This is a genomic window from Kitasatospora sp. NPDC089797, from assembly GCF_040684795.1.
In the GTDB taxonomy this organism is placed as follows: Bacteria; Actinomycetota; Actinomycetes; order Streptomycetales; family Streptomycetaceae; genus Kitasatospora.
The window spans coordinates 114,169-211,800 of sequence record NZ_JBFBGS010000008.1 but is presented as its reverse complement, the minus strand read 5'-3'; the positions used below and the strand labels follow the sequence as shown (position 1 = coordinate 211,800).

At 72.6% G+C, this 97,632-nt stretch carries 80 protein-coding genes and 1 tRNA gene (1 of these 81 only partly in view); 27 read left to right on the top strand and 54 right to left on the bottom strand.

What is annotated here, in order from left to right; translation table 11 throughout:
• Positions 1-202: 202 nt before the first annotated feature.
• Entirely contained in the window at positions 203-2,410 is a 2,208-nt protein-coding gene (glgX, locus tag AB0O91_RS08995) for a glycogen debranching protein GlgX (protein ID WP_363429461.1), read from the top strand.
• Positions 2,411-2,503: 93 nt separating this feature from the next.
• Here the strand turns inward: glgX and AB0O91_RS08990 are convergent, their stop codons facing one another.
• Entirely contained in the window at positions 2,504-3,931 is a 1,428-nt protein-coding gene (locus tag AB0O91_RS08990) for a family 2B encapsulin nanocompartment shell protein (protein ID WP_363429459.1), read from the bottom strand.
• A 233-nt stretch (positions 3,932-4,164) separates the two neighbouring features.
• Between AB0O91_RS08990 and AB0O91_RS08985 the strand changes: the two genes are divergently transcribed.
• Together AB0O91_RS08985 and AB0O91_RS08980 are read left to right on the top strand one after the other, a co-directional pair.
• Complete coding sequence (locus AB0O91_RS08985) at positions 4,165-5,991, top strand: ABC transporter ATP-binding protein (RefSeq protein ID WP_363429457.1); 1,827 nt, start codon at positions 4,165-4,167, stop codon at positions 5,989-5,991.
• A complete protein-coding gene (locus AB0O91_RS08980) occupies positions 5,988-7,835 on the top strand; it encodes an ABC transporter ATP-binding protein (protein ID WP_363429455.1) in 1,848 nt (615 codons plus the stop codon). The genes AB0O91_RS08985 and AB0O91_RS08980 overlap by 4 nt, the downstream gene beginning before the upstream one ends.
• 107 nt (positions 7,836-7,942) lie before the next feature.
• On the opposite strand, the gene AB0O91_RS08975 is transcribed toward AB0O91_RS08980, so the two are convergent.
• Entirely contained in the window at positions 7,943-8,839 is an 897-nt protein-coding gene (locus tag AB0O91_RS08975; RefSeq protein ID WP_363429453.1) for a hypothetical protein, read from the bottom strand.
• 89 nt (positions 8,840-8,928) lie between these two features.
• Positions 8,929-11,595, bottom strand: a complete 2,667-nt coding sequence (gene glgP, locus AB0O91_RS08970; RefSeq protein ID WP_363429451.1) for an alpha-glucan family phosphorylase — start codon at positions 11,593-11,595, stop codon at positions 8,929-8,931.
• A 1,072-nt stretch (positions 11,596-12,667) separates the two neighbouring features.
• Here glgP and AB0O91_RS08965 point away from each other — a divergent pair.
• The 5 genes from AB0O91_RS08965 to AB0O91_RS08945 all read left to right on the top strand — a co-directional run bounded on the left by AB0O91_RS08965 (position 12,668) and on the right by AB0O91_RS08945 (position 21,026).
• Positions 12,668-14,623, top strand: coding sequence for an alpha-1,4-glucan--maltose-1-phosphate maltosyltransferase (locus AB0O91_RS08965; protein ID WP_363429487.1), 1,956 nt, complete (start codon positions 12,668-12,670; stop codon positions 14,621-14,623).
• A complete protein-coding gene (treS, locus tag AB0O91_RS08960) occupies positions 14,620-16,344 on the top strand; it encodes a maltose alpha-D-glucosyltransferase (protein ID WP_363429449.1) in 1,725 nt (574 codons plus the stop codon). Before AB0O91_RS08965 ends, treS begins: the two co-directional genes overlap by 4 nt.
• Positions 16,345-16,598: 254 nt before the next feature.
• Positions 16,599-18,089, top strand: coding sequence for a maltokinase (locus AB0O91_RS08955; protein WP_363429447.1), 1,491 nt, complete (start codon positions 16,599-16,601; stop codon positions 18,087-18,089).
• Positions 18,090-18,286: 197 nt separating this feature from the next.
• Positions 18,287-20,479 carry a 1,4-alpha-glucan branching protein GlgB gene (glgB, locus tag AB0O91_RS08950; protein ID WP_363429485.1) on the top strand — a complete coding sequence of 731 codons (2,193 nt, stop codon included), beginning with the start codon at positions 18,287-18,289 and terminating at the stop codon, positions 20,477-20,479.
• Positions 20,480-20,531: 52 nt separating this feature from the next.
• Positions 20,532-21,026 (top strand): hypothetical protein, encoded by a 495-nt coding sequence (locus AB0O91_RS08945; protein WP_363429445.1) that lies wholly within the window; start codon positions 20,532-20,534, stop codon positions 21,024-21,026.
• 15 nt (positions 21,027-21,041) lie between these two features.
• Here the strand turns inward: AB0O91_RS08945 and AB0O91_RS08940 are convergent, their stop codons facing one another.
• Both AB0O91_RS08940 and AB0O91_RS08935 read right to left on the bottom strand, forming a co-directional pair.
• Positions 21,042-21,446: a type II toxin-antitoxin system VapC family toxin gene (locus AB0O91_RS08940; protein WP_363429443.1), complete on the bottom strand. Its 405-nt coding sequence runs from the start codon at positions 21,444-21,446 to the stop codon at positions 21,042-21,044.
• On the bottom strand, positions 21,443-21,724 hold the full coding sequence (locus AB0O91_RS08935; protein ID WP_363429441.1) for a type II toxin-antitoxin system prevent-host-death family antitoxin: 282 nt from the start codon (positions 21,722-21,724) through the stop codon (positions 21,443-21,445). Before AB0O91_RS08935 ends, AB0O91_RS08940 begins: the two co-directional genes overlap by 4 nt.
• Before the next feature lie 178 nt (positions 21,725-21,902).
• Between AB0O91_RS08935 and pta the strand changes: the two genes are divergently transcribed.
• The 3 genes from pta (at position 21,903) to pyk (ending at position 26,774) form a co-directional block, all read left to right on the top strand.
• A complete protein-coding gene (pta, locus tag AB0O91_RS08930; RefSeq protein ID WP_363429439.1) occupies positions 21,903-24,032 on the top strand; it encodes a phosphate acetyltransferase in 2,130 nt (709 codons plus the stop codon).
• Entirely contained in the window at positions 24,029-25,252 is a 1,224-nt protein-coding gene (locus AB0O91_RS08925; protein ID WP_363429437.1) for an acetate kinase, read from the top strand. The genes pta and AB0O91_RS08925 overlap by 4 nt, the downstream gene beginning before the upstream one ends.
• A 94-nt stretch (positions 25,253-25,346) precedes the next feature.
• A complete protein-coding gene (gene pyk, locus AB0O91_RS08920) occupies positions 25,347-26,774 on the top strand; it encodes a pyruvate kinase (RefSeq protein ID WP_363429435.1) in 1,428 nt (475 codons plus the stop codon).
• Positions 26,775-26,871: 97 nt separating this feature from the next.
• Here the strand turns inward: pyk and AB0O91_RS08915 are convergent, their stop codons facing one another.
• From AB0O91_RS08915 to AB0O91_RS08900, 4 genes are all read right to left on the bottom strand, one after another.
• Positions 26,872-28,305, bottom strand: coding sequence for a hypothetical protein (locus tag AB0O91_RS08915; RefSeq protein ID WP_363429433.1), 1,434 nt, complete (start codon positions 28,303-28,305; stop codon positions 26,872-26,874).
• Positions 28,302-28,982: a DUF6114 domain-containing protein gene (locus AB0O91_RS08910; RefSeq protein WP_363429431.1), complete on the bottom strand. Its 681-nt coding sequence runs from the start codon at positions 28,980-28,982 to the stop codon at positions 28,302-28,304. Before AB0O91_RS08910 ends, AB0O91_RS08915 begins: the two co-directional genes overlap by 4 nt.
• Positions 28,983-29,115: 133 nt before the next feature.
• The gene (locus AB0O91_RS08905) at positions 29,116-29,787 is read right to left on the bottom strand and encodes a DUF6230 family protein (protein ID WP_363429429.1); all 672 of its coding nucleotides are present in this window, start codon (positions 29,785-29,787) and stop codon (positions 29,116-29,118) included.
• Positions 29,788-30,512: 725 nt separating this feature from the next.
• On the bottom strand, positions 30,513-31,520 hold the full coding sequence (locus AB0O91_RS08900; RefSeq protein ID WP_363429427.1) for a tetratricopeptide repeat protein: 1,008 nt from the start codon (positions 31,518-31,520) through the stop codon (positions 30,513-30,515).
• A 486-nt stretch (positions 31,521-32,006) separates the two neighbouring features.
• Between AB0O91_RS08900 and AB0O91_RS08895 the strand changes: the two genes are divergently transcribed.
• Complete coding sequence (locus AB0O91_RS08895; RefSeq protein WP_363429483.1) at positions 32,007-32,558, top strand: TetR/AcrR family transcriptional regulator; 552 nt, start codon at positions 32,007-32,009, stop codon at positions 32,556-32,558.
• A 66-nt stretch (positions 32,559-32,624) separates the two neighbouring features.
• Here the strand turns inward: AB0O91_RS08895 and AB0O91_RS08890 are convergent, their stop codons facing one another.
• The 3 genes from AB0O91_RS08890 to AB0O91_RS08880 form a co-directional block, all read right to left on the bottom strand.
• A complete protein-coding gene (locus AB0O91_RS08890; protein WP_363429425.1) occupies positions 32,625-34,325 on the bottom strand; it encodes a methylmalonyl-CoA mutase family protein in 1,701 nt (566 codons plus the stop codon).
• A 214-nt stretch (positions 34,326-34,539) separates the two neighbouring features.
• Entirely contained in the window at positions 34,540-34,878 is a 339-nt protein-coding gene (locus AB0O91_RS08885) for a DUF3817 domain-containing protein (RefSeq protein WP_363429423.1), read from the bottom strand.
• A 76-nt stretch (positions 34,879-34,954) separates the two neighbouring features.
• Positions 34,955-35,491 carry a MarR family transcriptional regulator gene (locus AB0O91_RS08880; protein ID WP_363429421.1) on the bottom strand — a complete coding sequence of 179 codons (537 nt, stop codon included), beginning with the start codon at positions 35,489-35,491 and terminating at the stop codon, positions 34,955-34,957.
• Positions 35,492-35,989: 498 nt separating this feature from the next.
• On the opposite strand from AB0O91_RS08880, the gene AB0O91_RS08875 reads away from it, so the two are divergent.
• The gene (locus tag AB0O91_RS08875) at positions 35,990-37,609 is read left to right on the top strand and encodes a M4 family metallopeptidase (RefSeq protein ID WP_363429419.1); all 1,620 of its coding nucleotides are present in this window, start codon (positions 35,990-35,992) and stop codon (positions 37,607-37,609) included.
• 263 nt (positions 37,610-37,872) lie between these two features.
• Here AB0O91_RS08875 and AB0O91_RS08870 read toward each other — a convergent pair whose 3' ends face one another.
• On the bottom strand, positions 37,873-38,184 hold the full coding sequence (locus AB0O91_RS08870; protein ID WP_363429417.1) for a DUF3817 domain-containing protein: 312 nt from the start codon (positions 38,182-38,184) through the stop codon (positions 37,873-37,875).
• Positions 38,185-38,430: 246 nt separating this feature from the next.
• Here AB0O91_RS08870 and AB0O91_RS08865 point away from each other — a divergent pair, with 246 nt between their 5' ends.
• The 5 genes from AB0O91_RS08865 (at position 38,431) to AB0O91_RS08845 (ending at position 42,186) form a co-directional block, all read left to right on the top strand.
• Positions 38,431-39,234, top strand: coding sequence for a DUF2127 domain-containing protein (locus AB0O91_RS08865; protein ID WP_363429415.1), 804 nt, complete (start codon positions 38,431-38,433; stop codon positions 39,232-39,234).
• 80 nt (positions 39,235-39,314) lie between these two features.
• Entirely contained in the window at positions 39,315-39,953 is a 639-nt protein-coding gene (locus AB0O91_RS08860) for an AIM24 family protein (protein WP_363429413.1), read from the top strand.
• Positions 39,953-40,603 carry an AIM24 family protein gene (locus AB0O91_RS08855; RefSeq protein WP_363429411.1) on the top strand — a complete coding sequence of 217 codons (651 nt, stop codon included), beginning with the start codon at positions 39,953-39,955 and terminating at the stop codon, positions 40,601-40,603. The genes AB0O91_RS08860 and AB0O91_RS08855 overlap by 1 nt, the downstream gene beginning before the upstream one ends.
• A 227-nt stretch (positions 40,604-40,830) precedes the next feature.
• On the top strand, positions 40,831-41,631 hold the full coding sequence (locus tag AB0O91_RS08850; protein WP_363429481.1) for an AIM24 family protein: 801 nt from the start codon (positions 40,831-40,833) through the stop codon (positions 41,629-41,631).
• A 39-nt stretch (positions 41,632-41,670) separates the two neighbouring features.
• Positions 41,671-42,186, top strand: a complete 516-nt coding sequence (locus AB0O91_RS08845) for a MarR family transcriptional regulator (RefSeq protein ID WP_363429409.1) — start codon at positions 41,671-41,673, stop codon at positions 42,184-42,186.
• A gap of 150 nt (positions 42,187-42,336) precedes the next feature.
• On the opposite strand, the gene meaB is transcribed toward AB0O91_RS08845, so the two are convergent.
• Together meaB and AB0O91_RS08835 are read right to left on the bottom strand one after the other, a co-directional pair.
• On the bottom strand, positions 42,337-43,293 hold the full coding sequence (meaB, locus tag AB0O91_RS08840; protein WP_363429407.1) for a methylmalonyl Co-A mutase-associated GTPase MeaB: 957 nt from the start codon (positions 43,291-43,293) through the stop codon (positions 42,337-42,339).
• Between the two features lie 97 nt (positions 43,294-43,390).
• Complete coding sequence (locus AB0O91_RS08835; RefSeq protein WP_363429405.1) at positions 43,391-44,584, bottom strand: acetyl-CoA C-acetyltransferase; 1,194 nt, start codon at positions 44,582-44,584, stop codon at positions 43,391-43,393.
• A gap of 258 nt (positions 44,585-44,842) precedes the next feature.
• On the opposite strand from AB0O91_RS08835, the gene mce reads away from it, so the two are divergent.
• The 3 genes from mce (at position 44,843) to AB0O91_RS08820 (ending at position 51,757) form a co-directional block, all read left to right on the top strand.
• The gene (gene mce / locus AB0O91_RS08830) at positions 44,843-45,286 is read left to right on the top strand and encodes a methylmalonyl-CoA epimerase (protein ID WP_363429403.1); all 444 of its coding nucleotides are present in this window, start codon (positions 44,843-44,845) and stop codon (positions 45,284-45,286) included.
• Positions 45,287-45,784: 498 nt separating this feature from the next.
• Entirely contained in the window at positions 45,785-50,710 is a 4,926-nt protein-coding gene (locus AB0O91_RS08825) for a hypothetical protein (protein WP_363429401.1), read from the top strand.
• Positions 50,711-50,827: 117 nt separating this feature from the next.
• Positions 50,828-51,757 carry a cellulose-binding protein gene (locus AB0O91_RS08820; RefSeq protein ID WP_350512021.1) on the top strand — a complete coding sequence of 310 codons (930 nt, stop codon included), beginning with the start codon at positions 50,828-50,830 and terminating at the stop codon, positions 51,755-51,757.
• Positions 51,758-51,869: 112 nt separating this feature from the next.
• On the opposite strand, the gene AB0O91_RS08815 is transcribed toward AB0O91_RS08820, so the two are convergent.
• Positions 51,870-52,181, bottom strand: coding sequence for a hypothetical protein (locus AB0O91_RS08815; protein WP_033350312.1), 312 nt, complete (start codon positions 52,179-52,181; stop codon positions 51,870-51,872).
• Complete coding sequence (locus tag AB0O91_RS08810; protein WP_363429398.1) at positions 52,178-52,975, bottom strand: alpha/beta hydrolase; 798 nt, start codon at positions 52,973-52,975, stop codon at positions 52,178-52,180. The genes AB0O91_RS08815 and AB0O91_RS08810 overlap by 4 nt, the downstream gene beginning before the upstream one ends.
• Before the next feature lie 118 nt (positions 52,976-53,093).
• On the opposite strand from AB0O91_RS08810, the gene AB0O91_RS08805 reads away from it, so the two are divergent.
• A complete protein-coding gene (locus AB0O91_RS08805; protein WP_363429396.1) occupies positions 53,094-54,098 on the top strand; it encodes an ATP-binding cassette domain-containing protein in 1,005 nt (334 codons plus the stop codon).
• A 1-nt stretch (position 54,099) separates the two neighbouring features.
• Positions 54,100-54,867, top strand: coding sequence for an ABC transporter permease subunit (locus AB0O91_RS08800; protein ID WP_363429394.1), 768 nt, complete (start codon positions 54,100-54,102; stop codon positions 54,865-54,867).
• A 19-nt stretch (positions 54,868-54,886) separates the two neighbouring features.
• On the opposite strand, the gene AB0O91_RS08795 is transcribed toward AB0O91_RS08800, so the two are convergent.
• Complete coding sequence (locus AB0O91_RS08795; RefSeq protein ID WP_363429392.1) at positions 54,887-55,210, bottom strand: ATP/GTP-binding protein; 324 nt, start codon at positions 55,208-55,210, stop codon at positions 54,887-54,889.
• 306 nt (positions 55,211-55,516) lie between these two features.
• Between AB0O91_RS08795 and AB0O91_RS08790 the strand changes: the two genes are divergently transcribed.
• Positions 55,517-56,842: an LLM class flavin-dependent oxidoreductase gene (locus AB0O91_RS08790; RefSeq protein ID WP_363429390.1), complete on the top strand. Its 1,326-nt coding sequence runs from the start codon at positions 55,517-55,519 to the stop codon at positions 56,840-56,842.
• A gap of 71 nt (positions 56,843-56,913) precedes the next feature.
• On the opposite strand, the gene AB0O91_RS08785 is transcribed toward AB0O91_RS08790, so the two are convergent.
• Entirely contained in the window at positions 56,914-57,306 is a 393-nt protein-coding gene (locus tag AB0O91_RS08785; protein WP_359828614.1) for an SCO5389 family protein, read from the bottom strand.
• A 480-nt stretch (positions 57,307-57,786) separates the two neighbouring features.
• On the opposite strand from AB0O91_RS08785, the gene nucS reads away from it, so the two are divergent.
• Positions 57,787-58,446 (top strand): endonuclease NucS, encoded by a 660-nt coding sequence (gene nucS / locus AB0O91_RS08780; protein WP_363429387.1) that lies wholly within the window; start codon positions 57,787-57,789, stop codon positions 58,444-58,446.
• A gap of 4 nt (positions 58,447-58,450) precedes the next feature.
• Here nucS and AB0O91_RS08775 read toward each other — a convergent pair whose 3' ends face one another.
• From AB0O91_RS08775 to AB0O91_RS08755, 5 genes are all read right to left on the bottom strand, one after another.
• Entirely contained in the window at positions 58,451-60,754 is a 2,304-nt protein-coding gene (locus AB0O91_RS08775; protein WP_363429385.1) for an ATP-binding protein, read from the bottom strand.
• 348 nt (positions 60,755-61,102) lie between these two features.
• Positions 61,103-61,420 carry an STAS domain-containing protein gene (locus AB0O91_RS08770; protein WP_363429383.1) on the bottom strand — a complete coding sequence of 106 codons (318 nt, stop codon included), beginning with the start codon at positions 61,418-61,420 and terminating at the stop codon, positions 61,103-61,105.
• A 366-nt stretch (positions 61,421-61,786) separates the two neighbouring features.
• Positions 61,787-62,656, bottom strand: a complete 870-nt coding sequence (locus AB0O91_RS08765) for a 3-hydroxyacyl-CoA dehydrogenase family protein (protein WP_363429381.1) — start codon at positions 62,654-62,656, stop codon at positions 61,787-61,789.
• Positions 62,657-62,834: 178 nt separating this feature from the next.
• Positions 62,835-63,485, bottom strand: a complete 651-nt coding sequence (locus AB0O91_RS08760) for a response regulator transcription factor (protein ID WP_363429379.1) — start codon at positions 63,483-63,485, stop codon at positions 62,835-62,837.
• Complete coding sequence (locus AB0O91_RS08755) at positions 63,482-64,699, bottom strand: histidine kinase (RefSeq protein WP_363429377.1); 1,218 nt, start codon at positions 64,697-64,699, stop codon at positions 63,482-63,484. The genes AB0O91_RS08760 and AB0O91_RS08755 overlap by 4 nt, the downstream gene beginning before the upstream one ends.
• A 132-nt stretch (positions 64,700-64,831) precedes the next feature.
• Here AB0O91_RS08755 and AB0O91_RS08750 point away from each other — a divergent pair, with 132 nt between their 5' ends.
• Positions 64,832-65,377 (top strand): hypothetical protein, encoded by a 546-nt coding sequence (locus tag AB0O91_RS08750; protein WP_363429375.1) that lies wholly within the window; start codon positions 64,832-64,834, stop codon positions 65,375-65,377.
• 25 nt (positions 65,378-65,402) lie between these two features.
• Here the strand turns inward: AB0O91_RS08750 and AB0O91_RS08745 are convergent, their stop codons facing one another.
• The 27 genes from AB0O91_RS08745 to AB0O91_RS08615 all read right to left on the bottom strand — a co-directional run bounded on the left by AB0O91_RS08745 (position 65,403) and on the right by AB0O91_RS08615 (position 93,330).
• Complete coding sequence (locus AB0O91_RS08745) at positions 65,403-65,975, bottom strand: cob(I)yrinic acid a,c-diamide adenosyltransferase (protein WP_363429373.1); 573 nt, start codon at positions 65,973-65,975, stop codon at positions 65,403-65,405.
• A gap of 57 nt (positions 65,976-66,032) precedes the next feature.
• The gene (locus AB0O91_RS08740) at positions 66,033-66,533 is read right to left on the bottom strand and encodes a DUF2550 domain-containing protein (RefSeq protein ID WP_030057523.1); all 501 of its coding nucleotides are present in this window, start codon (positions 66,531-66,533) and stop codon (positions 66,033-66,035) included.
• 149 nt (positions 66,534-66,682) lie between these two features.
• Positions 66,683-67,066, bottom strand: a complete 384-nt coding sequence (locus tag AB0O91_RS08735; RefSeq protein WP_350512005.1) for a F0F1 ATP synthase subunit epsilon — start codon at positions 67,064-67,066, stop codon at positions 66,683-66,685.
• Between the two features lie 184 nt (positions 67,067-67,250).
• A complete protein-coding gene (gene atpD / locus AB0O91_RS08730; RefSeq protein WP_350512004.1) occupies positions 67,251-68,696 on the bottom strand; it encodes a F0F1 ATP synthase subunit beta in 1,446 nt (481 codons plus the stop codon).
• Positions 68,697-68,698: 2 nt separating this feature from the next.
• Positions 68,699-69,613 carry a F0F1 ATP synthase subunit gamma gene (locus AB0O91_RS08725; protein WP_350512003.1) on the bottom strand — a complete coding sequence of 305 codons (915 nt, stop codon included), beginning with the start codon at positions 69,611-69,613 and terminating at the stop codon, positions 68,699-68,701.
• 32 nt (positions 69,614-69,645) lie between these two features.
• A complete protein-coding gene (atpA, locus tag AB0O91_RS08720; protein ID WP_363429370.1) occupies positions 69,646-71,220 on the bottom strand; it encodes a F0F1 ATP synthase subunit alpha in 1,575 nt (524 codons plus the stop codon).
• A gap of 157 nt (positions 71,221-71,377) precedes the next feature.
• Positions 71,378-72,193 (bottom strand): F0F1 ATP synthase subunit delta, encoded by an 816-nt coding sequence (locus AB0O91_RS08715; protein ID WP_363429368.1) that lies wholly within the window; start codon positions 72,191-72,193, stop codon positions 71,378-71,380.
• Positions 72,190-72,750 (bottom strand): F0F1 ATP synthase subunit B, encoded by a 561-nt coding sequence (locus AB0O91_RS08710; protein ID WP_363429366.1) that lies wholly within the window; start codon positions 72,748-72,750, stop codon positions 72,190-72,192. Before AB0O91_RS08710 ends, AB0O91_RS08715 begins: the two co-directional genes overlap by 4 nt.
• Before the next feature lie 37 nt (positions 72,751-72,787).
• On the bottom strand, positions 72,788-73,021 hold the full coding sequence (gene atpE, locus AB0O91_RS08705; protein ID WP_363429364.1) for an ATP synthase F0 subunit C: 234 nt from the start codon (positions 73,019-73,021) through the stop codon (positions 72,788-72,790).
• Positions 73,022-73,105: 84 nt separating this feature from the next.
• Positions 73,106-73,921 carry a F0F1 ATP synthase subunit A gene (gene atpB, locus AB0O91_RS08700; protein WP_350504379.1) on the bottom strand — a complete coding sequence of 272 codons (816 nt, stop codon included), beginning with the start codon at positions 73,919-73,921 and terminating at the stop codon, positions 73,106-73,108.
• A gap of 285 nt (positions 73,922-74,206) precedes the next feature.
• Positions 74,207-74,650, bottom strand: coding sequence for a hypothetical protein (locus tag AB0O91_RS08695; protein ID WP_363429362.1), 444 nt, complete (start codon positions 74,648-74,650; stop codon positions 74,207-74,209).
• A 300-nt stretch (positions 74,651-74,950) separates the two neighbouring features.
• Complete coding sequence (locus AB0O91_RS08690) at positions 74,951-76,231, bottom strand: MraY family glycosyltransferase (protein ID WP_363429360.1); 1,281 nt, start codon at positions 76,229-76,231, stop codon at positions 74,951-74,953.
• Between the two features lie 198 nt (positions 76,232-76,429).
• Positions 76,430-77,710, bottom strand: coding sequence for a serine hydroxymethyltransferase (locus tag AB0O91_RS08685; RefSeq protein WP_363429358.1), 1,281 nt, complete (start codon positions 77,708-77,710; stop codon positions 76,430-76,432).
• Positions 77,711-77,827: 117 nt separating this feature from the next.
• Entirely contained in the window at positions 77,828-78,469 is a 642-nt protein-coding gene (locus tag AB0O91_RS08680) for a protein-tyrosine-phosphatase (RefSeq protein ID WP_363429479.1), read from the bottom strand.
• Between the two features lie 32 nt (positions 78,470-78,501).
• Positions 78,502-79,149 (bottom strand): L-threonylcarbamoyladenylate synthase, encoded by a 648-nt coding sequence (locus AB0O91_RS08675; protein WP_363429356.1) that lies wholly within the window; start codon positions 79,147-79,149, stop codon positions 78,502-78,504.
• Positions 79,150-79,195: 46 nt separating this feature from the next.
• The gene (locus tag AB0O91_RS08670) at positions 79,196-79,324 is read right to left on the bottom strand and encodes a hypothetical protein (RefSeq protein WP_363429354.1); all 129 of its coding nucleotides are present in this window, start codon (positions 79,322-79,324) and stop codon (positions 79,196-79,198) included.
• The gene (gene prmC / locus AB0O91_RS08665; RefSeq protein ID WP_188302982.1) at positions 79,321-80,187 is read right to left on the bottom strand and encodes a peptide chain release factor N(5)-glutamine methyltransferase; all 867 of its coding nucleotides are present in this window, start codon (positions 80,185-80,187) and stop codon (positions 79,321-79,323) included. Before prmC ends, AB0O91_RS08670 begins: the two co-directional genes overlap by 4 nt.
• A gap of 63 nt (positions 80,188-80,250) precedes the next feature.
• Entirely contained in the window at positions 80,251-81,327 is a 1,077-nt protein-coding gene (gene prfA / locus AB0O91_RS08660; protein WP_363429352.1) for a peptide chain release factor 1, read from the bottom strand.
• A 148-nt stretch (positions 81,328-81,475) separates the two neighbouring features.
• On the bottom strand, positions 81,476-81,697 hold the full coding sequence (rpmE, locus tag AB0O91_RS08655; protein ID WP_316526281.1) for a 50S ribosomal protein L31: 222 nt from the start codon (positions 81,695-81,697) through the stop codon (positions 81,476-81,478).
• Positions 81,698-81,870: 173 nt separating this feature from the next.
• Positions 81,871-83,007, bottom strand: a complete 1,137-nt coding sequence (locus AB0O91_RS08650; protein WP_363429350.1) for an LCP family protein — start codon at positions 83,005-83,007, stop codon at positions 81,871-81,873.
• A 139-nt stretch (positions 83,008-83,146) separates the two neighbouring features.
• Positions 83,147-85,258: a transcription termination factor Rho gene (gene rho, locus AB0O91_RS08645; protein WP_363429347.1), complete on the bottom strand. Its 2,112-nt coding sequence runs from the start codon at positions 85,256-85,258 to the stop codon at positions 83,147-83,149.
• 583 nt (positions 85,259-85,841) lie between these two features.
• Entirely contained in the window at positions 85,842-86,780 is a 939-nt protein-coding gene (gene thrB / locus AB0O91_RS08640; protein ID WP_363429345.1) for a homoserine kinase, read from the bottom strand.
• A gap of 368 nt (positions 86,781-87,148) precedes the next feature.
• A complete protein-coding gene (gene thrC / locus AB0O91_RS08635; RefSeq protein WP_363429342.1) occupies positions 87,149-88,246 on the bottom strand; it encodes a threonine synthase in 1,098 nt (365 codons plus the stop codon).
• 11 nt (positions 88,247-88,257) lie between these two features.
• Positions 88,258-89,550: a homoserine dehydrogenase gene (locus AB0O91_RS08630; protein WP_363429340.1), complete on the bottom strand. Its 1,293-nt coding sequence runs from the start codon at positions 89,548-89,550 to the stop codon at positions 88,258-88,260.
• Positions 89,551-89,687: 137 nt separating this feature from the next.
• Entirely contained in the window at positions 89,688-91,079 is a 1,392-nt protein-coding gene (gene lysA / locus AB0O91_RS08625; protein ID WP_363429338.1) for a diaminopimelate decarboxylase, read from the bottom strand.
• A 91-nt stretch (positions 91,080-91,170) separates the two neighbouring features.
• The gene (gene argS, locus AB0O91_RS08620) at positions 91,171-92,826 is read right to left on the bottom strand and encodes an arginine--tRNA ligase (protein WP_363429336.1); all 1,656 of its coding nucleotides are present in this window, start codon (positions 92,824-92,826) and stop codon (positions 91,171-91,173) included.
• 84 nt (positions 92,827-92,910) lie between these two features.
• Complete coding sequence (locus tag AB0O91_RS08615; RefSeq protein ID WP_363429477.1) at positions 92,911-93,330, bottom strand: response regulator; 420 nt, start codon at positions 93,328-93,330, stop codon at positions 92,911-92,913.
• A 178-nt stretch (positions 93,331-93,508) separates the two neighbouring features.
• On the opposite strand from AB0O91_RS08615, the gene AB0O91_RS08610 reads away from it, so the two are divergent.
• Positions 93,509-93,580, top strand: a tRNA-Arg gene (locus AB0O91_RS08610).
• A gap of 138 nt (positions 93,581-93,718) precedes the next feature.
• On the opposite strand, the gene AB0O91_RS08605 is transcribed toward AB0O91_RS08610, so the two are convergent.
• The 3 genes from AB0O91_RS08605 to AB0O91_RS08595 form a co-directional block, all read right to left on the bottom strand.
• Positions 93,719-94,708 (bottom strand): serine protease, encoded by a 990-nt coding sequence (locus AB0O91_RS08605; protein WP_363429334.1) that lies wholly within the window; start codon positions 94,706-94,708, stop codon positions 93,719-93,721.
• A 221-nt stretch (positions 94,709-94,929) separates the two neighbouring features.
• The gene (locus AB0O91_RS08600; RefSeq protein ID WP_363429332.1) at positions 94,930-96,465 is read right to left on the bottom strand and encodes an MFS transporter; all 1,536 of its coding nucleotides are present in this window, start codon (positions 96,463-96,465) and stop codon (positions 94,930-94,932) included.
• A gap of 164 nt (positions 96,466-96,629) precedes the next feature.
• Positions 96,630-97,632 carry the 3' portion of a DUF885 domain-containing protein gene (locus tag AB0O91_RS08595; protein WP_363429330.1) on the bottom strand. The gene runs 707 nt beyond the window's last position, so only the last 1,003 of its 1,710 coding nucleotides appear in the window; its start codon lies off the right edge, out of view — the gene reads right to left on this strand; the stop codon is at positions 96,630-96,632.

The following is a 97,632-nucleotide window of genomic DNA, read 5'->3' as shown; positions in this document are numbered from 1 at the left end:
CCCGCAGCACCCACCCCCGTACCCGCCCCCGGCGTCACCCACCCTCCCGAAAGCCCCCACCCCCACAGAAGCCCCGCGCAGCGGCCCCCACCCCCCGAACACACCCCCCGGTAAGCCCCCGTTCAGCCGCTTCCTCCCCCCACAATCCGGGAAAGAGAAGGTGAACGGGTACCGGGACACCCCGTTCAGGGAGGCTACGACCATGCCGTCAAGCCAGGAGCTGGAAGCCGCAGTACGGCCGGACGGCCCCCCGCAAGGCGTCGAACCACCACGCCCGGGCCGCCCCCACCCCCTCGGCGCCCGCTTCCGGACGGACCGCCCCGGCGCCCCCGGCACCAACTTCGCCCTCTGGGCGGCCGGCGCCGAAGCCGTCGACCTGTGCCTGTTCGACGAGGACGGCCATGAGCACCGCCACCGCCTCACCGAGCAGGACGTCCAGGTCTGGCACGGCTTCCTCCCCGGCGTGCGTCCCGGCACCCGCTACGGCTTCCGGGTGCACGGCCGCTGGGACCCGTGGACCGGCGCCCGCTGGAACCCGGCGAAGCTGCTGCTCGACCCGTACGCCCGCGCCGTCGACGGCTGTTACACCTCCCACGACGCGGCCTGCTCGGCCGTCCGCAACTGGCCGGAGGCGGACGTCGCCGACACCGTCCGGGACAACCGCGACTCCGCGCCCTACGTGCCCAGATCCGTGGTCGTCCACGATGACGACGACTGGTACGACGACCACCGCCCGAAGACCCCCTGGTCCGAGACCGTCCTCTACGAACTGCACGTCCGCGGCTTCACCATGCGCCACCCCGACGTCCCGCCGCCGCTGCGCGGCACCTACGCCGGCCTGGCCCACCCCGCCGCGATCGCCCACCTGACCCGCCTGGGCGTCACCGCCGTCGAACTGCTGCCCGTGCACCAGTACGCCAGCGAGGACCACCTCCAGGCCCGCGGCCTGGTCAACTACTGGGGCTACAACACGATCGGCTACTTCGCCCCGCATGCCGGCTACTCCGCCTCGGGCTCCCGCGGCGGCCAGGTCGGCGAGTTCAAGCGGATGGTCCGCGCCCTGCACGCCGCCGGGATCGAGGTGATCCTCGACGTGGTGTTCAACCACACCGCCGAGGGCGCCGAGCTCGGCCCGGCGCTGTCGCTGCGCGGCATCGACAACGCCGCCTACTACCGCCTCGCCCCGCACCGCCCGCGCGGCTACGCCGACTACACCGGCTGCGGCAACACCCTGGACACCCGCCGCCCCCAGGTGGTCCGGCTGATCACCGACTCGCTGCGCTACTGGGTCACCGAGATGGGTGTGGACGGCTTCCGCTTCGACCTCGCGGCCGCCCTGGTCCGGAGCACCGACGGCGTCGACATGGACCACCCCTTCCTCGCCGCGGTCTCCCAGGACCCGCTGCTCAGCCGGGTGAAGCTGATCGCCGAGCCCTGGGACGTCGGCCCGGGCGGCTACCGGGTCGGCGGCTTCCCCGCGCCGTGGGCCGAGTGGAACGACCGCTACCGCGACACCGTACGGGACTTCTGGCGCGGCGCCCGCCCGGACGTGCGCGAGCTCGGCTACCGCCTGGCCGGGTCCTCGGACCTCTACCAGCACAACGGCCGCCGCCCCCACGCCTCGGTCAACTACGTGACGGCGCACGACGGTTTCACCCTGCGCGACCTGGTCTCCTACGACCGCAAGCACAACGAGCCGAACGGCGAGGCCAATCGGGACGGCACCGACGACAACCGCTCCTGGAACCACGGCGTCGAGGGCGAGACCACCGACCCGGAGGTGAACGCCCTGCGGCTGCGCCAACTGCGCAACCTGATGGCCACCCTGCTGCTCTCCGCCGGCGTCCCGATGATCACCGCGGGCGACGAACTCGGCCGCACCCAGGACGGCAACAACAACGCCTACTGCCAGGACGGCGAGGTCAGTTGGCTGGACTGGTCGCTGCTGGAGCAGCCCGGCTGGCGGGAGCTGTGCGCGCTCACCGCCCGGCTGGTCCGGCTGCGCCGGGCCCACCCGGTGCTGCGTCGGCGGGCGTTCTTCTCCGGGCGGGCGGCCACCCCCGGCGGACAGCCGGACCTGGCCTGGTTCACCCCGCTCGGCAAGGAGATGACCGAGGCGGACTGGTACGCCCCGACGGCCTGCCTCGGCATGCTGCTGTCCGGCGCCGCGATGTCCGAACGGGACGACGCCGGACGCCCGTTGACCGACGACAGCTTCCTGCTGCTGCTCAACTCCGGCTCCGAACCGGCCCTGTTCACCCTGCCCGGCGAGCCCTGGGCGGAGCCGGAGGCCGGGTACGAGACGGTGCTGGACACGGCCGCCGCGGGCACCGGCGAGCCGTACCCGCAGGGCGCGGTGGTCCTGGGCGGGCGCTCGCTGCAACTGCTGCGCGCCCCCGCCCGGCCCTGACGGCCCCGGCCGCGGACGTACCCGACCCCGGCCGCGGGCGTGCCCGACCTCAGCCGCGGGCGTGCCCGGCCTCAGCCGCGGACCCACCCGGCCTCAGCCGCGGGCGTGCCCGACCTCGACGTTCTCCAGCACGCCGATCGCGTCCGGCACCAGCACCGCCGCCGAGTAGTAGGCGCTGACCAGGTAGCCGGCGATCGCCTTCTCGTCGATGCCCATGAAGCGGACGTTCAGGCCCGGCTCGATCTCGTCCGGGATGCCGACCTGGGTGAGGCCGACCACGCCCTGGTTGTCCTCGCCGACGCGCATCGCGAGGAAGGAGGTGGTCTGGTCGGCGGCCACCGGGATCTTGCCGCAGCTGAAGATCGGCACCCCGCGCCAGGTCGGCCGCTGCTTGCCGAGCACGTCGACGGTGCCCGGGTAGATGCCGCGCCGGTTGCACTCCCGCTCGAAGGCGGCGATGGCCCGCGGGTGGGCGAACAGGTAGTCGGTGTCACGGCGCATGGCGAGCAGCTCGTCCAGGTCGTCCGGGGTGGGGGCACCCGAGTGGGTCTGGATCCGCTGGTCGAAGTCGGCGTTGCTGAGCAGCCCGAACTCCGGGTTGTTGATGAGCTCGTGCTCCTGCCGCTCGCGCAGCGCCTCGACGGTCAGCCGCAGCTGCTCCTCGGTCTGGTTCATCGGCTGGTTGTAGAGGTCGGCAACCCGGGTGTGCACCCGGAGGACGGTCTGCGCGACGCTCAACTCGTATTCGCGCGGCTCCAGTTCGTAGTCCACGAAGGCCCCGGGCAGTTCGTGCTCGCCCCGGTGGCCGGCCGAGAGGTCGATCTCCGCCTCGCCGTGGGCGTTCTGCGCCTGGGCGGCATCGGTGGCGAACCCCAGCAACTGCTCGCGCAGGCTCGCCGAACGGTCGACCAGCTCCTGCAGCCGAGCCGCGTTCAAGGCCATCGCGACGCCGGCGGTGGCCGCCTTCACGGTGTACGGCCAGGTGCCGGCCGGCTCCGTGATCACCTCGTCGCCGATGTGGTCCCCGTCCGCGAGGGTGCCGAGCACGGCCTGCTCGCCGTACTTGCCGGTACCGATCCGGTCGACCTTGCCGTGCGCGATCAGGAACACCTCGTCGATCGGCGTCCCCTCCTGCACCAGCACGTCGCCCGCGACGAAGTCCCGCTGCACGAACCGGCGGGCCAGCTCGGCCAGCACCTCCTGGTCGTCGAAACCGCGCAGCGCCGGCACCTCGGCCAGCGAGGGGGCGATCACCGTCACCGCGGAACCGGCCTTGGCGAAGCTCACCCGGCCGCGCCCGGGGGCGTAGCTCAGCCGGCGGTTGACCCGGTACGTACCGGCGCTGACCTGCACCCACGGCAGCATCTTCAGCAGCCAGCGGGAGGTGATCTCCTGCATCTGCGGCTTCGACTTGGTCGTCGTCGCCAGGTTCCGGGCCGCAGTGGTGCTGAGGCTCAGCTGAGCCCGTACCTGCACCGTCGCCGCACCGGGGCCGGGGGTGGGTTCGGCATCGACCGTCATGTCGGCACTCCTGTCACTGGGGTATCCACGGGTATCCGTCAGGAGATGTAATCGGCCGTTCGGCAGGCGCTCGCAAGAGGCGCGCGGCGCACTTCTCCCGGCACGAACGGCCGCGCACGCCCTGCCGTTCACCTCCACCCCGCCCGTCCGGGTGGCCGGTTCTCGCCGGGCGCCACCGACAGGGGCGAAAAACCGGATGAGAAATGACGGCCTGTCCGCCTACCCTCACCGCGATGGCCGAGAACAGACAAGAAGCCGACCGGACGACCGGGAGCCGCCGCTCCGCGGTCCGCTCGCTGCTGCGCCTGTGGCCCTACGCCCGGGCCGTACGCGGCAGACTCGTCGTCTCGGTGACGGCCGCCACGCTCGCCATGCTGAGCACCCTCGCGGTGCCGGTGGTGCTGGGCCGGATCGTCGACGGCCCGCTCGCCCGGCGCGACCTCCACGCCCTCTGGCCGCCGGTCGGCCTGCTGCTGCTCCTCGGGCTGATCGAGGCCGCCCTGTTCTACACCCGCCGGGTGGTCCTGTCCCGCCCGCTGGGCCGGCTGGAGGCGGACATGCGCAACGACCTCTACGCCAAGCTCCAGCGGCTGCCGATCTCCTTCCACGACCGCTGGGGCTCCGGCCAGATGCTCTCCCGGGCGACCACCGACATGAACGCCATGCGGCTGTTCCTGGCCTTCCCCCTGGTGTTCCTGATCGTCAACTCGGTGACCTTCCTGGCCGGGGCCGTCCTGATGTTCACCCAGGACTGGCGGCTCGCGGTGATCGTCCTGCTGCCCGCCGTGCCGCTGACGGTGCTCACCCGGCGCTTCGAGGCCGCCTACTCGCTCGGTGCCCGGCGCGCCCAGGACCAGAACGGCGACCTCGCCACCGTGGTCGAGGAGTCCGTCCTCGGCATCCGCATCCTCAAGGCCTTCGGCCGGCACCGCTCGATGGCCGAGCACTTCCGCGAACAGTCCCGGCTGCTGCGCCGCACCGAGCTCCGCAAGGCCCACCAGCTGGCCGTGATGTCGGCCGTCGCCGTCGGCCTGCCGGAGATCGCGCTCGCCGGTGCCGTGGCCGTCGGCGCCTACCTGGTCGCCCACGACCAGCTGAGCGCCGGCACCCTGGTCGCCTTCCTCTCCACCGCGCTCGCCCTGCGCTGGCCGGTCGAGTCGCTCGGCTGGCTGCTCGCCTACGCCAACGAGGCCGCCACCGCCACCGACCGGTTCTTCGAGGTCATCGACGAGCCGGAACCGGAGGCCCCGGTCACCGCCGCCGCGCCCGGCCGCGCCCCCGACGGGCCCGCCGCCGGCCCGCCGGACGGCATCCGCTTCACCGGCGTCCGCTTCCGCTACCCCGACGCCCCCGAGGACACCCCCGACCTGCTGGCCGGCATCGACCTGCACGTCCGCAGCGGCGAGACGATGGCCCTGGTCGGCGCCACCGGCAGCGGCAAGACCACGCTGACCGCGCTGGTCCCCCGGCTGTACGAGGCGACCGGCGGCCGGATCACCCTGGACGGCCGGGACATCGCCGGGCTGCCCCGGGAGGAGCTGCGCACCCTGGTCTCGGTCGCCTTCGAGGAGCCCACCCTGTTCTCCGCCACCGTCCGGGAGAACGTCCTGATGGGCGCCCCGGACGCGGACGACCGGCAGTTGGCCTCGGCCCTGGCGACCGCCCAGGCCGGCTTCGTCGAGAAGCTCCCGGGCGGGGTGGACACCGAGGTCGGCGAGCAGGGCCTGAGCCTGTCCGGCGGCCAGCGCCAGCGCCTCGCGCTGGCCCGCGCGGTCGTCGGCGACCCGCCCTTCCTGGTCCTGGACGACCCGCTGTCCGCGCTCGACGTGCACACCGAGGCGCTGGTCGAGCGGGCGCTGCGCGAGGTGCTCGGCTCCACCACCGCCCTGGTGGTCGCCCACCGGCCCAGCACCGTGCTGCTCGCCGACCGGGTCGCGGTGCTCTCCGAGGGCCGGATCGAGGCCGTCGGCACCCACCAGGAGCTGCTGCGGGACTGCCCCCGCTACCGCGAACTGATGTCGGGCGACGCCGCCCTCCGGCTCGAGGGGAGCACCGCGTGACCACCACCGTCGAACCCGCCGAGGCCGAGGCCGCCGAACCGGCCGAGGAGGAGCTTCCGCCGTCCCCGACCGACGAGGAGGACATCCCCGTCCCGCCCGGCGCCCCCCGGGCGCTGCTGCGCTCGCTGCTCGGCCCGCACCGGGCCCGGATCGCCGTCGCGATGGGCGTGATCCTGGTCCAGCAGGCCGCCCTGCAGTCCGGCCCGCTGCTGGTCGCGGTGGCGATGGACCGCGGCATCCCCGCGCTGCGCGACCACGACTCCGGCCCGCTGGTCGCGGTGGTGGCCGCCTACCTCTGCTGCGCGCTGCTCAGCCCGGTGCTGCAGTGGGCGTTCACCAAGATCAGCGCCCGGGTGAACCAGGACGTCGTGCTGGAGCTGCGCGGCCGGATCTTCCGGCACGCCCAGCGGCTCAGCCTGGACTTCCACGAGCGCTACACCTCGGGCCGGATCATCTCCCGGGCGACCAGCGACATCGACGCGCTGCGCGAACTGCTCTCCGAGGGCCTCCAGGAGCTGCTGACGGTCCTCCTGTCGGTCTGCTACATCTCGGTGCTGCTGGTGGTGATGGACTGGCGGCTGGGCCTCGCCTCGCTGGTGTCCTTCCTCCCGCTGGCGCTGATCGCCCACTCCTTCCGCACCCGCTCCAGCCGGGTCTACCGCCGCTCGCGCACCGCCGCCGCGTCGATGATCGTCCGCTTCACCGAGACCATGAACGGCATCCGCCCGGTGCAGGCGTTCCGCCGCGAGAAGGCCAACAACACCGCGTTCGCGGTGGTCAGCGGGCAGTCCTCCACGGCCAACGCGGAGGGCTTCCTGGAGCTCGCCCGGTACGTCGGCCTCTCCCGCCTCACCGCCAACATCTGGTTCACCGGCATCGTCCTGCTGGGCGCCTACCTGGTCACCGAGGACGCCCTGGAGCTGGGCGTGCTGACCGCCTTCGCGCTCTACCTGCGCCGCCTGTACGACCCGCTCGACCACCTGGCGATGTTCCTGAACAGCTACCAGTCCGCCGCCGCGGCGCTGGAGAAGATCTCCGGCCTGCTCGCCCACGAGCCGACCGTCACCGAGCCCGCCGAGCCGGTGGCCCTGCCCGAGGCCGCCCACAAGGGCCGCGAGGTCTCCTTCGAGGGGACCCGCTTCGCCTACCGCACCGGCAGGGAGGTGCTGCCGCCCTTCGACCTGCTGATCCCGGCCGGGCAGACGGTCGCGGTGGTCGGCGCGACCGGTGCCGGCAAGTCGACGGTCGCCAAGCTGCTGGCCCGGTTCTACGACCCGACCGACGGCCGGATCCGGCTGGACGGCGTGGATCTGCGCGACCTGGCCGCCCCGGAGCTGCGGAGCGGGGTGGTGATGGTGACCCAGGAGTCCTTCCTGTTCTCCGGCACCGTCGCCGAGAACATCGCGATCGGCCGCCCCGACGCCACCCGCGCCGAGGTCGAGCAGGCCGCCCGGGACATCGGCGCGTACGGGTTCATCAGCGCGCTGCCGGACGGCTTCGACACCGACGTGCGCAAGCGCGGCGGCCGGATCTCGGCCGGGCAGCGCCAGTTGGTCGCCTTCGCCCGCGCCCTGCTGGCCGACCCGGCGGTGCTGATCCTGGACGAGGCGACCAGTTCGCTGGACGTGCCCGGCGAGCAGGCCGTGCAGCGGGCGATGCGCACCGTGCTGGCCGGCCGCACGGCGGTGATCATCGCGCACCGGCTGTCCACCGTGGAGATCGCCGACCGGGTGCTGGTGATGGACCAGGGCCGGATCGTCGAGGACGGCTCCCCGGAGCGGTTGATCGGCGGCGAGGGCCGTTTCGCCACCCTGCATCGCGCCTGGCGGGACAGCCTGGTGTAGAACTCCCCCAGCGGCGCCCCTCCGGGGAGCCCCACAGTTGTGCCCGTCCGGGTGCGCCGTCACGCACCCGGGCGGGCCGCCCTCTTCCCCGCGGGGCCGAGGGCCGGTCAGTCCACGGTCACCACGTAGTCGGTGTGCCAGGCGGGCGTCCAGCACTCCTCCTCGGAGGCCGTCACGTCCAGCGTCCCGCCCGGCAGCACCTGCCCGGCGACGGTCGAGGGGTCGATCACCACGGCCGGGTCGATGAAGATCGCGTCCTCGTAGCGCGGCCCGCTCCCGTAGGAGCAGGTCATGGTGCGCGGCCCGGTGGCCGTGCAGTCGTACGGGAGCTTGTCGGTCAGGGTGGTGTGCTCGGGCACGGTGATCGCCACCGAGATCGGCTTCCGCGAGTACGACGGCCCCTGGTTGTACACCCACAGCGGCAGGTTGACGGTCGCCCCGGGCTTGCCGGTGAGGTCGCCCGGCTGCGGCTCCGCCTGCCCGCCCTGGATGGCCGAGGAGGCCCCGGTCGTGAGGTGGATCCGGGTGTCGGCGGTGGTGAAGCTGTACGGGGTGGTGTGGCCGGACTGGTCCGGGTCACCGGCGTAGTACACCTGGACGTCGCCGTTGATCGTCTGGAACGGCAGGGTGATCGGCGCGACGTACAGCTCCAGCCGCTCGACCGAGCTCGCCCCCGGCGCCAGCCCGGCCGGGATCTTGTACGAGCTGCCGGTGCCGAAGTAGGTCAGGTCGACGGCCGGTTGGGCCGACTTCACCACGCCCGGCGCCGGGAGGTGGACCACCACCAGGGTGTCGTCGGTGGTGGTGGACGGCCCCTGGTTGGTGACCTTCACCACCAGGGCCCCGCTCCTGCCCGGGACCACCGGGCCCGGCGGGTGGATCTCCAGGGAGAGCTGTGCGGTCGCCGGCGGTGCCGGGAGGGGGGCGGCGGCGGCCTGGGCCGGCCCCGCCAGGAGGAGCACGGAGAGCGCGGCCAGAGCGGCCGTGCGGATGGTTCGCATCATGAGCATCACGCTCCCCCCGTGCGACACGCGGGGCAACCGGATGACTGCCGTCCGTAGCACGCCCGGACGGCAGTCATCCGCACCGCGGGTCAGCGCAGCAGCCCCGCGTCCATCCCGGTGGACTCGGCCGGCAGGGCCACCAGCCCCAGTTCGGCGGGCGAGGCCAGCCGCGGATGCGCCGGCAGGACCCGGACGGTGTAGCCGAACGGCCCGGTGCGGCTGAGCTCCAGCGCGCCCTCGTAGCGGGTGCGGCCGTCCAGGTCGGGGCCGCCGACCGGCTTGAGGGCGAGCGCCGCGGCGTCCGAGATGCCGTCCGTCTCGTCCACCCGGCCGGCGACCACCTGCACCTCGACGTCGCCCGGCTCCAGCGACCCGAGCGCGACCTGCACCCGCAGCGCCAGCGAGCTGCCCAGTTCCTGGGCCTCGGCCGGGCAGTCCGCCTCGACGTGCTCGACCCGCACGCCCGGCCAGCCCTCCCGGACCTTGGCCTTCCAGCCCGCCAGCTCCCGGGCGCCGGCGTGCCCGCGCACCGCCAGCTCCCGCTGGGCCAGCGCCGCCGGGGCGTACAGCCGTTCGACGTACTCACGGACCATCCGCCCGGCCAGCACCTTGGGCCCGAGGGTGACCAGGGTGTGCCGGACCATGGCGATCCAGCGGTGCGGCAGCCCGTCGTCGCCCCGGTCGTAGAACCGGCCGGCGACCTGCTCCTCGATCAGGTCGTACAGCGCGGCGGCCTCGATGTCGTCGCGCCGCTCGGCCTCGCTGCTCTCCGGGTCGAGCACCCCGGCGCCCTCGTCGGCGGTGGGGATCGCCCAGCCGTTCTGGCCGTCGAACCACTCGTCCCACCAGCCGTCCAGGACGGACAGGTTGAGGCAGCCGTTGAGGGCGGCCTTCATCCCGGAGGTGCCGCAGGCCTCCAGCGGGCGCAGCGGGTTGTTCAGCCAGACGTCGCAGCCCGGGTAGAGGTGCTGGGCCATCGCCATGTCGTAGTCCGGCAGGAAGACGATCCGGTGGCGCACCGCCGGGTCGTCGGCGAAGGCGACCATCTGCTGGATCAGCCGCTTGCCGCCGTCGTCGGCCGGGTGGGCCTTGCCGGCGACCACGATCTGCACCGGCCGGGTCGGGTGCAGCAGCAGGGCGCGCAGCCGCTCCGGGTCGCGCAGCATCAGGGTGAGCCGCTTGTACGAGGGCACCCGGCGGGCGAAGCCGATGGTGAGCACGTCGGGGTCGAGCACCGAGGAGACCCAGCCGAGTTCGGCCTCGCCGGCCCCGCGCTGACGCCAGGAGGCGCGCAGCCGGCGGCGGGCCTCGTCGACCAGTTGGGCGCGCAGGCTGCGCCGCAGGTCCCAGATCTCGGTGTTGCCGATCCGCTCCAGACCGGTCCAGCGCTTGGTCTCGCCGGTGGTCATCGCCTCCTCGGCGCGTTCGGCGCCGATCTCGGCGGCGCCCAGGCGCACCACGGCCGGGTCGATCCAGGTGGCGGCGTGCACCCCGTTGGTGACCGAGGTGATCGGCACCTCGGCGGGGTCGAAGCCGGGCCACAGGCCGTTGAACATCGACCGGCTGACCTCGCCGTGCAGGGTGGAGACCCCGTTGGCGCGCTGGGCGAGCCGCAGGCCCATCGCCGCCATGTTGAAGAGCTTCGGGTCCCCGTCGCGCCAGGTCTCGGCGCCGAGCGCGAGCACCGACTCGACCGGGACGCCGGGCAGCGCGACGTCGCCGCCGAAGTGGCGGGCGACCAGCTCCCGGTCGAAGCGGTCGATGCCGGCCGGGACGGGCGTGTGGGTGGTGAACAGGGTGCCGGCCCGGACGGATTCCAGGGCGGCGGCGAAGTCCAGCCCGGCCGTACCGTCGGCGACCAGTTCGCGGATCCGCTCGACGCCGAGGAAGCCGGCGTGGCCCTCGTTGGTGTGGAAGACCTCGGGGGCGGGGTGCCCGGTGAGCCGGCAGTAGGCGCGCACGGCCCGGACCCCGCCGATGCCGAGCAGCATCTCCTGGAGCAGCCGGTGTTCGCTGCCGCCGCCGTAGAGCCGGTCGGTGACGTCCCGCTCGGCGGGCGAGTTGGCCTCGATGTCGGAGTCGAGCAGCAGCAGCGGGACCCGCCCGACCTGGGCCCGCCAGATGTGCGCGGCCAGGGTCCGGCCGCCGGGCAGCAGGAGGTCGACCCGGCTCGGGGTGCCGTCGGCCTCCCGGAGCAGGCTGACGGCCAGTTCGTCCGGGTCCAGCAGGGGGTAGCGCTCCTGCTGCCAGCCGGCCCGGTCGAGGGACTGCCGGAAGTAGCCGTGCCGGTAGAACAGGCCGACGCCGATGATCGGGACGCCGAGGTCGCTGGCGGCCTTGAGGTGGTCGCCGGCCAGGATGCCCAGTCCGCCGGAGTACTGGGGCAGCGCGGCGGCGATGCCGTACTCGGGCGAGAAGTAGGCGACGGCGGCGGGCGGCGGGGTGGCCCCGTCGTCCGGTCGGGCCTGGTACCAGCGCGGGCCGGTGAGGTACTCGCGCAGGTCGTCGGCGAGGTCGCCGAGTCTGCGCAGGAACCGCCGGTCGGCGGCGAGTGCGGCGAGCCGGGCGGCCGGGACCTCCCCGAGCAGCCGCACCGGGTCCTCGCCGGTCGCGGCCCAGACCTCCGGGTCCACGGACCGGAAGAGGTCCCTGGTCTCGGGGTGCCAGGACCAGCGCAGGTTGAGGGCCAGCTCGTGCAACGGCTGGAGTTGTTCGGGCAGGACGGTGCGGACGGTGAATCTGCGGATTGCCTTCACAGCGGTGAAGCGTAGCCTCGACGCTCGGCCCGACAGTGGGTCAAGCGGGCTATTGGGCATCCGTTCGGCCTATTGATGAGATCGCATTCGGCGCACTGGTCTGCACGGGGGGCGCGCGAGGCGCACATTTCCGGGCCCTGCGCTACCAATGCGTGAACGCTGTGGAACAGGTCCATTTCCGGTGTCTCATCCACTCCGGACAAAGCCCGAAACTACTGTCGTACCGCTGCAAAAACCTTGTGGCCGGTGCGAGGATGACCGAAGGTCGTTGATGCTGCGGGGACAACGACGACGGGTGGCGTCCCCCGTGGAGCAGCACGTCCGAATCCTTTTCGCGTTGATCGTTCCCCTTCTTCCTTAGTCCGTTCGGCGCTCACCGCGGACCGGCGCGTGTCCTCGCACCCGGTCGGCTCGTTCACGGGTCGACCGGGCCGCCCAGGGGCGTGCCCCCGGAGGCGTGCGCCGGGACGCGCACGGGTTCCGGGGCCTCCCGCCACCGGTTCACCGGACGCCGGGCAGGTTGCCGGGGACAACGACGCGGGCAGGCTCCGGTCGCACGTCCACCCCACCCAGCAGTCCTCCCGGTACTCCCCTGGCCCGCCCCCGGCCCGCGGGAGCTGCCGCTGATCTCGGGCAGGAGTTTGGCATGCACGGCGACACGCGGGACCAGTCCACACCGGTGGCCGACACCGTCGACGCAGCGGTCGCGGAATCCGCCGGACGGATGGATTCTGACACTCGGACAGACCCGGCGATGCCGTCGCCCAGGGTCTCCGGGGCGGTCCGTACCGAATCCTCCGCAGCACAGCCCCTCGCAGCACAGCCCTCCGCGACGGCCCCGCGACCCGGGGCCGGGGAGGGCCCGGCGGCGGCACCGCGCAAGCGCGCCGCCACCTCGCGCCGTTCCACCGGGACCGGCACCGGGACCACCCCGTCGGCTCCCTCGGGGACCGCCGCGACGACGCCCGCCCGCCCGGCCCCCGCCCGCAGGAGCACCGCCAAGGCCGCCCCCAAGGGCGCCGCCAAGACCGCCACCAAGCCCTCCGCCCGCAAGACGACAGAGAGCGACACCGTGATCGGCCGCATCCCCGTCCTGGACGTCAGCCCCCAGATCGACGCCGGCCGCCGCCCGGCCAAGGCCGTCGCCGGCGAGACCTTCCTGGTCACCGCGACGGTCTTCCGCGAGGGCCACGACGCCGTCAACGCCAACGTGGTGCTGCGCGACCCGCGCGGCCGCAGCGGCCCGTGGACCCCGATGCGCGAGCTCGCCGAGGGCACCGACCGCTGGGGCGCGCACGTCACCCCGACCGCGCCCGGCCGCTGGTCGTACCTGGTGGAGGCGTGGAGCGACCCGATCGCCACCTGGCGGAAGACCGCCGCGGTGAAGCTGCCGGCCGGGATCGACACCGCGCTGGTCCTGGAGGAGGGCGCCCGGCTGCTGGAGCAGGCCGCCGCCGGGGTGCCGAAGAAGGACGGCCGGGCGCACGTGCTGGCCGCCGCCGACGCGCTGCGCGACCCGGGGCTGCCGGCGCTGTCCCGGCTGGCCGCCGCGCTCGCCCCCGAGGTGCTGGAGCTGCTGGCCCGTCACCCGCTGCGCGAACTCCTCAGCGCCTCCCGCCCGCTGCCGCTGCAGGTGGACCGCGAGCGCGCGCTGTTCGGCTCCTGGTACGAGTTCTTCCCCCGCTCGGAGGGGGCGGTGGTGGACCCGAACGGGGTCGAGCCGCCGCGCTCCGGCACCCTGCGCAGCGCCGCCGAGCGGCTGCCGGCGATCGCCGCGATGGACTTCGACGTGGTCTACCTGCCGCCGGTCCACCCGATCGGCCGAGCCTTCCGCAAGGGGCCGGACAACACCCTGACGGCCGGTCCGCACGACGTCGGCTCGCCCTGGGCGATCGGCTCCCCCGAGGGCGGCCACGACGCCGTCCACCCGGACCTCGGCACCATCGAGGACTTCGACCACTTCGTCGCCGAGGCCGAGGCGCTGCACCTGGAGGTGGCGCTGGACTTCGCCCTCCAGTGCTCCCCGGACCACCCGTGGGTGAACAAGCACCCGGAATGGTTCAGCCACCGCACCGACGGCACCATCGCGTACGCCGAGAACCCGCCGAAGAAGTACCAGGACATCTACCCGGTCAACTTCGACCAGGACATGGACGGAATCGTCAAGGAAACCGTCCGGATCCTCCGGTTCTGGATGTCCCACGGCATCCGGATCTTCCGGGTGGACAACCCCCACACCAAACCGGTGGTGTTCTGGGAGAAGGTGCTCGGCGACATCGCCCGCACCGACCCCGACGTGGTGTTCCTGGCAGAGGCCTTCACCCGCCCCGCGATGATGCACACCCTCGCGAAGATCGGTTTCCACCAGTCGTACACGTACTTCACCTGGCGCAACACCAAGAACGAACTCACCGAGTACCTCACCGAACTCACCGGCGACGCGGCGGCCTACATGCGCCCCAACTTCTTCGCGAACACCCCGGACATCCTGCACGCCTTCCTCCAGCACGGCGGCCGCGCCGCCTTCGCGATCCGCGCCGTGCTCGCCGCCACCCTCTCCCCCAGCTACGGCGTCTACGCCGGCTACGAGCTGTTCGAGAACGAGCCCGCCCACCCGGGCTCCGAGGAGTACCTGCACTCGGAGAAGTACGAGCTGCGCCCGCGCGACTGGAACCGCACCGACACCCTCGCCCCGCTGCTCACCGTGCTGAACCGGCTGCGCCGGCGCCACCCCGCCCTGCGGCAGCTGCGCGACCTGCGCTTCCACCCCACCGACAACGAGCAGGTGCTCGCCTACTCCAAGACCGCGACCACCCCCGAAGGCCTGACCGACCGGGTGATCACGGTGGTCAACCTCGACCCGCACCACGTCCAGGAGGCCACCGTCACGCTCGACGGCGACGGGCCCCACGCGGTGCACGACGAGCTCACCGGCGCCGCGTACACCTGGGGCCGGCACAACTACGTCCGGCTCGATCCCTCAGCCGAGCCGGCTCACCTCCTCACGGTTCGGAGGAACCCAGCGTGACAGTGAACGAGCCCGTCCCCGACACCTTCCCGGAGACCTCGAAGAAGCACCTGGACCCGGAATGGTTCAAACGCGCGGTCTTCTACGAGGTGCTGGTGCGGTCCTTCCAGGACAGCAACGGCGACGGGGTCGGGGACCTCAAGGGGCTCACCGCCAAGCTCGACTACCTGCAGTGGCTCGGCGTCGACTGCCTCTGGCTCCCGCCGTTCTTCGCCTCGCCGCTGCGCGACGGCGGGTACGACGTCGCCGACTACAAGTCGGTGCTGCCGGAGTTCGGCGACCTCGCCGACTTCATGGAGTTCACCGACGCCGCCCACGCCCGCGGCATGCGCGTGATCATCGACTTCGTCATGAACCACACCAGCGACCAGCACCCGTGGTTCCAGGCCTCCCGCTCCGACCCGGACGGGCCGTACGGCGACTTCTACATGTGGGCCGACGACGACAAGCAGTACCCGGACGCCCGGATCATCTTCGTCGACACCGAGACCTCCAACTGGACCTACGACCCGGTCCGCAAGCAGTACTACTGGCACCGCTTCTTCTCGCACCAGCCGGACCTCAACTACGACAACCCCCGGGTCCAGGACGAGATGATCGCCGGACTGCGGTTCTGGCTCGACCTCGGCATCGACGGCTTCCGGCTGGACGCGGTGCCCTACCTGTTCGCCCGCGAGGGCACCAACTGCGAGAACCTGCCGGAGACCCACGAGTTCCTCCGGCGGCTCCGCAAGGAGATCGACGCCGACTACCCGGACACCGTGCTGCTCGCCGAGGCCAACCAGTGGCCGGAGGACGTGGTCGACTACTTCGGGGACTTCACCGCCGGCGGCGACGAGTGCCACATGGCGTTCCACTTCCCGGTGATGCCGCGGATCTTCATGGCCGTGCGCCGGGAGTCCCGCTACCCGGTGTCGGAGATCCTGGCCAAGACCCCGGCGATCCCGGGCGGCTGCCAGTGGGGCATCTTCCTGCGCAACCACGACGAGCTGACCCTGGAGATGGTCACCGACGAGGAGCGCGACTACATGTACGCGGAGTACGCCAAGGACCCCCGGATGCGCGCCAACGTGGGCATCCGCCGCCGGCTCGCCCCGCTGCTGGAGAACGACCGCAACCAGATCGAGCTGTTCACCGCCCTGCTGCTCTCCCTGCCCGGCTCGCCGGTGCTCTACTACGGGGACGAGATCGGCATGGGCGACAACATCTGGCTGGGCGACCGGGACGGCGTGCGCACGCCGATGCAGTGGACCCCGGACCGCAACGCGGGTTTCTCCTCCGCCGACCCGGGCAGGCTCAGTCTGCCGCCCATCATGGACCCGGTGTACGGCTACCAGGTGACCAACGTCGAAGCGCAGCAGAGCAGTTCGAGTTCGCTGCTGCACTGGACGCGTCGCATGATCGAGATCCGCAAGCTCAACCCGGCGTTCGGCCTGGGCACCTACGCCGAGCTGCCGTCCAGCAACCCCGCCGTGCTGGCCTTCGTGCGCGAGTACGAGGGGGACCTGGTCATGTGCGTGAACAACTTCTCGCGGTTCGCGCAGCCGACCGAGCTGGACCTGCGGCAGTACGGCGGGCGGTACCCGGTCGAGCTGATCGGCGGAGTGCGCTTCCCGTCGATCGGCGAGTGGCCCTACCTGCTCACGCTGGCCGGCCACGGCTTCTACTGGTTCCAGCTCCGGCAGCCACCGCGGCTGAGCGGGACCAGGCGGCCGAAGTAACGATCCGCCGCACCTGCCACCCGCGGCCCCGCACAGCACCACCAGACCCTCCGGGGGCGCGAGTTGACCCCCGCGCCCCCCGGAGTTCTCTGCACCACCGCGTACGGAGAACAGCCCAACGGCTACCCACACGAAGGCGTGACACCCGAGCCGTGCTCGCGTGCCGCGACCGCCGCGCCGCCGAAATCCGGAAGACTGACGGACCCCGGCCACGACCCGTCGGGCAGTCCGCGTGCTTCCGGGGAAAGGGAGTCATGTCCGAAACCTCCCGTTCTCAAGCCCATGTGCAGCACGACGCCCCGGCCGGCTCCGCCGCGCAGCCGGGCGCGCGGGGCACCGGGGCCCGGAGAGCCGCCCTGGGGGTCAGCGAGCTCATCCAGGCGGCCCTGCCACTGATCGCCGAGTGGCTGCCCACCCAGCGCTGGTACGCCGGGAAGGGACGCCCCATCACCGGGCTCGTCCCGGTGGTCGGCACCCCGCTGCAGGTCGGCGACCCGGCCCTGCTGCACCTGCTGCTCCGGGTCGAGCACGCCACCACGGCCGGCCTGCCGCACGGCGACACCTACCAACTCCTGCTCGGCATCCGCTCCCAGGGCCCCGCGGACATCGACCCCGGTGCGGTCCTCGGCCGGCTCAACCAGGGGCCGTACGACGGTGCCGCCCTCTACGACGCGGTGCACGACCCCGAACTCACCGGGCGACTCCTGGAACACCTCGCCACCGGCGACCGGTTCGGCTCGCTCTCCTTCCGCCGCACCCCCGGCTCCGGGCTGCCCGCCAACCTCCCCGGCCGCGCCTCCACCGCCGAACAGTCCAACAGCTCGGTCATCTACGGCACCTCGTACATCCTCAAGCTGTTCCGGCGCATCCACCCCGGCACCAACCCCGACCTGGAACTCTCGCTCGCCCTCTCCCGGGCCGGCTCCACCCGCATCCCCCGGGTCGCCGCCTGGTTCGAGAGCCGGCTGGAACGCGCCGAACCCGCCACCCTCGGACTGCTCCAGCGCTACCTGCCGGACGCCGAGGACGGCTGGGAGCTCGCCCTCGACCAGGTCGGCCGGCTCAAGGGCGACCGCTCCCCCGGCAACTTCGCCATCGAGGCCCACCGGCTCGGCCGCGCCACCGCCGAAGTGCACCGGGTGCTCGCCCGCTCCATGCCGGTCGCCCGGCTCGACCGCACCCAGACCGGCCGGCTCGCCACCGCGATGGCCGACCGGCTGGACAGCGCGGTCGCCGCCGTCCCCGGACTGCTGCGCTTCCGGGCCGCCCTGCGCACCGCCTTCCAGCAGCTCGCCGACGCCCACCCGGACGGCCTGCCGGTCCAGCGCATCCACGGCGACCTCCACCTCGGCCAGGCCATGCGCACCCCGCACGGCTGGGTACTGCTGGACTTCGAGGGCGAGCCGGCCAAGTCCGTCAGCGAACGCCGCGAACCCCAGCCCGCCCTGCGCGACGTGGCCGCGATGCTGCGCTCCTTCGACTACGCGGCCGCCCACCTGCTGGCCGGCGGTCCGGTCGACCCGGAACTCGCCCACCTCGCCGCCGCCTGGGCCCAACGCAACCGCACCGCCTTCTGCGCCGGCTACACCGCCGGCGGCGGCGCCGACCCGGCGGCCTCGCCGGAGCTGATGCGGGCGCTGGAGATCGACAAGGCGGTGTACGAGGTGGTGTACGAGGCCCGGCACCGGCCCAGCTGGCTGCCGATCCCGCTGGCCGCGATCAACCGGCTGGCCCTGTCGGTCTGACCACCCCCCGAACCGCCGCCCGCCCGCCACGAGTTCGCCCACCCCCGCCGCAGGAGGACCACGCCGTGACGCCGCTCGACCCGCCCGGCCGCCCCACCCGCCCCGTCCCGGCCACCTTCCTGGCCGGGGCCCCCGAACGGGGCGAGCCCCGGGCGGGCGACGAGCCCGCTCCCCCGGCGGACCCCCCGCTCGGGGCGCTGCGCCTGCCCGAGGCGCCGCTGCCGCCGGCCGAGGTGGACCGACTGGTGAACGGGCAGCACCACGACCCGCACGCCCTGCTCGGCGCGCACCCGGTGCACGGCGGGACGGCGATCCGGGTGCTGCGCCCGTTCGCCGACCGGGTGGTGCTGGAGACCCCGCACGGTCCGGCCGAACTCACCCACCAGCAGGGCGGGTTGTTCACCGGCCTGCTGGCCGGCGGCGAACTCCCGGACTACACCCTGCTGGTGGGCTACCCCGGCGGCGAACCGCTGCGCCAGCACGACGGCTACCGCGTCCCGCCCACCCTCGGCGAACTCGACCTGCACCTGATCTCCGAGGGCCGGCACGAGCAGCTCTGGCAGGCGCTCGGCTCCCACGTACGCACCGTCGACGGCATCCCCGGCACCGCCTTCGCGGTCTGGGCGCCGAACGCCGCCGGGGTCCGGCTGATCGGCGACTTCAACCACTGGAACGGCACCGGCCACCCGATGCGCTCGCTCGGCTCCTCCGGCATCTGGGAACTCTTCGTCCCCGGCCTCGCCGAGGGCGCCACCTACAAGTACGAGATCCACACCCGGCAGGGCTGGGTGCTCGACAAGGCCGACCCGCTGGCCCGGGCCGCCCAGTGCCCGCCCGGCACCGCCTCCGTCGTCACCTCCTCCGCGTACCGCTGGCAGGACGACGAGTGGATGGCCCGCCGGGCCCGCACCGCCCACCACCGGGCGCCGATGTCGGTGTACGAGCTGCACCTGGCCTCCTGGCGCCCCGAGCTCACCGACTACCGCGCCATCGCCGAGGAACTCCCGCGCTACCTCAAGGAGTTGGACTTCACCCACGTGGAGTTCATGCCGGTGATGGAACACCCCTTCGGCGGCTCCTGGGGGTACCAGGTCTCCGGCTACTACGCCCCCACCGCCCGGCTCGGCGGCCCCGACGACTTCCGGTACCTGGTGGACACCCTGCACCGGCACGGCATCGGCGTGATCGTCGACTGGGTGCCCGCGCACTTCCCCAAGGACGACTTCGCGCTCGCCCGCTTCGACGGCGAACCGCTGTACGAGCCCGCCGACCCGCTGCGCGCCGAACACCCCGACTGGGGGACGCTGGAGTTCGACTACGGCCGCACCGAGGTGCGCAACTTCCTGGTCGCCAACGCCGTCTACTGGTGCGAGGAGTTCCACATCGACGGCCTGCGGGTGGACGCCGTCGCCTCGATGCTCTACCTCGACTACTCCCGCGAGGGCGGCGCCTGGACGCCCAACCAGTACGGCGGCCGGGAGAACCTGGACGCGGCCTCCTTCCTCCAGGAGATGAACGCCACCGTCTACCGGCGCTGCCCCGGCGTGATCACCATCGCCGAGGAGTCCACCGCCTGGGACGGCGTCACCCGCCCCACCGACACCGGCGGCCTCGGCTTCGGGCTGAAGTGGAACATGGGCTGGATGCACGACTCGCTGGTCTACATGTCCAAGGAGCCGGTGCACCGCAAGTACCACCACAACGAGATCACCTTCTCGATGGTGTACGCCTACTCCGAGAACTACGTCCTGCCGATCTCGCACGACGAGGTCGTCCACGGCAAGCAGGCCCTGGTTTCCAAGATGCCCGGCGACTGGTGGCAGCAGCGCGCCAACCACCGTGCCTACCTGGGCTTCATGTGGTCCCACCCCGGCAAGCAACTGCTCTTCATGGGGCAGGAGTTCGCCCAGGGCTCGGAATGGGACCACGAGCAGGGGCCGCAGTGGTGGGTGCTCGACGAGCAGTGGCCGGCCCACCGGGACCACCTCGGGGTGCGCCGCCTGGTCCGCGACCTCAACCGGACCTACCGCGAGACCCCCGCGCTCTGGGAGCTCGACACCACCCCGGACGGCTTCCGCTGGCTCGACGGCGGCGCCGCCGAGGACAACCTGCTCTCCTTCGTCCGGTACGCCGCCGACGGCACCCCACTGGTCGCCGTCTGCAACTTCTCCCCCGTCGTCCGGCACGGCCACCGGGTCGGCCTGCCCGCCCTGGACGGCCGCGAGCAGCTCTGGGAGGAAGTGCTGAACACCGACGCCGAGGCCTACGGCGGCAGCGGCACCGGCAACTCCCGCCCGATCAAGGCCGAACCGGTCGAGTGGAACGGCCAACCCCGCTCCGCCGAACTCGTCCTCCCCCCGCTCGCCACCCTCTGGCTCCGCCCGGCCTGAGCCCGTAGGCTCCCCGCCCGGGACTGATCGTCGGCGGGCGGGGGGCTTGCTCATGCTGTGGTTCCTGGGACTGCTCTACCTGGTGCTGCTGGCGGGCGGGCTGGCCGAACAGCGGCTGCGCGGCCCCCGGCCGGCGAAGGAGACCGACCACCGGCTCGGCGGCTCGATCGCCGCCGTCACCGCCCACGTGCTGGCCGGCCTCGTCCTCGCGGTCGGCTACCGGCTGCTGGCCTACGACGCCTTCCTCCCCAGCGCCGCCGAGGTCCCGCCACCCCCCGGCCTCACCGTCACCCACGTCGACCCGGGCTACTGCGGCTCCAACTTCTGCTCCCGCATCCTGGTCTTCGGCAGCACCACCGGCCTGCCCCCCGCCGAGATCGAGGCCCGCCTCCGCGCCGCCCTCACCGCCGACGGCTGGACCCCGGGCCGCGACGGCGCCCTCGTCCGCCCCCACGGCTGGCTGCTGGACGACCGCCTGTCGGAGACCCACGTCCACGGCGGCACGGTCGAACTCTCCGGCTCGGAACTCACCAACGCCCGCCGCTGACCTCCGCCGTTCCGCTCAGCCGGGAACCGTGACCGGGAAGCCGAGCTCCTCGGCGGCCCGGGCGAGCTCACGGTCGTAGGTGACGAAGTCGGTGAGCTCGGCGCGGAAGGGTTCCGCGCTGGCCAGGTGGAGGGCATCCAGCGATCCCAGCCGAGGAGTGCGGTAGGCGAGGGCCCGGGCGAGCACCGTGCTGCTGAGGTCGACCTGGTAGGCGCCCCTCAGCGCCTGGTCGACGTGGTACGGGACCAACTGGTGGGAGAGGCCCGCGCGGAGCAGGGTGCGGGTGAGCTCCAGCCGGGCCAGCTCGCTGGTGATCAGCTCCGTGCCGTCGGGGAGCGCCTGCCGCCAGGCGCGCAGCGCGGCCGTCTCCGGCTCCGGCTTGATGAACTTCAGCAGCGCGCAGGAGTCGAGGTAGATCAACGGTCGCGCTCCCGGTTGCGGTCTTCGATCAGCAGACCGGACAGGCTGCCGAGGTCCGGCAGCAGGTCGAGTGCCAGCTCGGGCATGCCCTGCTCGGCGGGTGGAGTGACTTCACCGGCCGCGACCATGCGTTCGAGGACCGACTCCGGAGCCGCCTCCGGCACCAGTCTCATCACGGGCCGCCCGCGGTCGGTGACGACGATGGTCGCGCCGGCCCGGACCCGCGCGACCGCCTTCGACGGATTCTGGTTCAACTCACGCAGTCCCATGGTCTCCATACCAGCCAATGTAACTACATCACGTAGTTACATCAAGGGCAGGCGCGGAGGCAAGCCCCGAGACCAGGCCCTTGGTCCCTTGCCCCTCCGCCCGCCCTCTGCTCGCGGACAGCCGTTCGCAGTGCGAAGGTATGGTCGATATGACCAGCTTCCGAGGCGACGGGACGGAGACATCCGCGTGGCGCGCAGCGTGTACGTGACCGGGATCGACCGGGGGGACGGCCGGCAGGCCGTCGAGCTCGGGGTCATGGAACTGCTCACCCGCCAGGTGGACCGGGTCGGGGTGTTCCGCCCGCTGGTGCACGCCGCCGCACCCGGCGAGCCGGGGGCGGACCACGTGGTCGAGCTGCTGCGCGGGCGGTACCGGATCGACCTGCCGAGCCCGGAGCTGTACGGGCTCACCTACGAGGAGGCCGCCGCGCTGCAGGCCGCGCAGGGGCAGGACGAGCTGGTCTCCGCCCTGGTCGACCGGTTCCGCGCGGTGGAGCGGCGCTGCCAGGCGGTGCTGGTGCTCGGCACCGACTTCGCCGACACCACCATCCCGGACGAGCTGGCCTTCAACGCCCGGCTGGCCAACGAGTTCGGCGCCGCCGTGCTGCCGGTGGTCGGCGGGCAGGGCAAGGAGGCGGAGGCGGTGATCGCCGAGGTGCGCAACGCCCACCGGGCGTACACCGACCTCGGCTGCGAGACCCTGGCGATGATCGCCAACCGGACCGCCCCGGGCGCCAAGCAGCGGATCCAGCGCGCGCTCACCGAGAAGCTGCCGATCCCGGCGTACGTCATCCCGGAGGAGCCGGCCCTGGCCGCGCCGACCGTCGCCCAGCTGGTGGAGTCCACCGGCGCCGAGGTGCTGCTCGGCGACGCGGCCGGCCTGGCCCGGGACGTGCGCGGCTTCGTCTTCGGCGGCGCCATGCTGCCGACCTTCCTGGACGCGCTGACCGAGGGCGCCCTGGTCGTCACCCCCGGGGACCGCGCCGACCTGGTGATCGGCTCGCTGGCCGCGCACGCCGCCGGCGCCCCGCCGATCGCCGGCGTGCTGCTGACCCTGGGGCAGCACCCCGGCCCCAACGTGATGGCGCTGGCCGCGCGGCTCGCCCCCGGCACCCCGGTCGCGGTCGTCCCGGAGGGCAGCTGGCCCACCGCCGCCACCCTGACCCACCTGGAGGGCAAGCTCACCGCGGCCAGCCCCCGGAAGGCCGAGATCGCCCTCGGCCTGTTCGAACTGCACGTCGACACCGCCGAGTTGACCAACCGGATCGAGGTCGGCCGGTCCGAGCGGGTGACTCCGATGATGTTCGAGCACGCGCTGCTGGAGCGGGCCCGGGCCGGCCGCCGGCACGTGGTGCTCCCGGAGGGCACCGAGGACCGGGTGCTGCGCGCGGCCGAGATCCTGCTGCGCCGCAACATCTGCGACCTCACCCTGCTCGGCGACGTCGACGAGGTCCGCCGCAAGGCCGCGGGCCTGGGCATCGTGCTCCCGCAGGGCGACCGGGACGGCGACCGCGCCCAGGTCCGGGTCGTCGACCCGACCACCAGCCCGCTGCGCCGCCAGTTCGCCGAGCTGTACGCCCGGCTGCGGGCCCACAAGGGGATGACCGTCGAGCTGGCCCTGGACGTGGTCACCGACGTCTCGTACTTCGGCACCCTGATGGTCCAGGAGGGCATCGCCGACGGCATGGTCTCCGGCGCGGTGCACTCCACCGCGGCGACCATCCGGCCCGCCTTCGAGGTGATCAAGACCTCGCCGGGCGCGTCCATCGTGTCGAGCGTCTTCTTCATGTGCCTGGCCGACAAGGTGCTGGTGTACGGCGACTGCGCGGTCAACCCGGACCCGGACGCCCAGCAGCTGGCCGACATCGCGATCCAGTCCGCCGCCACCGCCGCCCAGTTCGGGGTCGAGCCGCGGGTCGCGATGCTCTCCTACTCGACCGGCACCTCCGGCTCGGGCGCGGACGTCGACAAGGTCCGCAAGGCGACCGAGCTGGTCCGCGCGCTGCGCCCGGACATCCTGGTCGAGGGCCCGATCCAGTACGACGCGGCGGTGGACGCCCACGTCGCGGCGACCAAGCTGCCGGGTTCGGCGGTGGCCGGGCGGGCGACCGTGCTGATCTTCCCGGACCTCAACACCGGCAACAACACCTACAAGGCGGTCCAGCGCTCGGCCGGCGCGGTCGCGGTCGGGCCGGTGCTCCAGGGGCTGCGCAAGCCCGTCAACGACCTCTCGCGCGGGGCGCTGGTGCAGGACATCGTCAACACGGTGGCGATCACCGCCATCCAGTCCCAGGACGACAAGGAGCAGCAGGCATGACCGGAGGGACCCGCGTCCTCGTTCTCAACGCCGGCTCCTCGTCGGTGAAGTACCAGCTGATCGACATGCTGGACGGCGCCCGGCTGGCCGCCGGGCTGGTCGAGCGGATCGGCGAGGACGGCGGCCGGCTGGTGCACTCCCCGCGCACCGGGGACCGGCGCGAGCTGGGGCAGCCCTTCCCGGACCACTCGGCCGCGCTGAAGGCCGTCGCCGAGGAGCTGGCCGCCGACGGCCTGGGGCTGGACTCGCCCGAGCTGGCCGCGATCGGCCACCGGGTGGTGCACGGCGGCAAGCGGTTCACCGAGCCGACCGTGATCACCGACGAGGTGCTCAAGGAGATCCGCCGGCTGATCCCGGTCGCGCCGCTGCACAACCCGGCGAACATCACCGGCATCGAGGTGGCCCGCGCGCTGCGGCCCGACCTGCCGCAGGTGGCCGTGTTCGACACCGCCTTCCACGCCTCGATGCCCGAGTACTCGGCGCGGTACGCGATCGACAAGGACGTCGCGGACGAGCACCGGGTGCGCCGCTACGGCTTCCACGGCACCTCGCACCAGTACGTCTCGCGGGCCACCGCCCGGCTGCTCGGCAAGGACCCGGCCGAGGTCAACGTGATCGTGCTGCACCTGGGCAACGGCGCCTCCGCCTCGGCGGTCAGCGGCGGCCGCTGCCTGGACACCTCGATGGGCCTCACCCCGCTGGAGGGCCTGGTCATGGGCACCCGTTCGGGTGACATCGACGCGGGCGTGGTGTTCCACCTGCACCGGGTCGGCGGGCTGTCCGTGGACGAGATCGACGACCTGCTCAACCGCCGCAGCGGCCTGCGCGGGCTGTGCGGCGAGAACGACATGCGCGAGATCATGCGTCGTGCCGACGCCGGGGACGCGGACGCGAAGCTCGCCTTCGACGCCTACGTCCACCGGTTGCGCAAGTACATCGGCGGCTACTACGCGGTGCTCGGCCGGGTGGACGCGATCGCGTTCACCGCGGGCGTCGGGGAGAACGCCGCGCCGGTGCGCGCGGCGGCCACCGCCGGGCTGGAGGAGCTGGGCATCGCCGTGGACCCGGAGCTGAACTCGGTGCGTTCCGGCGGGGCCCGGATCATCTCGCCGGAGTTCTCCCGGGTGGCGGTCGCGGTGGTGCCCACCGACGAGGAGCTGGAGATCGCCCGACAGACCTTCGCCCTGGTGCACCGGGAAGGTGAACGGTCCGAGGACTGACACGGAATCGTCTCGTTCCCCGGGATCATTCGTCGGCGATTCCTCCTGATCCGTGCCGAATGCACCTATAACACGAACGGATAGACTGATCCATATGCGCCGAGCGAAAATTGTCTGCACCCTGGGTCCGGCGACGGACTCCTACGAACAGCTGAAGGCCATCGTCGAGGCGGGCATGAACGTCGCCCGACTGAACATGAGCCACGGCAACCACGCGGACCACGAGGAGCGGTACCGCAAGGTCCGCCAGGTCTCGGAGGACACCGGCAAGGCCATCGGCGTCCTGGCCGACCTCCAGGGTCCCAAGATCCGTCTGGCGACCTTCGCCAACGGCCCGGTGACCGTCGACAACGGCGACGAGTTCACCATCACCACCGAGGACGTCCCCGGTGACCAGCACATCTGCGGTACCACCTACAAGGGCCTGCCCGGCGACGTGAAGCCCGGCGACCCGATCCTGATCAACGACGGCGTCATCGCCCTGGAGGTCGTCAGCGTCGACGGCCCGCGGGTGAAGACCGTGGTGGTCGAGGGCGGCGTGCTCTCGAACAACAAGGGCATCAACCTGCCCGGCGCGGCCGTGAACGTGCCCGCCCTGTCCGAGAAGGACAAGGACGACCTGCGCTTCGCGCTGCGCCTGGGCGTCGACATGGTCGCCCTGTCCTTCGTCCGCAACGCGGACGACATCAAGGACGTCCACGAGGTCATGGACGAGGTCGGCATCCGGGTGCCGGTCATCGCCAAGATCGAGAAGCCGCAGGCCGTCGAGGCCATGGAGGAGATCGTCCTCGCCTTCGACGCCATCATGGTCGCCCGCGGCGACCTGGCCGTCGAGTACCCGCTGGAGCGGGTGCCGCTGGTCCAGAAGCAGCTGATCACCCTGGCCCGTCGCAACGCCAAGCCGGTCATCGTCGCCACCCAGATGATGGAGTCGATGATCCACGCCTCGCGGCCGACCCGCGCCGAGGTCTCCGACGTCGCCAACGCCATCCTGGACGGCACCGACGCGGTGATGCTCTCCGCCGAGTCCAGCGTCGGCAAGTACCCGGTCGAGACCGTCCGCACCATGAGCCGGATCTGCGAGAAGGCCGAGGAGGAGCTGGTCTCCCAGGGCCTCCAGCCGCTCAACCCGGGCCGCAAGCCGCGCACCCAGGGCGGCTCCGTCGCCCGTGCCGCGTGCGAGCTGGGCGACTTCCTGAACGGCAAGGCGCTGGTCGCGTTCACCAAGTCCGGTGACACCGCGCGCCGGCTGTCCCGCTACCGCTCGCCGATCCCGGTGATCGCGTTCACCCCGGACGCGGCCACCCGCAACCAGCTCTCGCTGAGCTGGGGCGTCGAGTCGTACGTCACCGAGCAGGTGGCCACCACCGACGCGATGGTCGCGCAGGTCGACCGCGAGCTGCTGAAGATCGGCCAGCTGGCGGAGGGCGACACCGTGATCGTCACCGCCGGTGTCCCGGTCGGCATCCCCGGCACCACCAACATGGTGCAGGTGCACCGCCTGGGCTCGCACGGCGAGTGACGCCCCGGTAGGACCGTACGAACGCCGGTGGGCCGGCCCTCCCCTGACGGGAGGGCCGGCCCACCGGCGTTGCGGTGTCCGCCACTCGGCGGCTCCGCTACTTGTCGCTGTAGGGCGCGTCGTCGTTGAACAGGTGCATCCCCGGGATGTGCAGGGTGCCGCCGAACTGGCCGGCCTGCTTCGCGGTGACCCCGGTCAGCTCCAGGTCGAGCGGGATCGGGATCGAGCCGATCAGGTCGTACAGCCAGCGCGGCAGGGTGTCCGGGGTGAGGGTGATCTCGCCCAGGTCGATCGGGATCGGCAGGCCCAGCAGCTTGGACAGGTGGCCGGACAGCCGCTCCACGTACATGGTGACCGGGCCGTTGCGCATGGTCGAGGTCGAGCCGGGAGCGCCCTGGACGTGGAAGGTGACGCCGTTGCCCTGGAGGGTCGACATGTCGAGGTTCTCGATGTCCACGCTGTCGACCACGAACTTCAGCACCCGCTTGCTGCCGGTCGGGGTCTTCACGTCGTAGACGCCGTGGAAGACCGCGCCGTGCAGGCCGAGCCGACTGGTCTGGAGCGTCCAGTTCTGCTCCGGGACGACCTGGTCGGTGGCGGCCCGGCCGGCCGTCAGGCCGCGGGCGTCCACGTCGCAGTTGGGGTTCGCGGTGGGCGAGGCGGGCGGCGTCGGGGTGGCCGCCGGAGTCGCCGGGGCGTCCGCCGACGGGGTGGCGGACGGGGCCGACCGGGCGGAGGACTTCCCGCCGGGGGCGGTGGCGGTCGGCGAGGGCTGCCCGGCCGTGGGCTCGGCGGCGGACGGGGCGGCCTGCTCCGCAGCAGCCGACGGGGCCTGCGACTGGGACTGGGGCTGCGCCGGGGTGCCGACCCGCGGGGCCGGGGCGGCCGGCGGCTTCGGGGTGGCACTGGGTGTCGCGCTCGGCGACGGACTGGGCGAACTGCCCGGGTTCAGCAGGTGGTTGATGCCCCCGACGATGTCGTCGATCAGCCCGGCCGGCCGGGCGACGGCCGTCCCGCCGTCGTCACCCCGGTAGACCGCGCTCATCGCGCCGGAGGTGCCCGAGCCGCCGGTGGTGCCGGTGGCGTCGGAGCGGAAGGCGGACCGGGTGGCCGTGGTGGCGGCCGACGGCTTCGCCGGAGCGGTGGTCGCCGCCCCGGTCGAGGGCTGGGCCGCCGTCGGCGCCGGCGTGGTGGTCGGCGTGGTGGTCGGCACCGAGCTCGGGTCGGTCGAGGGCGTGCCGGAGGGCTCGGGCGGCGGCTCGGGCAGCTCGCTCTTGGGGACGGGCGTCTCGATCGGGGTCACGTCCGGGACCGCCACCGGCGCCTTGCCGCACGGCTTGCCCGCCGCCGACTCGGCGATCGCCGGGTTGGGCGTGTAGGCCGCCGCCATCAGCAGCGCGGTCGGCACCGCGGCCATCGCCAGGGCCCGGCCTCTCAGCCGGACCCGTACGGGCGTGCGCGGCGCGGCGTGCCGACCGGAGCGCCGCTCGGGGACGGCTGTGTCCTCCGGTTGTTCGGCCGACCCGCTCACTTCGCCTCCTCCTGCTCCCCGGCGGTGCCCTGCCGGGGGACGGACGCCTCGGCGGCCGACCGCTCGGACGCGGCCGGGGCGGGCGACTCCTTGGGCGCGGCCTGGGCGGGCAGCTCGGCGGTGGGCGCCTCGGCGACCTCGGAGACCGCCGGAGCCTCCGGCTCGGCCTCGGCGGCGGCCGGCTCGGTGGCGACGCTCTCGGCCACGGCGGTGCCCGCCGACTTGCCCCGGCGCGCGGCCCGGTGCCCCTTGGCCGGCGCGGTGGCCGGCTCCGGCAGCGGCGCCCAGGAGACCATCAGCCCGCCGCCGACCAGGCCGGGCAGCAGGGCCAGGCCGAAGCCCGCGAGGTTGGAGACCGGGATCGAGACCAGGGTCAGCAGGATGGTCGCGATGCCCGCGAAGAACCGCACGGCGGGCTGGAACCAGGCGGTCAGCCCGAGGATGATCATCAGCACCCCGATGATCAGCGACCCGGCGCCCGCGGTGGTGGACATCGCGATGGTCAGTCCGCCGAACGTCAGGTGCGCGTACGGGAAGTAGAGGATCGGGACGCCGGCGACCATGGCCAGCAGACCGCCCCAGAAGGGCCTGGTGCGGCGGAATTCACGGAAGTGCCGCCAGAGCCACCCGGCGGGGGTCTCCTGGCGGGGCCGCGTCTCGACCGTTGCGCTGGACATGGTGCAACTCCTCGACGTCGCTACGAGGTTGGATCAAAAGGAGGGTGGCCGGGGAGCGGCGGTGGTCCGCCGCCCCCCGGCCCCAGGTGGCCCGTCATCCGGGCACGCCGCCCGGCGTGCCGTCAGGAGGGGCTCAGAAGCACTCGTTGCCCGGGCCGTCGCCGCTCTTCAGCGAGAGGTTGAGGCCGTTCAGCTTGAAGGTGCCGGCCGAGGTGGCCCGCGCGGTCTGCTGGACGCCGCTCAGGTCGGCCTTCTGGGCGGCCTGGGCGAAGCCGGTCGGACCGGTCGGCAGGCCGGCGCCGCCGCCCGCCTTGGTGACGCCCGCGTGCGGGGCCCAGCCCTGGGTGGCCGTGCCCGAGAGGGTGGAGGCGTCGCGGCCGATGTCGATGTTGGTGAAGGTCGCGTCCGCCTTCAGCTGCTCGAGGTCGATCAGCAGGTTGCTGGCTTCCACCGGCTTGTTGGCGTCGGTACCGGCGTGCAGTTGGAGGGTGATCTTGCCCAGGCCGAAGCCGGACAGGTCGGTCACCACCGACTGGCACAGGTTGTTGATGGTGGCCTTGTCGAAGGCCGAGACGGCCACCGGGTGCGGCTTGCCGTTCGCCTCGATGTCGACCGAGCCGAACTGGGCGAAGTTGGTGCCGTGCAGTTCGTCGGTGCTGACCTTGAACTGCTGGCCGGAAATGCTGAACGAGGCGGCGAGCGCGCTGTTGGCGATCGAGACGCCGACCATCGCGGTGGCCGCGACGCTGGGCACCATCACCAGGGCGAAGCGCTTCCAGCGGGTCTTGCCGTAGGTCTTGGACATGCGAGTCCTCCTTCTAGGACGTACATCTCCGGCTCCCCGGCGGCGCGTCCCGCACCGGTGGGGGCCTGGGATGGGAGAGAGCTACGTCCTCGGTAGCGGAGAGCGCCTTGGGCGTCGTCGGACGCGGGAGCCGCCTGCGTACCGCGGCACTCCCGTCCCGGAACCGGCCGTCCTTGCGGGACGACGGGTCGGACCGACGACATCGGCGATCACCCCCGAGCGACAACCGGCGACCGCGCGGGACCGCGCGGCCGGTCGAGGACAGGAACCGCCGTGGGACCGCGGATACCCCCCTGCCCTCCCTACCGCCGACCAGGGGTCGGCGGATCACCCGGTGGGGATCCCGCGCTCCGTTCGGCCGACCGGCTGTCGGCGGGCGTGGAGTCTGGGACCGGGCGTGGCCGATCGTGCTTGAATCCCGGGCGAAGCACAAGAGGTGCCTTACTGACGGGTAATGCAACAGCAGGTGGCGTTGATCATGAGATTGACCCGAGTTGCACCGTGCGTGACGTGTTGAAGGATTCGTGACGACGAAATCCGCCGGAAACACGAACGAAACACCCACGGGTGGTCACTGAAGGTGACCACCCGTGGGTGAAATCAAGATTTGGTAAACCTCTGTCCGGTTGACCGGATTGTCGCCAAATCACCAGGCGACACCGCAGGTCACCCGCTGTGCCAGGCACTCGGTGCCAGGCCCGGGCCCGGTCCGTCCTGACCGGGGATCAGAACAGCACGCGGGCCAGCGCCGTACGGGCCGCGACGACCCGCGGGTCCTCCGGGCCGATCACCTCGAACAGCTCCAGCAGTCGCAGCCGGGCGGTGTCCCGGTCCTCGCCGAAGGTCCGGCCGACGGTGTCCACCAGGCGCCCGAAGGCGTCCTCGACATGACCGCCCACCAGGTCCAGGTCGGCGGCCTGCAGCTGGATCGCGACGTCCTTCGGGGCGGCGGCCGCCGCCGACCGCACGGACTGGAGGTCGAGCCCCTCGACCCGCTGGAGCAGCTCGGCCTGCGCGAGGCCCAGCTTGGCCTCGGTGTTGCCCGGCTGGTCGGCCAGCACGTTCCGGTACGCCAGGATGGCGCCGCCCAGGTCGCCGGCGTCCAGCGCGTCGTGCGCCGCGGACAGGGCCGGGTCCTCGGGCCGCTGCACGACAGCGTCGCCCGGCTCACCGGGCTCGCCCGGGGCGGCCGCGCCGCCGGCCGCACCGGAGATGCCGAAGCGCTGCTCGGCGACCAGGATCAGCTGGTCCAGCACCTTGCGGACGTTGGCGGCGCTCTCCGCACCCTGGAACAGCGGCACCAACTGGCCGGCCACCACGGCCATCACGGCCGGGATGCCCTGGATGCCGAACTGCTGGGCGATCAGCTGGTTGGCGTCCACGTCGATCTTGGCGAGCACGAAGGCGCCGGCGTACTCCTCGGCGAGGCCCTCCAGGATCGGGCTGAGCTGCTTGCAGGGCCCGCACCACTCGGCCCAGAAGTCGATGACGACCGGCACCTCGGTGGAGCGCTGGACGACCTCGGTCTCGAAGGTGTCCTCGGTGACGTCGATGACGAGCTGGTGGGCGGGCTGGGGGGCGACTCCGTCCGCTTCGGCGGCGGCCGCCTGGCGGGCCCGCTCGGCCCGGGCCTGCTCGGCCTTCTGGGCGGCCTCACCGGCCGCCTTCACTGCGGCGAGGTCGACCGCACCGCGCAGGGCGGAGCTGTTGAGACGCGAATTCCGTGGCTGCATGGCACCATCCTCCCCCGTCCGCGCTGCTCGCGGGCACCAACCTCCGGAAGTTCGCTCCGCGCGGGCTGCGCGGTGCGGGTTCCCGGGCGGTGCGCCCCTCCCCCGGTAGCCTGAACCGTTCGGCGCGGATCCCCACCCGCACCCGCGCCGCCCCGTCCCACGGGTGCGGCGCCTGGTTGTCACTGCTTTCGCTACAGGTCGTAGCGTAACTGGAGCCGGTGGCCCGGCCGCAAGCCCCACCGGTGGTTCGGGGACGTGACCTGCCCCACTTTCCCGGTCCGCCCGACTCCCCGAATCGGGGAACAGTCGCTACCGTTACCAGCCCCACCCAGGTTACTTACCAGTAGATCGCAAGGAGACCCGGTGCCGGCCGCCCAGCCCTCCGCGAGCCCGGACGACACCGTCCGCGGCAGCACCCCCCAGGACGACGGCCCGGGGGCGTCCCGGGCCAAGGGCCGCCCGCGCAGCGCCGCCGCCGACCTCGCGATCCTCGACGCCACCCGCGAGGCCCTCGCCGAACTCGGTTGGGGCGGACTGACCATGGGGCACGTCGCCGGCCGGGCCGGGGTCGCCAAGACCACGCTCTACCGCCGCTGGCCCTCCAAGAACGAACTGGTGGTCGACGCCGTCGCCAGCCTCTTCGACGACCTCGTGATGCCCGACCTCGGCAGCCTGCGGGCCGACATCGAGGCCGTGGTGGGCCAGTTCGCCGACCTGCTGGCCCGCCCCGAGACCCAGGCCGCCCTGCTCGCCCTGTTCGCCGAGGGCACCCGCGACCCGCACCTGCGCCGCCGGATCCGGGAGGCGATCGTGGACCCGCAGAAGCGGCTGGTCCGGCAGGGCCGGGCGGCCGCCCAGGCGCGCGGCGAGCTCGAGGCGGACGCCTGCCCCGCGTCGGCCCACGAGGAGGTCGACATCATCTTCGACACCATCGCCGGGACGGTCGAGCACCGGGTGCTGGTCAGCGGCGAGCCGATCACCCCCGAGTGGACCCGCCGCTTCACCGACCTGCTGCTCGGCCCGCTCACCAGCGGCTGAGGGCACGCCGGAGCCGCCGCACGGAGGGTTCCGTACGGCGGCTCCGGTGGTCGCCCGACGGGCGCCTCAGAAGGCGGCGTTCTCCCGGTACGTCCCCCACTCCCCGCGCAGCGCGTCGCAGATCTCGCCCAGGGTCGCCTCGGCGCGGACCGCGTCCAGCATCGGCGGGATCATCGACGCGCCCGAGCGCGCCGCCGCCAGCATGGCGTCCAGCCCGGCCCGCACCGCCGCGTCGTCCCGGGCCGCCTTGCGCTCGCCCAGCGTCCGCACCTGCTCGCGCTCGACCTCGTGGCTGACCCGCAGGATCTCCAGCTCGGGGGTGACGCTGCGCGGGTGGCAGTTGACGCCGACCACGCGCTTGTCGCCCTTCTCGACCGCCTGCTGGTACTGGAAGGCCGCCTCGGCGATCTCCCCGGTGAACCAGCCCTCCTCGATCCCGCGCAGGATCCCCGCAGTGATCGGACCGATCGGGTGCTCCTCCCGGCCCCTGCCCAGGCTGCCCTTGTCCAGGATCTGCTGGAAGATCGCCTCGGCCTGCTGCTCGATCCGGTCGGTCAGCGCCTCGACGTACCAGGAACCGCCCAGCGGGTCGGCCACGTTGGTGACGCCGGTCTCCTCCATCAGCACCTGCTGGGTGCGCAGCGCGATCTCGGCGGCCTGCTCGGAGGGCAGCGCCAGGGTCTCGTCCAGCGCGTTGGTGTGCAGCGAGTTGGTGCCGCCGAGCACCGCGGAGAGCGCCTCGACCGCGGTGCGCACCACGTTGTTGTACGGCTGCTGCGCGGTGAGCGAGACGCCGGCGGTCTGGGTGTGGAAGCGCAGCCACTGCGCCTTGTCGGTCTTGGCGCCGAACCGGTCGCGCATCCAGCGGGCCCAGATCCGGCGCGCGGCACGGAACTTGGCGATCTCCTCGAAGAAGTCCAGGTGCGCGTCGAAGAAGAAGGACAGCCCGGGCGCGAAGACGTCGACGTCCAGGCCGCGGGACAGGCCCAGCTCGACGTAGGCGAAGCCGTCCGCGAGGGTGTACGCCAGCTCCTGCGCGGCCGTCGCCCCGGCCTCGCGGATGTGGTAGCCGGAGACGGACACCGGCTTGTACGCCGGGATGCCCGTGGCGCAGTGCTCGATCAGGTCGCCGATCAGGCGCAGGTGCGGCTCGGGGGCGAAGAGCCACTCCTTCTGGGCGATGTACTCCTTGAAGATGTCCGTCTGGAGGGTGCCGTTGAGCACCGCCGGGTCGACGCCCTGGCGCTCGGCGGCGACCAGGTACATGCAGAAGACCGGGACGGCCGGGCCGCTGATCGTCATCGAGGTGGTGACCTCGCCGAGCGGGATGCCGGCGAACAGCACCTCCATGTCGGCGGCCGAGTCGATGGCGACGCCGCAGTGGCCGACCTCGCCGAGCGACTTGGGGTCGTCCGAGTCGTAGCCCATCAGGGTCGGCATGTCGAAGGCGACCGAGAGGCCGCCGCCGCCCGCGTCCAGGATCATCCGGTAGCGCTCGTTGGTCTGCCGGGCGTTGCCGAAGCCGGCGAACTGGCGGATGGTCCAGGTGCGGCCGCGGTAGCCGGTGGGGTGCAGGCCGCGGGTGAACGGGTACTCGCCCGGCCAGCCGATCCGCTCGAAGCCCTCGACCGGCTGCCCGGGAGCCGGGCCGTAGACCGGCTCGACCTCGTCGCCGGAGAGGGTGGTGAAGTCGGCCTCGCGCTTGCGGGCCCTGTCGTACCGCTGCTGCCAGCGCTGCCGCCCGCGCTCGATGTCCTCGGCGTCCATGGGCCGAACTCCGCTCCGTACGGCCGCCACGGCAACGGGCGGCACAGCTATTAGGACGTCCTACTAATTTACTCGGACGTCCTAGTAGTTGTCGACGGACCCGCCCGGGCAGACCCGTCCGGCGGCCGGGCCTCCCCGGCGGGCGGCCCCGGGAACGCCGAGGGCGCCTCTCCCCGGCGGGGAGGGGCGCCCTGGTGGGAGCGTGCGGTCCGGCTCAGACGCCGGCCGGCTGGCGGGCGCCGCCCGCCGGGAGCTGCTCGGCGGCCTCGCGGGCCACCTTGCGCTCGAAGACGAAGGAGAGGAACGGGATGCAGCCCGCCGCCAGGGTCAGCACCAGCCGGCCGAGCGGCCACTTCAGCTTCTGCCCGAGCAGGAAGGTCACCACGAAGTACCCGATGTACAGGTAGCCGTGCAGCATCGCGACGTAGGTGGTCAGGTCCTCGGCGGTGCTGAAGCCGTACTTCGCGACCATGAAGCCGCAGAACACCAGCAGGGCGGTGCCGGTCGCAATGGCCAGGCCGCGGTACCAGCCCAGCAGGGGGGTCGCCTTCATGATCTTCCTCGCCTCGCTCGGCAGTTTCCGCCGGTACGCCCGGATCCGCGCACCGCTCCCACGAGGGTAGCCGCCCTCACAGCCGCTCCCGAGCAGCCCCCTCGTCCGGATCGGCGAAGTCGCCCGCCGCGACCCGCAGCGGCCTGAGCAGATCGAACACCTGGCGGCACTGGTCGGGGCCGTACTCCTCCAGCCCGAACTCCATCGCCATCAGCTCCCGGGTGGCCTCCTCGACCACCTCGCGGCCGCGCCCGGTGATCGCGGCGAGCACGCCGCGGCCGTCCAGCGGGTTGGGGCGGCGGGCGACCAGCCCGGCCCGCTCCAGGCGGTCCACGGTGTTGGTGACGCTGGTCGGGTGGACCATCAGGCGCTCGCCGACCTTGGAGAGCGAGAGCTCGCCGGTCCGGCTGAAGGTCAGCAGCACCAGCGCCTCGTACCGGGCGAAGGTCAGACCGTACGGCTTGAGCACCGCGTCGACCCGGGAGAGCAGGATCTGGTGGGCGCGCATGATCGAGGTGATCGCCGCCATCGAGGGCACGGTGCCCCAACGGCGGGCCCACAGTTCGTCGGCGCGGGCGATCGGGTCGAAGTCGAGTGCGAGGGGCTTGGCCACCTCCTTACCGTACCGGCGGACGGGACGTGTGCTACCAGCCGTCCTGATGGTGGACAAGCGCGACGCGTGGCGGGAACCCGCCAATCGGACGGCCAGGTCCATACCTGGACATTGCGCCGATGTGAATGGCGGGCAACAGCCGCCCGGCGCACGGGGGTTGGCCGTCGGACGGGCGAACGCCGCACTATCAGGCCCCGATCCGCCCCGGAACCCGCTGAAAGTCCGGGCAAAAAGATCTGTTTTGTCCTTCCGTTCACAATCCCCGTTCTTGGCGGGACTTGGCCAATTCATGAAGAAGACCTGTCATTTGATTTGCTCGATTGTCATGCTTTCCGCCAACCCCGTTCGACCGCCACCACCCCCACCCAACCGGTGGCAGCCGCCCGAACGCCCGGGGTTCACGCACGTCAGTGCCCGTCCCGCCCCTCAGGAGCCGACCCCGGCCCCCGGGACGCGGCGCGACCGCGCCCACACGCGGTTTCCCGGAAGGACTCGTCCGTGAAGCGAAAGCTCGCCGCTGTCGCCGTACTCTCCGCCACCGCACTCCTCACCGGTGTCGTCCAGGCCGGCGCGGCCCAGGCCGGCCCGGCCCCGCACGCCCCGCAGCGTGCCGACCTGCTCGCCCAGGCCAACGGCCAGGCCGCCAAGGTCGCGCACGCCCTGGCCCTGGGCGGCCAGGAGCAACTGGTCGCCAAGGACGTCGTGGTGGACGCCGACGGCACCCGCCACCTCCGCTACGAGCGCACCTTCGCCGGGCTGCCCGTCCTCGGCGGCGACCTGGTGGTGCACCAGAAGGCGGACGGCTCGACCACCGCCGTGGACAAGGCGGTCGGCGCGAAGCTCGCGCTGCCCAGCCTCGCCCCGCAGATACCCGCCGACCGGGCCGCCGCCCAGGCGACCGGCGCCGTGCAGTCCACCGTCGGCATCACCGTCGACGAGGACGAGGCCCCGCTCATCGAGGTGCACCAGGCGGGCAAGGCCGAGCTGGTCGTCTGGGCCACCGACGGCAGCCCGCGCCTGGCCTACCGCACCACCGTCGAGGGCCTGCGCGCCGACGGCACCCCGAGCAGCCAGCTGCTGGTCACCGACGCGGCCACCGGCCAGGTGCTCTCCACCCACGAGCAGGTGCAGACCGCCTCCGGCAGCGGCAAGGGCGTCTTCGTCGGCAGCGTCCCGCTGACCACCACCCAGAGCGGCAGCTCGTACCAGCTGAAGGACGCCACCCGCGGCGGCCAGGCCACCTACACCCTGAAGAACAAGACCTCCGGCAGCGGCACGCTGGTCGCCAACACCACCAACAGCTTCGGCAACGGCCTGGTCTCCAACCAGGAGTCCGCCGCCGTGGACGCCCAGTACGGCGCGGCCGCCACCTGGGACTTCTACAAGAACACCTTCGGCCGCAACGGCATCAGGAACGACGGCGTGGGCGCCGTCAGCCGGGTCCACTACGGCACCAACTACGTCAACGCGTTCTGGAGCGACACCTGCTTCTGCATGACCTACGGCGACGGCGCGAGCAACACCCACCCGCTCACCGCGCTGGACGTGGCCGGCCACGAGATGACCCACGGCGTCACCTCCGCCACCGCGGGCCTCAACTACTCCGGTGAGTCCGGCGGCCTCAACGAGGCCACCTCGGACATCTTCGGCACCATGGTCGAGTGGTACGCCAACCTGCCCTCCGACAAGCCGGACTACCTGATCGGCGAGCAGATCAACATCAACGGCGACGGCAAGCCGCTGCGCTACATGGACCAGCCCAGCAAGGACGGCCGCTCGGCCGACTACTGGTCCTCCTCGGTCGGCGGCCTGGACGTCCACTACTCCTCCGGCGTGGCCAACCACTTCTTCTACCTGCTCGCCGAGGGCAGCGGCGCCAAGACGGTCAACGGCGTCAGCTACAACAGCCCGACGTACAACGGCTCCACCCTCGCCGGCATCGGCCGGGACAAGGCGGCGGCGATCTGGTACCGCGCGCTGACCACCTACTTCACCTCCACCACCAACTACGCGGCGGCCCGCACCGGCAGCCTGAAGGCCGCGGCGGACCTGTACGGCGCGAGCAGCGCCGAGTACAACGCCGTCGCCGCGACCTGGACCGCCGTCAACGTCAAGTGACGCACGGCGGAAGGTGAGCAGGACGCCCGGGGCCCGTCGGAGGGAGGGCCCCGGGCGTCCGCCCGTTCCGGTCGGCGGCGACTCCCGGCCAATCACCGCCGGCGCCCTGTCCATTCCCGACCCGGATTGTCATGCTTATGACCGGGCCCTGCCCCTGGACCACTCCCGGTAAGAAACGGCGACAGGCTGCCGCGGCCCTTTGGGAGAGGAGGCCGTGGCAGCCTGTCGACCGTCCGCCGGAGCGGGACCGGGAGGCGGCGGGGTCAGGCGGTGGCGGGCCGCAGCTCCCCGCGCTCCTCGCGCCCGAGCATCCGCTCCGCGACGAAGCCGCCGAACGGCAGCACCGAGAGCACGAACAGCAGGACGCCGCGCTTGGCGTCCCACTTCTGCGCCTGCCAGGCCTGGATCCAGAAGACCACGTAGAGGATGAACAGGATCCCGTGGACCATGCCCATCACCGGCACCGCGTCGAAGGAGGTGGTCCGCTTCAGCACCGAGCAGATCAGCAGCAGGATGAAGGAGATCCCCTCGGGCGCTGAGATCAGGCGCAGGCGGTGGACGGCGCTGCTGTTCACGTTGGATACCTCAATACGGGGGTCGAAGGCGCGGGCGCGCTTGTGAAGCGACTCACAAGCCTTCCGGCCATTATCACCGAGCACATGTCCGATCCACCGGCCGGGGTGGCCACCGTGCCGGATGTCACAACCGCGCCCCAGAAGGCCGCCGGGCACGGCGGCGCGGCACCCGGACGCCCTATCCTGCTGCCCGCGCGCCCACCGAACCGGGCGTCGCCGGCATCGCACACGGGGGTAGCCACCAACATGTTCAAGCGCGACTGGGACCGCAGGACCTGCGCCAAGCGCGGCCACGTCACCTACCGGCCGACCGAACCCGAGCTGGCCGGCCGGCTGCACGCCGCCACCGCCGTCGGCGAGGCCTGGCGCTGCCTGCGCTGCGGCGACTTCGCGCTCGGCGCCCCGCACGGCTCCGGCCCGGCGGCCGACGCCCCGCTGGTCCCGCGCGGCAAGGCGCTGCGGGACCTCTTCATCCTGCGCTTCCTGGCCGTCGAGCGGGTGCTGCGCGGTGTGGTCATCCTCCTGATGGCGTGGGGCGTCTGGAAGTTCTCCAACAGCCAGGAGGCCGTGCAGCGGGTCTTCGAGCAGGACCTCACGGTCTTCAAGCCGGTCACCGACCACTTCCACTGGGACCTCGACCACGCCCCGATCGTCGAGACGATCCGCAAGACCTTCGGCTATCAGAAGAAGACCCTGCTGATCGTCGCGGGCGCGCTGATCGCCTACGCGCTGATCGAGATCGTCGAGGCGGTCGGCCTCTGGCTCGGCAAGCGCTGGGCCGAGTACCTGACCGTGGTCGCCACCGCCGCCTTCCTCCCGCTGGAGGGCTACGAGCTGCACGAGCACGTCAGCGCGGTGAAGATCTGCACGCTGGCCCTGAACATCGCCGCGGTGCTCTGGATCATGCTCTCCAAGCGGCTGTTCGGCCTGCGCGGCGGCGCGGTCGCCTTCGAGGCGGAGCGCCACTCGGCCTCGCTGCTGGAGGTCGAGGAGGCGGCCGGCACCGTCCCGCACCCCGGCCACGCCCACGGGACGCACGCACGCTCCTGACCCGAACCATTGTCCCGGGCCCGTCACGGTTCGCCCCCGCCCCCTCGCCCGGCCGCCCCCGCGGCGGCTAGATTGCGGCCGTGGCAGAGTTCAGACTCCAGGGATCGCGGGTGCTCGCCGTCGAGTTGGGCGGGGACGCCGTCAAGGCCCGGCACGGCTCGATGGTCGCCTACACCGGCCGGATGACCTTCAAGAAACTGACCGGCGGCGGGGACGGCCTGCGGGGCGTGGTCGCCCGCCGGCTGACCGGCGAGCGGATGACCGTCATGGAGGTGAAGGGGCAGGGCACCTGCTACTTCGCCGACCGGGCCACCGAGATCAACCTGGTCCGCCTCGACGGGGAGACGCTCTACGTCGAGGCGGACAACCTGCTGTGCACCGAGGCCGGCCTGCACACCGGCACCAGCTTCACCGGGCTGAACGGCGTCTCCTCCGGCAACGGCTTCTTCACCACCAAGGTCGAGGGCCGCGGCTGGGCCGCCGTCACCTCCAACGGCCCGGCGGTGATCCTGCGGGTCGACAAGTCCATGCCGCTGCGGGTCGACCCGGGCGCCTACATCGCGCACACCGGCGACCTGCACCGCAGCGTCCGGTCCGGCGCGGGCTGGACCACGGTGATCGGCGAGGGCGGCGGCGAGGCCGTCCAGGTCGAGTTCACCGGCGAGGGCCTGGTGTACGTCCAGCCCTCCGAGCGGACCACCCTCGGCGGTGACGTCTGATGGGCTTCACCCGGATCAACGGGAAGCTGGTCGAGGCCCAGGTGGTGCCCGGGCAGCGGCTGTTCAGCCAGCGCGGGGCGATGATCGGGTACACCGGCGACGTCCGGTTCACCCCGAACATCACCGGCGGGCAGGGCGGGGTGATGTCGATGATCGGCCGGCGGGTCGCCAACGAGGACACCCCGCTGATGACGGTCGAGGGCCAGGGCCGGGTGATGTTCGGCCACGGCGGCCACCACGTCCACGTGATCGACCTGACCGGCGACGCCCTGTTCGTCGAGGCGGACCGGCTGCTCGCCTTCGAGGGCACCCTGCGGCAGTCCACCGTGTTCCTCGGCTCGCAGGGCGGGGTGATGGGCATGGTCCGCGGCCAGGTCAGCGGCCAGGGCCTGTTCACCACCCGGCTGGAGGGCCACGGCTCGGTCGCGGTGATGGCCCACGGCGGCGTCTTCGAGCTGCCGATCACCCCCGGACAGCCGGTGCACGTCGACCCCCAGGCCTACGTGGCGCACCGCGGCGAGGTGCGCAACAAGCTGTCCACGGCGATCGGTTGGCGCGAGATGATCGGCCGCGGCTCGGGCGAGGCGTTCCAGCTGGAGCTGGACGGGCACGGCACGGCGTACGTCCAGGCGAGCGAGGAGAAGCTCTGATGTCCCACCCGCCGCAGCCGCCGTACGGGGGGCAGTCGCCGCACGACCAGCCGACCCAGCCGGGCTTCACGGTGCCGCCGGTGCCGCCGTACTCCGGCCGCGCCTCGGGCCCTCCCCCGCCGCCGCCCCCACCGCCGCCGCCGCCCGGGTACGCCCCGGCACCCGGGCCGCCTCCGCAGCCGCAACACCCGTACGCCCAGGAGCAGTTCGGCGGCACCCAGCCCCCCCTGCCGACCACCCGCGGGGACGCCGGCCCGGTGGTGCACGACGCGTACACCCTGCCGGCCGGCGACAACGTCAACCCGTACGCCTTCTCGGTCGAGCTGAACGGCTCCTACTTCCTGCAGAAGGGCAAGATGGTCGCCTACTACGGCGAGATCACCTTCCGCGGCGTCGGTGCCGGAATGGTCGACCGGGCGCTCGGCCAGCACTTCAACTCGCCGCTGCACGCGGCGGACTGGGTGGTCGCCCAGGGCCGCGGCAAGCTGCTGCTGGCCGACCGCGCCTTCGACCTCAACTCCTACGACCTGGACGACGGCAACCTGACCGTCCGCTCCGGCAACCTGCTCGCCTTCGACCCGACGCTGCGGCTCAAGCAGTCGATCATCCCGGGCTTCCTCACCCTGATCGGCACCGGCCGCTTCGTCGCCGCCTCGAACGGGCCGGTGCACTTCGTCGAGCCGCCGGTCCGGGTGGACCCGCAGGCGCTGGTCGGCTGGGCGGACTGCCCGGCGCCGTGCCACCACTACGACCACGACTACATGCACGGGGTGGTCGGCGGCCTGCGGCGGCTGACCGGCATCGGCGGGGCGTCCGGCGAGGAGCACCAGTTCGAGTTCATCGGCGCCGGGCAGGTGCTGGTGCAGTCCAGCGAGCGGCTGATGACCGAGCGGTCGGTCGGCCGGGTGGACGCCGAGGCGGGGGTGCCGACGGGCGGGGTCCCCTCCCAGCCCGGGCACGGCGCCGGACAGCCGAACACGCCGGGCCTCGGTAACCTGGGCGAACTCGGGCGGCGTTTCGGCCTGTAAACTCGTACAAGATTTAACTAAATCGGCTATGCTGGGCGCATGGATACGCACACGATCGACACTGCGGACAACCCTCCGCCGCAGCCCGAGGGGGAGACTCCCTGGCTGACCGCCAGGGAGCAGCGGATGTGGCGCGCCCATCTGGAGGTCGCCAAGCTGCTGGAGTACCAGCTCAGCCGCGAACTCCAGCCCCACAACCTGGCGATCAACGACTACGAGATCCTGGTCGTGCTCTCCGAGGCCCCGGACCACCGGATGCGGATGACCGACCTCGCGACCGCCACCCTGCAGTCGAAGAGCCGTCTCTCCCACCAGATCACCCGGATGGAGAACGCCGGCCTGGTCCTCCGCCAGGAGTGCCCCAACGACCGCCGCGGCCTCTACGCCCACCTCACCGAACAGGGCTGGGAGACCATGCAGCGGGTCGCCCCGGACCACGTCCGCAGCGTCCGGGCGCACTTCATCGACCGCTTCACCCCGGAGCAGCTGGACGCCCTCCACGAGGCCCTCGCCCCGGTCGCCGACCACCTCCGCAGCCTCCGCGGCCGCGCCTAGTCCGACCCGGCGCACAGCCCGCCGCCCCGCGCTGCGCGGGAAGTCGACCTGGCCGACTTCCCGTGCAGCGCCGGCAGGCCCACGGGGTCACGTGCAGCCGCAGCGGCGGGCCCGGAGCGGCAGGGGCGGCGGGGCCCGGTCAGCCCGTGGTCAGCCCGTGGTCAGCCCGGCGACCAGTCGGTCGGCCGCCCCGTACGGGTCCAGTTCGCCGGCGACGACCCGCTCGGCGAGGCCGGCCAGCTGGCGGTCCCCGGAGAGGTCGCCGATCCGGGCGCGCAGTTCGGCCAGCGCGATCGCCTCGATCTCCTGGGCGGCCCGGCGGCGGCGGCGCGCCGCCAGCTCGCCATGCTCCTCCAGCCAGGCGCGGTGCTTCTCCAGCGCCTCGACCACCTCGTCCACGCCCTCGCCGCGCGCCGCGACGGTCTTGACGATGGGCGGGCGCCAGTCCCCGGCTCCGCGGGCCTCGCCCAGGCCGAGCATGTGGTTGAGCTCCCGGGCGGTGGCGTCCGCGCCGTCCCGGTCGGCCTTGTTGACCACGAAGACGTCGCCGATCTCCAGGATGCCGGCCTTGGCGGCCTGGATGCCGTCGCCCATCCCCGGGGCCAGCAGCACCACCGCGGTGTCCGCCTGGGCGGCGACCTCGACCTCGGACTGCCCCACCCCGACGGTCTCCACCAGGATGACCTCGCAGCCGGCCGCGTCCAGTACCCGCAGCGCCTGCGGGGCCGCCCAGGACAGCCCGCCCAGGTGTCCGCGGGTGGCCATCGAGCGGATGAACACCTCGGGGTCGGTCGCGTGGTCCTGCATCCGGACCCGGTCGCCGAGCAGCGCGCCGCCGGAGAACGGCGAGGAGGGGTCGACGGCGAGCACCCCGACCCGCTTGCCGAGCCGCCGGTACGCCGAGACCAGCGCCGAGGTGGTGGTGGACTTGCCGACCCCGGGCGAGCCGGTCAGGCCCACCGTGTACGCCTGGCCGGTGTACGGCGCGAGCGCCGCCATCGCCTCCCGGAGCTGCGGGGCGGCGTTCTCGACCAGCGTGATCAGCCGGGCGACCGCCCGCGGCCGGCCCTCCCGGGCCTGCTCGACCAGCGCGGCGACATCGATCATCGGGATCTCCTTGCACGGATGTCGGCGGACGGCGGATGCCGAAGGGGCTGCGGACCACTGGTGGCGGTCCGCAGCCCCGAGGGGTTCAGAGGGCAGATCAGGCCTTCGGCACGCGCACGATCAGGGCGTCGCCCTGACCGCCGCCGCCGCACAGCGCGGCCGCGCCGACACCGCCGCCGCGACGCTGAAGCTCCAGCGCGAGGGTGAGCACCACCCGGGCACCGGACATCCCGATCGGGTGGCCGAGCGCGATCGCGCCGCCGTTGACGTTGACGATGTCGGAAGAGACGCCGAGGTCCTTCATCGACTGGTACGCGACGGCCGCGAAGGCCTCGTTGATCTCGATCAGGTCGAGGTCGGAGACCTCCAGGCCCTCCTTGCCCAGCGCGTGCCGGATCGCGTTGGACGGCTGCGACTGCAGCGAGTTGTCCGGGCCGGCCACGTTGCCGTGGGCGCCGATCTCGGCGAGCCAGGTCAGGCCCAGCTCCTCGGCCTTGGCCTTGCTCATCACGACCACCGCGGCGGCGCCGTCGGAGATCTGCGAGGAGGTGCCGGCCGTGATGGTGCCGTCCTTGGTGAAGGCCGGGCGCAGCCGGGCCAGGCCCTCGGCGGTGGTGTCCGCGCGGATGCCCTCGTCCTGCCCGAACAGCACCGGCTCGCCCTTGCGCTGCGGGATGGCGACCGGGACGATCTCGGCCTCGAAGACGCCGTCGGCCTGCGCCTTGGCGGCCCGCTGGTGGGAGGCGGCGGCGATCTCGTCCTGCACCTCGCGCGGAATGCCCAGGCGGGTGTTGTGCTTCTCGGTGGACTCGCCCATCGGGATGTTCTCGTAGGCGTCGGTCAGGCCGTCGTACGCCATCGCGTCGAGCACCTCGACCGCGCCGTACTTGTAGCCCGCGCGGGACTTCGGCAGCAGGTGCGGGGCGTTGGTCATCGACTCCTGGCCGCCGGCCACCACGATGTCGAACTCGCCGGCGCGGATCAGCTGGTCGGCGAGCGCGATGGCGTCCAGGCCGGAGAGGCAGACCTTGTTGACGGTCAGCGCCGGGACGTTCATCGGGATGCCCGCCTTGACGGCGGCCTGGCGGGCCGGGATCTGGCCGGCGCCGGCCTGCAGCACCTGGCCCATGATCACGTACTGGACCTGCTCACCCGTGATCCCGGCCCGCTCCAGCGCGCCCTTGATCGCGAAGCCGCCGAGGTCGGCACCGGAGAAGCCCTTGAGCGAGCCGAGCAGGCGCCCCATCGGGGTCCGCGCACCGGCAACGATCACAGAGGTGGTGTTGGTCATGGGACGGGCCCCTTCGCACGTCGTGGCCAGGTGAGGATGCGCTCAGGGTACTGACCCGTAATCCGCCCGTCACCGGAGCGACGGTGTGATCGAGCGCACTGGCACACTCCAGTCAACACCGTGTCAACGCGGTCCGGGTGAACGTCCGGGTGGGAGCCGGTGTGTGAGCAGGCTCGCACGTCCGGCACTGGCGCCGCTTCGGAGCCATGCGCTGCACTGGGTGCCACATTCCGTCCGTCCACCGTTCCGGAGGCCGCCGTGCTGACCCGAATCGACCACATCGGCATCGCCTGCCGAGACCTCGACAAGACGGTCGAGTTCTACCGCGCCACCTACGGCTTCGAGGTGTTCCACAGCGAGGTCAACGAGGAGCAGGGCGTGCGCGAGGCGATGCTCCGGATCAACGGGACGGACGACGGCGGCGCCTCGTACCTCCAGCTGCTGGAGCCCACCCGCCCGGACTCCACCGTCGCCAAGTGGCTGGAGAAGAACGGCGAGGGCGTCCACCACATCGCCTTCGGCACCGCCGACGTGGACGGCGATTCCGAGGCGATCCGCGACAAGGGCGTCCGGGTCCTGTACGACCGCCCGCGGACCGGCTCGATGGGCTCGCGGATCACCTTCCTGCACCCCAAGGACTGCGGCGGCGTGCTGACCGAGCTGGTCACCTCCGCCCTGCCGGGCGGGCCCGAAGGGCACTGAAACCGCCCCCGGTGCCGCCCGTCCCCGGGCGGCACACCGCGATCAGGCCCCTAGCGACCCGTCAGTAACGTGGTCCGGCAGCCGGAAAACCACCACGCGGCCATTCCCCCGCGGTGCGCTCCCACTACAATGCCCAGGTGCACGGAGACTCCGGGGGACGGAGGCGACGGGCACGGCCGATGACTGGCCTGTCCGCCCTCCGGTGGTCGGCCCGTCGCAGGGGAGTCCAGTACGCGGGCACGGCTGAACAGTCGCAAGACGGATCTGTCACCATTCTCCACAGGCAAGAGTTCGCCCAGGAGTCCACCCGGACGGGGGAACACGGCACCGCCGTGCTCCCGCAGCCAGGACTCCGACGACCGCGGCGGGCGCCCCCGGCTTGGCAGGGGGCCGTCCGGTGGCGCGGATGCAAGGACCAGTCGGACCGGAGCCCCGGACACGGGAGCCCCGGCACAGGCCGGGTCGAAGACGCGACCAGGAGATGGATGGGACCGCGGAGTGCGGGGCAACGACCGCTACGAGGTTGACGATCACCTCTCCCAGTTCGAGGCCGAGATGGGTCGGACTCGGAAGGAGCGGGACAAGGCAGTCGAGCATGCCGAGGACCTCGCCTACCAGGTGGAGGTGCTCCGGGCCAAGCTGCACGAGTCCCGGCGCATGCTTGCCCAGCCGCGCGCCTTCGACGCCGTCTCCGGCCAGGCCGAGCAGATGCTCCGCACCGCGGAGATGCAGGCCCAGCAGATGCGCGCCGACGCCGAGCGCCAGCTGCGCGACTCCCAGGCCGCGACCCAGCGGATCATGGCCGAGGCCGCCGAGCGCACCGCCAGGCTGGAGGCCGAGCTCACCGCCCGCCGCCGCCAGCTGGAGGACGAGCTCGCCGAGCTGCGCCGCTCCGCCGAGCAGCACGTCAGCGGCTGGGCCGAGCAGACCCGGGCCGGCTCCGAGCAGGAGGCCCAGCGCCTGCTCCAGGACGCCCGCGCCGAGTCCGAACGCATGGTGGCCTCGGCCCGGGCCGAAGCCACCGCCCTGGCCGACCAGGCCCGCGCCCAGACGGCCGCCGACGTGGACGCCGCCCGCGGCGAGGCCCAGGCCGCCGCCGAGGCCGCCCTGCTGAAGGCCCAGAACGACGCCGAGCGCCTGCTGCGCGCCGCCTCCGAGCACGCCCAGCAGGCCGGCGCCCAGGCCGCCGCCGACGTGGACGCGGCCCGCGGCCAGGCCCAGCTGGAGCTGGCCGCCGCCCATGCCGCCGCCGAGCAGCAGCTCGCCGCCGCGCAGGCCGAGATCAGCCGGCTCAAGGAGCACGCCGCCGCCGAACAGGCCCGCGCCGAGCAGCAGCTCGGCGCCGCGAAGGCCGAGATAGAGCGGCTGCGCGACGCGGCGATCGCCGAGGCCGAGCGCACCCGCCGGGAGGCCACCGAGCTGCGGGTGCAGGCCGAGCAGGCCGCCGAGCAGCTCCAGGCCGACGCCGAGGCCGCCGCCGAGCGCCGGGTCGCCGACGGGGAGGCCGCCACCGAGCAGCGCTCGCAGACCGCCCGGGCCGAGATCGCCCGACTGGTCGCCAACGCCACCAAGGAGTCCGAGGCCATCCGGGCCGAGGCCGAGGCGATCCGCGCCGAGGCCGCCACCCGGCAGGCCGAGGCGGACGCCGCCAAGGCCGCCGCCGCCGAGGAGGGCGAGCGGCTGCGGGCCACCGCCGAGTCGGTCGCCGCCCAGCTGAAGGCCGAGGCCGAGGCCGCGATCGCCGAGCTGCGCGCCCAGGCCGACCGGGACGTGGCCGAACTGCGCGCCCAGGCCGAGGGCGACGCCCAGCGGCTGCGCGGCGAGGCCGAGGAGGAGGGCCGGGCGGCCGGCGCCAAGGACGCCACCGTCCACCTCGCCAAGGCCGCCAAGACCGCCGAGGAGGTGCTCGGTCGGGCCAACCAGGACGCCGAGACCGCCCGCGGCGAGGCCGCGGCCGAGGCCGAGCGGATCCGCGCCGAGGCGCACGCCGAGGCCCAGCGGCTGCGCGAGCAGGCCCAGGCCGCCGTCGAGCAGGCGCAGAACGCCGCGCTGGACGACGCCGCCGCGATCCGCGAGCGGATCGAGCAGATGCAGGACGAGGCGGCCCGTCTGCGCGCCGAGGCCGAGGAGCTGCGCGCCCAGGCCGCCGCCGAGGCCGACCGGGCCCGCAGCGAGGCCCGTCGGCAGGCCGTGCTCCAGATCGAGGAGTCGGCGAAGAACGCCGAGGAACTGCTCACCAGGGCCAAGGCCGACGCGGACGAGCTGCGCGCGGGCGCGGCCGGGGAGATCGAGCGGCTGCGCGAGCAGGCCCAGGAGCAGGCCGCCGAGACCCAGGGACGGGCCGAGCAGACCCTGACCCGGGCCCGCGCCGAGGCCGCGAAGATCACCTCCGCCGCCGAGCAGCAGGGCCAGGACGCCCTGGCCGCCGCCAAGGCCGCGGCCGCCGAGAACCGCACCGCCGCCGAGCGCGAGACCGCCGAACTCCGGCGCGAAGCAACCGAGTTCGACCAGCGGGTGCGGGCCGGGGCGACCGCCGCCGCGGAGGCCGTGAGCAGCGACGCGCAGGCCGGGGCGCAGGCCGTCCGGGACACCGCGGCCGCCGACGCCGAGCGGGTGCGCGCCGAGGCCGACGCCGAGGCCGTCCGGACCCGGGGCGAGGCCGAGGCCGCCGCGAACGCACTGCGCGAGGAGAGCCGGCGCGAGCGCGAGGAGGCCTCCACCGGGCTGCGGGCCGAGCGCGAGGAGACCGCCGAACAGCTGGCCGCCGCCCGGGCCGCCCGCGAGCAGGCCGAGCAGGCCGCCGTCGAGCTCACCGAGCGCACCACCGCGGAGGCACAGGCCCGGCGCACCGACGCGGAGGCCTACGCCGACCGCGTCCGCACCGAGGCCGAACAGGCCGCCGTCGAGCTCACCGAACGCACCGAGGCCGAGACCGCCGCCCAGCGCACCGCCGCCGAACAGGCCGCGGACGAGCTGACCAGGCGCACCGCCACCGAGACGGCCGCCGTCCGCGAGGCCGCCGAGGCCTACGCCGACCGCGTCCGCACCGAGGCCGAGCAGGCCGCCACCGAACTCGCCGAGACCACCGAGGCCGAGACCACCGAGCTGCGCGAGGGCACCGACCGGTACACCGCCGAGCTGCGCGAGCTCGCCGAGCGCGAGACGACCGAGCAGCGCGCCGAGGCCGAGCAGGCCGCCGCCGAGCTGCGTGCCCTGGCCCAGCAGGAGACCGCCCGGCAGCGCGAGGACGCCGAGGCCTACGCCGACCGCCTGCGCAGCGAGGCCGAGCAGTACTCCACCGACCTGCGTGCCGAGGCGGACGAGCACTCCACCGGACTGCGCAACGAGGCCGAGCAGCACTCCGTCGAACTGCGCGCCGAGGCGGAGCAGTACGCCGTCGACCGCCGGACCGAGGCCGACGAGCTGCTGGAGCAGGCCGCCGAGGCCGCCGAGCAGCGCCGGGCCGAGGCCGCCCAGAACGCCAAGGCCACCCGGGAGAAGGCCGCCGCCGAGCTGGCGCTGGCCAACGAGCAGGCCGAGACCGTCCGGGCCGAGGCCGGCCGGGAGCTGTCCGAGGCCCGTGCCACCGCCGACGGGATCCGCGCCGAGGCCGCCGCCGAGCTGGAGCAGGCGCGCGCCGACGGAGCGGACGCGGTCGCCGCCGCCCGGGCCGAGGGCGCCGAGCTGGTCGCCGCCGCCGAGGAGGAGGCCGCCGAGGTCCGGCAGTCGGTGGCCGGCCTGCACGAGGCCGCCGCCGAGCAGATCGCCGCGCTGCGCGCCACCGCCGAGCAGGAGGCCGCGGACACCCGCGACCTGGCCGAGCGGGACGCCGCCGAGACCCGCGAGCTCGCCGACCGCGAGACCGCTGAGCAGCGCGAGCTCGCCGACCGGGAGACCACCGGACAGCGCGAGGCCGCCGACCGGTACGCCGCCGAGGTGCGCGGGCTGGCCGACCAGGAGACCGCCGAGCAGCGGGCCCGGGCCGAGGCCGAGACCACCGCCCTGCGCGAGCGGACCGAGCTGGAGCTCACCGCCGAGCGCGAGGCCGCCGAGGCCGAACTCGGCCACCTGCGCGCCGAGGCCCAGGCCTACGACGAGCAGCTGCGCGCCGAGGCCGAGGCCGAGCTGCGCGCCGCCCGGGAGAACGTGGAGCAGTTGCGCGCGGACACCGAGGCCCGGGCCGCCCGGACGATGGCCGACGCCGAGGCCCTGGGCCTGCGCACCATCGCCGACGCCGAGGAGCTGGCCGCCGGGCTGCGCGCCGAGGCCGAGGAGTACGCCCTCGCCACCCGCACCCTGGCCGACGAGTACGACAGCGCCACCCACACCCGCGCGGACGCCTACGACGCGGAGACCCGGGAGGCCGCCGAGCAGTTCGACAAGGCCACCCGGGACCAGGCCAAGTCCGTCCTGGAGCGGGCCTTCGCGGACGCCGAGTCGCTCGGCGAGGACGCCCAGACCACCGCGCTGGCCACCACCGCCGCCGCCGAGGAACAGGCCGACGCGATGGTCGCCGCCGCCCGCAAGGAGGCCGACCGGCTGGTCGCGGCCGGCGAGGCGGCCGGTCAGGCCGAGGTCGAGAAGGGCCGGGCCGACGCCGACGCGCTGCTCGCCGAGGCCCGCCGGGACGCCACCGCGATCCGCGAGCGCGCCGAGGAGCTGCGCGAGCGCACCGACGCCGAGGTGGAGGCGCTGCACGAGCGGGCCCGCAAGGAGAACGCGGCGGCGATGAAGTCGGCCGGCGAGCGGGTGGACGCGCTGGTGACGGCCGCCCAGGAGCAGCTGACCGAGGCCGAGGAGCAGGCGGTGGCCACCGTCGCCGAGGCCGAGGACCGTGCCGCCGCCCTGGTCGCGGCCGCCGAGGACCGCGCCGCCGAGCTCACCTCGGAGGCCTCCGCCGAGGCCAGCAAGGTCCGGCTGTCCGCCGTCCGCAAGGCCGAGGGCCTGCTCAAGGAGGCGGAGACCAAGCTCGCCAACTCCACCGAGCGGGCCGAGTCGCTGATCGAGAAGTCCGAGGCCAAGCTCCGCTCGGCCGAGGCGGAGGCCGAGGAGCGGCTCGACAACGCGGCGGCCGAGGCGGAGAAGCGGCTGCGCGACGCCGACCGCACCGCGGACGAGCAGATCGAGCTGGCGAAGGCGGAGGCCGAGCGGCTGGTGGCCGAGGCGAAGGCGGAGGCCGAACGGGTCACCGACGAGGGCCGGCGGGAGCTGGACGAGCTGGTGCGCCGCCGCAAGGACATCAACACCGAGATCTCCAGGGTCCAGGACGTGCTCTCGGCGCTGGAGGCGTTCGAGGCACCGTCACCGGTCGCCCAGGCCAACGGGGGAAACAGCACCAAGAAGGACGGGGGTGCCAAGGCCGGTGCCGGAGTTGGCTCCCCCCGGTCGGGTGGCAATCGTTCCAAGAACGCACCACCCGATTGAGCGGACATTGGCGGTCATTGTCCGTGAGACAACGGCATTTCGCCGTCGACACTCCGGTACCGTGTCAGGATTCCCTCAACCACCTCAGCGGTTTGACGACAGGAAGCCCAGAGTCCCATGAGCGACAGTCACTCCCCTCACGGCTTCGACCTGGTGCGCCGTGGGTACGAGCGCGCCCAGGTCGACGAGCGGATCACCAAGCTGGTGGCCGACCGTGACAGTGCCCTGACCAGGATCAGTGCGCTGGAGAAGCGCATCGAGGAGCTCCACCTGGAGACCCAGACCGCCCAGGCGGCGGTCGCCGAGCAGGAGCCCTCCTACGCCGGTCTCGGCGCCCGGGTCGAGAAGATCCTGCGGCTCGCCGAGGAGGAGGCCAAGGACCTGCGCGACGAGGCGCACCGCGCCTCCGAGCAGCACCGCGAGCTGGCCGAGGCCGCCGCCCAGCAGGTCCGCACCGAGGCCGAGAACTACGCCAAGGACCGCAAGGCCAAGGCGGAGGACGAGGGTCTGCGGATCGTCGACAAGGCGAAGAGCGACTCCGCCCAGCTGCGCGCCGAGGCCAACAAGGACGCCCAGAACAAGCGCGAGGAGGCGGACGCCCTCTTCGAGGAGACCCGCACCAAGGCCGCCCAGGCCGCGCTCGAGTTCGAGACGAACCTGGCCAAGCGCCGCGAGCAGTCCGAGCGCGACCTGGCCGCCCGCCAGGCGAAGGCCGAGAAGCGCCTCGCCGAGATCGAGCACCGGGCCGAGCAGCTGCGCCTGGAGGCGGAGAAGCTGCGCACCGACGCCGAGCGCCGGGCCCGCCAGACCGTCGAGACGGCCCAGCGCCAGTCCGAGGACATCGTGGCGGACGCCAACGCCAAGGCGGACCGCATCCGCAGCGAATCCGAGCGCGAGCTGGCGGCGCTGACCAACCGCCGCGACAGCATCAACGCCCAGCTGACCAACGTCCGCGAGATGCTGGCGACGCTGACCGGCGCGGCCGTGGCCGCCGCCTCGCTGCCGACCGACGACACCATGGGCGTGCCGGCCCAGCAGTCGCGCTGACGCTGCCGTACGGCGGCCGCGCGGCTGCCGCACCGCGGTCACGGAGCAGGCCCTCACCCGTCGGGGTGAGGGCCTGCCGTCGTTCTCCGTGTCATCACCTCGGGGAATTCTTTCAGCGGGGGTAGGCCCCGTCGGGGCGCTGGTGCCCGCTGCTCAGCTGGTTGCCCTCGTCGTCGGAGACGGTGCCGAACCAGGAGGTGCACCAGACCGACACCGAGTCCGGCCAGTACTGCACCTCGAAGGGGTGCCCGGAGCCGTGGTCGCCGTACGAGGTGACGATGAAGGTCTCCCCCGGGCGCAGCCAGTAGTCCTCACCGAGCGGTTCCAGGGTCAGCTCCACCAGCCCCTCGCCGCGGTTGGTGACCGGCATCCGGCCGGTGACCTCCAGGGCGGAGAAGTCCCAGCCCGCCGCGTCCGGGCTCATCCGGCGGCCACCCGGGCGAGCAGCCGGCGGACGGCGGTGTCGAACGCCCCCGGGGATTCCAGGGCGCTCAGATGGCCCACACCGGGGACGACGGTCAGTTCGGCGTCCGGGTGGGCCGCCAGCATCCGTTCGGCCTCCTCCGGCGGCACCAGGGCGTCCTGGGCGCCCGCCAGGACGGCGACCGGCACCCGGAGCCCGGCCAGGACGTCCCGGGAGTCCGGGCGGGCCGCCATGGCCCGCTGGGCCCAGGCCACGGCGGCCGGCGACGCGGCCGCCACCATCGCCTGCACCCGGTCCACCAGGTGCTGCGAGTCGGGCCCGAGCTGTCCGGCCGCCACCCGCTCGTCCAGCAGCAGCCGGACGCTGTCCCGCGCGGTGACCGCGGCGGCGATCCGCTCCCGGTCGGCCCGGGTGGTGTCGGTGTCGGCGGTGGCACGGGTGTTGGCCAGGAGCAGCCCGGACAGCCGGTCCGGATGGCGGCGGGCGAAGGCGAGCGCGACGTAGCCGCCCATGGAGAGCCCGCCGACCACGGCGCGGTCGATCCCGGCCGCGTCGAGCAGCAGCGCCAGGTCGTCGGCGACGAGGTCCAGCGAGGGCCGGTCGACGCCCAGCTCGGTGCCGCCGAATCCCCGCTGGTCGGGGGCGAGCACCCGGACCTCGTCCCCGGTGAGGCCGGGCAGCGCGTCCAGCTGGGCGGACCACATCGAGGAGTTCAACGGAAAGGCGTGCAACAGCACGAGGGGTGTTCCGGTACCGCTCTCACGGACGGAAACCGCGGAAGGGAGCTCGCTCATGCGCACACCGTATTCCGGTGGGCCCGGCAGGCCCACTCAGTGGGCCCACTCAGCGGTCCCGTTCGACGGGCCACGGCCCCCGCCATGTCCTAGCCTGACAGAGAGTAAGGGAGCGCCAATGATCGAGTTGCACGACCTGACAAAACGTTACGGCAAGACGCTCGCGGTGGACCGGCTCAGCTTCTCGGTCCCCCCGGGGGTGGTCACCGGCTTCCTCGGCCCCAACGGCGCGGGCAAGTCCACCACCATGCGCATGATCCTCGACCTGGACCGCCCGACCAGCGGCCGGGTCACCCTCGACGGCCGGCGCTACGGGCAGCTCAGCGAGCCGCTCAAGTACATCGGTGCCCTGCTGGAGGCCAAGGCCGTCCACCCCGGCCGCACCGCCCGCGATCACCTGCTCTGGCTCGCCCAGAGCAACCGGATCCCGGTCCGACGGGTGGACGAGGTGCTCGCCCTGGTCGGCCTCACCCCGGTCGCCCGCAAGCGGGCCCGCGGCTTCTCGCTCGGCATGGGCCAGCGCCTGGGCATCGCCTCCGCGCTGCTCGGCGACCCGGAGATCGTCATGTTCGACGAGCCGGTCAACGGCCTGGACCCGGAGGGCATCCTCTGGATCCGCAACCTGATGAAGCGCCTGGCCGGCGAGGGCCGCACGGTCTTCGTCTCCTCCCACCTGATGAGCGAGATGGCCGTCACCGCCGACCACCTGGTGGTCATCGGCCGGGGCCGGCTGCTCGCCGACCTGCCGATGCCGGAGTTCATCCGGCGCAACTCCCGCTCCGCCGTACGGCTGCGCACCCCGCAGCCCGAGCGCCTGCTCGACGTCCTGGCCGGCGCCGGACTGCGGCACGAACCGGGCCCGGACGGCTCCTACGAGGTGGTGGACGGCGACATCACCCGGATCGGCGAGCTGACCGCCGCGCACGGCGTGGTGCTGCACGAGCTCAGCCCGCAGCAGGCCTCGCTGGAGGAGGCGTTCATGCAGATGACCGCGGACTCGGTGGAGTACCACGCGGGCGACGGCCCGGGCCGGGACGCGGCCGGCGCGCCCGGCGAGTGGGGCGCGGGCTGGAAGGCGGACGGCACCGGGCCGACCGCGGCGGTGCAGCAGGAGGAGAACTGAGATGGCATCCTTCCCGGCGATCCTGCGCTCCGAGTGGACGAAGATCCGCAGCGTCCGCTCCACGGTCTGGACGCTCGCGCTGGCCTTCGTGGTCACGGTGGGCATCGGCGCGCTGCTGTCCCTGCTCACCAACAACAACTTCACCGAGTTCCGGCGGCACGACCAGAGCCCGTTCGACGCCACCGGTACGGCCTTCTCCGGCATCATGCTCGGCGAGCTGGCCATCATCGTCTTCGGCGTGCTGGCGATCGGCAACGAGTACAGCAGCGGCATGATCCGGGTCACCCTGGCCGCCGTCCCCCAGCGCGGCACCCTGCTGGCCGGCAAGGCGCTGGTGCTCGGCGCGCTGGCCCTCGTGGTCGCGCTGGTGACCGCCTTCGTCACCTTCTTCGTCGGCCAGGCGCTGCTGGGCGCGCACTCCACCACCCTGAGCGAGCCGAACGTGCTGCGCGCGGTGTTCGGCGCCGCGCTGTACCTGACGATGCTCTGCCTGTTCTCGGCCGGCGTCACCGCCATGCTGCACAACCAGACCCTCGCGCTCGGCGTGCTGGTGCCGTTCTTCTTCCTGCTCTCGCCGATCCTCTCGGCGGTGCCGAAGGTCAAGACCCTGGCCCACTACTTCCCCGACTACGCGGGCTCGCGCATGCTGCTGGTGTACGAGCAGAACGGCCAGCCGTACGGGCCGTGGGCGGGCTTCACGATCTGCCTGCTCTGGACCCTGGCGGCCCTGGTCGGCGGTGCGCTGGTGCTCAAGAACCGCGACGCGTAAGGGAGTTCGGGCAGCAGTCTCAGTACCGCGGAGCGCCGCGGCCTCGCAGCACGTTGGAGGCCCGGCGCTCCCGCGCTCCCCAGCACGCCCGGTGCCAGTGCCGCCGGTCGTCCACCCCGCCGCCGTGCATCGGCCAGGCCACCACGTGGCCCACTCCGGGCGGGATCTCCTGGTCGCAGCCGGGGCAGCGGTAGAACCGTCCCGACGTCCCGGCGACCGTCTGGACCACCCAGTCGTCGCCCTGGTAGTTCTCGGTGCGGCGCAGCGATCCGCCGAGCGGGGCGGCCGCCGGTTCGGCGCTCTCGCGCGGGTCGGCGCTCTTGATCCGGTTGCGGCGGGGCACGGCGGACTGCCTCTCTTCCGGGGCTCGTGGTCGTTCCAGCCTAGGGCCTGTCCCCCCGGCCCGGCGGGCGTCCGGCCTTCCGTCCCGCTTCCCGCCCGCCTCCCGCCCGGCCCCCGCCCGGCCCCCGTCCACCCCTCCGGACGGCCTCTATCACGGCCCCGAGCAGCCGTCCGGCGTTTTTGCCGAGATCCACCCGATCATCGGGGAAATTCGGGGTTCGGCGTGCCATTGGCACATGACATCGGATACCCACGAGGGGACAGGCGGGGCCCGCAGACCCTGCGTGCACCCGAGGAGGCCCCCAGGATGACCAAGACCAGCCCCCGCGCCGAGACCCGTCGGCCCGTCGGCGTACGGCCGCCCGCGCCCGGCCCGGCGCTGACCTCCGTACCCCCGCTGACCGCCGTCGCGGGCGAGCCGCTGACCGCGGTGCAGCGGGCCGGCGCACTGCCGCCGGACACCGCACCGGTACGGGTCGGCGCGTTCCTGTTGTCCGCCCAGTTCCCCGGGCAGAGCCACGGCGAGGCGCTGGAGCGCACCGTCCGGGCCGCCGTCGAGGCCGAGCGCGCGGGCCTGGACAGCGTCTGGCTGGCCGAGCACCACTTCGTCCCGTACGGGGTCTGCCCGGACGCCGCGACCCTCGCCGCGCTGCTGCTCGGCCGCACCCGGCGGATCGGCGTCGGCACGGCGGTCAGCGTGCTCTCCACCGGCCACCCGGTGGCACTCGGCGAACAGGCCGCGCTGCTGCACCTCACCTCCGGCGGGCGCTTCACGCTCGGGGTGGGCCGCGGCGGGCCGTGGATCGACCTGGACGTGTTCGGCAGCGGCCTGGACGCCTTCGAGAACGGCTTCCCGGAACGGCTGGACCTGCTGCTGCGCTGGCTGCGCGGCACCCGGGTCGGCGCGGACGGGCCGCAGTTCGCCTTCCCGGAGGTGGCGGTGGTGCCGCAGGCCACCGAGCCGCTGCGCCGTCCCGGCCTGGGCAGTTGGCTCGGCCTGGACGAACCCGGCGGCCCGGTGCGCTTCCCGCGCCAGCGCCTGGACACCGACGCGCTCGCCGCCGACACCGCCGACGGCGAACTCATCGCCGCCGGAAGGCCGGTGGCCGGACCGCCGGTCGTGGTGGCCTGCACCTCCCCGGGCGGTGTGCGGCTGGCCGCCGAACGCGGCCTGCCGATGCTGCTCGGCATGCACTCCGGCGACGACGACAAGCTGCGGATGCTGGAGCTCTACCGGGCCGCCTGGCTGGCCGCCGGGCGCGGCGAGGAGCAACTGCGGCGGGTGACCCGCCAGCACGTCGCGGCCGGGGTGGCCCAGGTGGACGACCGCACCTCCGCCGCCCGGGCCACCCTGCTGAGCGCGATGCCCGGCTGGTTCGCGTACGGGCTCGGCGCCCACCGCACCGTGGACGGCCGCGAGCGCACGATGCGCGACCCGCACCAGTACACCGAACTCCTCTGCGACCTGCACGCGGTGGGCACCCCGAGGCAGTGTGCCGACCGGCTGCTGGCCACCGCCGAGCGCACCGGCATCCGGCGGTTCGCCCTGCTCGCGGAGGGCAGCGGCGACCGCGAGGCGACCCTGCACAACATCGCCCGGCTCGGCTCCGAGGTGCTGCCGCAACTGGGTTGAGCCCCGGGCCGGGCCCCGGCCGCCGTCCCTCCCCCCGCACCGGGGGACGGCGGCGGCCGGTCAGGGCCGGATCAGCAGTCCCGCAGTTCCTCGGACTGGTTGAGCAGCTGCTCCCGGACGGAGGTGAAACGGTCGTACCGGGCCTCGTTGGCGTCCGACGGCAGGAACACCGCCACCCGGTGACAGTTCTGGAACGCCAGCCGGACCCCGAAGTGGCGCTGCAGGGCGCCCCGGATGGCGTCGCTGGCCAGGGCGCGCAGCAGCTGGCCACGGGCCTGCTCGCTGGGCGGCGGTACCTGGTTGTCGGCGAAGTCGGTGCCGTCGACCTTCGCCTGGGCGACCAGCGAGCTGATCAGGTCCCAGGCGTAGGGGAGCGAGACGCGGACGCAGTCGACGAATTCCCGCTCGTCGACCTCGCCCCGCTCGGCCTTCTCCAGCAGGGCCGGTGAGACGTCGAGCGACATGGGTTCTCCTCTCGCGGACCACCCGCGCGGCGCCCGGGTGGTCATGCGTAGTCCAAGCTCACAGTGAGGGTGGGCGAATCGCAGATGGCGTCCGGAACACCGTGGGACGGGGGTTTCCGGCACCGGTTGCGAAGGCGGCGGCGCCACGGGACGTGACGTCCTGAACACCGACCGCGTCAGAACAGCGTGGCAGTCAACGGCGGAGCAGGGCGGTCGTTCCTACGGATTGCTCCGGAAACATGCTGTGGTGCACCACATTGGCCTGATCCTGTCGGATCGTTCATCTGAAGTCTCCATCCCCGTTGACAGCGACCCCGCATCCGTGGCGTCACACACCGTAGCGACCCTGGGGGGCGTACGCCAGAGCGCGACGAGCGGAGCCGGGATCGCCGAACCTCCATGTTCGCGGGGTTCGCGTCGTCTTCACCCGGTCGTCGCGGAATCGCATCAACTGGCCCCGGTGGGCTAGCGTGGTCGACCGTGCGTCTCGTAATTGCCCGCTGCTCAGTCGACTATGCCGGTCGGCTCTCCGCCCATCTGCCCTCCGCCACCAGGCTCATCCTGGTCAAGGCCGACGGCAGCGTCAGCATCCACGCCGACGACCGCGCCTACAAGCCGCTGAACTGGATGTCCCCGCCGTGCGCCCTCAAGGAGGCCGACGGGGTCTGGACGGTGGAGAACAAGGCCGGCGAGAAGCTCATCATCACGCTGGAGGAGGTGCTGCACGACTCCTCCCACGAACTCGGGGTGGACCCGGGCCTGATCAAGGACGGCGTCGAGGCCCACCTCCAGGAGCTGCTCGCGGACCGGATGGAGGTGCTCGGTGCCGGCTGGTCGCTGATCCGCCGCGAGTACATGACCGCGATCGGCCCGGTCGACATCCTCTGCCGCGACGCCGACGGCGCCACGGTCGCCGTCGAGATCAAGCGCCGCGGTGAGATCGACGGCGTCGAGCAGCTCACCCGCTACCTCGAACTCCTCAACCGGGACCCGCTACTGGCCCCGGTCAAGGGCGTCTTCGCCGCGCAGGAGATCAAGCCCCAGGCCCGCGTGCTGGCCACCGACCGGGGCATCGGCTGCGTGGTGCTGGACTACGACGAGCTGCGCGGCATCGACGACGACAAGCTCAAGCTGTTCTGACCGGTCAGTTCGGGGTCGCGGCCGGACTACTGGGCGCGCCACTCGAACTGGCCGACCCGGTCGAGGTCGGACTCGGCTTGGGTGTCTGGCTGGGGCTCGGGTTCTCCGTCGGCGAGGGCGACTGAGTACCGCCCCCGCCGCTGCCGCCGCCCGGACCGCCGGGCTTCGGCCCGGACGGCTGCGTCGGCGGCTGCGACCGGCCCGGCTCGGGCGACTGCGGCTGCCCCGGCGGGGTGTCCGCCCCGGTGGCCCCCGGCGAGGTGCTCGGCCGCTTGGACGGCGAGGCGCTCGGCGAGTGCGACGCGCTGCCGCTCGCCGAGGGTTCCGGACTGCCGCCCGTCGCCGTCGGAGCGCCGGGCTCGGCGGCGCCCGTCCCGGCCGGGCTCGGGCTGCCGTCCGCGGAGGGCAGCGGCAGCGGCGCGTTCCCGGTGTCGCCGACCTGGTCCAGCCGCCCGTGCGGGTCGTTGCCCTTGTGCTCGTCGGGCCCGGCGAGGGTCATCGCCACCGCCGTACCGAGCACCCCGAAGGTGAGCAGGGCCGCGGAGGCCACCACCACCCGGCGCCGCCTCCCGTTGCGGGCCTTCAAGCCGGCGGGCACCCGGGCGGCGATCTTGCGGATCACCGGACCGCGGCCCGGCGCCGCCGCGGCGGGCGCGGCGGGCGGCAGCTGCCGGCCGTCGGCGCGCAGCAGGTCGAGCATCCGGCGCGCGGCGGCCACCCCGCGCTGCTCCCCGGCGGCGGCCCGCAGGGTGAGCGCGCTCTCCAGTTCGGCCATCGCCCGGGAGGGCTGCCGCACGCAGATCGCGTACACGCCCGCCTCGTGGTGGAACCAGGCCTGGTCGACGGTCGAGCCGGTCCGCCGGGCCGCCTCCAGGCCGAGTTGGAGCACCCGCTCCCAGGCGCCCCAGCGCAGCGCCAGCGCCAGCGCGGGCGCCGCCGCCCGGGCCAGCCGGACCACCGCCTCGTGCCGCCCGGCGGTGCGGTCCGCGAGCAGCACGCCGACCAGCACCTCGGCCTCGGCGGCGACCTGCGCCAGCGACACCGAGCTGTGCCCGACCCACCAGGCGAAGTGCTGGGCGGCGCCGTCGGCGCAGCCGCGGGCCGGCCAGTGCGGGGCGAGCAGGTCGAGCGCCCCGGCGGTCAGCCGGTGGTGGCCGCCGATGGACACCGCGAGCCCGGCGTCGGCGAGTTCGGCGAGCGCGCTCTCGCCCTGGCCGACGTCGATCAGCGCGGGCAGGTGCGGCGCGGTGGGGCATTCGCCGCCGAGCGCGACGGCCAGTCGGAGCACGGCCTGGGCGGACTCGCCGAGCCCCTCGGCGAGCCGGACGGCGGGCGAGGCGGTCTCGGCGACCGAGGGCAGCGGCACGGTGCGCCGCAGCGCGTTCTCCCGGACCGCCGGGTCGGGGTCGTGGACGGGCTCCTCGACGGCGCCGAAGACGTCCCGCCGGTCGTCCTCGGCGGCGACCAGCGCGTCCACCGAGACGTCCCGCTGGCGCAGCAGCGCGGCGGCCTGGACGAAGCGCAGCGGCAGGCCCTCGGACTCGAACCAGAGGTCGACCGCCCAGGCCTTCTCCGCTACGTCCAGCGGCCGGCCGGCCAACCGGCCGGTGAGGGCCAGGCAGGCGGCCCGGGAGAGCCCGGGGACGAGGTGGTCCCGCAGCCGGGAGCCGGCGGGCAGTTGCGGGGCGGCGGGCGCGACCGAGATCAGGAAGCCGCAGCCGGGGGCGGCGGCGAGCAGTTCCTCCAGCTCGGGGCCGACCGGCTCGGCCCCGTCGATCACGACGACCGCGCGGACCCCGGCGAGGTGGACCGCCAGTTGGCCGGGGTCGGGCCGGTAGCCGGGGGCGTGGTGGGTGGCGGTGAAGAGGTCCTGGAGCAGGTCGGCGGCGGTGCGGCGGTGTCCGCAGAGCTGGACGACACCGCCGGGGGCGAGGTCCGCGGCGGCCTCGGCGACGGCCGACAGCAGGGTGCTGCGGCCCGAGCCGGCCTGGCCGACCAGGCGTATCGAGCGGCCCTCGGCGAGCAGGCCGAGCAGTTCGGCGATGTCGGCCTCGCGGTCGAGCAGCGGCAGATCGGTGGGACCGGCTCCGAGGGCCAGCGGGCCGACCGCCCGGCCGACGCCGCCGACCGGGCCGCGGGCGGGCTCGCTGCGTTCGATCCGGCGGGGGCGCGGCCGCCACTCCTCGGGACACGGTCGGGCCTCGGAGCCGTCCGGGGCGCCGACGCCGACCAGCAGGGCGCCGGAGACCAGTTCGCCGCCGCGGCTGCGGGCGGCCTCCTGCCGGAACTCCCCGGATGGCTGTGCCACGTTCTGCTCCGCATCGTGTTCGGCCGCCGGCGCCCCGCGCCGACCGGCACACGTCTCGGTCGCGGCCGCGGGCGGGCTGGGCACAGCCGGCCCCGGGCGGCCGTCATCTGACGGGCAGACTCTTGCACATCCGGGCCCGGCCGCGCAGTGCGGACCGGGTGCGGGGTGGGTGAAGGCCCGCCGGGCGTGCGGCGGCGGTCGCGCGCCGGTCCGTGCGCGGCCGGGGGCGTGTCCGGTCGTTCGACCGGCGCCCGGCGGGGACGCGCGCCCCCTCGGAGCTCCCCTGCGGAGGTCGCCCGCGGAAGGCTCCGTCGCGGACGGCGCCACGGGACCGGGCCGGATGACCCGTCAGACGACGGGCATCTCGGCGATCCCGCCGTCGACGGCGAGGATCCGGTGCAGCTTGGTGGCCACCAGCAGCCGCTGGAGCTGCGCGGGCACGGACCGCAGCACCAGCCGGCGGCCGATCCGGCCCGCCCGCCGGTGGGTGCCCATGATCACGCCGAGGCCGGTGGCGTCCCAGAACTCCAGCCGGCCGAGGTCCAGCACGAGGTCACCGAGGCCGCCGTCGACGGCCTGGTGCAGCCGGGCCCGCGCGTCGGCGGCGGTGCGCACGTCGAGGCGGCCTTCGATGGCCAGCGCCGTGTGGTCGCCGGTGATGCGCATGCTCTCCTCCTTCGCCTGGGTGGCCTGCTCGGGGTGGTCCGCCGGGGCCGCGACGGGCTCGGAGGCGGGGGTCGGGGTTCTGGGCGGAACGCCTGGGACGGCTCGGTCCGCGCCCGGCCCCGGTCGGAACGCCGGGTTCCCTCATCTGACGGTGGAGCAGCGCCGCAGGTTGCTGGTTCCCGACCTGATCTGAAGCAACTTCACTCGTCCGAGGGAATATACGCAGGTACTCTCCACACCTACGCTCGATTACCGCCCAAATCACCCGTCTGCGGCACCCGGCGTGAGGAAACTCACCCGCCCCGGCACGGTGGGCCGCACGACGCTCCGATCGCCCGGCCCACCAGGCCGTTCAGGCCCGCGGGGTCACTTGCCCTCGTACGGGTAGAAGCCGCGGCCGCTCTTGCGGCCGAGGTCGCCGGCGGTGACCATCCGGGCCATGATCTCCGGGGCGGCGAACTTCTCGTCCTGGGTCTCGGTGTAGATGTTCCGGGCGGCGTGCAGCAGGATGTCCACGCCGGTCAGGTCGGCGGTCTCCAGCGGGCCCATCGCGTGGCCGAAGCCGAGGCGGCAGGCGGTGTCGATGTCCTCGGCGGTGGCCACGCCCGACTCGTACAGCTTGGCGGCCTCGACGACCAACGCGGTGATCAGGCGGGTGGTGATGAAGCCGGCCACGTCGCGGTTGACCACCACGACGTCCTTGCCGACGCCCTCGGCGAAGGCGCGGGCGGCGGCGAGCGCCTCGTCGCCGGTCTTGTAGCCGCGGACCAGCTCGACCAGCTTCATCATCGGGACGGGCGAGAAGAAGTGGACGCCGACGACCGACTCCGGCCGCCCGGTGACGGCGGCGATCCGGGTGATCGGGATGGCGGAGGTGTTGGAGGCCAGCACGGCGCCGTCCTTGGCGAGCTTGTCCAGCTCGCGGAAGACGCCCTCCTTGACCTCCAGGTTCTCGAACACCGCCTCGACCACGATGTCGGCCCCGGCGACGGCGCCCAGGTCGGTGGTGGTGGTGATCCGGCCCAGCGCGGCCTCGGCGTCCTCGGCGCTCATCCGGCCCTTGGCGACGAACTTCCCGTACGAGGCGCGGATGCCGTCGAGGCCGCGCCGCAGCGCCTCCTCGGTCACGTCCCGCAGCACCACCGGGTGGCCGGCCTGCGCGGACACCTGGGCGATGCCGGCGCCCATCAGGCCGGCACCGATCACGGCGATCTGCTTGCTGGACGCATTGCTCATGGCTGGGTCTCCCGATGCCGTCGCCGCCCCGCGGGCGGGCCCTGAAGGCGGCTCAGGGCAGGGATCGCCCACCGGGAGCCGCGTTGCTCTGGCGCGGACTCTAATGCCCAGAACGCCCCCGCAATAGCAATCGGGAGTGTGATCTGCAACCGACCTGGTCAGGTGACCAGGATGCTCGTCAGATGGTCAGACCGAGGTCCTGGGCCAGGATCGCCGCCTGCACCCGGCTGCGCAGCCCCAGCTTCGCCAGGATCCGGCTGACGTGGGTCTTCGTGGTCGCCTCCGCCATCTCCAGCCGGGCCGCCACCTCGCCGTTGGACATCCCGGCGCCGAGGCAGGCCAGCACCTCTCGCTCGCGCCCGGTCAGCCCCTCGACCGCGCTCCGGGCCTCCGGGCCGACCGGCCGGCCGGGGCGGGCGAAGGCCCCGATCAGCCGCCTGGTCACCGAGGGCGCCAGCATGCCGTCCCCGCGCGCCACCGTGCGGATGCCCTCGACCAGGGTGTCCGCCTCCAGGTCCTTCAGCAGGAACCCGGCGGCGCCGGCCCGCAGCGCCCCGTACACGTACTCGTCCAGGTCGAAGGTGGTCAGCACCAGCACCTGGGCGGCCCCGGCCGCGACCACCTGCCGGGTAGCCGAGACGCCGTCCAGCCGGGGCATCTGCACGTCCATCAGGACGACGTCCGGCCGCAGCTCCAGTGCCAGCCGGACGGCCTCCTCCCCGTCCGCCGCCTGCCCGACCACCTCGAACCCGGGCTCGGCGCGCAGGATCATCACCAGCGCCGCCCGCACCGCCGCCTGGTCCTCGGCCACCAGCACCCGGATCGTCATTCCCGTCCCTCGCTCTCCCGGCCGCGCGGCAGCACCGCGCGCACGCTCCAGTACCCGTCCCGCGGCCCGGCCTCGAAACTGCCGCCGAGCAGCCCGGCCCGCTCCGCCATGCCCACCAGCCCGGCCCGGGCGCCGGGCAGTCCGCGGCCCGGCCCGCCGCGGTACGGGCTGTCGACCGTGATCCGCAGCTCCTCCGGGCCGAACTCCAGCCGCAGCGCGACCAGTCCGGGCCCGGCGTGCTTGAGCGCGTTGGTCAGCGACTCCTGCACGATCCGGTACGCGGCCAGCCCGACCGGCACCGGGACGGCGCCGCGCTCACCGCGCTCGGTCAGCTCGAAGTCCAGCCCGACGTCCTGCCCGGCCGCCCGGGCCTTGGCCAGCAGCGCGTCCACCGCGGCCAGGTCGGGCGCGGCGTACGACTCGTCGGCCTCGCCCCCGCCGCTGTCCCGGAGCAGTCCGATCATGCGACGCATTTCGGCCAATCCCTGGACGCTGTTCTCCCGGATCACCGCCAGCACCTCGACCAGCGGATCGTCCGCCGGCAACTCCCGCCGCCGGGCCACCGATTGGGCACCGGTGGCGTGGATCGCGATCGCCGACAGGTGGTTGGCCACCACGTCGTGCAACTCCCGTGCCATCCTGGCTCGTTCGGCGCCGACCGCCTCACGCCGGTCCATCTCCGAGAGCAGCGCGGTCTGCTCCGCCCGCAGCCGCTCGGCCTCCGCCGCCTCCCGGTGCCGGCGCACCACGTCCCCGGTCCACACCGGCCCCAGGAAGACCAGCGCGCCGATCACCACGATCAGCAGCCCCGCCGAGGTGCCGGCCGCGTACCAGGTCAGGCTGGAGAGCACCAGCACGGTCGCCCCACCGGTCAGGTGCAGCACCCGGGACATCCGGCGGCTGCCGTAGAGCACCGCCGCGTACAGCAGGTCGGTGTACATGATCGTGGTCGCCAGCAGACTGCCCGCGAACACGTTCCCGGCGAAGGCCAGCCCGCCGAGCGTCACCGCCAGCACCGGCCGGGTGCGCCGGACCAGCTCCAGCCCGGCCGTCACCAGCAGCGGCAGCAGCACCCCCCACAGCGGCACCCGGCCCGGCCGGTCGTACACCCCGAACACGATCAGCACCACACCGCCGAGCAGCCCGCAGAGGGCGATCAGCTGGTCCTGCCGGTGCGGAGGGAGAACGGGGAGGGCGGGGAAGGCGCGGGGCACACCACCATCCCACCATCCCCGGCGGCCCACCCGGCTCAGGTCCGCGGAGGAGGTCGCTACATCGAAAGGTGCAGGCCGGGACGGCACCGCACGACGACGACACCGGCGCCCCCGCGGAGCAGGCTGGACCACGTGATCGTCACCTTCATCGTCGCGGCCGAGATCTCCTGGTGGATCGTGCTCGGCCTCGCCCTCTCCGCCCGCTACCTGCTGCGGTGGCGCCGCACCAGCACCGCGCTGCTGCTCGGCCTGCCGGTCGTGGACCTGGTCCTGTACGCGCTCACCGTGCTCGACCTGCGCGGCGGCACCGAGGCGGGCTGGACCCACGCGCTGGCCGCGAGCTACGCCGGCTTCTCGGTCGGCTACGGCCCCTCCCTGGTGGCCTGGGCCGACCGGCACTTCCTGCACCGCTTCGCCCACGGCCCCAAGCCCCAGCCGTCCCCCAAGTACGGCCCGGAGCGGACCGCGTACGAGTGGCAGATCGCCAAGCGGACGGTCGTGTCGGCCGTGATCACCCTGGGGCTGATCTCCCTGCTCGTCCCGCTCTCGGCGGGCGCCGCCCACTTCGGCACCTTCGCCCAGTGGTACTGGAAGCTGGGGCTCGCCGCCGTGGTCAACGTGGTCGTGGCCGGCTGCTACTCGATCTGGCCGAAGCAGCCGCCGGCCGCCGAGCGGTAGCGCCGGACCCGGGCCCTGCGGGCTCCTAGCGGTTCTCCCCCGGCACCCAGAGCACGTCACCGCGCTCCTTGTTGGCCACCCGGGCCAGGATGAACAGCAGGTCGGACAGCCGGTTGAGGTACTTGGCGGTCAGCGGGTTGACGCCGTCCCCGTACTCGGCGATCGCCGCCCAGGTCGAGCGCTCGGCCCGCCGCACCACCGTGCAGGCCAGGTGCAGGTGGGCCGCGCCGGGCGTGCCGCCGGGCAGGATGAAGCTGCGCAGCTTCTCGACCTGCTCCAGGTAGTGGTCGCAGTCCCCCTCCAGCCGGTCGATGTAGGACTGCAGCACCCGCAGCGGCGGGTACTTCGGGTCCTCGACCACCGGTGTGGACAGGTCGGCGCCGACGTCGAACAGGTCGTTCTGGACCCGGACCAGCACGGTCGCCACGTCCTCCGCCAACCCGCCGACCGCCAGGGCGACCCCGATCGCCGCGTTCGCCTCGTTGGCGTCGGCGTACGCCATCAGCCGCGGATCGGTCTTGGTGGTCCGGCTCATGTCGCCGAGCGCGGTGGAGCCGTCGTCCCCGGTACGGGTGTAGATGCGCGTCAGATTGACCATGCGGCCAGCCTAGCGGCCGGGTTAGGCGACGTTAACCCCGTCCCGAGGGTCCCGCCGCTACGCGACGTTGACCCGCTGCCCCGGCGGGGCCGCCTCCAGCCAGGCCAGGAAGCCGGTGAGCGCGTCCTCGCTCATCGCCAGCTCCAGCGGCGCCCCGTTGTGCAGGCAGCGCAGCACCACCGAGCCGGAGAGCAGTGCCAGCTCCTCCTGGCCCTCCGGGTAGCGCCGGCCGAGCACCTCGATCTCCCGCCGCGGCAGCACCTTGCGCGGGCGCGGGGCGTACGAGAAGACCCGGAACCACTCGATCGAGTCGCCGCTGTACCGGCCGATACCAAAAACCCACCCCTTGCCGTCGGTCGGGGGGACCGGGGCTGAGGTGGGCTTGCCGTTCTCGTCGAGGTCGGGCTGCGTCGAGGCGTCGGCGGGCATTTTGAGCCGGTAACTGCAGTCGAACGTGCCGCCGACCCGCTGGATCAGGCGGCGGCGTACGGCGAAGGCCATCAGGCCGATCACTCCCAGCGCCACGACCGCCGCACACACCACAAGCGCGAGGACCATGCTCACCTACCTCCTCGCTACCCGCGTTCCCCGTTTACGGTCGTCCCGGACGACCGCGCTGACCTACCAACTACGACGACAGTCCCGGGGTCACGCTCGCGCGTCCCCGGGACCGTCGGTCGACCCCGCTAAGCCGGGGTCAGGCACACTCAGGCGTGGGCCTTGAGGCCGCGCGCCGCGAACAGCCGGACCTCGGCGCGGCGCTCGGCGTGCGCGTCGGTGTCGGACTTGGCCTGCTCCAGCGCGCGCTCGGCACGCGCGACATCGATCTCGTCCGCCAGCTCGGCGATCTCCGCGAGCAGAGACAGCTTGTTGTCGGCGAAGGAGATGAAGCCGCCGTGCACCGCGGCGATGACGGTGCCGCCGTCCACCGTGCGGATGGTGACCGGACCGGTCTCCAGCACGCTCAGCACCGGGGTGTGGCCCGGCATGATGCCGGTGTCACCGGAGGCCGTACGGGCGACGACGATGGTGGCCGCACCGGACCACACCTTGCGGTCGGCTGCGACCAGCTCGACGTGCAGCTCAGCCAACGTGGGCTCCTAGGCTCATGCAACCCCCGATTACTCGGGAGTTTCGGTAAGAATAACGGCCCCGCGCCCCCGGCATGAAACCGGCGGCACGGATTTGACCGGAATCACAGCCGATGTGCCGCGAGGGGTGGTCCCCAGGCTCGGGGGCCACCCCTCACGGTCACTCAGCTGCTACCGGCCGCGATTACTTCTTCGCCAGCTCGGCGGCGTTCTTCTCGAGGTCCTCGATGCCACCGCACATGAAGAAGGCCTGCTCCGGGACGGAGTCGTACTTGCCGTCGGCGATCGAGTTGAAGGCCTCGATGGTCTCCGACAGCGGCACGGTCGAGCCCTCGACACCGGTGAACTGCTTCGCCACGTAGGTGTTCTGCGAGAGGAAGCGCTCGATGCGACGCGCGCGGTGCACCGTGATCTTGTCCTCTTCGGACAGCTCGTCCATACCGAGGATGGCGATGATGTCCTGGAGGTCCTTGTACTTCTGCAGGATCCCCTTGATACGGATGGCCGTGTCGTAGTGGGTCTGCGCGATGTACCGCGGGTCGAGGATGCGGGACGTGGAGTCCAGCGGGTCGACGGCCGGGTAGATGCCCTTCTCCGAGATCGGGCGCGACAGAACGGTGGTCGCGTCCAGGTGGGCGAAGGTGGTGGCCGGGGCCGGGTCGGTCAGGTCGTCCGCGGGGACGTAGATCGCCTGCATCGAGGTGATCGAGTGACCGCGGGTCGAGGTGATGCGCTCCTGGAGGAGGCCCATCTCGTCGGCCAGGTTCGGCTGGTAGCCCACCGCGGAGGGCATGCGGCCGAGCAGGGTCGACACCTCGGAACCGGCCTGGGTGAACCGGAAGATGTTGTCGATGAAGAGGAGCACGTCCTGCTTCTCGACGTCACGGAAGTACTCCGCCATGGTCAGCGCGGAGAGCGCGACGCGCAGACGGGTGCCCGGCGGCTCGTCCATCTGGCCGAAGACCAGCGCGGTCTTGTCCAGAACGCCCGAGTCGACCATCTCGTCGATGAGGTCGTTGCCCTCACGGGTGCGCTCGCCGACGCCGGCGAACACCGACACACCACCGAAGTTCTCGGCGACGCGGTAGATCATCTCCTGGATCAGAACGGTCTTGCCGACACCGGCACCACCGAACAGACCGATCTTGCCACCCGTGACGTACGGGGTGAGCAGGTCGATGACCTTGATGCCGGTCTCGAACATCTCGGTCTTGGACTCGAGGTCCTTGAACTCGGGGGCCTTGCGGTGGATCGGCCAGCGGACCTCGACCTGCTGGTCGAACTCCGCCTTGTCCACGTTCAGCACGTCGCCGAGGGCGTTGAAGACCTTGCCCTTGGTGATCTGGCCGACCGGGACGGAGATCGCGGCACCGGTGTCGGTGACCTGCGAACCGCGGACCAGGCCGTCGGTCGGCTGCATCGAGATGCCGCGGACCAGGCCGTCGCCGAGGTGCTGGGCGACCTCGAGGGTGAGGGTCTTGCGGCCCGTGCCGTCGGGGTTGTCCACCTCGACGTGCAGGGCGTTGTACATGTCCGGAATGGCGTCGACGGGGAACTCCACGTCGACGACCGGGCCGATGACCCGCGCGACGCGGCCCGTCGCCGTGGTCGGCTCAACAGTGGTGGTCATACTCATTCGCTCCCGCGGCTAGCGTCGGCGAGGGCGTTGGCGCCGCCGACGATCTCGCTGATTTCCTGGGTGATCTCGGCCTGGCGGGCCGAGTTGGCAAGCCGCGTGAGCGACTTGATGAGCTCGCCGGCGTTGTCCGTCGCGCTCTTCATCGCGCGGCGGCGGGCGGCGTGCTCGGAAGCGGCCGACTGCAGCAGCGCGTTGTAGATCCGGCTCTCGACGTACCGCGGCAGCAGCGCGTCGAGGACGCCCTCCGCCGACGGCTCGAAGTCGTACAGCGGGAAGATCTCCGACTTGGCCGGCGTCTGGTCGCTGAGCTGGACCTCGTCCAGCTTCAGCGGCAGCAGCCGGTTGGCGACCGCGTCCTGCGTCAGCATGGACACGAACTCGGTCGAGACCACGTGGAGTTCGTCCACGCCGCCGGTCTCGGCCGTGAAGGCCTCGATCAGCTCGGCCGCCACCGTCTTCGCGTCGCCGTAGGTCGGCTTGTCCGAGAAGCCCGTCCACGAGTTCCCCACCGCCAGGTTGCGGAAGGTGTAGTACGACAGACCCTTCCGACCGACGATGTAGGTCACGACGTCCTTGCCCTCGCCGCGCAGGCGCTCGGAGAGCGTCAGCGAGGCCTTGATGGCGTTGGACGAGTAACCGCCGGCCAGGCCGCGGTCCGCCGTGATCAGCAGGACCGCCACCCGGGTGGCGTTCGGGTTCTCGGTGGTGAGCGGGTGCTTGGCGTTGGACCGGGTGGCCACCGCCGTCACCGCCCGGGTGAGCTCATCGGCGTACGGAGCGGAGGCCGCCACCGCGCGCTGCGCCTTGCCGATGCGCGCCGCGGAGATCATCTCCATCGCCTTGGTGATCTTCTTCGTCGCGGTGACAGAGCGGATCCGGCGCTTGTAGACCCGAAGCTGTGCTCCCATGGGCCGTTACGTCCTTTCCCTCGCTACCGGACTCAGGCCTGCTCGGAGAGCAGCTTGCCGTCGGCGGTCTGGTACCCCTGCTTGAAGGCCTCGATCGCGCCGGTCAGGGCGTCCACGGTGCCGTCGGCCAGCAGACCGGTCTCGACGATGCCGGCCAGCAGGTCCTTGTGCTGCAGGCGGACGTGGTCGAGGAACTCGCGCTCGAAGCGGCGGATCTCCGCGACCGGGACGTCGTCCAGCTTGCCGGTGGTGCCGGCCCAGATGGAGACGACCTGCTCCTCGACCGGGAACGGCTGGTACTGGCCCTGCTTCAGCAGCTCGACCATGCGCGCACCGCGCTCCAGCTGGGCCTTGGAGGCCGCGTCCAGGTCGGAACCGAAGCCGGCGAAGGCCTCCAGCTCACGGTACTGGGCGAGGTCCAGGCGCAGACGGCCGGCGACCGAGCGCATGGCCTTGATCTGGGCGGAGCCACCGACGCGGGAGACCGAGATGCCGACGTTCACGGCCGGGCGGATGCCGGCGTTGAACAGGTCGGACTCCAGGAAGCACTGGCCGTCGGTGATGGAGATGACGTTGGTCGGGATGTACGCCGAGACGTCGTTGGCCTTGGTCTCGATGATCGGCAGACCGGTCATCGAGCCGCCGCCCAGGGCGTCGTTCAGCTTGGCGCAGCGCTCCAGCAGGCGGGAGTGCAGGTAGAAGACGTCGCCCGGGTAGGCCTCGCGCCCCGGCGGGCGGCGCAGCAGCAGGGAGACGGAACGGTAGGCCTCGGCCTGCTTCGACAGGTCGTCGAAGATGATCAGGACGTGCTTGCCGTCGTACATCCACTCCTGGCCGATGGCCGAACCGGTGTACGGGGCGAGGTACTTGAAGCCGGCCGGGTCGGAGGCGGGAGCAGCCACGATGGTGGTGTACTCCAGCGCGCCGGCCTCCTCCAGGGCGCCGCGGACGGACGCGATGGTGGAGCCCTTCTGGCCCACGGCGACGTAGATGCAGCGGACCTGCTTCTCCGGGTCGCCCGAGCGCCAGTTGTCACGCTGGTTGATGATCGTGTCGACGGCCACCGCGGTCTTGCCGGTCTGGCGGTCGCCGATGATCAGCTGACGCTGGCCGCGGCCGATCGGGGTCATCGCGTCGATGGCCTTGATGCCGGTCTGCAGCGGCTGCTTGACCGACTTGCGGGCCATGACGCCGGGGGCCTGCAGCTCCAGGGCGCGACGGCCGCTGGCGGCGATCTCGCCGAGGCCGTCGATCGGGTTGCCCAGCGGGTCCACGACGCGGCCGAGGTAGCCGTCGCCGACCGGGACCGAGAGGACCTCGCCGGTGCGGCGCACGGTCTGGCCCTCTTCGATACCGCCGAACTCACCGAGGACGACGACACCGATCTCGCGGGTGTCGAGGTTCAGCGCGAGGCCGAGCGTGCCGTCCTCGAACTTCAGCAGCTCGTTCGCCATGACCGAGGGCAGGCCCTCGACATGCGCGATGCCGTCCGCCGCGTCAGTGACCGTGCCGACCTCTTCCACAGAAGCGGCGTCCGGCTGGTACGACTGGACAAAGTCGGCCAGCGCGTCCCGGATCTCCTCCGGACGGATCGTAAGCTCCGCCATCAGGCTTCCCTGCTCTCCTAGTTTGCGATCCTCGGCCCGCCATTGAGGGCCGCAAGTACTCGACTCTCGGCCGGGTCGTATGAACCGGCCGTACGTTTTGCCGACTCCTTGGGGAGCCGGTTCCCCGACCGAGGGTCGGATGTGCTGCTGGTTGTGCTCAGCCTTCGAGCGACTGGCGAGCGCCTTCGAGGCGGCTCGACACGGTGCCGTCGATGATCTCGTCGCCGATCTGCACCCGCACGCCGCCGACGACCTCGGGGTCGACGTCGATGTTCAGGTGGACCTGGCGGCCGTACATCCGACCGAGAGCACCGGACAGGCGCTCCTTCTGGGTGTCCGACAGCGGCACCGCGCTGGTGACCAGGGCCACCATGCGGTCGCGGCGCGCGGCGGCGAGCTTCGAGTAGGACTCGAGGCCCTGCTCCAGGCTACGACCACGCGGCGCGTTGACGAGGGCGGTGACCAGCCGGACGGTGCCGGCGTTGGCGCGGCCGCCGAGGAGCTTGTTGATCAGCGCGGCCTTGGCGACGGCGCCGGCCTTCGGCTCGGTCAGCGCGGCGCGCAGCTCGTGCGAGCCGCTCACCACCCGGCCGAAGCGGAACAGCTCGTCCTCGACGTCGTCCAGGGCACCCACCCGGTCGGCGGCGATGACCTCGGCGTACGCGGCGAGCTCCTCGGTCGCGTCGACCAGGTCGCGCGCGCCCGACCAGCGGGAGCGGACCAGGCCGGAGACCAGGTCCACCGCTTCGCCGGAGACCTGACCGGTCAGCAGCGAGGTGACCAGCTGGGCCTTGTCCTGGCCCGACCGGGACGGGTCGGTCAGAACGCGGCGCAGCGACACCTCACGGTCCAGTACTGCCGTGACGGCGGTGAGCTCCTCGGCCAGCTTGGCCGCGTCCACCGAGGTGGAGTCGGTCAGGCTGTCCAGGTTCTTCCGGCCGGCGGCGAGCGCCTCGCGGCTGGCGCCGATCACTTGGCCGCACCCTGAGCAACGGCGGCCTTGGCCTCCAGCTCGTTCAGGAAGCGGTCGATCACGCCACTCTGCCGGGCGTTGTCCTCAAGGGACTCGCCCACGATGCGGGAAGCCAGCTGGGTGGCCAGCGAACCCACGTCCTGACGCAGGGCGGCAGTCGCCTGCTTCTTGTCGGCCTCGATCTGGGCGTGGCCGGCGGCGACGATGGCCTCGCGCTGGCGCTGGCCCTCCTCGCGCATCTCGGTGAGCTGGGCGGCGCCCTGCTCGCGAGCCTGCTCGACGATGCGGGCGGCCTCGTGGCGCGCCTCGGCGAGCTCGGCGCGGTACTGCTCAAGCAGGGCCTGAGCCTCGGCCTGGGCGGCCTCGGCGCGCTCCATGCCGCCCTCGATGGCGTCCCGACGCTCCGACAGCACCTTCTCGATGCTGGGGAGGAGCTTCTTGCCGAGCAGACCGAAGACGATGAAGAAGCAGAGCAGGCCGATGATGATCTCGGGCCACGCGGGCAGCAGGGGGTTCATCTTCTCCCCCTCCTCCGCGAGGTGAGCCGCGAAAGTCATATCTGGACCTTCCTCGAAAGGGTCTAGCGGCGGGGAATTACTTGCCGGCGCCGAAGACGAACGGCATGACGATGCCGATGAGGGCGAGCGCCTCGGTCAGCGCGAAGCCGATGAACATGTTGGAACGGATCAGACCGGCAGCCTCGGGCTGACGGGCCATGGCCTGGACACCGTTACCGAAGATGAGACCGACACCGATGCCGGGGCCGATCGCGGCGAGACCGTAACCGATCGAGGCGACGGAACCGTAGACCTCAGCGAGCTGCGTCATTTCAGCTTGTCCTTTGCGGGGTGGTGAACCGGTGGTGATTGGCCACCGGGCGTTCGGGAGGGGTGGCAGCCGGGGCTGCGTGGCTCAGTGCGCTTCTTCCAGGGCACCGGCGATGTAGCTGCTGGCCAGCATCACGAAGATGTAGGCCTGCAGGAACTGGACCAGCAGCTCGAAGGCGGTCAGGCCGACGGCGACCACGAAGGAGGCCGAGCCGTACAGCGCGCCCAGGGTCGGGCTGAGCAGGTACCAGGAGGCAATGGAGAACATCACGATCAGCAGGTGGCCGGCGAACATGTTCGCGAAGGCTCGGACCGCGAGCGTGAAGGGGCGCACGAAGATGTTCGAGAAGAACTCGATCGGCACCAGGATGAACATGACCCAGCCGGGGATGCCCGACGGCCAGCAGAGGTTCTTCAGACCGCCGACGAAGCCGTGCTTCTTGAAGGTCAGCGTCATGTAGGTGATCCACACGACCGCGGCCAGACCCGCCGGGAACGCGATCGACGCCGTCACCGGGAACTGCGCGAACGGGATGATCGACATGATGTTCATCAGCCAGACGAAGAAGAACATCGAGACCAGCATCGGGACGTACTTCTCGCCCTTCTTGCCGATCGTCTCCATCACGATGGAGCGCTTGACGAAGTCGTAGCCGATCTCGCCGACCAGCTGCAGCTTGCCGGGGACCAGGCGCGGCTTCGCGAAGGCGGCCCAGAAGAACACGACGACCAGCAGCGCGACGATGATCGACAGCAGCATCGGCTTGTTGAAGTCGATGCCGCCGACCGAGAAGATCGGCTTGAACTGGAACTCGTTCAGGCCCGGGGCCGGGAAGCCGCAGCCAGCGTCCCCGAAGTGGCAGCTGCCTGAGGCGAGCGAGGACGTGAGTTCAGCACTCACCGCGGACTCCTTCGTCGTGACGCATGGTTACGGCAACCTCGGTGTGTCGGCGTGGCCTGCGACCACGGAGCGGCACTGGAACTTGATGGGTATCTCGCCGACCCCGCGCGACGGCGCGCTGCGCGACTGCGGGATCATCGAAGACTGCGCGGGTCCGGGGGGCGATCCGTCCACTCTCAGGACAGACCTGGCCTCTTCCCGTACTCCGTTGTTGCGACGGACGATAGCAGCCCGTCAGTGCGGCATAAACACCGCCCCCCTCGTTGGGGGGACAGTCAGGCCTCGTCACTGTTGACGACCCTTGTCGGAGGGCTTGTCACCCTTGCTTTCCGAGGCGTTGGGGTCGACGTAGAAGGTCTTGGCCTTGAGCGCACCGCGCACCTGGAAGCCGGTGAAGACCAGCACGCAGCCGATCAGGGTGAAGGCGAAGGCCTGCCGGTGGAACAGCTCGGTGTTCTTGAACACCGCCAGCACGATGCCGACCAGCAGGATCTGAGTGGTGTACACCAGCAGCGCCGCGGCCATCATGATCTGCGGGTTCGACCTGGTCAGGCGGTCCAGCGCGATCTGGCCGAAGCTGAAGAAGGCCAGCACCAGAAGGGCGCCGAAGAGGGCGCCGAGCAGGCCCTTCCCACCGGCGACGGCGAAGGAGATCGCCATGGCGATGATCCCGGCGACCGCAGTGGGAATCGCGGCGCCTCGGAGGACCCGGGCGTCGGGGGACGGCATGTCGGCAGCTCCGGCGGCATGTCGATGTGGCGGGGGGACGGGCACTGATGGTGGCGGGTGACACCGGACCGAGGGACCGCCGCCGGGCCGCCCGCGAGCGAGTCGGGCCCGTCGAAGGAGACCGACCAGGGACGGAAGTCCTCCACCTGTCAGGTCTTTCGGCGTGTTCTCGGTACTCGTGAACGGTATCACAAACTATTTGATGAGAGCTTTACCATGAATGTGTGGCTCCTGTCACACCGACGGCGCAACGATTCCGCCGTACGGGTGAGCCCATTTGACGGATCATCAACTCCGTTGTCACCGGCGGCCGGTGGCCTTGTGGTGGTCGGACGGGGCGGACGGGCCCCGGCTGGCTTCACCCAGAAGTTGCTTGTCCTTCGCCGACAGTTCGGCCATCGGCGCCGAGACGGACCGCCGCCGGTACCGCGGCGGGACGAAGGACTGCACCGCCCGGGGCGCGCGCGGCCGGAACCGCGGGGTGAGCAGCACCACCAGGCCGACCAGGCAGAGCCCGGCGAGGGTCAGCACCACCGCGCGGCCGGTGTTGGTCACCGAGAACGCGACCGTGCCGAAGGCGATCAGCGCGGCCCAGAAGTACATGATCAGCACGGCCCGGCTGTGCGAGTGCCCGACCTGGAGCAGCCGGTGGTGCAGGTGCCGCTTGTCGGCGGCGAACGGGGACTGGCCGGCCCAGGTGCGGCGCACCACGGCGAGCAGCAGGTCCGCCAGCGGCAGCGCGATCACGGTCAGCGGCAGCAGCAGCGGGATGTAGATCGGCACCAGGGTGTGCACGGTGGCGGTCTGCGAACCGGTCTCACTGTTGATCAGGTCCGGGTCGACCCGGCCGGTGATCGAGATCGCGGCGACGGCCAGCATCAGCCCCAGCATCATCGAGCCGGAGTCGCCCATGAAGATCCGCGCGGGGTGCATGTTGTGCGCCAGGAAGCCCAGGCACATGCCGATCAGCAGCACGCTGAACAGCACGGCGGGGGCCGCGTCGGTGATCGCGTAGCCGTACCAGAGCCGGTAGCTGTACAGGAAGAACGCGATCGCGGCGATGCAGACCATGCCGCCCGCCAGGCCGTCCAGGCCGTCGATGAAGTTCACCGCGTTGACCATGACGACGACCAGGGTGACCGAGATGACCATGCCCTGGGTCGGGCTGACCGCGACCGAGCCGACCCCGGGCACCGGGAGGCTGATCACCGTGACGCCCTGCCAGACCATCACGCCGGCGGCGATCATCTGGCCGCCGAGCTTCACCAGGGCGTCCACGCCCCACTTGTCGTCCAGCACGCCGAGCAGGAACATGATCCCGGCGCCGGACAGCAGCGCGCGGATGTCGCTGCCGCCGTTGAACACCTTGCTCAGGTTGTCCAGCTGCGAGGCGACCAGGATGCCCGCGCACAGTCCGCCGAACATCGCGATGCCGCCGAGCCGCGGAGTGGGCTCGCGGTGCACGTCGCGGGCGCGGACCGGGGGCATCGCGCCCGCCGCGATCGCGAACTTCCGTACCGGGCCGGTCAACAGGTAGGTGACGGCCGCGGTGCAGAACAGCACCAGCAGATACTCACGCACCACTGGCCTCCTGCATCACTGTCGAACGGGGAAGTACCGAAGGTACTCCCCTGCCTTCCCGGGGTTCGAGGTGCGTCGCCACGGCACACACCTTATTGAGTCGGACGCCCGGGACGTGCATCGCGGTTCGCCCTCCCGGGTAGGAGATCCGGATGCCCGTGGACGGACCGGCCCCGCGGAGCGGTGCGCGGCCCCCGCTCAGGCCCGCTCCGCGTAGGCCGACGCCAGCTCCCGGACCCGCTCCGCGACCGGTCCGGGCGCCTCCCCGGAGAGCAGTCGCGCGATCAGTCCGGCGATCCCGGTCAGCTCCGCCTCGCCCATCCCCTGGCTGGTCACGGTGCCCGTGCCGAGCCGGATCCCGGAGGCGTCGGCGGCCGGCGCCGGGTCGAACGGCAGGGCGCACTTGCCGAGCAGCAACCCGGCGGCGGCGCAGCGCCGTTCGGCCTCCGCACCGGTCACGCCGAGCGGACGGACGTCGGCGGTGACCAGGTGGGTGTCGGTACCGCCCGTCAGAGGGCGCATACCGGCCTCTGCGAGCCCCCTGGCGAGCGCCTGCGCCCCGGACACCGTCCGCTGCGCGTAGGCCCGGTAGGCGGGCTTCCCGGCCTCCGCGAGCGCCACCGCCTTGCCGGCCACCTCGTTCATCGCCGCACCGCCCTGGCTGAACGGGAAGACCGCCCGGTCGATCCGCTCGGCCAGCTCCGCGGTGGACAGCAGCAGACCCCCGCGCGGGCCGCGCAGCAGTTTGTGGGTGGCCGCCACCGTGACGTCCGCGTACGGCACCGGGGAGGGCGCCACCCCGGCCGCGACCAGGCCCGCGGTCTGCGCCACCGAGGCGATCAGGTAGGCGTCCACCTCGTCGGCGATCTCCCGGAAGGCCGCCCAGTCCGGATGCCGCGGGTACGAGATCGACCCCGCCACGATCGCCTTGGGGCGGTGCAGCCGGGCCAGCTCGCGCACCTGGTCGAGGTCGATCAGGCCGTCCGCCTCGCGCACGCCGTAGCCGGTGAAGTCGAACCAGCGGCCGGAGAAGTTGGCCCGCGAACCGCAGCTGAGGTGTCCGCCGTGCTCCAGCGACATCGCCAGCACCCCGTCACCGGGCCGCAGCAGCGCCGCGTACGCCGCGAGCATCGCCGAAGTCGCCGATCTGGGCTGGACGTTGGCGTGCGGGGCGGCGAACAGCAGGCGCGCCCGGTCGATCGCCAGCAGCTCCGCGGCGTCCGCCAGCGCACAGCCGGTGTGGTGCCGGCGGCCCGGGTAGCCCTCGGCGTACTTGTCGATCAGCGGGCCGGTCAGCGCCGCCAGGACGGCCGGGGCGGTCAGGTTCTCCCCCGCCAGCAGCTGGATCGTCTCGGCCCGCCGCTCGGCCTCGGCGGCCAGCAGGTCGGCGATCTGGGGATCCGCCCGGTGCAGCGCCTCGGACGCCCACGGGCGCCCCCTCGTCGCGGTCGAGCCGGCGGCGGCATCGGTGACGGTCATGGCAGGGCTCCCGGCGCTGCGGATGGGGCACCCCCGGCCGACGACTGGGGGGTGTTCACCCAGCGTAGGACCGTCCCCGCCACCCGGCCCGTCGGGACGGGGCCGTTCGGCGGTCGGTCAGCGCGGCGCCGGCAGGCCGGTGAGCGCGGTGACCACCGGGTCGACCGCGTGGAATATCTCCTCGCCGCAGTTGCGGAACATGCCGATCGGCGCCCCGTACGGGTCGTCCAGCTCGTCGGACTCCGGGGTCGCGGCCAGCAGCCAGCCGCGCAGCGCGGCGGCGGCCCGGACCAGGGCGCGGGCCCGCTCGGTGACGTCGGCGCCGCGGCGCGGATCGGGCAGGGTGCCCGGGTCGATCGTCCGCACCAGGCGGGTGAACTCCTTGATCGTGAAGGTGCGCAGGCCCGCCTCGTGGCCCATCGAGATCACCTGGGCCCGGTGGTCCAGGGTCGCGGTGAGCACCAGGTCGGCCTCGACCACGTGCTCGTCCAGCAGCTCCCGGCCGGTGAAGCCGCCGCTGTCCGCGCCGTACTCGTCCAGCACGGTCGCGGCGTGGTCCTCCATCGGCGCGCCCACGTGGCCCCAGGTGCCGGCACTCTCCACCAGGATCCGGCCGGCCACCCGGGGGCTGAGCCGGGTGTCCAGCTCGCGCCGGGTGAGCCGCTCGGCGATCGGCGAGCGGCAGATGTTGCCGGTGCAGACGTACAGGATCCGGAAGTGGTCCAGCGGCCTGGGACCCACGGCCAGGTACGGCGCTATGCCGGGCCCGTCATGGAGCGAGGCGATGGGTGTCAACTTCCGGCCTCCAGGTCGGGGACGACCTCCCTCAGCTGCTCGATGCTGATCGCGCCGGCCCGCAGCAGCACCGGCACCTTGCCGGTGACGTCCACGATCGACGACGCGGTGGCGTGGTCGGCGTTCCCGCCGTCCAGGTAGACCGAGATGGCGTCGCCCAGCTGGGCCTGTGCCTCGTCGCAGGTCGCCGGGGACGGCCCGCCGGTCTTGTTGGCGCTGGAGACGGCGAGCGGGCCGGTGGTGTTCAGCAGCTCGATGGCGACCGGGTGCAGCGGCATCCGGACCGCGACGGTGCCGCGGGTCTCGCCGAGGTCCCAGCGCAGCGAGGGCTGGTGCTTGGCGACCAGGGTGAGCCCGCCGGGCCAGAACGCGTCGACCAGCTCCCAGGCCTGCTCGGAGAAGTCGGTGACCAGGCCGTGCAGGGTGGTCGGCGAGCCGACCAGGACCGGCGAGGGCATGTTGCGGCCGCGGCCCTTGGCCGCCAGCAGCTCGCCGACGGCCTCCGGGGAGAAGGCGTCCGCGCCGACCCCGTAGAGGGTGTCGGTGGGCAGCACGACGAGTTCGCCGCGGCGGATGGCCGAGGCGGCCTCGCGCAGGCCCGTGGCGCGGTCCCCGGTGTCGGCACAGTCGTAGCGGCGGCTCATCGGTACGGTCCCCTTCCGGAAAGGATCATGACGTTCGCGGCGGTGTTCACAGCGCGGCCCTGGAAGCCGTCCTGCTGCGTTCGAGGGTCACGACCCGGCCCACCCGGGCGGTCGTGAAGCGTTCCGTGTCCACGACCCGGCCCACCCGGGCGGTCGTGCTGCGTCCGAGGGTCACGACCCGACCCTCCGGGCGGTCGTGAAGCGCGGCCGGTTGTTCAGGTCGCGGTGGTCGGCGGTGTCCGTCCAGCCGCGTTCCTCGTTGAAGATCCACGGCACCTGGCCGCCCTGCTGGTCGGCGTGCTCGATCACCACCGCGCCGCCCGGGCGCAGCAGCCGGGCGGCCACCCGCTCGATGCCGCGGATGGTGTCCAGACCGTCCTCGCCGGAGAACAGCGACATCTGCGGGTCGTGGTCACGGGCCTCCGGCGCGACGTACTCCCACTCGGTGAGCGGGATGTACGGCGGGTTCGAGATCACCAGGTCGAAGCGGCCGTCCCAGGAGCGGTCGTCCTCGAAGGCCTTGGTGGCGTCCCCGGCGTGCAGGGTGACCCTGGCGCGGTCCGGGCTGGCCTCGATGTTGCGCCGGGTGTACTCCAGCGCCCCCTCGTCCAGCTCGAAGGCGTGCACGGTCGAGCGCGGCAGCTCCTGGGCCAGGGCGAGCGCGATGGCGCCCGAGCCCGAGCAGAGGTCGACCACCAGCGGCTCGGCGACGTCCATGTCGCGCACCGCGTCTATCGCCCACTCGACGACCGTCTCGGTCTCCGGCCGGGGCACGAACACCCCGGGGCCGACCTCCAGCTCGAGGTAGCGGAAGAACGCGCGCCCGGTGATGTGCTGGAGCGGCTCGCGTGCCTCGCGGCGCGACACCGCCTCCCAGTAGCGGGCGTCGAAGTCGGCGTCCTTCACCGTGTGCAGCTGGCTGCGCTTGACGTTGTGGACGTAGGCGGCGAGTTCCTCCGCGTCGAAGCGCGGCGACGGCACGCCGGCCGCGGCCAACCGCTGGGTGGCCTGGGCCACCTCGGCGAGCAGCAGGTTCATCCGTACGACCTCATGTTTCTGCGCTCCGGCTTCGGGCTTGCGTCGGGCTGGGGCGCGCCGGTCTCAGTTCTCTTGGGCCGCGGCGAGCTTGGCCGCCGCGTCCTTGTCGACGCAGGACTGGATCACCGCGTTCAGGTCGCCGTCCAGGACCTGGTCCAGGTTGTACGCCTTGAACCCCGTGCGGTGGTCCGAGATGCGGTTCTCGGGGTAGTTGTACGTCCGGATCCGCTCGGAGCGGTCCACCGTGCGGACCTGGCTGCGACGCGCGTCGGAGGCCTCCCGCTCGGCTTCCTCCTGCGCGGCGGCCAGCAGCCGCGAACGCAGGATGCGCATCGCCTGCTCCTTGTTCTGCAGCTGGCTCTTCTCGTTCTGGCAGGACGCCACGATACCGGTCGGCAGGTGGGTGATCCGGACCGCCGAGTCGGTGGTGTTGACCGACTGGCCGCCGGGGCCGGAGGAGCGGTAGACGTCGATCCGCAGGTCGTTGGCGACGATCTCGACCTCGACCTCCTCCGCCTCGGGGGTGACCAGCACGCCCGCCGCGGAGGTGTGGATGCGGCCCTGCGACTCGGTGGCGGGGACGCGCTGCACGCGGTGCACGCCGCCCTCGTACTTCAGCCGGGCCCAGACGCCCTGGCCGGGCTCGGCGTTGCCCTTGGTCTTCACGGCCACCGAGACGTCCTTGTAGCCGCCCAGGTCGGACTCGTTGGAGTCGATGAGCTCGGTCTTCCAGCCGACCCGCTCGGCGAAGCGCAGGTACATCCGGAGCAGGTCGCCGGCGAACAGCGCGGACTCCTCGCCGCCCTCGCCCGCCTTGATCTCCAGGATGACGTCCTTGTCGTCGCTCGGGTCGCGCGGGACGAGCAGCAGCCGCAGTTCCTCGGTCAGTTCGTCCCGGCGGTGCTCGGAGTCCTTCACCTCGGAGAGGAACTCCGGGTCCTCGGCGGCGAGTTCGCGCGCGGCCTCGATGTCCTCGCCGGCCTGCCGCCACTGCCGGTAGGCCCGGGTGATCGGGGTCAGCTCGGCGTACCGCTTGGCCAGCTTGCGGGCGTTGTTCTGGTCGGCGTGCACGGACGGGTCGGCCAGCCTCTTCTCGAGGTCGGCGTGCTCGACGAGGAGCTCTTCGACTGCCTCGAACATGGGGTGGCCTTCTTCCCGGGGGCTCGGAACGTGCGGAGGGGGCGGAGCGGGGTGGAACGGGGAACGCGCGCTGGGACGCGAACGGCGCCGGTCCCCAGCGCCCCCGACAACGAGTACGGGGGCACCGGGAACCGGCGCCGAGGGAGCGCTAGGCCTTCGCGCTGTGCTGCTTGCCGAAGCGCTTCTCGAAGCGGGCCACGCGGCCACCCGTGTCGAGGATCTTCTGCTTGCCGGTGTAGAAGGGGTGGCACTGCGAGCAGACCTCGGCGCGGATCTCGCCGCTGGTCTCCGTCGAGCGGGTGGTGAACTCGGCGCCGCAGGTGCAGGTCACCTTCGTGACCACGTACTCCGGGTGAACGTTGGGCTTCAAGGGGTTCTCCTAGTTTTCGGGAGGGCACCGGGTCGGCGACTGGAGTGCCGCACGTGAACCGGGACCGACGGACCAGTCTGCCAGGACCGGCCGCATCTTCCCAAACCGGCCCCCGTTCCGGGATATTCCGGACGCTCGTCCGGGGGCCGTCGGGAGCCGCTCGGACGGCGCCGTCAGCGCCCTGCGGTGGCCGTTCCGGCGGGCTTCGGCGTGGTCTTCGGGGCCACCTTGGGAACGGCCGCCGGGGAGGCCGTGGGCGCCGCCTGGGCCGGGTTCTCCGGCTGGGCGGAGACGACCGCCTGCGGGATCGGCTGGTCGGCCTTGAGCGCCGCCCAGACGTTCCCGGCCTGCGGCTGCTGCTCGACCACCCGGTTGGGGTCGCTGGGGGCGGTCACCACCGGCAGGGTGACCATGGTCAGCTGGTCCGGCCCGATCCCCTTGAGTTCCTGGACCAGCCCCACCAGGGAGTTCACCGAGCCGAGCGCGGAGTCGGTGGTGACGCTCTTGGTCATGGTGTCGCCGATCGACCACAGCTTGACCGGGTTGGAGAACAGCCCGAGCCCGCCGGCCTGCTGGAGCAGCGACTTGACCATCTGCTTCTGCAGCTCGATCCGGCCGAGGTCGCTGCCGTCGCCGACGCCGTGCCGGGTGCGGACGAAGGCCAGCGCCTGCTGCCCGTCCAGGTGGTGCTCGCCGGCCGGCAGGTCGAGCCCGCTGTCCTTGTCGTGGATGGCCACCGTGGTCGTGACGGTGGCCCCGCCTATCGCGTCCACGACCCGGGCGAAGCCGGCGAAGTCCACCTGGAGGTAGTGGTCCATCCGCAGCCCGGTGAGCTGTTCGGTGGTCTTGACCGCGCAGGCCGCGCCGCCGGCCTCGAAGGCGCTGTTGTACATCGCGCGCTTGACCGCCGGGACGGCCTTGCCGCCGGCGTCCGTGCACTGCGGCCGGTCGACCAGGGTGTCGCGCGGGATCGACACGATCGAGGCCCGTGAGTGGTCCTGGTTGACGTGCACCACCATCGCGGTGTCGGAGCGGGCGGTGTCACCGGTGTCCCCGCCGGCCAGGTCGCCGTTCTCGCCGACCCGCGAGTCGGAGCCCAGCACCAGGATGTTGAAGGAGCCGTCGGTGGCGGCCGGGGGCCGGGCGTCGCCCAGGCGGGAGTCGATGTCGACGCTCTTGATGTTGCCGTTGAGCTTCAGGTACGCGTAAGCGCCCGCTCCGCCGCCGGCGACGACCAGCGCGGCGACCGCGCAGGCGGACCACCGCAGGATCTTGCGGCGGCGACTCGGGACCCTCTTGTGCTCGGCCATACGCTCCAGAGTAAAACGGACAAGAAGATCAAATGACCTCAATCTGTCCCAGCTCTGGAACAAAGCGGTCCGGACACGGCGAACCCCGGACCGCTCGCGCGATCCGGGGTTCGGTGCCTCGACAGCCGTCCGACTACGGTCAGTCGCCGGAGCCGGGGGTGGTCTTGGCGATCTGCATCAGGAACTCGGCGTTGCTCTTGGTCTGCTTCATCTTGTCCAGCAGCAGCTCGATCGCCTGCTGCGAGTCGAGCGCGTGCAGCACCCGGCGCAGCTTCCAGACGATGGCGAGCTCCTCGCTGCCGAGCAGGATCTCCTCCTTGCGGGTGCTGGAGGCGTCCACGTCGACGGCCGGGAAGATGCGCTTGTCCGAGAGCTTGCGGTCGAGCTTGAGCTCCATGTTGCCGGTGCCCTTGAACTCCTCGAAGATCACCTCGTCCATCCGCGAGCCGGTCTCGACCAGCGCGGTGGCCAGGATGGTCAGCGAGCCGCCGTTCTCGATGTTGCGCGCGGCGCCGAAGAACTTCTTCGGCGGGTACAGCGCGGTCGAGTCGACACCACCGGACAGGATGCGGCCGGAGGCCGGCGCCGCCAGGTTGTAGGCGCGGCCCAGACGGGTGATCGAGTCCAGCAGGATGACCACGTCGTGACCCAGCTCGACCAGGCGCTTGGCACGCTCGATGGCCAGCTCGGCGACGGTGGTGTGGTCCTCGGCCGGGCGGTCGAAGGTCGAGGAGATGACCTCGCCCTTGACCGACCGCTGCATGTCGGTGACCTCTTCCGGACGCTCGTCGACCAGGACGACCATCAGGTGGCACTCGGGGTTGTTGTGGGTGATCGCGTTGGCGACCGCCTGCAGGACCATGGTCTTGCCGGTCTTCGGCGGGGCCACGATCAGACCGCGCTGGCCCTTGCCGATCGGCGACACCAGGTCGATGATCCGGGTGGTCAGCACGCCCGGGTCGGTCTCCAGGCGCAGCCGCTCCTGCGGGTACAGCGGGGTGAGCTTGTTGAACTCGGGGCGGCCGCGGCCGGTCTCCGGGTCCATGCCGTTGACGGAGTCCAGCCGCACCATGGCGTTGAACTTCTCGCGGCGCTCGCCCTCGCGCGGCTGGCGGACCGCACCGGTGATGGCGTCACCCTTGCGCAGGCCGTTCTTGCGGACCTGGGCGAGCGAGACGTAGACGTCGTTCTGGCCCGGCAGGTAGCCCGAGGTGCGGACGAACGCGTAGTTGTCGAGGATGTCGAGGATGCCCGCGACCGGGATCAGGACGTCGTCCTCGCCGACCTGCGGCTCGACCACGCCCGCCTCGAAACCGTCGCGGCCGCGACGGCCGCGGCGGTCCCGGTAACGGCCGCGACGGCCGCGACGGCCCTCGCCGAACTCGTCGTCGTCGTAACCGCCCTGCTGGACCTGGGGCTGCTGGGCCTGCTGGCCCTGACCGCCCTCGCGGCGCTGCTGGCCCTCGCCCTGGCCCTGCGGCTGGCCCTGCTGACCGCCCTGGCGGTCGGCGCGGTCCCGGCGGTTGCGGCGGTCGCGGCGCGACTCGCGGCCGTCGCCGTCCTGGCCGGCCTGGGCCTCGGCGCCGTCCTGACGCTCGGTGCGCTCGGTGCGCTCGCCGCCCTCGCGGCGGTCCCGACGCTCGCGACGGTCGCGACGGGTCTCGCGACCCTCCTCGCGGCCCTCGAAGCCGCGGGTCTCGGCCGGGCGGTCGGCCTGCTTGGGCTCGGCCACCGCGACGGTGGCGGCCTCGGCGGTCGCCTCGGCGGCGGCCGCGGGGGCCGTGGGGGCGCCGGCGGCCGAGGTGGCGCGGCGGCGGGTGCGCTCGGCGCGGGCGGGCGCGGCGGTCTCGGGCGCGGCCTGCACCGGGATCTCGATCTGGGCCTGCGGCTCGGCGGCCGGGGCCGCGGCGGCGGCAGCAGCGGCGGCCTTGGTGCGGCGGGCCGGCTTCTCGGCCGGGGCCTCGGCGTCCGCCTTGGCGGCGGTGCGCTTGGCGGCCGGGGCGCCACCGGCGGCGAGCAGCGGGTCCCCGCCGCTCTTCTCCTTGATGGTCTCGATCAGCTGGCTCTTGCGCATGCGTCCGGTACCGGTGATGCCCAGGTCCCCGGCGAGCTTCTGCAGCTCGGCCAGGACCATCCCGTCCAGACCCGCGGCGGCACTGCGGCGGCGGCGGGCCGGAGCGGCGGGGGCGGCGGCGGCGTCCGACGCCTCGGCGTCCGGGCGCGCGCCCATCAGATCGGTGGAGTCGCTCACTAAGGGTCCTTCCCTGGAGCGGACGTCGGCCTGTCTGGCTCGGCGACCGGTTGTGCTGTCCTGACCAACGCTCGACTGCGTCGGTCCGAGGCGGTGATCCCTCGAATGGCGGGAGCCCGTCGAGGGAGAGCTGCGAGGTGCGGTGCGTGAAGCACGGGTGGTGCTGAGGTGGCGCGTGGGCCGGTCGTGTGTCGACCTCCCCAGAGGGCGTAGCGCCCCCACGCTGTGCCTGCGAATCCCGGGCCCCCGTCGCGTGACGGTGGCCCGCGCTCCGCCCGTCCTGGCCTCTAGGTGGGAGACCGCGGGTGGGAGTCAGGTGCCGTCACGGCTTCGGGATGCGGCCGCGTGTCGCGCAGGCAGGCTGCGTACGCGCTGCGGTGGGCTCCCGGAGAATCGTCGCCCCGGACATCGTGGCGGTTCCACGGCAGTGGAACGCTGGGATCGGGACGCGGCGCACCGAGCCCCGGAGGGCACATGGTGCAGCAATGAGGTTAACACTACCGACCCCCTCAGACATTCCCCGACCTCGGGCTTGCCAATCGTGTCCGGACGGCCCGGCCTGCGCCGGGCCCGAACCGGCAGCTCAGACGCCCAGCGGGAGCACGGTGGCCCCGGTCCGGTCGACGCCGAGCCGGTGCGCGGCGAACGCCGGATCGCCGCCGTGGCCGTGCTGCCCGGCGAAGGAGAGCACCTTGTCGACGCCCGCCTCGTCGGTGAGCGCCAGCACGGTCGGACCGGCCCCGGAGATGACCGCCGGGACGCCCTCCGCGCGCAGTGCGCCGACCAGTCCGGCGCTCTCCGGCATGGCGGAGGCGCGGTAGTCCTGGTGCAGCCGGTCCTCGGTGGCGGCGAGGAGCAGTTCGGGCCGCCGGGTCAACGCCTCGACCAGCAGCGCGGACCGGCCCGCGTTGACGGCCGCGTCGGCCAGCGGGACGGTCTTCGGCAGCAGGCCGCGGGCGGTCTCGGTGAGCACCTCGCCGGCCGGGACGAACACCACCGGGACGACCTGCTCGGAGGGCTCCAGGGCGATCGCCTTGGCCGACTCCTCGTCGGTCCACGCGATGGTGAAGTTGCCGCGCAGACAGGCCGCGACGTTGTCCGGGTGGCCCTCCAGCTCGGAGGCGAGGGCCAGCAGCGCGTCGTCGTCCAGCGCGGACGGGCCGCCGATGGTGACCGCGCGGGCGGCCACGATGCCGGCGCAGATGGCGGCCGAGGAGGAGCCCAGGCCGCGGCCGTGCGGTATCCGGTTGGCGCAGACCACCTCGAGGCCGCGGGGCTGGCCGCCGAGCCGGTCGAAGGCGGCCCGCATCGAGCGGATCAGCAGGTGGCGCTCGTCCCGGGGCAGCGTCGCGGCACCCTCGCCGGCGATGTCGACGGAGAGGCCGGAGTCGGCGACCCGGACGACCACGTCGTCGTACAGACCCAGCGCGAGCCCGAAGGCGTCGAAGCCCGGGCCGAGGTTGGCGCTGGTCGCGGGAACCCTGACCCGGACGGCGGCGGCACGGAACGCAGGACCGGCCATGCGGTGGACTCTCCTGGGGAAATCGGGCGGCGCGGAGCGCGTCGTCGGTGCGAGGGGGTGGGAAAGGGCCGCGGGCCCCTCGGGCCTGGCGGTCACAGTCGTCGGCGCGGCCCGTACCAGGACGGGCCCGGGGCATGTGCCACACGGCCGAACCCAGAGTATCGAAGAGAGGTTCCCCAGTGGTACACCCCGTGGGCCTTCGATCTGGTGTGTTGCCGGTTCTGGCCGGAATGCACACCCCCCTCGGTCAAGGAGCGGGGCTAATCGGGGCCGGAATGCGAAGCGGAATTGACACCAAAGTGTCACCGGAGAACGTCGACGGGCCGACCCCCGAAAGGGTCGGCCCGTCGACGCGTCAGGCCCCGGTGTCAGTCGAGCAGTCCGAGCCGGCGGGCCGCCGCCTCGGGGTCGATCGGGACGATCTGCGGCTGCGGCGCGCCGGCCACCGCCCAGTCCGGGTCCTTGAGGCCGTTGCCGGTCACCGTGCAGACGATCCGCTGGCCCGGGTCGACCAGACCGGCCTCCGCCTTGGCCAGCAGCCCGGCCACCGAGGCGGCCGAGGCGGGCTCCACGAAGACGCCCTCCTGTGCGGCCAACAGCCGGTAGGCGGACAGGATCTGACGGTCCGTCACCTTGTCGATGAGGCCGCCGGACTCGTCCCGCGCGGCGAGCGCGAAGTCCCAGGAGGCCGGGTTGCCGATCCGGATCGCGGTGGCGATGGTCTGCGGCGCGAGGACGGGCGCGCCGTCCACGATCGGGGCCGAGCCGGCGGCCTGGAAGCCCCACATCCGCGGGGTGCGCGAGGCCATCCCGTCGGTGGCGTACTCCCGGTAGCCCTTCCAGTAGGCGGTGATGTTGCCCGCGTTGCCGACCGGCAGGACGTGGATGTCCGGGGCGTCGCCGAGCATGTCGACGATCTCGAAGGCCGCCGTCTTCTGGCCCTCGATCCGCACCGGGTTCACGGAGTTGACCAGCGCCACCGGGTACTTCTCGGACAGCTCCCGGGCCAGCGTCAGGCAGTCGTCGAAGTTCCCCTCGACCTGGAGGATCCTGGCGCCGTGGACCAGCGCCTGACCCATCTTGCCCAGGGCGATCTTGCCCTGCGGGACGAGCACGGCGGAGACCATCCCGGCCCGCACGGCGTACGCCGCGGCGGAGGCCGAGGTGTTGCCGGTGGACGCGCAGATGACGGCCTGGGCGCCCTCCTCCTTGGCCTTGGAGATGGCCATCGTCATCCCGCGGTCCTTGAAGGAACCGGTCGGGTTGGCGCCCTCGACCTTGAGGTAGACCTCGCAGCCCGTGCGCTCGGACAGCACCTGGGCGGGCACCAGGGGCGTGCCGCCCTCCAGCAGGGTGACCACCGGGGTGGCCGCGGTGACCGGCAGACGGTCCCGGTACTCCTCGATCAGGCCGCGCCACTGGTGGGTGTGCGCGCCTCGGACGACGTTCTCGGCAACGGCGTTCATGGCTGGTTTCCTTATTCCCCTTCGACCCGCATGATGCTGGCCACGTCCCGCACGCTGTCCAGCGCGCGGAGCTTGTCGACCGTCGCCGACAGTGCGGCGTCGGTGGCACGGTGGGTGACCACGACGAGCGAGGCGTCGCCGTCGCGGCCCTGCTGGCGCACGGTGTCGATGGAGACGCCGTGCTCGGCGAAGACGGACGCGACCTGGGCGAGCACACCCGCCCGGTCGTCCACGTCCAGGCTGACGTGGTAGCGGGTGACCACCTGGTCCATCGGCTTGGCGGGCAGCCGCGTGTACACGGAGTCACCGGGGCCGGTGGCACCGGCCAGCTTGTTGCGGCAGACCGCGACCAGGTCGCCGAGCACCGCGGAGGCGGTCGGCGAGCCGCCCGCGCCCGGGCCGTAGAACATCAGCCGGCCGGCCGCCTCGGCCTCGACGAACACCGCGTTGTACGCCTCGCGGACCGAGGCCAGCGGGTGCGAGAGCGGGATCATCGCCGGGTGCACCCGGGCGGTGACGGACGCGCCGTCGGCGGCCCGCTCGCAGATCGCGAGCAGCTTGACCACGGCGCCCATCTCCTTGGCGGAGGCGATGTCGGCGGCGGTCACCTCGGTGATGCCCTCGCGGTAGACGTCGGCCGCGGTGACCTTGGTGTGGAAGGCGATGCCGGCCAGGATCGCGGCCTTGGCGGCGGCGTCGAAGCCCTCCACGTCGGCCGTCGGATCGGCCTCGGCGTACCCCAGCGCGGTGGCCTCCTCCAGCGCCTCCGAGTAGCCGGCGCCGGTGGTGTCCATCTTGTCGAGGATGAAGTTGGTGGTGCCGTTGACGATGCCCAGCACCCGGTTGACCTTGTCCCCCGCGAGGGACTCGCGCAGCGGGCGCAGCAGCGGGATCGCGCCCGCCACCGCGGCCTCGTAGTAGAGGTCCACCCCGGCCGCGGCGGCGGCCGCGTGCAGCTCGGTGCCGTCCTGGGCGAGCAGCGCCTTGTTGGCGCTGACCACCGAGGCACCCTGCTTGAAGGCCGCCAGGAGCAGCGATTTGGAGGGCTCGATCCCGCCCACCACCTCGACCACGACGTCGATGTCGCCCCGGTTGACCAGGGCCTCGGCGTCGGTGGTGATCAGGTGCTCGGGCACCCCCGGGCGCACCCGGCCGGCCCGGCGGACCGCGATCCCGGCGAGCTCGACCGGGGCACCGATGCGAGCGGCGAGGTCGTCGGCCGTCGTCGTCATGATGCGCGCCACCTCGGAGCCCACCACACCACAACCCAGCAACGCCACCTTCAGCGGGCGCGTACGCATCATCCGACTCCGCTCTGCATTCTTCGTGCTTCGGTATTTCCGGCGGTTTTCAGGCCCCGCCGCGAACTTCGGTCCGTACCAGTCTCGGGGACTTTCCGCACGGATCTACGGTCGTTCCATGATCTGAGACGAGAATTTCGTCATCCGATATCCAGGCGCAGGAGATCCTCCTCCGTCTCGCGCCGGACGATCACCCGGGCCGCGCCGTCCCTGACGGCGAGCACGGGGGGCTTCAGGGCGTGGTTGTAATTGCTCGCCATCGAGCGGCAGTAGGCGCCGGTCGCGGGCACCGCGATCAGGTCGCCCGGGGCGAGGTCGGCCGGCAGGAAGGCGTCCCGGACGACGATGTCGCCGGACTCGCAGTGCTTGCCGACCACCCGCACCAGCATCGGCTCCGCGGAGCTGGTGCGCGACACCAGGGCCACCGAGTACTCGGCGTCGTACAGCGCGGTGCGGATGTTGTCGGACATCCCGCCGTCCACGCTGACGTAGGTGCGCAGGCCCTCCAGCGGCTTGACGGTGCCGACCTCGTACAGGGTGAACGCGGTCGGGCCGACGATCGCCCGGCCCGGCTCCACGCTCAGCCGGGGGGTGTCGAGCCGCGCGGCGGCGCACTCGCGGCGCACGATGTCGGCCAGCGCGGCGGCGATCTCGGCCGGCTCCCGCGGGTCGTCCTCGCTGGTGTAGGCGATGCCCAGGCCGCCGCCCAGGTCGATCTCGGGCAGCTGGACGCCGTGCTCGTCGCGGATCTCCGCGAGCAGGCCGACCACCCGGCGGGCGGCGACCTCGAAGCCCGCCATGTCGAAGATCTGCGAGCCGATGTGCGAGTGGATGCCGCGCAGCTCCAGGCTCGCGTGGCCGAGCACCCGGCGCACCGCCTCGGCGGCCGAGCCGCCGTTCAGCGAGAGGCCGAACTTCTGGTCCTCGTGTGCCGTGGCGATGAACTCGTGGGTGTGCGCCTCGACGCCGACGGTGATCCGGATCAGCACCTGCTGGCGCACGCCGTGCCGGGCGGCGATCGCGGCGAGACGCTCGATCTCCGCGTAGGAGTCGACCACGATGCGTCCGACGCCGGACTTCACCGCGTGTTCGAGTTCGTCCACCGACTTGTTGTTGCCGTGCAGCGCGATCCGCGCCGGCGGCATTCCGGCGGCCAGCGCCACCGCCAGCTCGCCGACGCTGCACACGTCGAGGTTGAGGCCCTCCTCGTGCAGCCAGCGCACGATGGCCTTGGAGAGGAACGCCTTCCCGGCGTAGAAGACGTCGGCGTCGGTGCCGAAGGCGTCCCGCCAGGCGCGGGCCCGGCAGCGGAAGTCCTCCTCGTCCAGCACGTACGCCGGGGTGCCGAACTCGGCCGCCAGCTGCTTGACGTCGATCCCTCCGACGGTGGCCACGCCCTCGGCGTCGCGGACGACGGTGCGCGACCAGACCTTGGGGTCGAGCGCGTTCAGGTCGGTCGGCGGGGCCTGGTAGTGGCCCTCGGGCAGGACGTCGCCGTGGCGGGGGCCTGCGGGATGTGCGGAACGACTCATCGTTGTGCCAGTCCTTCGAGACCTATGGCGAGGGGCGGCGACGGTCCCCGTTGACCGTCAGCCGCCCCCGCCGTGCGCTTGGGGGTGGTGCTTACATCCGCTCGGGCGTCGAGACGCCCAGGAGCGTGAGGCCGTTGGCGAGTACCGTGCGCGTCGCCTCGACCAGCCAGAGGCGGGCGTGCGTGAGGTCCGTGACCTCGTCGTCGCCCTTGGGCAGGACCTGGCAGTTGTCCCAGAAACGGTGGTAGGCGCCGGCCAGCTCCTCCAGGTACACGGCGACCCGGTGCGGCTGGCGGAACTCGCCGGCCTCGGCCAGCACACCGGGGAACTTGGCGAGCTGGCCGAGCAGCTCGTTCTCCCACTGGGTGCCGAGCAGCTCCGGTTTGAAGTCCGCCGAGCGCGTGATGCCCATGTCGGCGGCCTTGCGCTGGAGCGAGGACATCCGGGCGTGCGCGTACTGGACGTAGAAGACGCGGTTCTCGTTGGTCTGGCTGGTCAGGACGTTGATGTCCAGCGTGATCGTCGAGTCCGTGGAGGAGCGCGCCAGGGTGTAGCGGGCGGCGTCGACGCCGATCCACTCGACCACGTCGTCGATCGTGATGATGTTGCCGGCCCGCTTGGACATGCGGACCTCTTCGCCGTCGCGAAGCATCTTCACGAACTGGCCGATCTTCACCTCGATGTTGCGGTCCATGTCGTCGCCCGCGCAGGCCGCGATGGCCTTGAGGCGGTTGACGTAGCCGTGGTGGTCGGCGCCCAGCATGTAGAGCGCGACCTCGGCGCCGCGGTCCCGCTTGGACAGGTAGTACGCGGCGTCGGCGGCGAAGTAGGTCTTGTCGCCGTCGGCCTTGATCAGGACGCGGTCCTTGTCGTCACCGAAGTCGGTGGTGCGCAGGAAGACCGCGCCGTCCTGCTCGAAGACGTGGCCCTGCTCGCGCAGCCGGTCGATGGCCTTCTCGACGGCGCCCGAGTCGTGCAGCGTCCTCTCCGAGAACCACACGTCGAAGTGGGTGCCGAACTCGTCCATCGAGCGCTTGATCTCGGCGACCATGAGCTTGAGGCCCTCGGTGCGGAAGACCTCCAGTTGCTCGGCCTCGGGCAGGTCGAGCACGCCGGGGACGGCGTCGGTGAGCGCCTTGGCGATGTCGACGATGTACTCGCCGACGTAGCCGCCCTCGGGCACCTCGCGGCCGTTCGCGGCGGCCTGGAGGGAGGCGGCGAACTTGCTGATCTGCACGCCGGCGTCGTTGAGGTAGTACTCGGTGGTGACGTCGGCGCCGGAGGCGCGCAGCACGCGGGCCAGCGAGTCGCCGACGGCGGCCCAGCGGACGCCGCCGATGTGGATCGGGCCGGTCGGGTTGGCGGAGACGAACTCCAGGTTGATCCGCAGGCCCTTGAGGGCCTCGTTGCGGCCGTAGGCCTCGCCCGCCTCGACGACGACGCGGGCGAGCGCGCCGGCGGTGGCGGTGTCCAGGGTGATGTTCAGGAAGCCCGGACCGGCGATGTCGACCTTGGCGACGCCGGTGATCCCTCGCAGGCGCTCGGACAGGACCTCGGCAACGGCTCGCGGCGGCTTGCCGGCCGCCTTGGCGAGCTGGAGGGCCACGTTCGTCGCGTAGTCGCCGTGGTCCCGGTTCTTGGGCCGCTCGACCGTCACGTGCTCGGGCACGGCGACGGCCAGCTCGCCCGCCTCGACGGCGGAGCTCACTGCGGCCTGGATTGCCTGGGAAAGGTCTGCGGGGGTCACGACGCCAAGCGTAGGCGAGACGGGGTGCCCGCCCGCCACCCGGTTTGCCGGTCGGGACGCCCCGGCGCGGCTCCGCCGGGGGTGTCAGCCCCGATCCGTACGCTCTGTTCGCTCAGGGCAGAACCCTTCGGGTGCTCCCCCGGCCCGCATCAGCCGTCGCACCAGGGCCACCAGGTCGGCCGGATCGAAGGGCTTGCCGAGGTAGCCGTCCACCCCGACCGCCTCCCCCAGGTCGAGGTCCGCCGGGGTGCAGGCGCTCACGATCGCGATCGGCAGCCCGCTGGTGTCCGGGGTCGCGCGCAGCCGCGCCGCCGTCCGCAGGCCGTCCAGTCGTGGCATCACCACGTCCAGCGTCACCACGTCGGGCTTCACCCGGCGGACCACCTCCAGGCACTCGGCGCCGTCGGCGGCGGTCACCACCTCGAAGCCCTCGAGCTCCAGGTTGACCCTGATCAGCTGGCGGATCACCTCGCTGTCGTCCACCACGAGGACCCGCCCGGACACTCCCGACACCTCACCGAGGGTATCGGCGGCCCCGCCGCCCCGTCCGGCCTTTGGACACTTCCGCCCACCGGGCGGCCGGGCGGCGCCGGCCGCCTCCCGGAAACCCGTGCACGGACCGCGCTCGAAGCCTGGTAGTGTTCATCACGTCGGAACGCGCAAGTGGCCGACAGGCCAATCGGCCCCCGTAGCTCAGGGGATAGAGCACCGCCCTCCGGAGGCGGGTGCGTAGGTTCGAATCCTACCGGGGGCACTTCGCAGGAAGTGCGACTCAGGCCCAGATCAGTGGAGTTGATCCACGGATCTGGGCCTTCGTCATGTCCGGGGCCCGGTTGCCCCGGGCGTTCCGACGGGCCCCGGCCCCGTGGGGGCGAGGTCGGGACCCGTCGGGTCAGGGGGCGCTGCCCTCGACCTGGGTGTACAGGGTGGCGATGGTGTGGTCGAAGTAGGCGCTGTACGAGGTGTCGTCGCTGTCCCCGCCCTGCTGGTAGCCGCCGATGACGCCGACCACGTCACCGGTCGCGGTGTTGATCCACGGGCCGCCGCTGGTGCCGGACGGGTAGGCCGGGCACTGGATGACGCGCTGGTAGGCGCTCTGCTGCCCGGTGGTGTTGGTGCAGAGGTTGGGCTCCTCGGCCGAGGCCGGGTAGCCGTAGAGGCGGACGGTGGCGCCGAAGGGCTCGTCGGTGCCCAGCTTGTTGCCGCCGACCACGTCCTCGACGTTGCGGCCGTTGTTGGGGGCGGTCTCCAGGATCGCGAAGTCCTCGTCCACGTCGCCGTTCTGGGACCAGCCGCTCGCGGTGTGGACCGCGGTCACCTGCCAGGTGCCGTAGGGCGCGGAGCCGTCCCGGTAGCCGGGGGCGAAGGTCACGCCGCCCGGGCTGTTGACGCAGTGCGCGGCGGTCAGCAGCAGGTTGCCGGTGGCGCTGTGCAGCACGCTGGCGGTGCAGAAGTGGTTGCCCGCTCCGACCGGACCGCTGAACAGGGCGCCCACGGTGGAGGTTTCCCGGTTGTCGGCGGGAGCGGGGGCGGTCGTGCCGAGCACGGCGCTGCGCACGTCGGGGGTGGCGGCGGTGGTCGGGGTGCCGGTGGCCGTCGGGGTGTCGGTGGGGGTCGGCGCGGTGGTCGGGGTCGGGCTGCCGCTGGAGGTGGTGTCCGCGACCGGGGCCGTCGAGACCGTGGCGGCGGGCGGGGAGGGCGCCGGGGCGGTGGCGACGGTCCGGGTGCTGCGGGCGACCTTCCCGGCGGCCGTCGCGTCGGCCAGGCTGAACCCGTGCGTGCCGGTCACCACCGCGGCCACCACGACCGCGGACAGCGCGGTGAACAGCGAGGGGGCCAACAGGCGGTGGCGGCGTGACCTCGCGCGGCGGTGCTGACCCATTCCTGACTCCCCTGCCTGGTCGGTAGCGCCTCGTACGGTCCATGACTATGGCGCGTCAGCCTGGAAGGCTCGTTACCGCAGGCTTGGAGCTCGATGAGAATCGCTCACCGGCTCAGGAGCGTATCCAAAACCGGGACACGGCGGCGCCCGCCCGGTTCCCGGGCAGTGGCCGGGAACCGGGCAGGCGACGGGGGTTGACCGCGGGACCTCGCCGGAGGCCTTCAGTCGGAGCGCGGCCGGGCGTCGACGGCGGCCGGGGCGGACGCCTCCGCCGCCGGGCCGACCGGGACGGCGGTCGGGGCGACCGGCGCCGGACGGTGGTCGATCATCAGGAAGGCGACCAGCGCGGCCGCCAGCAGCACGCCCGTCGCGACCCAGGTCGCGACCGCGTAGCCGTGCACGGCGCCCTGCGCCCGGACCAGCGGATCGCTCGCGACCCGGGTGGACAGCCAGGTCGCGGTGGCGCTCGCGGCGATCGTGTTCAGCAGCGCGGTGCCGAGCGAACCGCCCACCTGCTGGGCCGAGTTGATGGTGGCCGAGGCCGCGCCGGCCTCGTTCGGGGCGACCCCGAGGGTGGCCAGGCTCATCGCCGGCATGAACACCAGGCCCATGCCGAAGCCGATCAGCAGCACGGAGGGCAGCACCTGGCCGGCCCACGGGCTGTCCACCTTCATCCGGGTCAGCCACGCCATGCCGGCCGCGGCCAGCAGCAGCCCCGGGGTGATCAGGTTCCGGGACGGCACCCTGGTCATCAGCCGGGCCGCGACACCGGTCGAGCTCAGCACGATGGCGGCCGTCATCGGCAGGAAGGAGATGCCGGAGACCACCGGCGAGAAGTGCTTGATCGCCTGGAGGTAGTAGGTCAGGAACAGGAACAGGCCGAACATGCCGACCATGGCCAGGCCGACGGCCAGCGCGCCGCCGCCCCGGTTGCGCTCGGCCACGATGTGGATCGGCAGCAGCGGGTGCGCGGAGCGCCTCTCGGCCAGGACGAACACCGCGAGCAGCGCCGCGCCCAGCAGCAGCGAGCCGATCACCAGGCCGTCGCTCCAGCCCCGGGTGACGGCCTCGGAGGTGCCGAAGACGATCGCCAGCAGGCCGCCGCAGCCGAGCAGCGCCCCGGGCAGGTCGAGCTTGATCCGGCGCCCCTTGGCGATGTGGTCGCGGTTGAGCACCCGGAACGCCGCGAAGGCGGTGACCGCGGCGATCGGGGTGTTCACGAACAGGCACCAGCGCCAGTCCAGGTACTCGGTGAGCAGGCCGCCGGCGATGAAGCCGATGGCGGCGCCCCCGCCGGCGATCGCCCCGAAGATGCCGAAGGCGGTGCTGCGTTCCTTCGGGTCGGAGAAGGTGGTGGAGAGCAGCCCCAGCGCGGAGGGGGCGAGCAGGGCGCCGAACCCGCCCTGGAGGGCGCGGGCGCCGAAGAGCATGGCCGGGCTGGTGGCCGCGCCGCCGAGGGCGGAGGCGAGGGCGAAGCCGAGCAGGCCGACGGTGAACACCCGCTTGCGGCCGAAGAGGTCGCCGACCCGGCCGCCGAGCAGCAGCAGCCCGCCGAAGGCGAGGGTGTAGGCGGTGATCACCCACTGCCGGTCGGCGTCGGAGATGCCCAGGTCCCGCTGGGCGGACGGCAGCGCGATGTTCACGATGGTGGTGTCGAGGACGATCATGAGCTGGGCGACGGCGATGATCGCCAGCGCCCACCAGCGGCGCCGGCCCGCGCCCTCATGGCCGATGGCGGTTGCGGTGTGCGAAGACACTGGTCGAGCCTTCCGGGGGGAGACGGAGAGGTCACGCAGTCGCCTTCCAGCCAAGACCCGGCCCGGACGAAAGGCAAGGAAAAACCTTGCCAAATCGTCTCATAACGGACATGATCCCGGGCTGCGGGACTCCCGGAGGGGTCCCACGGCCCGGGCCGCCGGGCTCAGAGCACCGACAGTTCCGCGACCAGGTCGTCCAGGCCGAGCGAGCCCTGCGAGAGCGCCGCCATGTGCCAGGCCTTGAGGTCGAACTCCTCGCCGCGCGCCTCGTGCGCCGCCCGCGCCGCCGCCCGGCCGCGCAGCCACGCGCGCTCGCCCAGCTTGTAGCCGATCGCCTGGCCGGGCATGCCCAGGTAGCGCACCAGCTCGCTGTCCAGGAAGTCGGCGGACAGCCCGCAGTAGCGGCCGAAGAACTCCCGGCCGAGCTCCGGGCTCACCGGCTCGCCCGGCCGGAACGGGGAGTCCGCCGGGAAGTCCAGGCCGGCGTGCATGCCGATGTCGACGATGACCCGCAGCGCCCGCATCATCTGGGCGTTGAGGAAGCCCAGCCGGTGGCCCGGGTCGGTGAGGTAGCCGAGCTCGTCCATCAGGCGCTCGGCGTACAGCGCCCAGCCCTCCAGGTTGGCGCTCACCCCGCCGAGGCTCACCTGGTAGGTGGAGAGCCGGTCGGCCACGTAGTTCCACTGCGCGAGCTGCAGGTGGTGGCCGGGGACGCCCTCGTGGTACCAGGTGGAGACCAGGTCCCAGACCGGGAAGCGCTCCCGGCCCAGCAGCGGCAGCCAGGTCCGGCCGGGGCGGCTGAAGTCCAGCGAGGGCGCGGTGTAGTACGGCGCCGCGGCGCTGCCCGCCGGGGCGATCCGGGACTCGACCCGGGTGACCGGCTCGGCCAGGTCGAAGTGGGTGCCCTGGAGGTCCCGGACCGCCTGGTCCATCAGGCCCTGGAGGAACTCCCGGGCCTGCTCGGCGCCCTCGATCCCCGGGCCCGCCTCCTCCAGCCACTTCATCGCCGCCATCGGGTCGGCGCCCGGACGGACCTTCCCGGCCTCGGCGGTCATCTGCGCGTACAGGTCGTGGAACTCGCTCCAGGCCCAGGCGTAGGCCTCGTCCAGGTCCAGCTCGGCGCCGGTCCAGTAGCGCACCCAGCGGCCGTAGCGCTCCCGGCCGACC

Bases quoted from the DNA above. Each gene is read 5' to 3' on its own strand.
- glgX (WP_363429461.1), top strand. From the start codon at position 203: ATGCCGTCAAGCCAGGAGCTGGAAGCCGCAGTACGGCCGGACGGCCCC.
- AB0O91_RS08990 (WP_363429459.1), bottom strand. From the start codon at position 3,931: ATGACGGTCGATGCCGAACCCACCCCCGGCCCCGGTGCGGCGACGGTG.
- AB0O91_RS08985 (WP_363429457.1), top strand. From the start codon at position 4,165: ATGGCCGAGAACAGACAAGAAGCCGACCGGACGACCGGGAGCCGCCGC.
- AB0O91_RS08975 (WP_363429453.1), bottom strand. From the start codon at position 8,839: ATGATGCGAACCATCCGCACGGCCGCTCTGGCCGCGCTCTCCGTGCTC.
- AB0O91_RS08955 (WP_363429447.1), top strand. From the start codon at position 16,599: ATGTCCGAAACCTCCCGTTCTCAAGCCCATGTGCAGCACGACGCCCCG.
- AB0O91_RS08945 (WP_363429445.1), top strand. From the start codon at position 20,532: ATGCTGTGGTTCCTGGGACTGCTCTACCTGGTGCTGCTGGCGGGCGGG.
- AB0O91_RS08935 (WP_363429441.1), bottom strand. From the start codon at position 21,724: ATGGAGACCATGGGACTGCGTGAGTTGAACCAGAATCCGTCGAAGGCG.
- AB0O91_RS08925 (WP_363429437.1), top strand. From the start codon at position 24,029: ATGACCGGAGGGACCCGCGTCCTCGTTCTCAACGCCGGCTCCTCGTCG.
- pyk (WP_363429435.1), top strand. From the start codon at position 25,347: ATGCGCCGAGCGAAAATTGTCTGCACCCTGGGTCCGGCGACGGACTCC.
- AB0O91_RS08910 (WP_363429431.1), bottom strand. From the start codon at position 28,982: ATGTCCAGCGCAACGGTCGAGACGCGGCCCCGCCAGGAGACCCCCGCC.
- AB0O91_RS08905 (WP_363429429.1), bottom strand. From the start codon at position 29,787: ATGTCCAAGACCTACGGCAAGACCCGCTGGAAGCGCTTCGCCCTGGTG.
- AB0O91_RS08900 (WP_363429427.1), bottom strand. From the start codon at position 31,520: ATGCAGCCACGGAATTCGCGTCTCAACAGCTCCGCCCTGCGCGGTGCG.
- AB0O91_RS08890 (WP_363429425.1), bottom strand. From the start codon at position 34,325: ATGGACGCCGAGGACATCGAGCGCGGGCGGCAGCGCTGGCAGCAGCGG.
- AB0O91_RS08885 (WP_363429423.1), bottom strand. From the start codon at position 34,878: ATGAAGGCGACCCCCCTGCTGGGCTGGTACCGCGGCCTGGCCATTGCG.
- AB0O91_RS08865 (WP_363429415.1), top strand. From the start codon at position 38,431: ATGTTCAAGCGCGACTGGGACCGCAGGACCTGCGCCAAGCGCGGCCAC.
- AB0O91_RS08855 (WP_363429411.1), top strand. From the start codon at position 39,953: ATGGGCTTCACCCGGATCAACGGGAAGCTGGTCGAGGCCCAGGTGGTG.
- AB0O91_RS08845 (WP_363429409.1), top strand. From the start codon at position 41,671: ATGGATACGCACACGATCGACACTGCGGACAACCCTCCGCCGCAGCCC.
- meaB (WP_363429407.1), bottom strand. From the start codon at position 43,293: ATGATCGATGTCGCCGCGCTGGTCGAGCAGGCCCGGGAGGGCCGGCCG.
- AB0O91_RS08835 (WP_363429405.1), bottom strand. From the start codon at position 44,584: ATGACCAACACCACCTCTGTGATCGTTGCCGGTGCGCGGACCCCGATG.
- AB0O91_RS08820 (WP_350512021.1), top strand. From the start codon at position 50,828: ATGAGCGACAGTCACTCCCCTCACGGCTTCGACCTGGTGCGCCGTGGG.
- AB0O91_RS08815 (WP_033350312.1), bottom strand. From the start codon at position 52,181: ATGAGCCCGGACGCGGCGGGCTGGGACTTCTCCGCCCTGGAGGTCACC.
- AB0O91_RS08810 (WP_363429398.1), bottom strand. From the start codon at position 52,975: ATGAGCGAGCTCCCTTCCGCGGTTTCCGTCCGTGAGAGCGGTACCGGA.
- AB0O91_RS08805 (WP_363429396.1), top strand. From the start codon at position 53,094: ATGATCGAGTTGCACGACCTGACAAAACGTTACGGCAAGACGCTCGCG.
- AB0O91_RS08800 (WP_363429394.1), top strand. From the start codon at position 54,100: ATGGCATCCTTCCCGGCGATCCTGCGCTCCGAGTGGACGAAGATCCGC.
- AB0O91_RS08790 (WP_363429390.1), top strand. From the start codon at position 55,517: ATGACCAAGACCAGCCCCCGCGCCGAGACCCGTCGGCCCGTCGGCGTA.
- AB0O91_RS08785 (WP_359828614.1), bottom strand. From the start codon at position 57,306: ATGTCGCTCGACGTCTCACCGGCCCTGCTGGAGAAGGCCGAGCGGGGC.
- AB0O91_RS08770 (WP_363429383.1), bottom strand. From the start codon at position 61,420: ATGCGCATCACCGGCGACCACACGGCGCTGGCCATCGAAGGCCGCCTC.
- AB0O91_RS08765 (WP_363429381.1), bottom strand. From the start codon at position 62,656: ATGAGCAATGCGTCCAGCAAGCAGATCGCCGTGATCGGTGCCGGCCTG.
- AB0O91_RS08760 (WP_363429379.1), bottom strand. From the start codon at position 63,485: ATGACGATCCGGGTGCTGGTGGCCGAGGACCAGGCGGCGGTGCGGGCG.
- AB0O91_RS08745 (WP_363429373.1), bottom strand. From the start codon at position 65,975: ATGGTCAATCTGACGCGCATCTACACCCGTACCGGGGACGACGGCTCC.
- AB0O91_RS08740 (WP_030057523.1), bottom strand. From the start codon at position 66,533: ATGGTCCTCGCGCTTGTGGTGTGTGCGGCGGTCGTGGCGCTGGGAGTG.
- atpD (WP_350512004.1), bottom strand. From the start codon at position 68,696: ATGACCACCACTGTTGAGCCGACCACGGCGACGGGCCGCGTCGCGCGG.
- AB0O91_RS08725 (WP_350512003.1), bottom strand. From the start codon at position 69,613: ATGGGAGCACAGCTTCGGGTCTACAAGCGCCGGATCCGCTCTGTCACC.
- atpA (WP_363429370.1), bottom strand. From the start codon at position 71,220: ATGGCGGAGCTTACGATCCGTCCGGAGGAGATCCGGGACGCGCTGGCC.
- AB0O91_RS08710 (WP_363429366.1), bottom strand. From the start codon at position 72,750: ATGACTTTCGCGGCTCACCTCGCGGAGGAGGGGGAGAAGATGAACCCC.
- atpE (WP_363429364.1), bottom strand. From the start codon at position 73,021: ATGACGCAGCTCGCTGAGGTCTACGGTTCCGTCGCCTCGATCGGTTAC.
- AB0O91_RS08695 (WP_363429362.1), bottom strand. From the start codon at position 74,650: ATGCCGTCCCCCGACGCCCGGGTCCTCCGAGGCGCCGCGATTCCCACT.
- AB0O91_RS08685 (WP_363429358.1), bottom strand. From the start codon at position 77,710: ATGACCGTCACCGATGCCGCCGCCGGCTCGACCGCGACGAGGGGGCGC.
- AB0O91_RS08675 (WP_363429356.1), bottom strand. From the start codon at position 79,149: ATGAGCCGCCGCTACGACTGTGCCGACACCGGGGACCGCGCCACGGGC.
- prmC (WP_188302982.1), bottom strand. From the start codon at position 80,187: ATGAACCTGCTGCTCGCCGAGGTGGCCCAGGCCACCCAGCGGTTGGCC.
- prfA (WP_363429352.1), bottom strand. From the start codon at position 81,327: ATGTTCGAGGCAGTCGAAGAGCTCCTCGTCGAGCACGCCGACCTCGAG.
- AB0O91_RS08650 (WP_363429350.1), bottom strand. From the start codon at position 83,007: ATGGCCGAGCACAAGAGGGTCCCGAGTCGCCGCCGCAAGATCCTGCGG.
- thrB (WP_363429345.1), bottom strand. From the start codon at position 86,780: ATGGCCGGTCCTGCGTTCCGTGCCGCCGCCGTCCGGGTCAGGGTTCCC.
- thrC (WP_363429342.1), bottom strand. From the start codon at position 88,246: ATGAACGCCGTTGCCGAGAACGTCGTCCGAGGCGCGCACACCCACCAG.
- AB0O91_RS08630 (WP_363429340.1), bottom strand. From the start codon at position 89,550: ATGATGCGTACGCGCCCGCTGAAGGTGGCGTTGCTGGGTTGTGGTGTG.
- lysA (WP_363429338.1), bottom strand. From the start codon at position 91,079: ATGAGTCGTTCCGCACATCCCGCAGGCCCCCGCCACGGCGACGTCCTG.
- AB0O91_RS08605 (WP_363429334.1), bottom strand. From the start codon at position 94,708: ATGGGTCAGCACCGCCGCGCGAGGTCACGCCGCCACCGCCTGTTGGCC.